The following is a 113,594-nucleotide window of genomic DNA, read 5'->3' on the forward strand; positions in this document are numbered from 1 at the left end:
GCTGAACAGGGTATCTGTCACACCGGCAACAGGTTGCGTTCCCCATACGGGCAGTGCTTCTCTGAACTTTCAGCACCCGTGAACGCGCAAGGGAGGCTCATCGCCGCCTCCCTTGCAACCCAGGCTCCAGGAGGGAAAATCGCCACTGCGTGGTGCATTCGCCTTTTGCCGTCTGCCTGTCGGGTCGGGGGCGAGCCTGCCTCCCCGCAGGCCGCCCCCTCCGCCCGCTTCCCTGCGGGCGGCCCCGGTCAGCCGTCAACGGCTCATCGATTTTCACGCCGGACCGGATCATCGCTGCCACGCTCTGCTTTTCAGGAGGATGAGTTTCGCTGTGATGGGCTGAGCGCCTGCACGCCGCTGCGGAGGTCAGGCGCCCTGAGAGGCACAGAACATGGGGCGAACGGAACCTTTCTGCGGGGTTACATGGAGAGATATCCTGTAATCTGAAAAGGGTATCTGTTACACCGGCAGGGAAATTACCCCCCTCAAGTCCCGCAAGCTATACTTATCTTTACGCGCAAACAACACAACCTGAAACTCCCGTCACAACATTAGTAAAAACGCGGTTACTCATTAGTTTAATTCATGTGAATAGTTAAGCTGATGCCGACGTTCCCTCTTACACTATGCGCAGTTATTACATCGTTTCTGGAAGTTTCCAGTCACCCTGTCAGGAGTATTATCGTGATTAGTCTATTCGACATGTTTAAGGTGGGGATTGGTCCCTCATCTTCCCATACTGTAGGGCCTATGAAGGCGGGTAAACAGTTCGTCGATGACCTGGTCGAAAAAGGATTACTGGATAGCGTTACCCGTGTTGCCGTCGACGTGTATGGTTCACTGTCGCTCACGGGTAAAGGTCACCACACCGATATCGCCATTATTATGGGCCTGGCAGGCAACGAACCTGCCACCGTAGATATTGACAGCATTCCGGGTTTCATTCGCGATGTTGAAAATCGCGGTCGCCTGCTGCTGGCGCAGGGCCAGCATGAAGTCGACTTCCCGCAAAATGACGGGATGCGTTTTCACAATGGCAACCTGCCGCTGCATGAAAACGGCATGCAGATCCACGCCTACAGCGGGGATAACGTTGTCTACAGCAAAACGTATTATTCTATCGGCGGGGGATTTATCGTCGATGAAGAACATTTCGGTCAGGACGCCGCCGGTGAAGTCAGTGTGCCGTATCCGTTCAAATCGGCTACCGAACTGCTGGGCTTTTGCAACAGCACCGGTCTGTCGCTTTCAGGGCTGGCCATGCAAAACGAACTGGCGCTGCACAGCAAGAAAGAGATCGAAGACTATTTTGGTCACGTCTGGCAAACCATGCAGGCCTGTATCGATCGCGGGATGAACACCGAAGGCGTGCTGCCGGGGCCGTTACGCGTACCGCGCCGTGCTTCCGCGCTGCGCCGGATGCTGGTTTCCAGCGACAAGCTGTCCAGCGATCCGATGAACGTGATTGACTGGGTGAACATGTTTGCTCTCGCGGTCAACGAAGAAAACGCTGCCGGTGGGCGCGTGGTTACCGCGCCGACAAACGGGGCGTGCGGGATCGTGCCTGCTGTGCTGGCCTATTACGATCACTTTATTGAGTCCGTCAGCCCGGATATCTATACCCGCTACTTCCTGGCGGCCGGGGCGATCGGCGCGCTGTATAAAATGAACGCCTCCATTTCCGGCGCGGAAGTGGGCTGTCAGGGTGAAGTCGGCGTGGCGTGTTCAATGGCTGCCGCAGGCCTGGCAGAACTGCTGGGCGCCAGTCCGGAGCAGGTATGCGTTGCCGCGGAAATCGGCATGGAGCATAACCTGGGGCTGACCTGCGATCCGGTTGCCGGTCAGGTTCAGGTTCCGTGCATCGAGCGGAACGCCATTGCCTCGGTCAAAGCGATCAACGCTGCGCGGATGGCCATGCGCCGTACCAGCGCGCCCCGCGTCTCGCTGGATAAAGTCATCGAAACGATGTACGAAACCGGTAAAGACATGAACGCGAAATACCGGGAAACCTCTCGCGGCGGTCTGGCGATCAAAGTGCAGTGTGACTAAGCCCGCCCACTCACACGCATAATTTTCCTTTCGCCCATCTGCCACGGATGGGCGAAATTTTTTGCCCTCTCTCGTCGGCCCGCATTTTCCCCACTACACTTGCTCTGTTACGGTTGGCTTTTGTGGCCGACGGTTTTCGGGTGGCCTGCATGCAGACAGCACAACGGATCATAAAAAAATATCGCCGCAGACGTTTTATTCTTTGCACGCTTTGTGCGCTGGCGACACTCATTCTAACGCTGAGCGTTCGATTTATTTCGGAGCGGAATTTAAATCAGCAGCGCACCGCCACCTTTGCCTCCCGCGCGGTGGCCTCACTGGATGAGATCCTCCGTCCCCTGCAAAACGGACGCGACAATCTGCTGCCTTTAATTGGGCTTCCCTGCGCCTCGGCGCACCTGCCTTTACGTAAAGAGGTCGCCCGGCTGCAAACGGTACGGGCTATCGCGCTGGTGCGAAACGGCGTGCTGTATTGCTCCAGCGTGCTTGGCCTGCGCGATGTTCCGATCCGCCAGCTTCAGCCCGATCTCCCAGTTGCGGATGCCAGGCTGTTGCTTTCCACAGACGCGGTACTTATTGCTGGCACCCCTATTCTGATCCAGTGGTATCCCGCTTCGCCCGATGGCAAAGACGGTCTGCTGGAGGTGATAAACATCGACCTGCTCATCTCTTTATTGCTGGAGCCGCGAAAACCGCAAATTACCCACGCCAGTCTGACGGTCGGCAACCGCCATCTCCTTTACGGTAAGGGTGTCGTCGCTACTCTGCCTCCTCTCGATGGAGATGAGCGCTATCAACGTCACTCGCAGCACTTTCCCTTTACCATCAGCGTCACCGGCCCGGGTGCAGAGGCGCTGGCGTTGAGGACGTTACCGACCCAGTTGCCGCTGGCCCTCCTGCTAAGCCTGCTGGTGGGGTATCTCATGTGGCTGGTCACCGCCAACCGGGTGAGTTTCTCCTGGGAAATTAACCTCGCCATCGCCCAGCGGGAGTTTGAACTGTTCTGCCAGCCGCTACTGGACGCGCACACGCAGCAGTGTACAGGGGTGGAAATCTTGCTGCGCTGGAATAACCCCCGTCAGGGCTGGATCTCACCGGACGTGTTTATTCCAATCGCGGAAGAACATCATCTCATCGCGCCGTTGACCCGGTATGTGATAGCGGAAACCATTCGGCAACGGCATTTTTTCCCGATGAGCCACCAGTTTCATATCGGCATCAACGTTGCCGCCAGCCACTTTCATAAGGGTGAGTTACTGAGGGATCTGGACCAGTACTGGTTCAGCGCACAGCCTGTGCAGCAACTGGTTATTGAACTGACGGAACGCGATGCCCTGCGGGATGTGGACTATCGTACCGTTCGCGAAATGCAGCGCCAGCATATCAAACTGGCGATCGATGATTTCGGCACCGGTAATAGCTCGCTGTCATGGCTGGAAAAGCTGCGCCCGGACGTGCTGAAAATTGATAAGTCGTTCACCCATGCCATTGGCACCGACGCCGTTAACTCGACGGTGACCGACATTATTATCGCCCTCGGGCAACGACTGAACATTGAACTGGTCGCGGAAGGAGTGGAAACGCAGGAACAGGCGCAGTATTTGCGCCGTCATGGCGTGCATTTGCTGCAAGGCTATCTTTATGCGAAACCCATGCCGCTGCGTGATTTTCCGCAGTGGCTGGCGGGAAGCCTGCCGCCTCCCGCCAGGCATAACGGACGCATGACACCCGTGATACCGCTGCGCTAGAGGCGATTACTCCTCTTCGTCGTGCGCAGGTTGCTCTTTAACAATTCGCACCAGATCCACGCGATAGTCGTTAGCGTCGACAATGGTAATGCTGAGCGGGGCGACCTCAACCACCTCTCCAACATGGGGGATGTGTCCCTTCGCAGCAATCACCAGACCGGCCACCGTCGCGATATCTTCATCCTCATTAACCAAATTATCCACCGCCAGCGCCTGTTGCAACGCGTGGAGATCGGTGCCGCCTTTCACTAACCAGCCGTTACCGTCAGCGGTGATTTCCGGCGTTTCGTCAGCATCCGGGAACTCTCCGGCGATAGCTTCCAGCACGTCCAGCGGCGTCACCAGCCCCTGTACGACGCCAAACTCGTTGGTGACGATCACAAAACTGCCGCGGGCGCGGCGCAGTACGCCGAGCAGGTTGATAGGATCCAGCGTTTCCGGGACCACTATCGCAGGCGAAGCCGAGGCGATCGCCGCCACGTCAACGCCCTCTTCCAGCGCCACCAACAATTCTTTCGCCCGCACGATACCAATGATCTCATCCAGTTCGCCACGGCACACCGGGAACAGGCTATGCGGCGAAGAAAGCAGTTGCTCGCGAATTTCATTCACGCTCAGGTTCGCGTCCACCCAACTGATTTCCCCGCGCGGCGTCATGATACCGCGCAGCGAGCGCTGGGCCAGGGTCAGGACGCCGTTAATCATATAGCGTTCTTCTTCCGCAAATGCGCCTTCCGGAATGGGCACCGCTGTCTGGCTGTCCGGCTCATGGGCCACGGCAGCCTGGCGTTTACCGCCCATCAAACGCAGGATGGCGTCGGCGGTACGGGCGCGCAGCGGTAGCGTTGACTGATGGCGAATGAAGTTGCGACGCGCAATCTGATTAAACACCTCAATGATGATCGAGAAACCAATCGCCGCGTACAGATACCCTTTCGGTATATGGAAACCAAAACCTTCCGCCACGAGGCTCAGACCGATCATCAGCAGGAAGCTGAGACAGAGCACCACCACCGTTGGGTGCTGGTTGACGAAACGGGTCAGCGGCTTCGACGCCAGCAGCATTACCGCCATGGCGATCACCACGGCCGCCATCATCACCGGCAGATGGTTCACCATACCGACCGCGGTAATCACCGCATCAAGTGAGAACACGGCGTCAAGAATAACGATCTGCGTGACCACCACCCAGAAACTGGCGTAGCCTTTTCCATGCCCTGAATCGTGCTCACGGTTTTCCAGCCGTTCATGCAGTTCTGTTGTCGCCTTGAACAGCAGGAATATCCCCCCCAGCAGCATAATCAGGTCGCGGCCAGAGAAGGTGAAATCCATAACGGAGAACAGCGGTTTGGTCAGGGTCACCATCCAGGAAATGATGGACAGTAGCGCCAGGCGCATAATCAGCGCGAGCGATAAACCGATAAGGCGCGCTTTGTCACGCTGCTTTGGCGGCAGCTTATCCGCAAGAATTGCAATAAAGACCAGGTTATCGATACCCAGAACAATTTCAAGAACGACGAGCGTGAGCAAACCCGCCCAAATTGAAGGGTCCATTAAGAATTCCATGACAAGCTCCTGCTTAAGGAATGGTTAACAGGCGATACGGCAATATGCAGACGAAAAGTGTGACACGAAATGCCAGACTGGCAGGCGCGTTGCGGCCTGAAAGTGAAATGACGTCGGTGACGATCCATATAGCGGGCTGGTGCCCTATACTCCTGATAAGTTAAACGGACGTTAAACATAACAGAGAGAATGCATTTTTGGCAAAGATTTACCTTCCTTTGCAATGAAATGTAACGGGGATATTTTACTCTACGAAATTTCTCATCGGCGAAAGCTAAATTACGGATCTTCATCACATAAAATATTTTTTTCGATATCTAAAATAATTCACGAAACTCATTGCTTTTTCATTGTAACCCTTATCTGAATCGATTCGATTGCGGACGACGATTCAAATACATCTTACTGAATGATGTGTTAACGATAATAAAGGAGGTAGCAAGTGACCATTGCTATTGTGATAGGCACACATGGTTGGGCTGCAGAGCAGTTACTCAAAACAGCAGAGATGTTGTTAGGTGAGCAGGAAAACGTCGGCTGGATCGATTTCGTTCCTGGTGAAAACGCTGAGACACTGATCGAAAAGTACAACGCTCAGCTAGCAAAACTCGACACCAGCAACGGCGTGCTGTTTCTCGTCGATACGTGGGGTGGCAGTCCGTTTAACGCTGCCAGCCGCATTGTCGTCGACAAAGAGCATTACGAAGTGATCGCTGGCGTCAATATTCCTATGCTGGTTGAAACCTTTATGGCGCGAGACGACAACCCGAGCTTTGACGAGCTGGTGCAGCTTGCTGTCGAAACCGGTCGCGAAGGCGTGAAAGCGCTGAAAGCGAAACCGGTTGAAACGGCGGCGCCTGCGCCTGTCGCCGCTGCGCCTAAAGCGGCGGCCCCCGCGAAGCCGATGGGACCGAATGATTATATGGTGATTGGCCTTGCGCGCATTGATGACCGTTTAATCCACGGTCAGGTGGCGACCCGCTGGACTAAAGAAACGAACGTGACCCGCATTATCGTCGTCAGCGACGAAGTGGCTGCGGATACCGTGCGTAAAACACTGTTAACCCAGGTCGCTCCGCCCGGCGTGACGGCCCATGTGGTTGACGTCGCCAAGATGATTCGCGTTTACAACAACCCGAAATATGCCGGCGAGCGTGTGATGCTGCTGTTCACTAACCCGACCGACGTCGAACGTATTGTGGAAGGCGGCGTGAAGATCACCTCTGTCAACATTGGCGGTATGGCTTTCCGTCAGGGTAAAACCCAGGTGAACAACGCAATCTCCGTCGATGCGAAAGATATCGAAGCCTTCAATAAACTCAACGCGCGCGGGATTGAACTTGAAGCGCGGAAAGTTTCCACCGATCCAAAACTGAAAATGATGGATTTGATCGCCAAAGTGGGCAAGTAACCACCGGCATTTAATTAGCTTTCACACATATGTCTGTATAGCAATAGGAGAAGTACAATGGAGATTACCACTCTTCAGATTGTGCTGGTGTTCATCGTCGCATGTATCGCGGGTATGGAGTCGGTACTTGATGAATTTCAGTTCCACCGCCCACTGGTGGCCTGTACGCTCATTGGCGCCGTTCTCGGGGATATGAAAACCGGTATTATCATCGGTGGTACCCTGGAAATGATCGCGCTGGGCTGGATGAACATCGGTGCTGCGGTCGCACCGGATGCCGCACTGGCCTCTATTATCTCGACCGTTCTGGTTATCGCGGGTCATCAAAGCATTGGCGCCGGTATTGCGCTGGCGATCCCGCTGGCCGCGGCAGGCCAGGTGCTGACCATTATCGTTCGTACCATCACTGTCGCATTCCAGCACGCTGCGGATAAAGCCGCGGAAAGCGGCAACCTGACGGCGCTCTCCTGGCTACACGTTTCCTCTCTGTTCCTGCAGGCGATGCGTATCGCTATCCCGGCGGTGATCGTGGCGATCTCCGTAGGCACCAGCGAAGTTCAGGGCATGCTGAACGCGATTCCGGAAGTGGTGACAGGCGGTCTGAACATCGCCGGCGGTATGATTGTGGTCGTCGGTTACGCGATGGTCATCAATATGATGCGCGCAGGCTATTTGATGCCGTTCTTCTACCTCGGCTTCGTCACTGCGGCGTTTACTAACTTCAACCTGGTTGCTCTGGGTGTGATTGGCGCGGTCATGGCCATCCTCTACATTCAGTTGAGCCCGAAATATAACCGTGTCGCAGGTGCGCCAGTACAGGCCGCGGGTAACAACGATCTCGATAACGAACTGGACTAACAGGTGAACGAAATGGTTGATATGACTAAAACTACCACCGAGAAAAAACTCACTCAGAGTGACATTCGTGGCGTGTTCATCCGTTCTAACCTGTTTCAGGGTTCATGGAACTTCGAACGTATGCAGGCGCTGGGTTTCTGCTTCTCCATGGTACCGGCCATTCGCCGTCTGTATCCGGAGAACAACGATGCGCGTAAGCAGGCCATCAAACGTCACCTGGAATTCTTTAATACCCATCCGTACGTTGCCGCACCGGTTCTCGGCGTCACGCTGGCGATGGAAGAACAGCGCGCCAACGGCGCAGAGATTGACGATGGCGCGATCAACGGTATCAAAGTCGGTCTGATGGGACCGCTGGCGGGCGTCGGCGACCCGATTTTCTGGGGTACCGTACGTCCGGTATTCGCGGCATTAGGCGCCGGGATCGCGATGAGCGGTAGCCTGCTTGGTCCGTTGCTGTTCTTCATTCTGTTTAACCTGGTGCGCCTGGCGACCCGCTACTACGGCGTGGCCTACGGTTACCGTAAAGGCGTCGATATCGTTAAGGATATGGGCGGCGGCTTCCTGCAAAAACTGACTGAGGGGGCGTCAATCCTCGGCCTGTTTGTCATGGGGGCGTTGGTGAACAAGTGGACGCACGTCAATATTCCACTGGTGGTTTCCACGATCACCGGTCAGGACGGACAGACCCGCGTCACCACTGTTCAGACCATCCTCGACCAGTTGATGCCGGGCCTGGTGCCGCTGCTGCTGACCTTCGCCTGTATGTGGCTGCTGCGTAAGAAAGTTAACCCGCTGTGGATTATCGTTGGCTTCTTCGTCATCGGTATCGCAGGTTACGCCGTCGGCCTGCTGGGCCAGTAAGACTGTTGTACACTACTGGGGCCAAACGGCCCCGTTTTTATTTTCTCTGGAGGACAGATGTCGATCACGGACCTGGTGCTGGTTTTCTTTATCGCCGCGTTACTGGCATACGCGATTTACGATCAGTTCATCATGCCCCGCCGCAACGGCCCCACTCTGCTTGCTATCCCCCTGCTGCGTCGGGGACGCGTGGACAGCGTTATTTTCATCGGTTTACTCGCCATTCTGATCTACAACAACGTCACCAGCCATGGGGCAATTCTGACCACCTGGTTATTATGCGCGCTGGCGTTGATGGGCTTTTATATTTTCTGGATCCGCGCGCCCAGAATCATCTTCAAGCAGCAAGGCTTTTTCTTCGCCAATGTGTGGATAGAATATAACCGGATTAAAGAGATGAATTTATCGGAAGATGGCGTTCTGGTGATGCAATTAGAGCAACGGCGTTTACTCATTCGCGTTCGGAATATCGATGACCTCGAAAAAATATATAAACTTCTTGTTTCCTCTCAGTGAGTTACAGTTATAGCCTGGGCAATGTTTTACTGTGTTTCTGGTAATCAAAACATAGCTCAGGCTATATATCCGCTTCGGAAATGTTATTTATTTTAACGTTTTTTCAAAAATTAAAGTCAAATGAAAATCGTTTGCAATTAGAAGTCAAATAATATTTCCCCGCAGTTGTTTTATATTCTCAAAATATGTTAAGGTTGCGCCGTCATTGGGGAGTAGCCGATTTCCAGACTCCGGAAATGTACGTGTCAACATACTCGTTGCAAAACGTGGCGCGTACGGACTCATCATCAGTTGAGTCAGGCGAGACCATAGGCGCATCAACTGCTGTGCAGGCCACAGAACGTTGTTCCGGCATGCATGTTTACTGGGGGCAGTGGTGTGTTTTATGGAAACCCCGGTCAGGACGCTGTCATGAATATCACCGCCACAATTATTCTCGCTTTCGGCATGTCAATGGATGCATTTGCCGCATCCATTGGTAAAGGCGCCACGCTGCACAAACCTAAATTTTCTGAAGCCCTGCGCACGGGACTGATTTTCGGCGCGGTCGAAACCCTGACGCCGCTGATCGGCTGGGGGCTGGGGATGCTGGCAAGTAAGTTCGTGCTGGAGTGGAACCACTGGATCGCCTTTATCCTGCTGGTTTTTCTTGGCAGCAGGATGATGATTGAAGGCATTCGCGGCGGTAACGACGAGGATGAAGAACCCCTGCGCCGTCATGGTTTCTGGTTGCTGGTGACCACCGCCATCGCCACCAGCCTCGACGCGATGGCCGTTGGCGTAGGTCTGGCGTTCCTGCAGGTCAATATCATTGCCACCGCGCTGGCTATCGGCTGCGCGACCCTGATCATGTCAACGACGGGTATGATGGTCGGCCGTTTTATCGGTCCCCTGCTCGGTAAACGGGCCGAAATACTTGGCGGGTTGGTCCTGATTGGCATTGGCGTCCAGATCCTCTGGACGCACTTTCACGGTTAAGCCGCGCGTTGCCAGATGTGCAGACTAAAGTCCGTCTGGCAATCAAAGGTCTCTCTGTCGGCCAGCGCCGTCCACACTTCCGCTTTCGCCCGCCAGGCGAATGGCGTCATCTGCAACAACGCCACCGCTGCCTGCCCACTCAGGGACATGGGGTAAGCGAGAGAAACCGACTCGACTAAAGTGAATCCTTCCAGCTGTTCCGCATGCGGCGCATGAAGGCGCACGTCATCATAGATCAGCCCTTTCAGCTCCATTAAATGACGCGGCCCTGGCGTGGCGGTGATCACCCATCCGCCGGGTTTAACCACCCGCGCCAGTTCGGCGGCCTTACACGGTGCGTAAATCCTGACAATGGCGTTCAGGCTGGCGTCGGCAAACGGCAGGCGATGGCTGGATGCCACACAAAACGTGACCTGCGGATAGCGTTTTGCGGCGGCTTTAATGGCCACCTTCGCGACGTCCAGTCCATAAAGGGTAGCCGCAGGGAGAGCGTCAGCAAAGGCATGGGTGTAGTACCCCTCCCCGCAGCCGATATCCAGAATCGACGGGGCCGGAACGTCCAGACGCCCACAGAGTTGCGCCACCACGGCGTCACGCAGCGGTTGGTAATGCCCCGCGTCCAGAAAAGCGCGTCGCGCCTGCATCATTTCGGCACTGTCACCCGGATCGCGTGAACGTTTGTGTTGTACCGGCAGCAGATTCACATACCCCTCTTTCGCCACGTCAAACTGATGACGCTGTGGACAGAGATAGCTGTTCTTCACCTGTTTAAGCGGCAGGTGACATAGGGGGCAGGAAAACGACATAGTAACTCCGGCAGGCTGCTAAAGGGCGCAAGTGTAGCGCGATTTGCGCCCCGGGAGAATATGTCACCACGTGGTCTCAGGCGCCTGCGCGCCATGCATTACCAGCAGATGACTGGAATCGGCAGGCATGCCGTCCGGTTTTACATTTTCCAGACGCAGCACATCCCCCATTATCTGGCTGAAAACGGGCGCGGACACCGCACCGCCATAATACGAACCGTTTTGCGGATCGTTGATCACCACCACCAGCGCAAATTTCGGCGCGCTTGCTGGCGCGACACCGGCGGTATAGGCCACATATTTATCAACATATTTCCCGTCAGCGCCAATCTTCTTGGCGGTACCGGTTTTCACCGCCACCCGGTAATCCCGCACGGCGGCCTTCGTCCCGCCGCCTCCCGGCAAGGCGACGCTTTCCATCATATGTTCTACCTGCTTAACCAGCGCTTGAGGCATTACCCGTTTCCCCATCACCGGCGGGTCTATGCGGGTAATAGAGAGTGGTCGGTAGATACCGAAACTGCCAATCGTGGCGTAAACGTGCGCCAGTTGTAACGGTGTGACCATCAGCCCGTAGCCAAAGGCAAACGTCGCCCGATCGAGATCGCTCCAGTAGCGGCGCTGCGGCATCAGCCCGCGACTTTCGCCGGTAAGTCCCAGCCCTGTCGGTTGCCCAAAGCCAAAGTTTTTATAGGTATCGATCAGCCTCTGAACCGGCATCGCCAATGACAAATGCGACACGCCGGTATCACTCGACTTCTGTAAAATACCGGTCAGCGTAAGCTCCGGGTAAAATCCTACGTCGCGTATGCGATGTCCATCGAGGGTAAACGGATGGGTATCAATGACACTGTCCGGCTGCACTATGCCCTGCTGCAACGCCGTCATAATGACCAGCGGCTTCACCGTCGACCCCGGCTCAAAGGTGTCGCTGATGGCACGATTTCGGAAATCATCCAGCACCGCGCCGTCACGATTGTTCGGGTTAAAGTCCGGGTAGTTCGCCATCGCCAGCACCTCGCCGGTGGCAATGCTCACTAAAATAGCGGCCCCCGACTCCGCTTTGTTCCAGGTGACGGCGTTATCCAGCGCGTCTTCCGTTATGGTTTGCAACCGCTCATCGATACTGAGCTGCAAATTGTGCGCCGGGACTGGACTGACTTCAGTAATGTTCTCAATCACATGACCAAACTTATCTTTTCGCACCAGGCGCGACCCCGGTTTGCCCATCAGCTGCGCGTTAAAACTTTTCTCCACGCCTTCGATGCCCTGGCCGTCGATATTGGTAAAGCCGATGAGATTCGCCGCGACGTGACCTGCGGGATAAAAACGTCGGGATTCTTCGCGCAAATTGATCCCTGGCAGATTAAGCTTATCGATCCACTGCGCCTGCTGCGGCGAGACCTGACGGGCGAGATAAAGAAAGCGGCTGGACGGATCGCGATTGACCCGGGCCGCCAGCGTACTCAGCGAAAGATGCAGCGTTTTTGCCAGCGCCTGCCAGCGTTCGTTATATCCTACCCCACCCTTGCCGATCAGCATTTTCGGATCTACCCAGACGGCGTTGACCGGAACGCTGACCGCCAGCGGACGACCTTCCCGGTCGGTTATCATCCCGCGCGGCGAAGCCGTGGTCACATGGCGTAACGAACGCATATCTTCTTGTTTTACCAGCGTGTCGGGCGTCACAATTTGTAGCCATGCCACCCGCCCCAGCAGCAGCCCAAGACTGAGCAATATGGCGAGACAGAGGAGCGCGAAGCGCGCTGGCGTGAAGTTTCTCGCCGCCCCTTCATTTTTCTTTTTCACCTGTACTCCGGCTTTCATTCTTTTCAGGTGATTGATTTAACGAGAAATCCGGCAGGAAAGCGGGGGGAACAATGCTAATAATGTCGCGGCTTTGCAACAAACCACTAACGGATGAGGGTTTTGAAATATTTTGAAGGATTATGAATTAAAAAGCCCCGCATTCGCGAGGCTTTAAATCTGAGTGTGATGCGCGCGAGCGCTTCAAATCAGTGGTATCGATCAGATAGCGGTTACGTTAACAGCAGCCGGGCCTTTCTGGCCGTCCTGAATTTCGAACTCAACGTTCTGGCCTTCAGCCAGAGTTTTGAAGCCATTACCCTGGATAGCGGAGAAGTGTACAAACACATCTTTGCTGCCGTCTGCCGGAGTAATAAAGCCAAAACCTTTAGACTCGTTGAACCACTTAACTTGACCTTTAATCTTTGCCATTTGCAAAATTCCTTAGAGTGTTTTCTTTGCCCGCAGGCATTACCTAGATGAAACTGAGACATTACTGCATGAGGCACTAATATAAGGTTCGGCAGAGAAGCGGTATTCAACGACAACGTGTTTACTCAGGACTTCTTTACTGAAAATGCCACACATAAACAGAACTGTACCTCGTTTAACCCAAAACGTGTTATCACATACAACGTTAATTATGGCAAGCCATTTTTAAACGTGTCTCGATCCGTCGCACAAATCTCACGAGATGATAAGGTGTATCTGCACAGTTATGCGTCAACACGCGTATCGTTATATTCCCGCGGCGTTCCAGCACCTTCGCCGGATCGGTTGCGCTACAAGGACTTGTTAACCATAGACCAGGAGTTTCAGAACCGCCAGCTTATCCCCGATCATTTTGTTGGTTTACGGCGTTTTCACAAATTCTGCTTTGTTATGCATAAATTGTTTCAACGCAAAAATGTCGGGTTGCATAAATTCCAAAACATTTTACCCTGCCGGGTTTTCTTCTCTTCTTATGCACTAATTTAATGAAAGAATGATGACAATGCACAAAAAAAGGGAGAGAAACGTTTCGATAAAAATAAAACCGATCGTTATCACATAACGAAAACCAACACGTTATTCCCGGTTAAGAAAATATAATACCGAGACAGCGCACGATAACAGTTTAATAGAACGAGGAAAAAGGGATATAACGAAGCGGTGGGGAATGCACAAATAAAGTGCGCCTGCAAAAGCGACATGCAGGAGTGACGCGATGGCAGGCAACGTCACTCCCGTTCTTACCGCTGGATTAACGCTGGATTAACGCTCTGCAACAAGACGGATGATGCCATCATCCTCTTTTGCGTCGTTCACTGCTTTTGGCGCTTCCGTGGTTTTCTCCGGTTCGTTGGCTTCACAGAGGCGGCGCAGCAATGCATTTTGCCGCTTCTGTTGTTCCAGTAACGCTTCAAGCAGTTCTATCTGCTCGTTCGTTCGAGAGCTGGCGCGGTTAACGAAGAACCACAGCACCAGACCGACAACCAGAACCCCCACCGATACAATCAATGACGCAAAATTGAGCACGCCAGAATTTACAACTTCGTTCATTTCACCACCTCACAATAGACGCGCTATTCTACCACCGCGCCAGAGGAAGGAAATCAACGGATGCGAAAATGGCATCACCAGGGGATAAATTTATTGATGGCGCAAATTCCATTGAAGAATTGAACATCCTGATCGCACATGAGGTTGAACACCTGAGCCCACAGCAGCAGGCACACGAGTACAACAACAACCAGAATGACCCATCGAAACTTTTTCACTCCACTCTCCGCTTCAACACCTTATGGCGCTAAATTACCATGCGCTACTTAAACCGGGGCTAACTGTAGCGACAATAGCATCTTTTAGGAATCATTCACTTGTTTCAATAGTTGTAGCCGTTAAGCTCAGTCTCACCAACAAAAGAAAAGAGGTCATAATGCGTTTGATTGTTCGCGCTATTGTTTTGCTTGCGCTGGTCTGGATTGGCCTGTTACTGAGTGGGTATGGTGTGCTGATCGGCAGCCAGGAGAATGCAGCCGGATTGGGCCTGCAGTGTAAATACTTAACGGCCCGTGGCACGGCGACTGCGCAATATATTCATTCTGATAGCGGCATTATTGGTTTAACGAACTGCCCGCTGCTACGCAAAAGCGCAGTGGTGGTGGATAATAATTGATCTTCTGCCGAAGCGGGAGAGGAAGCAAATAAGAAATACAGGAACGATTTGCCCCTGTATTTCTTGTCACGTCTCGCGTTGTGTTAACGCGTCATCTCAATCCGTAGATTGTCAAAACGGATAGTCGTTATAGCCCATTTGTTCAGAGATTTTACGTGCGGCGGTATGCAGCATTTCAACATATTCGTGCAAGCGTTCTTCAGAGAAACGTAGGGTCGGGAAAGAAATGCTGAGACCGGCGATCACTACGCCAAAACGGTCGAATACCGGCACCCCGATGCAGCGCAATCCTTCTTCCTGTTCTTCATTGTCTTCGCCGTAGCCCTGCTCGCGCACCTTATCCAGCAGCGGCAGCAACGCTTCCGTGGTGGTGATGGTACGTTCGGTGCTGCGTTTATACTCAACGCCGTCAAGAATTTGCTTCACTTCCTCACGGTCGCGCCAGGCCAGCAGGACTTTACCAATCGCGGTACTGTACAGCGGGTTACGGCGGCCAATTCGGGAGTACATGCGCAGGTTGTACATGGAGTCGATTTTATGGATGTAAACGATGCTGTCTTCATCCAGCGCCCCCAGGTGCACCGTCTCTTTGGTCAGACGGGAAAGTTCTCGCATCTGGATATCGGCGCTGCGGATAAGATCGACGTTTTGCAACGCACGCGCGCCCAGTTCAAACAGTTTGAGCGTCAGAGAATACTTCTCTGATTCGCCTTCCTGCGCCACATAGCCCAGGGTTTTCATGGTCTGCAAAAAGCGATAAACGGTGCTCTTTGACATCATGACGCGCTGAGACAGCTCGGTAATCCCTATTTCACGCTCTTCTCCCAGCGCCTGCAAAATGCCAAAAACCTTTAGCACGGAAGATACAGAATCGGGCTGTTTATCCAGATCTGCGTTAGCCATTTATCACCTCATTACGAGTGTTTTATAAAAATCAGAACGAGTTTTTATTATAATTTCAGCGCCAGGCGGCCGCAATCCATCTTTGCTTACTTCGTTACAAATCTGCGACATAAGGCCTGAATATCAGTGCTAAAATCGCTACCCTGATCATACTCCTCGCAAAAACTATCAACCATATGAATAAATCACAGGCCGACGGTCTGCCGCTTCCGCAGCGCTACGGTGCTATTTTCACCATCGTCATCGGGATCTCAATGGCCGTGCTTGATGGCGCGATCGCTAATGTGGCGTTGCCCACCATCGCCACCGATCTCCAGGCTTCTGCCGCCAGCTCTATCTGGGTGGTTAACGCTTACCAAATCGCGATTGTCGTTTCGTTACTGTCACTGTCTTTTCTTGGCGATATGTTTGGCTATCGCCGTATTTACAAATGCGGACTGGTGGTCTTTCTGCTGGCTTCGCTTTTCTGCGCGCTTTCCGACTCATTACAGATGCTCACCGTGGCGCGTGTGGCGCAGGGTTTCGGTGGCGCGGCGTTAATGAGCGTCAATACGGCGCTCATCCGTCTGATCTACCCTCAGCGCCATCTGGGACGCGGAATGGGGATTAACTCGTTTATTGTCGCCGTCTCGTCTGCCGCTGGCCCCACCATTGCCGCCGCCATCCTCTCCATCTCATCATGGAAGTGGCTGTTTTTAATTAATGTCCCGCTGGGCATTATCGCCCTGCTGCTGGCAATCCGCTATCTGCCGCCCAACGCGCCGCGGGAGAATAAACCACGCTTCGATCTCCCGAGCGCGATCATGAATGCCTTGACGTTTGGTCTGTTAATCACGGCCCTCAGTGGTTTTGCGCAAGGACAATCGCTGACGTTAATTACCGCGGAGCTGGTGGCGCTGATGATAGTAGGTTACTTATTTATCCGCCGACAGTTGGCCCTTCCTGTGCCGCTGTTGCCGGTCGATCTGCTGCGTATTCCGCTTTTTTCCCTGTCGATTGGCACATCCATCTGCTCTTTCTGCGCTCAAATGCTGGCAATGGTCTCCCTGCCTTTTTATCTGCAAACGGTTCTGGGACGTAGTGAAGTGGAAACCGGCTTGCTGTTGACCCCCTGGCCGCTGGCCACAATGGTGATGGCCCCGCTGGCGGGGTATCTGATCGAGCGTGTTCACGCCGGATTACTTGGCGCGATGGGCATGGTGGTGATGGCATGCGGCCTGTTCGCGCTGGTGTTGCTGCCTTCTGCGCCGTCCGACTTTAATATCATCTGGCCGATGATTTTATGCGGGGCGGGTTTTGGACTGTTCCAGTCGCCAAACAATCACACCATTATCACGTCAGCCCCGCGCGAACGCAGCGGCGGCGCGAGCGGTATGCTGGGAACAGCACGTCTGCTGGGACAAAGTACGGGCGCGGCATTGGTTGCCCTTATGCTCAACCATTTCGGTGATAACGGCACGCACGTTTCCCTGCTGGCAGCCGGTATTCTGGCGTCGGTGGCGGCCGTGGTGAGTGGGTTACGCATCACTCAACCTCGTTCGCAGGCGTAAAAAATGCGCGTCAAAAGACGCGCATTCAGATTCAACCATGATGTCCGGGAAGCGTCAGCGCCACCGGACATCATGTCTTACTTCAGGTATGCGCCACTGCGCAGCGCTTCGATACGTTTATCCAGCGGCGGGTGCGTCATAAACAGTTCGCTCAGGGACTTGCCCTTACCGTTAATGCAAAACGCCATCATGCTGGATGCTTCCTGCGGTTCATAGCTGGTTTTCAGACGTTGTAATGCGGCAATCATTTTTTCACGCCCGACCAGCTTCGCAGAGCCCGCGTCGGCATGGAATTCACGGTGACGGGAGAACCACATGGTGATAATGCTTGCCAGAATACCGAAGACCAGCTCCAGAACCATCGCCACCACGAAGTAAATCATCGGGTTGCCGTTGCTACCCTCACCCTCGTCGCGGTTGCCGCCAAGAAAACCTGCGGCGATCTGCGCCAGAATACGCGAAATAAAGATAACAAAGGTGTTCACGACCCCCTGAATCAGGGTCATTGTCACCATGTCACCATTGGCGATATGGCTAATTTCGTGCGCAATGACCGCTTCGGCTTCGTCCGGACTCATGTTTTGCAGCAGGCCAGTACTGACCGCCACCAGCGACGCGTCACGGCGCGCACCGGTCGCAAAGGCGTTAATATCCGGCGCATGGTAAATAGCCACCTGCGGCATAGCGATACCCGCCTGACGCGCCTGCGTTTCGACGGTGTTTAACAGCCAGCGTTCTCTTTCATTGCGCGGTTGCTCAATCACTTCTCCGCCCACGGAACGCAACGCCATCCATTTGGACATCAGCAGAGAGATGAAGGAACCACCAAAACCGAACAGCAGCGCCATGATCATCAGGCCCTGTACGCTGCTCGACTGAATTCCTGTCAGACTTAACACCAGACCGAACACAACCATGACGGCCAGGTTCGTTAACAGGAAGAGCGCGATTCGCATCATAATTTTCTTTTAACCTCAACTTAACAAAACGCACTATGCGATTACCCACATCGTATGGGTCGTATGGTTATTTTCAAGCATCAGCGGGCGGTAAGTCACCAGAAAGACACAACTTTACATTTTGTTGCCGTTGGCTGACGTCCTGCTGCGAGTGTTAAAAAAACAGGCACAATTTCTTGTGCCTGTGTGGGGTTATTTGGCGGAAGCGGGCTGTTCTGCGGGCTTCTCTTTTTCGAGGCGCGCCAGATCCAGCGCGATTTTCACGGTTTCATCAAGATACGGATCCGGCTCCTGGTAATCTTTCGGCAGATCGTCCAGTTTCTTCAACACCGGTTTGCCTTCACGCGTAAACCGATCGTTGATCCGCGCCAGACGCAACGCATCATCTTCATTATTCTCTTTTTCACGCTGAGCATAATTGAGAGAAACGATATTGCGTTTATCCTTCATAGCATTGAAACGGGCAATGTCCTTCATGATGTACTGGAACTCAGGATCGCTGGCGATACGGGCATTGTGCGCTTTCAGCAACGCGGGTCCGAACGGTTTGAGATCGTCTGACTTCACATAAGTTGCCGCATCAATGCTATCCCACGGCAGTGCGTTATCTTCGAATTTCTCACCGGTTTCCGTCTCTTCATTACCTGTCGGCATGATGATATCCGGCGTTACCCCTTTGCGCTGGGTACTGCCGCCGTTCACGCGGTAGAATTTCTGGATCGTATACTGCACCGAGCCCAGCGCGGGCCATTCCGGGCGCAGCATTTGATCGTAAATACGGTTCAGGGAACGATATTGCTGAACGGTACCTTTGCCGAAGGTCGGTTCGCCAACGATTAACGCACGACCGTAGTCCTGCATCGCCGCGGCGAAGATTTCCGACGCCGATGCGCTAAAGCGATCGACCATTACCACCAGCGGCCCTTTATAGTACACAACGCCATCGGTGTCGCTGTCTTCACGGACTTTACCGTTATTGTCGCGCACCTGGACCACCGGACCTGAAGGGATAAACAGACCAGAGAGCGAAACAGCCTCGGTCAATGCCCCGCCGCCGTTGGTACGCAGATCGATAATGACGCTGCTGACGTTCTGTTTTTCCAGCTTCTGCAACTGGACTTTCACATCGTCAGTCAGACCGACGTAGAAGCCCGGAATGTCCAACACGCCGACCTTCTCTTTGCCGACGGTTTTAACGGTCATTTTAACCGCGCGATCTTCAAGACGAATACGTTCACGGGTCAGCGTCACAATGCGGGTTTTTGTCCCCTTACCGGCAGGCAAAATTTCCAGGCGAACCTTACTGCCCTTTGGACCTTTGATAAGCGCAACCACGTCATCAAGACGCCAGCCAATCACGTCCACCATGCTCTTGCCGGTCTGTCCTACGCCGACAATGCGATCGCCAACGCTAATCGCTTTACTTTTCGCCGCCGGACCGCCCGCGACCATGGAGTTAATAACCGTATAGTCGTCATCCATCTGCAACACCGCGCCAATGCCTTCCAGAGACAGGCTCATTTCAGTATTAAACTGCTCGGTGTTGCGCGGCGAGAGGTAGTTGGTATGGGGGTCGATTTCGCGGGCGAATGCCGTCATCGCCAGGGAAAAAACGTCTTCACTGTTGGTCTGAGTCAAACGGCGAATCGCTGATTTATAGCGGCGCGTCAGCGTTTCGCGAATTTCTTTGTCGGTTTTGCCGGTCAGCTTGAGGCTAAGCTCATCAAATTTCACTTTGCTGTCCCACAGCACATTCAGCTCAGCCTCATTTTTCGGCCAGGGCGCTTTGCTGCGGTCCAGGTTGAAATTATCGTTGCCGGTAAAATCCATCGGACGTTCCAGCACCGTTAACGCGTACTGATACCGTTCGAAGCGGCGCTTTTGCGCCAGATTGTAGAGATCGTAGAAAACGTCAAGCTTTCCCGAACGCAACTCGTCACCTATTTGGCCTTTCTTCTTCGCGTACTGTTCTACGTCGCCAGCCAGCAGTACGTTATGGCTATAGTCGAGAAGATTTAAATAACGGTCGAAAATTTTGGCGGAAAAAGCTTCGTCAAGATCGAACTGACGATAATGCGAACGCGTGAAGCGCGACGTAACGCGCTCACTGACGGTCGCATGTTGCGTTTCTTCCTTAAGGACGGGAATTTGATCGGCACGCGTAATGTCGTCTACAGCGAAGGTCTGGCCTGCTAGTGCAAGCAGGCCAGCTAACGCGGTAAGCCTAAAAATTCTGTTCATGCCAGGCCTGGCCTCCGTTTCAGAACACCAGGTGTTCTGCGCGTACAATCAAAGACATACCCGAATTCAGCTGTACACGGACACCATCTTTGGTGATTTCTAATACCGTGGCATCCATCGCATCGTTACCCGCTTTCACCTTCAGAGACTGGCCTACGCTCAGGACGGAAATATCCGAAACCGGAGTCAGCTTCTCTTCACGAGGGGCGCGCGGCGCTTTTGCAGCCGGTTTTTCTCCACGCGGTTTACGTTCGGTCGCGTCTTTACGGCGCGGAGCTGGACGCGGCTTGCGCTCGCGGCGTGGCGCGTCGGTGGTTTCCCCTGCGGCAGCGGCAGCTTCGCGTTTTTTCGCTTGCTGTTCCGCACGCTGCGCCTGAACGCGTGCTTTCGCTTCTTCAAGCTGCTTACGCGCGTGTTCAACATGCTGCTCATCCAGCTCACCGCACGGGTTGCCGTCGAGATCAACACGCGTCGCACCCGGCTTCACGCCGTACAGGTAACGCCAGCTGGAAGTATAAAGACGTAAAGCGGAACGAAGTTGCGTTTTGCTGAGGTTCATTTCACCCTCAATACGCTCCACCAGATCCTGAAAAATACCAATTTTCAGCGGGCGCGCTTCGCCTTCCGCACTAAAGCACTGCGGAAAACGCTCGGCCAAAAACGCGATAACTTCTTTACTGCTATTCAACTTAGGTTGATTTTCCATGAAATTTCCTGATTACAACGGACGTAGCCAACAAGCCGCAGGCATGAACAGGCGTCATTATAATGACGCCATCAGTAATTGCTACGTTATCCGTTGATTATCCTGCGACGCTCGCAAAGAATTTTTTGTAATCCGACGTTGCAAGCACGGTCTGGAGCTGTTCTACCAGCTCACGAAGTCCGGCTTCGTCCTCTTCAGTGAAACGCCCGAACACCGTACTGTCGATATCCAGCACGCCGATTTGCTGCGCGTTTACCGTAACCGGCAGCACGATTTCCGCATTGCTCGCGGCATCGCAGGCTATGTGTCCATCAAACGCGTGAACGTCTTCAATACGCTGAACCTGATTTTGCGCGATGGCGGTACCGCATACGCCGCGCCCCACCGGGATCCGCACGCAGGCGATTTTGCCCTGAAACGGGCCCAGCACCAACGTGTCGTTTTCCAGCAGGTAAAAACCCGCCCAGTTCACGTCCGCCAGACGTTCGTACAGCAGCGCGCTGGTATTCGCCAGCGTTGCCAAAAAACTGGTCTCCCCTGCCATCAATGCCTGAAAATCGCGGTTCAGATCCGCATACAGCTCGGTCTTGTTCATTATTTAATCACTTGGTTGTCTTACGCTTACTGCCGGACTATTAAAATAAGCATTAAATGCGTTATTGCTCAAGATCATTCCCGTCATGAGTTAATATTACATTAATCTAACACTTTGAATCGCGATACATGGCTCTCAAGACTCAACACATTACGCCAACCAAAAAAATAGCGATCTGGTCCATCAGCGAAGCTCTTCCCCGTGCACACTATCAGCGCTGCCCTCAGTGCGACCTGCTGTTTAGTCTGCCGAAAATGCGTTCTCACCAGAGCGCCTATTGCCCCCGCTGCCAGGCGAAAATACGCGACGGTCGCGACTGGTCGTTAACCCGTCTCGCGGCGATGGCGGTTACCATGATGCTGCTAATGCCCTTTGCCTGGGGCGAGCCGCTGCTGCACATCTATCTGCTCGGCATCCGCATTGACGCCAACGTTATGCAGGGGATCTGGCAGATGACCAAACAGGGCGATCCTGTCACCGCCGCGATGGTGTTCTTTTGCGTCGCCGGCGCGCCGCTGATCCTTGTCACCGCAATAGCCTATCTGTGGTTTGGCAATATCCTCGGCATGAATCTGCGCCCAGTCCTGCTGATGCTGGAAAGACTGAAAGAGTGGGTGATGCTGGACATTTACTTGGTCGGCATTGGCGTCGCGTCAATTAAGGTTCAGGATTACGCCTTCTTACAGCCGGGCGTCGGCCTTTTTGCTTTCGTGGCGTTAGTCATCCTGAGCATCCTGACGCTCTCGCACCTCAACGTCGAGCAGCTGTGGGAGCGTTTTTATCCGCAGCGGCCAGCAAATCGACCGGACGAAAAGCTCCGCGTCTGCCTCGGCTGCCATTTTACCGGCTACCCGGATCGCCGGGGACGCTGCCCGCGCTGTCACATTCCGCTGCGCGAACGTCGAAACCAGAGCATACAAAAATGTTGGGCGGCGCTGCTGGCGTCAATTGTCTTTCTGCTGCCCGCGAACCTGTTGCCTATCTCGGTGATCTACGTCAACGGCGGGCGTCAGGAAGACACCATCATGTCCGGTATTATGTCGCTCGCCAGCAGCAATATCGCCGTTGCCGCCGTGGTCTTTATCGCCAGTATTCTGGTGCCCTTTACCAAAGTGATCGTCATGTTTACCCTGCTGCTCAGCATTCACTTCAAATGTGAGCAGGGGCTGCGGACGCGCATCCAATTGCTGCGGATGGTGACCTGGATCGGCCGTTGGTCGATGCTGGATCTGTTTGTCATTTCGTTAACCATGTCGCTCATTAACCGCGACCAGATTCTTGCTTTTACTATGGGACCGGCTGCGTTTTATTTCGGCGCAGCGGTAATTTTGACTATTCTTGCTGTTGAATGGCTGGACAGCCGCTTACTTTGGGATGCACATGAGTCAGGAAACGCCCGCTTCGCAGACTGAAGCGCAAATTAAAACAAAACGCCGTATCTCGCCTTTCTGGCTATTGCCGCTCATTGCTTTAATGATTGCGGGCTGGCTGATATGGAACAGCTACGAGGATCGTGGAAACACCGTTACCATCGACTTTCAGTCGGCGGACGGTATTGTGCCGGGGCGAACGCCCGTCCGTTATCAGGGCGTCGAAGTCGGTACTGTCCAGGATATCAGCCTGAGTAAAGACCTGCGCAAAATTGAAGTGCGGGTCAGCATTAAATCAGACATGAAGGATGCCCTGCGCGAAGAAACCCAGTTCTGGCTGGTCACGCCTAAAGCCTCGCTTGCTGGCGTCTCCGGGCTTGACGCGCTGGTCGGCGGCAACTATATCGGCATGATGCCCGGCAAAGGCGCCGAGAAGGATCACTTTGTCGCTCTCGACACCCAGCCGAAATATCGTCTTGATAATGGCGATTTAATGATTCATCTGCATGCTCCGGATCTCGGTTCGCTGAACAGCGGCTCACTGGTCTATTTCCGTAAGATCCCGGTCGGCAAAGTGTATGACTACAGCATCAATCCTAATAAACAGGGCGTCACTATCGACGTGCTGATCGAACGCCGATTCACCAACCTGGTGAAAAAAGGCAGTCGCTTCTGGAACGTGTCGGGCATCGACGCAGACGTCAGCCTGAACGGGGCGAAAGTGAAGCTCGAAAGCCTGGCCGCACTGGTTAACGGCGCTATCGCCTTTGACTCGCCGGAGTCGTCAAAACCGGCGGAGCAAGAAGATTCGTTCGGGCTGTATGAAGATCTGGCCCACAGCCAGCGTGGCGTTATTGTGAAGCTGCAACTGCCGAGCGGCGAAGGGCTGAAGGCGGACTCCACCCCGCTGATGTATCAGGGGCTTGAGGTTGGCGAACTCACCAAACTGGTATTACAACCGGGTGGTAAAGTCACCGGCGAAATGACCGTCGATCCCAGCGTGGTCACATTATTGCGTGAGAATACCCGCATTGAACTGCGCAGTCCTAAACTCTCGCTTAGCGACGCCAATATTAGCTCGCTGCTGACGGGCAAAACCTTTGAGCTGGTACCCGGCGACGGCGAACCGCGTAGCGAGTTTATGGTCGTTCCCGGCGAAGAAGCGCTTTTGCACGAGCCTGACGTTCTGACCCTGACTCTCACCGCGCCGGAAAGCTACGGCATTGACGCGGGGCAGCCGCTGATCCTGCATGGCGTTCAGGTCGGCCAGGTTATCGATCGCAAACTGACCCCCAAAGGCGTGACTTTTACCGTCGCCATCGATCCGCAACATCGCGATCTGGTGAAAGGCGACAGCAAATTTGTCGTCAATAGCCGGGTCGACGTCAAAGTCGGACTGGACGGCGTGGAGTTTCTCGGCGCCAGCGCCAGCGAATGGATCAATGGCGGTATTCGCATTCTGCCCGGTAATAAAGGCGAAATGAAATCCAGCTATCCGCTGTATGCCAATCTGGAAAAAGCGGTGGAAAATAGCCTCAGCGATCTGCCTACGACCACCCTGACGCTCAGCGCGGAAACGCTGCCTGACGTGCAGGCGGGTTCGGTCGTGCTGTATCGCAAATTTGAGGTGGGTGAAGTGATCACGGTGCGTCCGCGCGCCAACGCGTTTGATATCGACCTGCATATCAAACCGGAATACCGTAACCTGCTGACCAGCAACAGCGTGTTCTGGGCGGAAGGCGGCGCGAAAGTGCAGCTCAACGGCAGCGGGTTGACCGTTCAGGCCTCTCCCCTGTCGCGGGCGCTGAAAGGCGCGATCAGCTTCGATAACCTGAGCGGCGCGAGCGCCAGCCAGCGTAAAGGCGACAAACGCATTCTGTACGCCTCGGAAACCGCCGCCCGCGCCGTTGGCGGCCAGATTACGCTTCACGCATTTGATGCCGGGAAGCTGGCTGCCGGCATGCCGATCCGCTACCTCGGGATTGATATCGGGCAAATCCAGACCCTGGAACTGATCACCGCCCGCAACGAAGTTCAGGCAAAAGCGGTGTTATACCCGGAATACGTGCAGACCTTTGCCCGCGCGGGCACCCGTTTCTCGGTGATCACCCCGCAAATCTCGGCGGCAGGCGTGGAGCATCTGGACACCATCCTGCAACCTTATATCAACGTGGAGCCGGGGCGCGGGAATCCTCGTCGCAACTTTGAACTTCAGGAAGCCACCATCACCGACTCTCGCTATCTCGACGGTTTAAGTATTGTGGTGGAAGCGCCGGAGGCCGGTTCGCTGGCTATCGGTACGCCGGTCCTGTTCCGCGGGATAGAGGTCGGAACAGTGACCGGCATGACGCTGGGTTCGCTGTCGGACCGCGTGATGATTGCCCTGCGCATCAGCCAACGTTATCAACATCTGGTGCGCAATAATTCGGTCTTCTGGCTGGCCTCCGGCTACAGTCTGGACTTCGGCCTGACGGGCGGCGTCGTGAAAACCGGCACCTTTAATCAGTTCATTCGCGGCGGCATTGCCTTTGCTACCCCGCCAGGCATACCGCTGGCGCCGAAAGCGCAGGCAGGCAAACACTTCCTGTTGCAGGAAAGCGAACCGAAAGAGTGGCGCGAATGGGGAACGGCTCTGCCGCGCTAATACCATTGCTCCGGCGTGCTCGCGCCGGAGCCTTTATGCTACACTGCGCGCCTGTTTTACTGCCGCTGGTGCCGCTCCGTGACTCAACACGCTGTTTATTTTCCTGAAGCCTTTCTCACGCAAATGCGCGAGGCGATGCCCGCCTCCCTCTCTTTCGACGATTTTCTCGCCGCCTGCCAGCGTCCGCTGCGTCGCAGCATTCGCGTCAACACCCTGAAAATCACGGTCGCCGACTTCCTTACCCTGACCGCGCCTTACGGCTGGTCGCTTACGCCGGTGCCGTGGTGCGAGGAAGGATTCTGGATCGCGCGGGATGATGAAGACTCACTGCCGCTGGGCAGTACCGCAGAGCATCTGAGCGGGCTGTTTTACATTCAGGAAGCCAGTTCGATGCTGCCGGTCGCCGCGCTGTTTGCCGACGGGAATATGCCGGAACGCGTTATGGACGTTGCCGCCGCGCCAGGTTCAAAGACGACGCAAATCGCTGCGCGGATGGGGAACCGGGGAGCGATTCTGGCGAACGAATACGCCGCCAGCCGGGTAAAAGTGCTTCACGCTAACATCAGCCGCTGCGGGATCGGTAACGTGGCGCTCACCCACTTTGATGGCCGCGTATTCGGCGCGGCGCTGCCGGAAATGTTCGACGCCATTCTGCTTGATGCGCCCTGCTCAGGCGAAGGCGTCGTGCGTAAAGATCCCGATGCGCTGAAAAACTGGTCCGTTGAGAGCAATCATGCGATCGCCGCAACACAACGTGAACTGATCGACAGCGCGTTCCATGCGCTGCGCCCTGGCGGCACGCTGGTCTATTCAACCTGTACGCTGAACCGTGAAGAAAATGAAGCCGTCGTACACTGGCTGAAAGGACAGTATGGCGATGCCGTCGAATTTCTGCCGCTCGCCGACCTCTTTCCACAAGCAAAACAAGCGCTCACGGCAGAGGGTTTCCTGCATGTTTTCCCGCAGATTTATGATTGCGAAGGCTTCTTCGTGGCGCGTCTGCGCAAAACGGCGTCGATCCCGCCATTGCCGGCCCCAACATACAAGGTAGGCAATTTTCCTTTTGCACCCGTAAAAGACCGCGACGCGACAAAGATTGTCCAGGCCGCGAACGCCCTCGGTCTGAAATGGGACAACGGTATGCGTCTGTGGCAACGTGATAAAGAGCTATGGCTTTTCCCGGCGGAGATCGAACCCGTGATCGGAAAAGTCCGTTTCTCACGTCTGGGCATTAAGCTCGCTGAGACCCATAACAAGGGTTTCCGCTGGCAGCACGAAGCGGTGATTGCGCTTGCCGATGTCACCCATCGTACGGCCTTTGAACTTACCCCAGAGGAAGCCGAAGCGTGGTATCGCGGGCGTGATGTCTACCCACAGCACACGCCTGATACGGATGACGTTCTGGTCACTTTTCAGCATCAGCCGATTGGTCTGGCGAAACGCATCGGTTCGCGTTTGAAAAACAGCTATCCGCGCGAGCTGGTTCGCGACGGCAAATTGTTTACCGGTAACGCGCAAAAGAACTAATTTTGCGCATTTTTTGACTGGCGCTTTTGCCTGCGTTGACTACGCTGAAAAATGGACGGCTAAACTGGTCGTACCACAAACAGTGAACCAACGGAGAGCACGATGATGAAAACCAGTGTGCGCATTGGCGCCTTTGAAATCGACGATGCCGAATTACACGGCGAGTCGCCGGGAGACCGAACGTTAACCATTCCGTGTAAATCCGATCCGGATTTATGTATGCAACTGGATGCCTGGGACGACGAAACCAGCATCCCTGCCATCCTCAACGGGGAACATTCGGTGCTGTTCCGCAACCATTACGATCAACAGTCTGATGCCTGGATCATGCGCCTTGCCTGATTCAAAAAGAACCCGTCGGCCTGGCGGGTTATTTACTTCCCCTTTCCCGCTTCCGTAAATTCCTCCTACACTATTGATACGGCTGTACAAATAGAGGATGGAATGTTCGCACTGGTTCTGTTTGTGTGTTATCTGGATGGCGGTTGTGACGATATCGTGGTGGATGTATACGATACTGAGCAACAATGCCTGTATTCGATGGACGATCAGCGGATTCGCCACGGCGGTTGCTTTCCGGTCGAAGATTTTATTGATGGATTCTGGATGCCCGCGCAGCAGTACAGCGACTTTTAGCCATGACAGCACTCGCCTGGCGGGAAGAAAGCTACGCAGCCGCCAGGGGCTGCGTATTAATGAACGATTGTTTACTCGTAGAAGATGGTAAATTCCACGGCTGCATTTGCCGTGCCGGCTTTTACTGGAAACACAGTGCCGCCGGTAGCTTCGCGAAGGCGGGAATAGCGCGCACGCAGCGGAATTGTATAACTTGTCGCGTTACTGCCCAGGTAGTTCTGATTCAAAAAAGCCTTACCTCGCCAATCGTAATTGCTGGATGCTAACGCGCTTTTATCATTTGGCAGTATCGGATCCTCGATCTCAATACAGAGCCCCTCTGAACCATTCGGCTCAGGGTCGGTTTTAACACAGGTTTGACCAAGGTAGGTAAACCCCACTTCGTTAATCGGATCGAGCCGATAGGCGATGACGCTGGGATACCAGGGGTCCTCAACAAAGGTATTGCTGCTGCCTTCACCGGCCCAACTGCTGCTGGGACTCAAATAACTAAAAGCACTCTCATAGCGTCCGGCCATCACCGGGCAATTGATCAATTGAATGTTGAAATCTTTCCACGGCGAATACCAGTTAGATCGGTTCATCGCATCAGTTATCTCATACTCCCCTAACTGCACATGCACATCCGGTGTCTGACAACTGCCAGCAACGACATTAAGGTTACCGCTAATACGAATACGTTGACCCTTTACCTGAAAGTCCGCCGCCATATTTTGGCCGGGAAAAGCGTAAGTAATAATCGGGGGAATAGTGACAGGCAGCGTCCATGTCCCTGCAGGAATATCCCCCGTTTTGACCAGCACAAACATGATATAACCGGCACCTGGCGCGACAACGTTGGCGAAGGGCATGTCTAACGAGTTCGGCGACGAGATTTTTTCGACAGGAAGAGAACGGTTGACGGTATTGTCGCGCCAGACCAGTGAAAAACCGACACCAGGTGTTCCCGTTTCATAAATGTCAAACCCCTGATACTGACCGACGGTCGCCGGTCCGCCATTTTCAAATTCCAGTCTACCGTTTACGTAAAAAGTTTCATTGCTACCCGTACTTGATGTGCAATCACTGTATCCTAAGCCCACAGCGCCCGTGTTTATTATCCGCTGCGAAAATAACTCAGAGCCAAAAGGGAGATCGCGAAGGGCACTTACCGTGACGCGATCGGAAAGAATAGGAACGTTGAGTTCGACGTAATCCTGAGGAATGATTTCACTGTCGACATTATTTATTCTTGTCCCTGAACAGGTCACCAGGGCGTTTGCCGGATGGCTATACAGCATGGCGCAGCACAGAAAACCAGTGGCGCCAACATAGCGCCAAAAGGCGGGTTTGATTTGCATGACGTTTTTCCTTAAATCACATGGCCGGTTCGCGGGGTCACTGCGACACACAGCGACCATTGATGGTCAGCATGCCGCGGCTGTCCGTTTTATCGCGAGACGGTAATTGGTAGTTGAGCAGGCACTGTTGATGCGCCGACTCTCCCCAGCGCACGTTCAGTTGACCACTCTGCTCTGCCAGGCGAGCAAAAATACGTCTTCCCTGACCCACAACGCCGACAGAATTTTGACTGCTGTCATAGACATCCGCGCCGAACGGTACTTTGCTGTTTTCGTCCAGGACAATCAGCACCGGTGTTCCCACTGTGGTGCCATACTGAAGCTTAACGACCGCGCCGCTGTATGGCGCCACTTTCTGGCTGGTCAGGTTTAACTCAATGTCGTCGGGTAAGCCTTTCGGATCGAGGCTAACTTCGTTCATTTGCCAGGCGTTCAGATAAGGCACGACGGCATAGCCAAAACGATCGATGCTGACTCCCGGATAGCTGCTGACAGCCGCCCCTTTCGCCCCCTTCGCTTCGACCAGCGCCACAGTATCGGCGGTGTATGGCGACAGGGTTAGACCGCCGCTGTGCAGGACAGCCGTACCGTTCACGCCCAGTGAATAGTTGTGGTAGTTTTTGCCTGCCCCTGCTGCGGTCTGTAGCGTGGTGTACGGGGTGCGCAACGAACTGTTAAAGGCCGCGCTGCGGGTTCCGCCTTTATTGGCGTTGGCGGCACTGACGCTGTAGCTGAAGGCATTGTTGTCCAGCGCCGTCCCGCTTACCCCAATCTGTTCGCGCATGCGCCCATCGTTGTCGCGGTTGAGGTTGACGGACATCTGGCTAAACGGACTACCGCTTGAGAAAGGAATACTCAGGCTAAGCATATAACGGGTCTCATAGTCACCCTCGCCATTGCGGTTACGGCTGGCGCTCAGGCTATAGTTAACCCGGCCGATGTGATTGTTATAGCCAAGCTGATACTGGCGATCCTGCCCATGCTGTTTCCAGTAATTCTGTTGGTAAATACTGGCATAAAAATTCCCCCAACCATCAGGAAGTCGCTGGTTAGCCGTGATCCCCAGACGGCTCTTGGGACGATATACCTCGTGCCGGCTATCATAATGATTCAGCGCCTCTCGCAGTTGCATCGCCGTCATAAAGTCCATGTAGCCTTCGGTAGAAAACCGGTAGGCCGCCACGCTGATATTGCTGCCGGTTTGAACAATAGAATGGCTGTATTTCAGCTGATAGCTTTCCCCGGACATCGTTTTGCCAAAGCGGTCATACTCTTTCGGTAATGTGCTCCTGGCATGGGTCACATCGAATGAAAAGGCGCCAACATGGGTTCCCATGGCCAACCCCACTTGCCCGGCTTTGTAGTCCTCGTTACCCTGAATACCGGTATACGCGGTGAATCGATTGGACAGCCCCCGACGCCAGGTGAACTCGGCGAGAAAAGGTTCATCCTCGACCCAGCCTTTACGCAACGTACCGAGGGTAGCGCTGTAGTGCGTGATGCCAGGGCGCAAGAGATTACTGGTGGAGGCAAACGGCACGAGCTGACGCTGTACTGAACCGTCGGCTTCTTCCACAATGACTTCAAGTTCACCACCGTAACCCGTGGAAAAGAGATCGTTAATTTCGAACGCGCCTGGCGCAACCGTCGTCTCGTACAACAAACGGTTCTGCTGCATCACTTTTACCCTGGCGTTGGTTCTGGCAATACCGGTAATTAACGGCGCATAGCCACGCTGGGAATTAGGCAGCATCTGCTCCGCGTTCGCGAGTTGAATACCGCGAAACGCCAGGGTATCAAACTGTTCGCCCGTGGTGTGGGCATCGCCCAGCGTTAATTTACTGCTTATCTCTGGAATATGACGCTGCACGTAGGTATCCAGGGCCTGGTAATGACGGCCAAAGTCTTCCTGCCAGCTCAGACTGCCGTTATGGCGAAAATGCCAGCCTAACAGGTTAAAACCGCTGTTAATCCCGGCATAAATCGCATCGCTTTCGTTATGCGAGGTTACGTTGCGGTAAAAGTTCGCATTGTAGTTCAGAATACCGGCGGTGATCCCCTGATCCCATAATGCCGGGTTAACGTAACCACGCGGGCGCTTAATTAAGTAGATATCGGCAATCGCGAGACTAAGCGTTTGTTCACCGGTATCCAGCTCGAACGATGCTTCGGGCAGGATCTGATTTATCGGCAAACAGTCATTATCCTCCGCGCGGTTGAGGAGCGTGAGCGATTCCCTTGAGAGTTTCTCGGTATTAAATTCAAGATTGATAAATGTTTTTTTCGACAGACATATGTCACCGTCGACATTCTGACCTGATCCATTTGATACCTGCAGGTCATACTGCCCCATGGCAACGTCGTTGATAATCACTTCAACGTTATATTTCCCGGGGATCGGGACACCTTTCTGAAAACGAGCGATATCAATACGGTTTTTGCTATCAGGACTAATAAAATTGGTATTGAATTCAACGAAAGAAGTATCAGCCGCACAGGCAACAGAAAAACAGGCGGTAGCAATGGCAATCGCAAGAGGACAAAGCGTCATTGTGCCGGTGATGGTTAAATTAAGGTTCCGTTCCATGATATCTTCCTGTAACTGCACTTTATAATTTTGTATTCGGCATTACTTTTTTTCAGTTTCAATAAGACGCATAGCGCCATAGTCGTTAATGATGAAGGGATAGTAATTACCCGCAGCACGGCTGAGCTGAAAGGTTTTTACCTCGCCAGGCGCCAGCATCCCGCCGTTGCCAATACTGACTTTCCCGTCACGATCCTCAGAAAAGTAAGCGACATTAATAAAATATGGGGTGGGATTATTGGCGGTTACCGTCGTGCCCTGACGCGTCCATTTCACCTGCTGCTGGGCATCACTGGCGGTCATCGCCAGCCCGGACGGTCGATAAAAAAGCTTCAGACGAGAACGAAAAGCCATTTGCAGCATGCTTTTATCCTCGGCGTTTTTCACCTTTGCCGGGATTTCCAGTACATTGAGATAGAAGATAGACTCTTTATCTTTTGGCAAGGTCTCGCCGGTATAACGTATCCGCAATGACTGCCCTTTTCCGGGATCGACGCGGTTAATAGGAGGCGTCAACGTAAAGGGAGCCCTGGCATTATCCGGACGGGAATGACGATCGCCGGAATCTATCCACGACTGGATTAATACCGGTGATTTGCCATTATTGGTCATCTTGATGGAAACTTCTTTATCCTTTTCTGGATACACGACGCGAGTGCCAGCAATAATAACCGCACTGTTTGCGGAAAAGACCACAAGCGTGGAAAACAAGGCAAAGATAAGGGGCAGTAATTTCATTTTCATCGCTCAAGTCCTTTTTTCAGGCGAGCATTACGCTCGCCTGCAGTCATAATGAAAATTTCTTTCCGTTATGATTATTCGTAATCGATACTGAAGTTAACCTGGCTTTTCACTGTTCCAGGCGTTGTCGCGCCCATTGCGTAATAACGCACGGTATAAGGCAGGCTGGCTGCGCCGCTGCTCATATCAATGCGTGAAGTAGTAGTTGTCTGGTTAGTGTGGCCCACCTGCAGCGGCAGGTCTGTCAGTTTGTCAACCAACTGCAGCTGAACATTGGTCGCGCCATCAGGCACACTTTCGTCAGTGTTCAGCAAGTTAAAGGTAGTCGTGTCAACCGTAGAACCGTTTTCGAAGAATGCCGCCGCCGTTGATGTGCTGGTGACGCCCGTGCAGTTAGCAAGCTGGATATTAAAACCGGTATCCGCCGTTGTCTGACCTTCAGTCTGCAGCAGAGAGGTGCTGACTTCCGGCAGAACGACTGTTGCAGGTGAAGCCTGGCCGTCAACGGTGATATCACAGGTAGTGCCGGTCAGTTTACCTTCAAAATAAATCGTACCATCAGCGGCCTGCGCCTGCGTGCCAAATCCTCCAGCAATTAAAGCGGCAGCCAGAAACGTTTTTTTGATGCTCATTGTACAAACTCCATGTATATTAAAATATTCACGCGGAATAAATTGCAGTAGCACGAGTATTAAACCACTTCTATTAATACCCTTTTCTTTGCGAAGGATGATATAAGCCCAGACCACATATCACAGCGGCTGTACGCAGATGTTCCCTAAGTTTTATTAGGCCTTCGACAAATAAATACTAAAGCAGCGAATTATCTCAGTAAAGGTCGATTAAGACTTTAGCTTAAAAATAGGACAAAATTCTTTATTTTGAATTTAAATAAAAATGCAGATTAAGAAATTAGTCTGATAATCAATGTCGAACACGTTGAACGATAAATCTTTGAAAATGATTTATCTGCACACATTTTAATTGCCAGAAAGAACGCAACACCGCACAAAAAATTAAGAAAAAAATCCTAATCCCCCTATTGATGACATGGTCAAGGCGCATTTCTACGTACGAGGAATTTGACCAGGCAAGTTTCCGTTTACTGTCAATAAAAAAGAAACCTATCCCACCCGACAATGTTAACGAAATGATATCAAAAAGTAATGTGTTAGATAATTTTTCACAAATGATGCTTTCAAAAGAAAGTAAGTCCGCCGTATTGGTGTTTTTGCATACAATTTTAACCCGTTTATGGCACATGCAGGCATGAAAAACGCGCATAAAATAAGAATTTTCTTAATGCAGACACAGTCAGTAGATTCAGTGATAGTTAATAAAAGATAATTAATCTACATAATAGTAATCAGTTTGTTAAAAGGCCAACATAAAATTCCCATTAAATTCATATAATTATACGTAAAAGAAATTGGCAGTGTAAATATTTTTCTTTTCGCGTAAAAGTCGAAAAGCTAGTCGCCGCATTGCATTAAACTGTAAATACCCAGAAATCGTTATCTTTTTATGCCAGGATTTTTCCCGCAAAAACAAACATTGATTCTCTATACGTGGTGATTAATCATGCGAATGGAGTAAAGGTAATAAAAGGATATGGCCCCGTTATGGAGAGTAAAATGGGTAAGAAATTGAGCCCTGTCGCTGAACGCTTATGTCATGAGTCAACAATTACTGTTATTACGACTGACCGCTACTTCTTTATGGCGATAAAGCATATCATCCATTCAATGCTGCCAGAGATCCTGAGCGAAAAAGGAGTGCTTTATAACGTCGTACATTGTGAGAGTGTATTTCACATGAACTTTCAGGATATGATTCAAAATGAAGACAGACTGCTTATCGCAGATTACGATGTGCGGCTGATCGGCAATTCCCAGGTGCTTAACTTAATTCAGGGAATGAAAATTTTCGGTTCGATGATGCTTGTTATCCATAAGGAATTGCCTATTGCCGAGGTTGACTGTTGCTTAGCTAAAGGCGCGCCAGTGGCAGAGATCAAAAAAAATTTGCGAGACTTTATTTTGCAAAAACGCGCGCCACAAAATATCAACATCACCAGCAATCAGCTATTGTCGCGTTTCACCCGACGCGAGCATCAGATCATTCGTATGATTCTGAAAGGTAAACGTGTTGACAGCATCGCGAAAGCCCTTAACGTAAGCCCTAAAACCATATATGCGCATCGTTCGCGCATCTATCAGAAAGTCGGTGTACGTAACCTGCAGGGACTTTTTCACAATGGAGGCTTGCTCACTTCGCAACACAAGTGAGTTCGGCCGTTGACGCCCCACTCCATGACAACTCTGCTTCCAGCGTCGCCGACTGGACGTGATAGAAGCACTGATTTTTCGTAAAAGAAATGTTAAACCGTTTTTTGCTGTGGTATAACAAAACTGACCGTAACGCCAGCTTACTGGTGATGACGGGCCTGCCTTTCACGCGATATCGCCTAAAGGCAGATAAAAAGAGACCGAATACGATTCCTGTATTCGGTCCAGGGAAATGGCTCTTGGGAGAGAGCCGTGCGCTAAAAGTTGGCATTAATGCAGGCTAAGTCGCCTTGCCTTATAAGAATAGATGACGACGCCAGGTTTTCCAGTCCATGGCGAAAGTGGTTGGAAAAAACAGGCATCCGTCATGTGCTAAAAAGCAAAAACCGCAAGCGCGTTTCGACGATACTTGCGGTTTTTTATTGGAAATCAGAAAGATATTTTTGGTAATTAGCAGAGTTTTTCGGCGCGTTCGATAAAGGGCGTAAGACTCATTTTTTCCCCTGGCTTTGCCGGATCGTCTATTTGAATAACGTGAATAGGCTGAGCGTTGGTTTTTCCGCTGGCCACCTGCTGCTGCGCCACGTCATTAAGCGGATACTGGACCAGCGTACTCGGATTGATCACATACAGCGCGTTTCCCGGTCGACATGTCAGCATCACTTCTTCCCGATTGAACGCCCACTTATCTTTACCCACTTCAAAACGGCTAACGGTAATGACCTGCGGTGCCGCCAGCGCCGCGCCGGAGCTGACCAACAGCAGCAAAGAAAGAATCATTTTTTTCATGAATTTTGCCTGTTCTTCAGAACGGTTCCAGAGTCGCGAACAGACTGACAATCGCCAGAACCGCCGCTCCCATACCCCATTCAATTTTTGTCATCCAGATAAAATACTGATTGATACGGCAATGTCCCAGCCGCATCCGTGGTACGAGAACATACCGATTCAGCAACGCAATTGCCACCATTAGCACCACAAGTGCACATTTTAACAAAAGCAACTGGCCCCAGCCGCTTCGCCAGGGGAGGGAGAATCCCTGAATAAATACGACATTCGCGATCCCGGTGATCAACACGCCCGCCACGGCGAGATGACCATATTGCGAGAAACGCATCATGGCGGCGATGGCCTGCTGACGCCAGCGGCCTTTTGCCAGGCGCATACAGTAGAGGACTGGTATCAGACCGCCAAACCAGGCCGAAGCACAGAGCAAATGCAGCGCGTGATTGCTCCGCTGTAGCGCGCCAGAAATGCCTGTATGCAGCGTGGCATGGCCGACGCCCGCCAGCAATGCAAACTGGGCAAACGCTAAAATCAGCAGCAGTCGCGGTAAATTTCGCGGAACGAGAAGCGCTGCCACCAGCGTCACAAGGGCGAGAATAATTTGCCATAGCCAGACGCCGCCGAACTGGGTTTGCAGAACCGCGCGCCAGATTGACACAGAGAATACATCCTGCCACCCGGAGCCCATCAATCCGCCCTGCACTGCCAGCATCAGCGCCGCAGTCAGAAAACTCGCGCCAGCAGCGTACTGTTGCAAACGTAAAAACCGGCAATTCATCAGACGACGAAGCGCCGCCGGCGCCAGCCACGCACCGTAAAGCGCGCTGCCAAATATCAGCATCAGCGCGGTAAAATGAATGAAACGAAGCGTGACCCAGGTGAGCGACAGCATACTTATTTCACGCTAAACGTGTACTGCCCTTTGGTTTTATGGCCATCAACGGACACAACGTGCCAGTTAACCGTATACGTCCCCGGCGGCAGTGCGTCATCAAGGGGCACAATCAGTTGCGTTTTATCCTGTTCGTTGCGCCTGGCGGGCCGTGTTTTGATAGCCTCCTGCTTTGGACCGGTAATTGTCACACCGCTGAAACCTTGCTCAATCCCTTCAGAAAAGTTAAGGGTGAGCGCCTGCGGCGCGGCGGTTACATTGGCATTAGCAGCCGGATACTGATGCGTCAGATGCGCATGCGACCAGACTACGGGCGTCGTCAGCATGGCGGTCAGAAACAGGAGCGTACGTGCAGGAGTGACCATATCAACTATTCCTTTTTGTTATGTCTTATCTTCAGAGGATAACCCTCTATAATGTTTGAGTCGAGACGCATCAATTGCGACTTGCCATCGCGGCGGTCTCTTAGTAACTTTTGCGCGCAATACCTAAGGAGAAGACCATGCAAAAAAATCTCGCTCAGCTTGAACAAGCTGAAATGGATAAAGTGAATGTCGATCTGGCGGCCGCTGGCGTGGCGTTTAAAGAACGCTATAACATGCCCGTCGTCGCCGAGGTTGTGGAGCGCGAACAGCCAGAGCATCTGCGCGACTGGTTCCGCGAGCGTCTTATCGCCCACCGCCTGACGTCTGTGACGTTGTCACGTTTACCGTATGAGCCAAAAGTAAAATAACGTTTTGCTTTAAAGTTACATATCCTTACATATTGCCTGCTACAGTATAAGTCTATTCTTAATCTATCATTTAAGAACGATTGTAGACACTATGAAAAGGAAGTCATTATGTCGAACTGGAAAATCGCTGCCGCGCAGTATGAACCCCTAAAAACACCTGTCCGCGAGCGCGTTGCACAGCATCTCGCCTTTATCGAAGCGGCGGCCCAACAACATTGCAATTTGCTGGTCTTTCCATCCCTTTCATTGTCCGGCTGCGCTGACGACCGAAAGGCGTTACCTGCGCCGCCGGATGCCAGTCTGCTCCAACCGCTGTCCTGGGCTGCAGCGCATCATCGTATGACAATCATTGCCGGCCTGCCCGTGGAGCATAATGAGCGCTTTGTCAAAGGCATGGCCGTTTTTGCGCCGTGGATGACCGCGCCGCGTACCTATCATCACAGTCTTGGCGCTTGCCTTGGCAACGATCTTAAAACGATACGCGTGGTGGATGATCAACCGGAAGGCATGGATCTGGACCCGGCGTTTTCACTGTTCACCACCAGCCAGAGCGTCGGCGAGCCAGAATTACTCTCCTCAACGTCACGGTTGCAAAACTTTTCTCATAAATTTTCGATTGCCGTACTGATGGCCAATGCGCGTGGCAACAGCGCATTATGGGATGAAAGTGGTCGACTTATCGTTCGCGCTGACCGCGGTCCGCTGTTATTAACGGGACAGCGCACCCCACGGGGTTGGCAAGGTGATATCATTCCATTACGCTAGTCGTTTTCGGTCAGGAGTGTTACATGCTACGCATCATCGATACAGAAACCTGTGGCTTACAGGGCGGGATTGTCGAGATCGCCTCTGTCGACGTAATCGATGGTCAGATCGTCAACCCGATGAGCCACCTGGTGCGTCCTGACCGCCCTATTTCCCCTCAGGCGATGGCGATCCACCGTATTACCGAAGCGATGGTGGCCGATAAACCCTGGATTGAAGAGATTATTCCGCACTATTACGGAAGCGAGTGGTACGTTGCGCATAACGCCAGCTTCGACCGGCGCGTGCTCCCGGATATGCCGGGTGAGTGGATTTGCACCATGAAGCTGTCGCGTCGGCTGTGGCCCGGCATCAAATACAGCAATATGGCGCTGTATAAATCCCGTAAGCTGAACGTGCAAACCCCGGCCGGCCTGCACCACCACCGCGCATTATATGATTGCTATATTACGGCGGCCTTGCTGATCGATATCATGAACAGTTCAGGCTGGACGCCAGAGCAGATGGTCGAGATTACCGGACGTCCGGCGCTGCTCACCACCTTCACCTTTGGCAAATACCGCGGTAAACCGGTGTCTGAGATCGCAGAGCGCGATCCGGGCTATCTGCGCTGGCTGTTTAATAATCTCGACAGCATGAGCCCGGAGCTGCGCTTAACATTAAAGCACTATCTGGAAAACGCTTAATGCTCGCCTTGCCCCGGTAACGTCCCCTGGGCCAGGCCAATCAGAAAAGCGAATTCCAGCGCCACGCCTTCATACGATTTAAAGCGACCTGACTTCCCGCCGTGTCCCGAATCCATGTCAGTGCAGAGCAGCAACAAGCGATCGTCGGTTTTCAACTCGCGCAGTTTTGCCACCCATTTCGCCGGCTCCCAGTATTGCACCTGCGAGTCATGTAACCCGGTCGTGACCAGCATGTGAGGGTAAGCCTGTGCGGTGACGTTATCGTAAGGGCTGTAGCTTTTCATATACGCGTAATACTGAGGATCTTTCGGGTTTCCCCACTCCTCAAATTCCCCGGTCGTCAGCGGGATCGACTCATCCAGCATCGTCGTGACCACATCAACAAAAGGCACCTGGGCAATCACACCATGAAAAAGCTCGGGACGTTCGTTAATGGCAACCCCCATCAACATACCACCGGCGCTGCCACCCATAGCGTAACAGTGCGAAGGCGAGCCAAAACCCAACGCGAGCAGCGCGTCGCACGCATCTAGATAATCATTGAACGTATTGCGCTTCTTAAGAAATTTACCGTCTTCGTACCACTGCTGTCCCAACTCACCGCCGCCTCGCACATGGACAATGGCATAGACGAAGCCGCGATCCAGCAGGCTTAAGCGGCTACTGCTGAAATCAGCATCCATACAGGAGCCATACGACCCGTAGCCGTAGACCAGCAGCGGATTTTGCCCCTTACGAAAATACTTTTGGTTATAGACCAACGATACCGGCACTTCGACGCCGTCGCGCGCGGTTATCCACACGTGCTCGCTTCGGTAGTTTGCGGCGTCGAAACCGGGCACTTCCGTTTGCTTAATCACCCGACGCTCACCGGTGTCCATGTCCAGTTCAAACAGCGTGTCGGGCGTGGTCATGGAAGAGTAGCCGTAACGCAGTCGTGAGGTTTCCGGCTCCGGATTATAAGCAAGCCAGGTGACATAAGCCGGATCATCAAAGGCGATGCCTATGACTTCTCGCGTTTTACGGTTAATTTGCCGCAGGCTGGTCAGTCCGCGCTGCCGCTCTTCCACAACCAGCCAGTCAGTAAACAGGGTAAAGCCTTCCAGCATGATAGCGTCCCGCGGCGGGATCAGCGTTTCCCATTTTTTTTCGTCACGGACACGAGTGCGATACAGACCGAAGTTTTTGCCGTCACGGTTCGAACGCAGGTAGAACTTGTGCTGGTAATGATCAAGGCTGTACTCGTGATCTTTACGACGCGGCAAAAAGACGAACGGTTCAGCGTCGGCCAACTCGGCATCCAGCAGCCGCACTTCGCTGGTCGTCGCGCTACCAAGATGGATCACAATGTAATGCTGCGAGGTTGTTTTATGCAGGCTGACGTAAAACGTATCGTCTTTTTCTTCGTAGATCAGTTCGTCGTGATTCGACGGCGTGCCAACGGTATGGCGCCAGACCTGATAAGGCAACAGCGTTGTGGCATGCTTGCGCACATAATAGAAGGTCAGAGAATCATTCGCCCAGACAAACTCGGGGGCGACATTATCGAGCATTTCCGGATACCAGTTGCCGCTGTCAAGATTACGGAAACGAATCCCGTACTGACGGCGGGACAGGTAATCTTCCGCTATCGCCATAATCGAGTTGTCAGGAGTAATAGCCAGCCCGCCAAGGGTGTAAAACTCGCTATGCGCCGCCCGTTTGTTGCCGTCAAGTAGCGTGACCCATTCATCCCATTCTTCACTGAGCGCCGACTGACGCTGATAAATGGCGTACTCGCAGCCCGGTTCGTAAATATGGCGATAGCGATAACCGTTCTTCACATAAGGCGCGGAGACTTCGCGCGGGGGAATGCGATCGATAATTTCTTTCAGTACGCGGTCCTGCAATGCCTGCTGGGTGGACATGACCTGATGCCCGTAGGCGTTTTCCTGGCGCAGGTAGTCAAGGACTTCCGGCTGCGAGCGGCTATCGTCCCGCAGCCAGTAATAATTATCGATGCGTGTATCGCCATGGACCGTCATGGCGTAGGGAATACGATTGGCTTTCGGCAGCATGTCACTGTTCTTTCGTGATTATACATCCTCTAAGGGTGGCAAAACTCACGAATGATGCAAGCGAAACATGCTGCATTCAGCGGTTAGCCGGGTAACGCCAGCTTTTGCTGTTTGAGATCCTGTTCAATACCTTCGCGGACATCCTGCGGGATTTTCAACGCATCGCCCAGCGCGTTAAGGTAGCTGCGCTCCATAAAGTGATCAATATCAATGGCCGCACAGCTCAGGAAGTAAACCTCAAGCGCTTCTTCTTCGTTGCGAACGCCCTCGGCCAGACGCTGCGGATCGAGCGGTTGCTCAATAGCCTTCTCGATGAACACGCGCCCCTGCTCTTCCACGCCCGCTTCACGCAACTGCTGCTCGATAGCGGCGCGCTCTTTCGCATCAATATGACCATCGCTTTTTGCAGCGAAAACCAGCGCCAGGATCAAACGCTCGGTGCGCACATCCAGCGGCGAACTCTGCGCGCCAAATTGCGGCTCGTCCTGATGGGCGGCACGCACTCTGTCTTTGTACTTGTTCCATAATACTGTGCCAGCAATCGCGCCACCGCCCGCGAGCAGCGCGCCAGTGCCATATTTGCTGAGTAATTTACGGGAAGATTTATTTGCGACCAGTAAACCTGCCAGGCCACCCAGCGCGCCGGGAACCAACAGTTTACTTAATCCTTGCTGACCGGAAGAGGAAGACGACGAAGACGCTCCGCTCTGTCCAAGCAAAGATTGTAATTGATTTAGCCAGTTAGCCATTTTTGCCCCTCAAGTACTGACAATGAATCTTCAAATCGTACCCGAGGGGATGTCAGGAAATGTATTTTCCTGCAAAAGATGCGCAAATTATGACGTTACTGCGGCTGATACTCCGCCTTGCCGGCTTTGCAATCGACGCTGACGTTATAGTGTATATCCGCGCTTTTGCCGCGTACGGTCAGCGGCACCTGCCATTTTCCATCCTGGCCGGTAATTTCTTTCGGGTTAACCCAGGCAACAGGATCGGCCTGACCAACATGCTTTTGATCGTCAGGCCAGCGCGCAATACGATTTTGTTGATAATCGCGCTTAACGCTCGCCGCAATGCCCGCGGCATCCAGCCCTTCACACTGAGGAAATTTGACCGTTTTGCTGTCTGTACTGGCTGCATACGCCGTTGCGCTGGCAACCAGCAGCAGGCTCAGCAGCGCGCCCGTTTTGTTCATGTTTTTCTCCGTAGCCCATTGCGTTGACTCAGAAAAAGCATGGTACAAAACGGCAGGAGCGCAAGTCAGACTCAGGCGGCCTGGGTGTCGTCTTCCGCGGACTCAACCACCTGCGGCGATGGCAATTTGCCGGTTCTGAGAATAGTGCTCAGGACATCTTTCTGTTCTGCCAGCCACAGGGAAAGCGCTTCACGCTGTTCGTCTTCCAGCGCTAACGGCGACTGTTCAAGCCAGGTGTCAAGCAGATCCGCCGTGTCCAGCATCTTGTCATACGCATCGGCTTCCTTTTTGCTGGTAAATGACATTTTTTCCTCACCTTCACGAATGACTACGTATTTAACTTCAACCGCCATTTTGCAGCCTCTCAATATTACTGTATTTATATACAGTATATTCCATTTACGGCCTGAAATCAACCTGGTAATAAAGACAGACGCAAACGTTTTCGTATATACTGCGGCCAATTTTATCGGGGGATATTTGTATGACGTTATTAGGTACAGCGCTGCGTCCGGCAGCCACTCGGGTGATGTTGTTAGGTTCCGGCGAGCTGGGTAAAGAAGTGGCGATAGAGTGTCAGCGCCTCGGCATTGAGGTTATCGCGGTCGATCGTTATGCCGACGCTCCAGCGATGCATGTCGCGCACCGTTCTCACGTCATCAATATGCTGGACGGGAACGCTCTGCGACGTGTGGTTGAACAGGAGAAACCGCATTTTATCGTACCGGAAATCGAAGCTATCGCCACTGACATGCTGGTACAACTGGAGCAGGAGGGTCTGAACGTTGTCCCCTGCGCCCGCGCGACACAACTGACGATGAACCGTGAAGGTATTCGCCGCCTGGCGGCGGAGGCGCTGGCGCTGCCCACGTCCCCTTTCCGTTTTGCCGACAGCGAAGCCAGCTTTCGTGAGGCCGTCAGCGAAATTGGCTATCCCTGCATTGTGAAACCGGTGATGAGCTCCTCCGGCAAAGGACAAAGTTTTATCCGTTCCGAAGAACAACTGGCCCAGGCCTGGGCGTATGCGCAGCAAGGCGGTCGCGCGGGGGCCGGGCGAGTGATAGTGGAAGGCGTGGTGAATTTCGACTTCGAAATTACCCTGTTGACCGTTAGCGCTGTCGACGGCGTGCATTTCTGCGCGCCGGTGGGCCATCGTCAGGAAGATGGCGACTACCGTGAATCCTGGCAGCCGCAGCAGATGAGCGCGCTGGCGCTCGAACGCGCCCAGGAGATTGCACGTAAAGTGGTGCTGGCGTTAGGCGGCCACGGGCTGTTTGGCGTTGAGCTGTTTGTCTGCGGCGATGAGGTCATTTTTAGCGAAGTTTCCCCTCGTCCACACGACACCGGAATGGTGACACTGATTTCGCAGGATCTGTCCGAGTTTGCCCTTCACGTACGCGCCTTTCTCGGTCTGCCGGTGGGCGCTATCCGCCAGTACGGGCCGTCAGCTTCAGCGGTGATTTTACCGTCATTGTCCAGCCAGAACGTCACGTTTGACCAGGTGCAGAATGCGGTTGGCGCAGGCTTGCAGATACGCTTATTCGGTAAGCCGGAAATCGATGGAACCCGTCGTCTGGGGGTCGTCCTGGCGACAGGAGAAAACGTTGACGCGGCAGTGATGAGCGCAAAAGACGCGGCCCGTCAGGTGATTGTCAAAGGTTGAATCGCCATCAGGCCTACAGCCGCGCGTAGGCCTGATAAACGACATAACCGCTAATTACTGCTTCGCGCCTTCTACTGCTTCGCGCGCCAGGCGGGTAATACGGTCGTAGTCACCCGCTTCCAGCGCATCGTTCGGCACCAGCCAGGAACCGCCGATACACAGCACGCTTTTCAGCGCCAGGTAATCACGGTAGTTGGCCGGAGAAATGCCGCCGGTCGGGCAGAAACGTACCTGTGAGAACGGACCCGCAATCGCCTGCAGCGCTTTGGTGCCGCCGTTGGCTTCCGCCGGGAAGAATTTAAACTCTTTCAGGCCGTAGTCCATTCCCAGCATCAGTTCAGAAACCGTGCTGATCCCCGGAATAAGCGGGATCGTACCTTCCGTTGCCGCTTTCAGTAACGGCTCGGTCAGACCCGGGCTGATGGCGAACTGCGCGCCGGCAGCAGTGACGTCCGCCAGTTGCTGCGGGTTGAGTACGGTCCCCGCGCCGACAATGGCTTCCGGCACCTCTTTGGCGATAGCGCGGATAGCATCCATCGCACAGGCGGTACGTAACGTGACTTCCAGTACGCGCACACCACCGGCAACTAACGCTTTTGCCATCGGCACAGCGTGTTCCAGTTTATTCACCACGATCACCGGGACAACCGGGCCGGTGGTCAGGATTGCTTCTGCACTTGTTTTCCAGTTTTTCATCAGAGTTTTTCTCTCGCCTGATTACAAAATGAGTCTTAAAAAGTGATACAGGTTGCGCCCTGCTCCGCGCCGGAAAGTTTTTCACGCAGCGCGCTAAACATCTCACGACCGGTACCGATACGCGAAGCGCTCAGATCCGGAATGTGAGGCTGGCGGGCGGCAAGTTCCGCGTCATCAACCAGCAGCGTTAATTCCCCTGTCTGTCCGTTCACCCGAATAAGGTCGCCATCGCGCACTTTCGCCAGCAGGCCGCCGTCGTAGGCTTCCGGGGTAACATGGATGGCTGAAGGCACTTTACCTGAAGCACCCGAAAGCCGTCCATCGGTAACTAACGCAATTTTGAAACAGCGGTCCAATAATACACCAAGTGGCGGCATGAGTTTATGTAATTCTGGCATTCCGTTCGCCTTTGGTCCCTGATGACGGACAACCACGACGCAATCTTTGTCCAGCAGACCTGCTTCAAAGGCCGGTAAAACGTCATGTTGGCTTTCGAAGACCACGGCGGGGGCTTCGATAATCTGATTCTCAACCGGCACCGCAGACGTTTTCATGACTGCGCGACCCAAATTCCCGCTCAGTACCTTCGTTCCACCGTGATGGGAAAACGGCTGATCAAAAGCGGCAATGACATTGTTGTCCAGTGATTTCTGTGCGCCATCACGCCAGTCAAGCTCGCCGTTATTCAGCCACGGTTCCAGGGTGTAGCGCTTCAGACCGAAGCCCGCCACGGTATTGACGTCTTCATGCAGCAGGCCCGCATTCAGCAGTTCGCGCATCAGCACCGGTACGCCACCCGCCGCCTGGAAGTGGTTAATGTCTGCCGGACCGTTCGGGTACAGGCGCGCCATCAGCGGCACGACGTCCGACAGATCCGAGAAGTCATCCCAGTTGATCTGAATGCCCGCCGCACGCGCCATTGCCACCAGGTGCATTGTGTGGTTGGTGGAACCTCCGGTTGCCAGCAGCGCGACAATCCCGTTGACCACCACTTTTTCATCGATCATTTTACCGATCGGCATCCAGTCGTTGCCGTTGCCGGTCAGACGCGTCACCTGACGCGCCGCCGCCACGGTCAGCGCTTCACGCAGCGGCGCATCCGGATGCACAAAAGAGGATCCCGGCAGCTGCATGCCCATAAATTCCACCACCATCTGGTTGGTGTTGGCCGTTCCGTAGAAGGTACAGGTGCCTGGCGCATGGTAAGAGGCCGCTTCCGACTCCAGCAGCGCCATCCGATCCACTTTCCCTTCAGCGTACAGCTGACGAATACGCACCTTTTCTTTATTCGCTAAACCACTGGCCATCGGGCCTGATGGGATAAAGATTGACGGCAGGTGACCAAACGACAGCGCAGCCATCACCAGGCCCGGCACAATTTTGTCGCACACGCCGAGGAACAGCGCACCGTCAAACATGTTGTGCGACAGTCCAACCGCCGCCGACATCGCGATCACTTCACGGCTCAGCAGGGAAAGCTCCATACCGTCCTGCCCCTGCGTTACGCCATCACACATTGCCGGAACGCCGCCCGCCACCTGTCCGACCGCATTCGCCGAGTGCAGCGCTTTACGAATAATATCCGGATAGTGTTCATAAGGCTGATGCGCCGAGAGCATGTCGTTGTATGAGGTGATGATCGCGATATTGTTACGCAACATGCTTTTCAGGGAGGCTTTATCTTCCGGCTGGCAGGCGGCAAAGCCATGCGCCAGGTTGCCGCACGCCAGCTGCGAGCGGTGAACGGTTGAAGATTTGGCCTGCTCAATACGAGCAAGGTAGGCAGAACGGGTCTCGCGAGAACGTTCAATAATGCGCTGTGTTACGCGTAACAAATTCGGATTCATAACGGCTCCTGAAATTTATTTGTCAGAGCGACCGGTTTAGCAACATTCATCAATGGGTCCCGGGACCCGGAAAACGCTGGCAAGCAGTAGCTCAGGGGCAAAATCGTTTCAGGCAGTGTAATAAAAAAAGCCCCGCGGGTGAATCCACGCGAGGCTTAAAAGTGCAAAAATTGTTCTACAATCTGTGTTAGATCATGTTACCGGTAAAATAACACCTTAGTAGCAGGGACGCTTTTACTCGAATTCATTCCAGGAACGCCCGTCGCGGGTGATCATCGCCACCGAGGCGACAGGTCCCCAGGTCCCGGCCTGATACGGTTTCGGCGCGTCATTGTCCATTGCCCATGCTTCGGTAATGGAGTCCACCCACTTCCATGCTTCTTCCACTTCGTCGCGACGCACGAACAGCGCCTGAATGCCGCGCATGGTTTCCAGCAGCAACCGCTCGTAAGCATCCGCCAGATGCGTCTGATTGAAGGTTTCGGAGTAGCTCAGATCGAGCTTGGTAATTTGCAGGTTGTGCTTGTGATCGAGGCCCGGCACCTTGTTCAATACCTGAATATCCACCCCTTCATCCGGCTGCAGACGGATGGTCAGTTTGTTCTGCGGCAGATCCTGCCATGACTCTTTGAACAGGTTGAGTTCAGGCGTCTTGAAGTACACCACCACCTCGGAGCATTTGGTCGGCAAACGCTTGCCGGTACGCAAGTAGAACGGCACGCCCGCCCAGCGCCAGTTGTCGATGTCCACGCGAATCGCCACAAACGTTTCAGTGTTACTGCTCTTGTTCGCGCCTTCTTCTTCCAGATAACCCGGTACTTTTTTACCCTGGGCAAAGCCGGTGGTGTACTGGCCGCGGACCGTTTTTTCACGCACGTTGGAACGATCAATGCGACGCAGCGACTTTAACACCTTCACTTTTTCGTCACGAATACTGTCTGCGGTGAGATCGGACGGCGGAGACATCGCAATCATGCACAGGATTTGCAACAGATGGTTCTGGATCATATCGCGCATCTGGCCTGCCTGGTCAAAGTAGCCCCAGCGGCCTTCGATCCCCACTTCCTCGGCAACGGTAATTTCCACATGATCAATCGTGCGGTTATCCCAGTTGTTGACGAACAGCGAGTTGGCAAAACGCAACGCCAGCAGGTTTAAAACCGTCTCTTTCCCCAGATAGTGGTCAATACGGTAAACCTGGCACTCTTCAAAATACTCGCCAACCTGATCGTTGATCTCGCGCGATGTCGCCAGCGATGTTCCCAGCGGTTTTTCCATCACCACGCGCGCCGGTTTAGCGTTCAGTTTGGCTTCGCCCAGACCTTTGCAAATCGCGCCAAAGGTACTTGGCGGCATAGCGAAGTAGTTAATGGTGGTACGGTTTTTCTGGTCCAGCATGTCGCCCAGACGGGTAAACGCCGCGGTGTCATTGACGTCCAGATTGCAAAAATCCAGACGACCGCTCAGGGTATCCCATAAACTTTCGTCGATATTCTCTTTCATGAAGGTTTCAAGGGCTTCACGAACAACCCGGGTATAGGCCTCTTTATCCCAGTCCGCGCGCCCTACCCCGATAATGCGGGTCTCCGGGTTGATCTGACCGGCTTTTTCCAACTGATACAGGGAAGGCAGCAATTTACGACGCGCAAGGTCGCCTTTCGCGCCGAAAATGACCAGGTCACAGGCCTGGGCTGTTTGCGTTACCGCCATGTCATTCTCCTTAGTTAGCTATCCTGGTGCGTTGCCAGGCATTACTTGTAATTTTATTACAGTGCACTGTACTGCTTTTACGTGAATCCTGAAACCGTAAACGGTTAACCACCCGTGCGGTTGGCGATCGTCGCGCCGTTTTGTTGTTGAGTGGCGCGATCGTGTAAAAAGGGGTGTCGTTTTTGTAAGCATGACATCAGGACAAAATAAGATGCTGATCATGTTATGAAAAAAAACAACAACTATACTGACCATTTTCCCCCCTTCATGGGCCAGCAGGGGTACTATCTACCAAAATCGCCGCTCGATTTCCTGTATTACTGAAATCGTCATATCCTTGAGTTTACATCATGAATATGCTGGAAAAAATCCAGTCTCAACTGGAACATTTAAGCAAATCTGAACGCAAAGTCGCCGATGTTATTCTTGCCTCGCCAGAACGGGCGATTCACTGCAGTATCGCGACCCTTGCTCAGGAAGCCAACGTCAGCGAACCTACCGTCAACCGCTTCTGCCGCAGTATGGAGACCCGGGGGTTTCCGGATTTTAAACTGCATCTGGCGCAAAGTCTGGCAAATGGTACCCCGTATGTAAATCGCAATGTCGATGAAGATGACAGCGTAGAGTCATATACGGGAAAAATTTTTGAATCCGCGATGGCAAGCCTCGATCACGTTCGCCAGTCACTGGACAAGTCGGCGGTTAACCGCGCGGTAGATCTCCTCACCCAGGCGAAAAAAATCGCATTTTTCGGCCTCGGTTCCTCTGCCGCCGTCGCCCATGACGCGATGAATAAGTTTTTCCGCTTCAACGTCCCGGTGATCTATTCGGACGATATCGTGCTGCAACGGATGAGCTGTATGAATTGTAGCGACGATGATGTGGTCGTGCTGATCTCTCACACCGGGCGAACCAAAAGTCTGGTTGAGCTGGCGCAACTGGCGCGCGAAAACGATGCGATGGTCATTGCTCTCACCTCCGCCGGTACGCCGCTGGCCCGAGAAGCCACGCTGGCGATTACCCTGGATGTACCGGAAGATACTGACATTTATATGCCCATGGTCTCTCGACTTGCGCAATTGACCGTGATAGATGTGCTGGCAACAGGATTTACTTTGCGTCGTGGGGCAAAATTCAGAGATAACTTGAAGCGTGTCAAGGAAGCGCTTAAGGAATCGCGTTTTGATAAAGAATTACTCATCAAGAGTGATAACCGCTAACAGCAATAATAAGTACGACCTTTTTTCGTCATCCGGTTTTGTTCGCTATGCTATGTAAAGGTTTTCAGAACCGCCGGATCAATATTCACGCAACACCAAGTTGTTTTAGTTAACGGAGTATTACATGTCCAGAAGGCTTCGCAGAACCAAGATCGTCACCACCTTAGGCCCGGCTACTGACCGCGATAACAATCTTGAGAAGATTATCGCCGCGGGCGCCAACGTGGTGCGCATGAATTTCTCTCACGGCTCGCCAGAAGATCATAAAATGCGCGCGGATAAAGTTCGTGAGATTGCCGCCAAACTGGGACGCCACGTGGCGATTCTGGGAGACCTCCAGGGGCCAAAAATTCGTGTTTCAACCTTCAAAGAAGGCAAGGTTTTCCTCAACATCGGCGATAAATTCCTGTTAGACGCCAACCTCGGCAAAGGCGAAGGCGACAAAGAGAAAGTCGGCATCGATTATAAAGGACTGCCGGCGGACGTCGTGCCTGGCGACATTCTGCTGCTCGACGACGGACGCGTTCAGTTGAAAGTACTGGAAGTTCAGGGCATGAAAGTGTTCACCGAGGTAACCGTCGGTGGACCGCTTTCCAATAATAAAGGCATAAACAAGCTGGGCGGCGGTCTGTCTGCGGAAGCGCTGACCGAAAAAGACAAAGCGGATATCGTTACTGCCGCGCTGATCGGCGTTGATTATCTCGCCGTCTCCTTCCCGCGCTGCGGCGAAGATCTGAACTACGCGCGTCGCCTGGCGCGTGACGCGGGCTGTGATGCGAAAATCGTTGCCAAAGTGGAACGTGCTGAAGCGGTGTGCGATCAGAACGCGATGGATGACATCATTCTGGCCTCCGATGTGGTGATGGTTGCCCGTGGCGACCTCGGCGTTGAGATTGGCGACCCGGAGCTGGTCGGTATTCAGAAAGCACTGATTCGTCGCGCGCGTCAGCTGAACCGCGCGGTGATTACCGCCACCCAGATGATGGAGTCGATGATCACCAACCCTATGCCTACCCGCGCGGAAGTTATGGACGTGGCTAACGCCGTGCTGGATGGGACCGATGCGGTCATGCTGTCAGCAGAAACAGCCGCAGGCCAGTACCCGGCGGAAACCGTCGCCGCAATGGCGCGCGTATGCCTCGGCGCGGAAAAAATCCCGAGCATCAACGTCTCTAAACACCGTCTGGACGTTCAGTTCGACAACGTGGAAGAGGCCATTGCAATGTCCGCCATGTACGCCGCGAACCATCTGAAGGGCGTGACTGCGATCATCACCATGACCGAGTCTGGTCGTACCGCGCTGATGACCTCTCGCATCAGTTCCGGTCTGCCGATCTTCGCCATGTCCCGCCATGAGCGCACGCTGAACCTGACGTCTCTGTATCGTGGCGTTACGCCGGTACATTTTGACAGCGCGGCTGACGGTGTGGTAGCTGCAAGCGAAGCGGTAAACCTGCTGCGCGACAAAGGCTATCTGGTCTCCGGCGATCTGGTGATCGTGACCCAGGGTGATGTGATGAGCACCATCGGATCTACCAATACCACACGCATTCTGACCGTAGAGTAACGTGATGTTTGCCCGGTTTCTCCGGCCCATGCCCGTACAGGCATGGGCAGATGAAGCCGCCGTCCTCTGCTGTGAGTAAAAAAACCTCTCTGACGAGAGGTTTTTTTTTATTTGATGGGATACAGCTCTTTGCGCTTGTATGGCTGGATTTCACCCGGCTTGCGTGTTTTCAGCAGCTTCAGGATCCAGGTATATTGCTCAGGGTGCGGGCCGACAAAGATTTCCACTTCCTCGTTCATCCGACGGGCAATAGTGTTGTCGTCAGCGGTCAACAGATCGTCCATCGGCGGGCGAACCTGAATAGTCAGGCGATGGGTTTTACCGTCATAGACCGGGAACAGGGGGATGACGCGCGCGCGGCACACTTTCATCAGGCGACCAATCGCTGGCAGCGTCGCTTTGTACGTTGCAAAGAAATCGACAAACTCGCTGTGTTCCGGACCGTGATCCTGATCGGGAAGGTAGTAGCCCCAGTAACCCTGGCGCACCGACTGTATAAACGGCTTGATGCCGTCGTTACGCGCATGGAGACGACCGCCGAAACGACGACGCACCGTGTTCCAGACATAATCAAACACCGGATTTCCCTGGTTATGGAACATCGCCGCCATTTTCTGCCCCTGCGAAGCCATCAGCATCGCCGGAATATCCACACCCCAGCCGTGCGGCACCAGAAATATCACCTTTTCGTCATTACGACGCATCTCGTCGATGATCTCCAGCCCTTCCCAGTCAACGCGTGACTGTATTTTTTCAGGGCCGCGTATCGCCAGCTCCGCCATCATTGCCATCGCCTGCGGCGCGGTGGCGAACATCTCATCAACAATGGCCTCGCGTTGCGCTTCGCTTCGTTCGGGAAAGCACAACGATAAATTGATCAGCGCACGACGACGCGAGCTTTTGCCCATGCGTCCGGCAAAACGCCCCAGCTTTGCGAGCAGCGGGTCGCGAAAAGAGGCTGGCGTTAAGGCGATGCCCGCCATTGCCGCGACGCCCAACCAGGCGCCCCAGTAACGGGGATGGCGAAAGGATTTTTCAAATTCAGGGATGTACTCAATATTATTTTTTTTTGTTTCCATGCTCGTCCAGTGCCTGATGACGCAAACAATAAATCTGATGATAGTGTAGCGGCGCACCCTGCCGCGCACAAAATAAAAAAGCCGGCACACCATTGCGTACCGGCTTTCTGCGCGTAAGGGTTAATCGAAACGTAACTGTGGCAGAACTTCTTTCACCTGCGCCAGGTAATCCGTACGATCTTTACCGGTCAGCCCTTCCGTACGCGGCAGTTTCGCCGTCAGAGGGTTCACCGCCTGCTGGTTAATCCACACTTCATAGTGCAGATGCGGCCCCGTAGAGCGTCCGGTATTACCGGAAAGCGCGATACGATCGCCACGTTTCACTTTCTGCCCAGGTTTAACCAGCAGTTTACGCAGGTGCATATAGCGAGTGGTATAGGTACGACCATGACGCACCGCCACGTAGTAACCCGCCGCGCCGCTGCGCTTCGCCACGACCACTTCGCCGTCACCGACGGAAAGTACTGGCGTACCCTGCGGCATAGCGAAATCAACGCCACGGTGCGGCGCAACGCGTCCCGTAACCGGGTTAGTACGACGCGGATTAAAGTTAGAGGAGACGCGGAACTGTTTGGCCGTCGGGAAACGCAGGAAGCCTTTCGCCAGGCCGGTACCGTTGCGGTCGTAGAACTTCCCGTCTTCAGCGCGGATCGCATAATAATCCTTGCCCGCAGAACGCAGACGCACGCCCAGCAGTTGGCTCTGTTCACGCTTGCCGTCAAGCATTTCACGCGACATCAGCACCGCAAACTCATCGCCTTTCTTCAGCTTGCGGAAGTCCATCTGCCACTGCATAGCTTTAATAACCGCGCTGATTTCTGAACTGGTCAAGCCGGCGTTTCTGGCGCTGGCGACAAAGCTGCCGCCGACGGTGCCTTTCAGCAGGCTGTTGACCCAGTCGCCCTGTTGCGTTTCCGCCGTCATTTTAAAACCGTTTGCCGCCGTCCGATCGTAGGTTCGGGTTTCACGACGCGACATTTCCCAGGTCAGGCGCTGTAAATCGCCATCGGCTGTCAGCGTCCACGAAAGCTGCTGACCGATTTTCAGGTTACGCAGTTCTTTATCCGACGCGGCAAGCTGAGTGATATCGCTCATATCAATGCCGTACTGATTCAGGATACTGCTCAGCGTATCGCCAGTGGAGACAACATATTCATGAACGCCCGCTTCGCTCGAAATTTTATCGTCCAGCTCATCCTGCGGAATGGCTTCATCTTCCTGCGCAGCCTGGTCGATAGGCTCGCTGGCCTCAGGAAGTAGAGAACGAATTTCGCTTTTTTCCAGTTCGATGGTTTTAACGATGGGGGCGGAATCGGGGTGGTAAACATAGGGCCGCCATACAGCGACGGCCAACGTAAGAACGGTAAGTGACCCCAGCATAACGCGATGGGGTCTTGGCAGATTATTAAATGCCAGAGCGACAGAGCGGGCTATCTGTTGCACGTATTCACTTCCTCATTAATCTCCTTTCAGGCAGCTCGCATACTGGTTCGCTAATTGGCTTAAGAACGCGGAATAGCTCGTTTTACCCAGTTTGATATTCGTCCCGAGCGGATCCAGCGTTCCCATTCGAACGGATGTCCCTCTCGCAACGGCTTCGACGACCGCTGGCCTGAACTGCGGCTCAGCAAAAACGCAGGTTGCTTTTTGCTCAACCAACTGTGTTCGTATTTCATGTAAACGCTGCGCACCAGGTTGTATCTCAGGGTTTACGGTAAAGTGACCCAGCGGAGTCAGCCCGTAGTGTTTTTCGTAATAGCCATAGGCGTCATGAAAAACAAAATAACCTTTACCCTTGAGCGGTGCCAGCTCGTTACCGACCTGCTTATCGGTTGCGGCTAATTGTGCCTCAAAATCTTTCAGGTTGGCGTCAAGTTTGGCTCGACTTTGCGGCATAAGTTCCACTAATTTTTCATGGATTGCAACCGCTGTAGACCGCGCTATCTCTGGGGAAAGCCAAAGATGCATGTTGTACTCGCCATGATGGTGATGCGCATCACCTTTTTCACCGTGCGCAGCGTCATGATCGTGTTCATCCTCGTCGTCATCCGCGCCTTTCATGAGCAACGGTTTCACGTCATTCAGGTGCGCAATCGTTACCTGTTTCGCCTGCGGGATTTTACTCACCGGTTTTTCCATGAACGCTTCCATTTCCGGACCAATCCAGACGACTAAGTCCGCGCCCTGTAAGCGTTTTACATCCGATGGACGCAGTGAATAATCATGCTCGGATGCCCCGTCCGGAAGTAATACCTCCGTCTCCGTTACGCCGTCGGCAATCGCCGACGCGATAAAACCTACTGGCTTAAGCGAGGCAACAACGGCGGCGTTTGCAGCCTGGGTTGCACCACCCCAAAGAGCGGCGGATAATGCAGCGAAAAGAAGCGTATTTTTATGTAACATAATGCGACCAATCATCGTAACGTTTGTGTGAATTGTGATATTATAACATTCCACGACATCTGCAAGACTAAAATTGACATGACGACTTTGGTATCACTGGAAAATGTCTCGGTCTCTTTCGGGCAGCGCCGCGTGCTCTCTGACGTGTCGCTCGAGCTCAGACCCGGCAAAATTTTAACGCTTCTTGGGCCTAACGGCGCCGGTAAATCGACCCTGGTCCGGGTTGTGCTCGGTCTGGTAGCGCCGGACGAAGGGGTGATCAAGCGCAACGGAAAATTGCGTATCGGTTACGTCCCACAAAAATTATATCTCGACACCACCTTGCCGCTCACGGTCAATCGTTTTTTACGCCTGCGTCCCGCGACACGCAAAGAAGATATCCTGCCAGCGCTGAAGCGCGTGCAGGCAGGCCATCTTATCGACGCGCCGATGCAAAAGCTGTCCGGCGGCGAAACCCAGCGCGTTCTGCTGGCCCGCGCGTTGCTGAACCAGCCGCAGCTTTTGGTGCTGGACGAGCCGACACAAGGCGTGGACGTCAATGGTCAGGTCGCGCTGTACGATCTTATCGACCAATTGCGTCGTGAATTGGATTGCGCAGTGCTGATGGTCTCCCATGACCTGCATCTGGTGATGGCGAAAACCGACGAAGTGCTGTGCCTTAACCACCACATCTGCTGTTCAGGAACGCCTGAAATCGTTTCCATGCACCCGGAATTTATCTCGATGTTTGGCCCTCGTGGCGCTGAACAGTTAGGGATTTACCGTCATCACCATAATCATCGCCACGACTTACAGGGTCGTATTGTGCTGCGCCGGGGAAATGGTCACTCATGATTGAATTGTTATTGCCCGGCTGGCTGGCCGGGATCATGCTGGCTTGTGCGGCTGGCCCGTTAGGTTCGTTTGTTGTCTGGCGCCGGATGTCCTATTTCGGCGATACGCTGGCCCACGCGTCGCTGCTGGGCGTGGCCTTCGGGCTTCTGCTGAATGTTAATCCGTTCTACGCGGTTATTGTTGTGACCCTGATGCTGGCGGCAGGCCTGGTGTGGCTGGAAAAACGCCCTCACCTCGCCATCGACACACTGCTTGGCATTATGGCCCACAGCGCGTTGTCGCTTGGCCTGGTGGTGGTCAGTCTGATGTCAAATATTCGCGTTGACCTGATGGCTTATCTGTTTGGCGACCTGCTGGCCGTGACGCCGGAGGATTTGCTTTCCATCGCCATTGGCGTGGTGATTGTGTTGGGGATCCTCGGCTGGCAGTGGCGGAATTTATTGTCCATGACCATCAGTCCCGACCTGGCGTTCGTCGATGGCGTGAAGTTGCAGCGCGTGAAGCTGCTGCTGATGCTGGTCACCGCGCTAACCATCGGCGTGGCGATGAAGTTCGTGGGTGCGCTGATAATTACGTCCTTGTTGATTATTCCCGCCGCCACCGCGCGACGGTTTGCCCGTACGCCGGAACAAATGGCCGCGGTAGCAGTGGTAGCAGGCATGATCGCGGTGACAGGCGGCCTGACCTTCTCCGCGCTCTACGATACTCCCGCCGGTCCGTCAGTGGTGTTATGCGCCGCGCTGCTTTTTATCCTCAGCATGATGAAAAAGCAGGCGAACTGATATGCGCACGTCGCATGCGATGAAAAACAAAGCCCGGTTTCCCCGGGCTCTGAACACAACGTACTTTTTCAACTGTAAGCATTGAGTGTTCGCTGGCACAGCGCCGAGCGCACACAATCCTCTTTGCCAAAGCGGACAATACCGACCATTTCATCTTCACTGAAGCGCGCCAGCGCATCGCTTAATCCAGACTGAACGTGCGCGGGTAAATCGCATTGGGTGATATCCCCATTCACAATGACCGTCACGTTCTCCCCGAGGCGAGTTAAAAACATTTTCATTTGCGCAGCAGTGACATTCTGAGCCTCGTCGAGAATGACCACCGCATTTTCAAATGTACGTCCGCGCATATAGGCGAACGGCGCGATTTCTACCTTACCGATTTCAGGTCGCAGGCAATATTGCATAAAGGATGCCCCGAGCCGTTTAACCAGCACGTCGTAAACAGGCCGGAAATACGGGGCAAACTTTTCCGCTACATCCCCAGGTAAGAAGCCGAGATCTTCGTCGGCCTGCAGAACTGGACGGGTTACGATGATCCTGTCAACATCCTTATGTATCAGGGCCTCTGCTGCTTTTGCCGCGCTGATCCAGGTTTTACCGCACCCGGCTTCGCCCGTGGCGAAAATCAGTTGTTTACTCTCGATAGCATTCAGGTACTGCGACTGAGCGTCATTACGCGCCTTGATTGGCGTGGTGTCGCGACTGTCGCGCGCCATGCCGATCGCTTCTACGCCACTCATCTGCACAAGCGAGGTGACCGATTCTTCTTCACGCTGTTTATGACTGCGCGAGTCCCGTCTCAGCACACGTTTTGCCTCACGACGAGCTTTGATCACTGCTTTTTGTCTTCCCATGGATAGCACCTTGAGTTGTTGGTATTCATCACACGCGCCGTTGGCAGCGCGATTATGCGCACAAACATCTGAGGGTTGGCTTCCTTGTAAGCCATGACTTGCCTTTCGAAAAGACGCCACGCACGGCTACGCGCACCGACAATGGCGTCCGTATGACATCGTAAAAGGAGGGGGGAGAGAAATTTAGCGGTGACAAGGGGGCAACCGGAGGAAAGACGTCCGCGAAAGAGAGTGCATTGATGTTCAACAAGCTGTCCAGTACAGGACCTTACCATCCGCGATCTCCATAGTGAATGTTCATCACCGCCGGGAACTACCGCTCTTACTTTTAAGTACATCAGAATTTAGTAATATTGCAACAATATATTTACACAATATTAACTGAATTCACTTTTGATGTTGGCAACAGTCTCTTACAAGCATATTACAAAATTATTTCAAAAATCGGATCATACAAAAAAACTATTTTTTTAAGCCGCGCCGTCAGCCCTGTCCATGGACAGGGTGACAGTATCAGGCTTCAAGGAGCGACTGGCCAAGATAATGATCCGGATCCTTCACGCCAGGAAAAACAAAGAAGTAGCCTCCACCAATCGGCTTTATGTACTCCTCCAGCGCTTCCCCATTCAGACGCTTTTGCACTGCCAGAAAACCTTTTTCGAGATCGTGCTGATAGCAGACAAACAAGAGTCCCATATCAAGTTGACCGGAAGGCGTCACCCCGAGGGAATAGCTGTAGCCACGGCGCATCATCAGACTGGACTGGGTTTCCGGCGTGCGTGGATTGGCAAGACGTATATGGCTGTCCAGCGCAATCACATTCCCGTCCGGATCGCTGGCATAGTCGGGCACGTCATGCTCGTGCCGCATTCCCAGCGGCGCTCCCGTCTGCTTGTCGCGACCAAAAATTGTCTGCTGCTCTTTAAGCGGCGTCCGGTCCCAGAACTCTACGCGGAACTGAATCAGACGCACCGCCTGATAAGTACCGCCAGTCGCCCACGCAGGTTCATTTTGATCTGAGGTAATCCATACCACCGCCTGCATAAGTTTGTCATCGCGGCTGTCCGGGTTTGCCGTACCGTCCTTGAAACCCAGCAAATTGACAGGCGTCTCTTTCCCTTTGCTCCGCGCCGCGTGGTCGGATATAAACCCTTCCCGCTTCCAGCGAATGCTCAGCAGATCCGGCGTGTGCTTAATGATATCGCGCAGGGCATGTATCACCGTATCCTGAGTATTGGCGCAAATCTGCAACAGCAAATCGCCATGACACAGCGCGGCGTCCAGCGAGTCATTGGGGAAACGGGTCATCTTTTGTAGCGATGTCGGCATGTGTGGCTGCAAGCCGAAACGCGCATCAAACAGCGAATAACCCGCCGACAAGGTCATGGTGAGGTTATCCGGAGCAATGTAGGCCCCAAGAATGCCCGAGTCCATTGGCGGCAGACGGGGGTTAGGCGTATCCGGCGCAGGACCGCCGTGAGTCAGAAAGGCAATGCGCTTTGTCAGCAGACGGAACAAACGTTCGAGATCGGCCCTTTCACTCGCCAGGACGTCAAAAGCCACCAGCATCATCGACGCCTGCTGTGGCGTCAGGATCCCGGCCTGATGCGCACCATAAAACGGCTGCCTCTCGTTGCGGGCATCCGGCGCTAACGTCCCCGGGGCGCTGCGCGTTTTTTGCGCATGAGCGACCGGACATCCGCCAGCCAGCGCCAGTGTGCCGCCAAGAGCGCCCATCCCTTTCAGTAAACGTCGGCGTGACGGCTCGCTCACGCCGGTTTTGTCATCGTCCTGCATCGCGGTTAATCCAGTCCCAGTACGCCGCGTAGCAGCGCGAGATCTTCCGCGAGCGCGGTAATTGGTCCCTTCAGGGCGTTACGGTCAGCCCCGGTCAGCTTGTCGTAGGTTTCAAAGCCGTCCGGGGTGCGGTATTTCGCGAGGATGGTATCGACTTTTTTAAAGTTAGCATCCACCTTTGCCAGCAGTTCGGCGTTTGCATCCTGCAACTGCGGACGCAACAGGTTGACAATTTTCTGCGCGCCATCAACGTTGGCCTGGAAATCCCACAGATCGGTGCGGCTGTAGCGTTCTTCTTCGCCACTGATTTTGGTGGCGGCCACCTCTTCAATCAGCGCCGCAGCCCCACCCACCACTTTGGACGGCGGGAAAGCAAGTTCACTGATGCGTTTTTGCAGATCCTGCACGTCCGCATACAGCCTGTCGGCGTACTGCGCCATACCTTTATTGCTATTGTCGCTGAACAGTGCCTTTTCCAGACGGTGAAAACCGGTGAATTTCGGGTCAGCGGCTTTCTGTTCGTAGTCGTCTTCGCGGGCATCAATGCTGCCGTCGAGATCGGAGAACAGTTCGGCAATCGGTTCAATACGTTCATAATGTTGCCGCGTCGGCGCATACAGCGACTTCGCTTTATTCATGTCGCCTGCCTTCACCGCATCGGTAAAGGCTTTTGTCCCGGACACCAGTTGCGCGGTTTCGGCGGTGACATAGGCTTTGTATTCGCTAATGGCGTCGCTCAGACGTAACAGCGCGTCGCTTTGCGCCCCTTCAACGCTAGCGGCGCCTTTAACAACCAGCTTCCCTTTGGGATTGGTCAGCAGGCCGCAGGTCATTTCATATTCTCCCGGCTGCAGATTGGCGGTCATTTTCTGGCTGAAACCGGGCGCGATATTTTCGCGCTCTTCAACCACCATCACCCCTTTAAGGATTTCCCATTCCAGCGCTTTCTGACTGTGGTTTCGAATGATAAATTGTGTCTTACCGGCGTTCACCGTAAGCGTCATCGGCTCGCACCGTTTATCGGTTACCGTCACATTCACTTGCGGCACGTCGGCGGCATGCGCCGACAAGGCGGAAGCGAAAAGCGCGGCCATGCCAGGCAGCAGCGCACTCATGCGGAAGTTTTTCGTCATGACCATCCCTTTAAAGTATGTTGTAACTAATTAAAAATTTGCGTCGCACTGCCTTATGGCGTGATGCCTGACGCGGTTGCGCCTGTACGCGGCGGCAATACAAACAGCACCAGCGCCGGTATCAGATAGATAAACCAGACCGCCACCTCGCTAACGCTTGGCGCTTCCTGGTAACCAAAAATGCCTTCCATCAGGGTGCCAAACAATGAATGTGTCGACAGAACGGCGCTCATATCAAACGCAACGTCCTGGAAGTGATTCCACAGCCCCGCCTCGTGGAAGGCGCGGATCGCGCCCGCCGCCAGACCTGCCGCCACCAGTAAAATGAACAGGCTGGTCCATTTAAAGAAGGCTGCCAGAATCAGACGAATGCCGCCCCAATAAAGTAAGAAGCCCAGGATCACGGCAGTGGCCAGCCCCAGCAGCGCCCCTACCGGCGGCCAGAGACCCACGTCCTGTTGAAACGCGGCCAGCAGAAAAAAGACCGACTCCAGCCCTTCCCTCGCTACTGCAAAAAAGACCATCAGGATCAGCGCCCAGCCCTGGTGATTGCCGCGTTGCAGCGCATTGTCCACCGCCTGTTCAAGCGCCACCTTGACGTTGCGCGATACTCTCCGCATCCAGAACACCATCCAGGTGAGGATCGCGACCGCAATCACCGCCACTATCCCTTCGAACAGTTCCTGCTCTTTTTGTGGAAACTCGCCGGTCGTCTCGTTAATCACAACCCCAAGCCCAAGACAAAGCGCGGCGGCGAGAATAACGCCAACCCACATTGCGCGGATCCAACGCCCCCGCTGGGTTCGCTTCAGGTAACTGGCTATCAGGCTGACAATCAGCGCGGCTTCCAGCCCTTCACGCAACATAATCAGAAACGGAACAAACATGCCGGACACCCTTAACGTTATTGTCAGTCAATTAATGCAAAGAAAAGTAAATTAGAGTGATAGTGATTATCATTACGCAAAATAAAAATTCAAGCGGAATGTCATGAGAATGATATCTGAATGTAAACACTTAGCGAGGTAAGAATACGTGCCGTTGGGTAAATGGGCGGTGATAAAAAGGCCCGCTTTGAGCGGGCCTGGAAAGTCGTTGGGCGGAACCTGCAGAAGGTCTCGCGGCAAAGAATGTCTAACGATTAATTTTCCTGCAAACGCGACGGCGGTGCAGAGTGATAGTGCGCATCCGCCTCAGCGAAGCGTTGTAGCATGGCAGACGACGGCGCTTTCCCCAGCAGACTGAAGATAACTATCCCGATACTGCCAAAGATAAAGCCAGGAATGATTTCGTACAGATCCAGCCAGCCAAAGTGCTTCCAGACAATAACGGTGGCTGCGCCGATAATCATCCCCGCCAGCGCGCCGTTGCGGGTCATTCGCGGCCACAAGACGGAGAACAGCACGACCGGACCAAACGCGGCGCCAAAACCGGCCCAGGCGTAGCTCACCAGACCCAACACGCGGTTGTCCGGATTGGCAGCCAGGGCGATCGCCACCAGCGCCACCACCAACACCATCACGCGCCCGACCCACACCAGTTCCTGCTGACTTGCCCCTTTGCGTAGAAACGCCTTGTACAAATCTTCCGTAATCGCGCTGGAACAGACCAACAGTTGGCAGCTGAGCGTGGACATCACCGCCGCCAGAATCGCGGACAGCAGAATACCGGCAATCCACGGATTAAACAGGATTTGCGCCAGCTCAATGAACACTCGCTCAGCGTTTTGATCCACCGCGCCCGCCAGCGCCGGATTGTTAGTAAAGTATGCGATGCCAAAGAAACCGACCGCTACCGCTCCCGCCAGGCAGAGGATCATCCAGGCCATACTGATGCGCCGTGCGTGGACGATACTGTGGTGGGAATCCGCCGCCATAAAACGCGCCAGAATATGCGGCTGACCGAAGTAGCCCAGCCCCCAGCCCATCAGGGAAATAATGGCCACAACATTCAGTCCTTTAAGCATGTCGACATTTTCAATGCTCTTTTGCTTGATCACTTCCAGCGACTCGCCAAAGCCGCCAACGCCGATAATCACCATTACCGGGGTCAGGATCAGTGCGAAAATCATCAGGCTGGCCTGTACAGTGTCGGTCCAGCTTACTGCCAGGAATCCGCCAATAAAGGTGTACAGGATGGTCGCCGCCGCGCCTGCCCACAGAGCGGTTTCATAGCTCATGCCAAATGTGCTTTCAAACAGACGCGCGCCGGCTACAATCCCGGACGCGCAGTAAATCGTAAAGAACAGCAGGATCACCAGCGCGGAGATAATGCGCAGGATCCGGCTTTTATCTTCAAAGCGACCGGTGAAATAATCCGGCAGCGTCAGGGCGTTATTGTTGTATTCCGTGTGTACGCGCAGGCGTCCGGCAACCAGCTTCCAGTTAATCCATGCGCCTAATGTCAAACCGATAGCAATCCAGCTTTCCGAAATACCGGAAAGAAAAATCGCGCCAGGTAAGCCCATCAGCAGCCAGCCGCTCATATCCGAAGCGCCTGCGGATAACGCCGTGACGAAAGGGCCGAGGCTGCGACCACCCAAAATATAATCATCAAAGTTCTTGGTTGAACGCCAGGCGATAAAGCCAATCAATATCATGCCAAAAATATATACGCAGAATGTCACCAGCATCGGTGTGCTAATTGCCATAAATTCTCCAAACTTTACTGTTTTATTGCTCTGCCGGAACGTGACAGAGCATGTTGTATTTGCCAGGCGACCGTATCCTGCCGGAAGCGCGGGTTATTCACAATCGATTTAACACACCATTTACATCAATTTTTATTGCAGATGAATACTATTTTCTTGCAGGTTGCACTCTCTCACATTTTTTACGGTTGCACCTTTTAAAAGTGTTAAGTGCCGCAGAGAAAAAGATACCGTTATTCTTTTCGCTGCGGTCATAGCGCTTTCTTTTATTAACAATTCATTCATTTTTAAGCTTGTTATGCAGGTCACATTTAACGTGGTTGCACAAAGTTGCAACATAGTGGATATTTCTCGATAACTAATCGCAGGACATTACCGAATAACAGGAGCAGACGGCATGGGAACCACCACGATGGGGGTTAAACTGGACGACGCCACGCGTGAACGAATTAAGCTGGCGGCCACGCGCATTGATCGCACCCCGCACTGGCTGATCAAGCAGGCCATTTTTAATTATCTGGAAAAGCTGGAAAATGAAGACGCGTTACCGGAGCTTCCGGCGTTGCTGGCAGGCGCGGCAAACGAAGGCGATGAACCGTCTGCCGCGCAGGAAGACGTTCATCAGCCGTTCCTCGAATTTGCCGAGCAGATCCTGCCGCAGTCGGTTTCGCGCGCCGCCATTACCGCAGCGTACCGTCGTTCAGAAACCGACGCCGTTTCCATGCTGATGGAACAAGCGCGTTTGCCGCAGCCGGTCGCCGAACAAGCGCACAAGCTGGCATATCAGTTGGCGGATAAACTGCGCAACCAGAAAACCGCCAGCGGTCGCGCCGGGATGGTTCAGGGACTGTTGCAGGAATTTTCCCTCTCTTCGCAGGAAGGCGTAGCCCTGATGTGTCTGGCGGAAGCGCTACTGCGTATTCCGGACAAAGCAACGCGTGACGCCCTGATCCGTGACAAGATCAGCAACGGAAACTGGCATTCACACATTGGTCGTAGCCCGTCGCTGTTTGTCAACGCCGCCACCTGGGGGTTGCTGTTCACGGGCAAACTGGTTTCCACCCATAACGAAGCCAATCTTTCTCGCTCGCTGAACCGCATAATCGGCAAAAGCGGCGAACCGTTGATCCGCAAAGGCGTGGATATGGCGATGCGTCTGATGGGCGAGCAGTTCGTGACCGGTGAAACCATCGCCGAAGCCCTGGCGAACGCCCGCAAGCTGGAGGAGAAAGGTTTCCGCTATTCTTACGATATGCTCGGCGAAGCCGCGCTGACCGCTGCCGATGCGCAGGCTTATATGGTTTCTTACCAGCAGGCGATCCACGCGATTGGTAAAGCGTCCAATGGTCGCGGCATCTATGAAGGACCGGGGATCTCCATCAAGCTCTCCGCCCTGCACCCGCGCTACAGCCGCGCGCAATACGATCGGGTGATGGAAGAACTCTATCCGCGGCTGAAGTCCCTGACGCTGCTGGCGCGTCAGTACGATATTGGGATCAATATTGACGCAGAAGAAGCCGACCGTCTGGAAATCTCCTTAGACCTGCTGGAAAAACTGTGTTTTGAACCAGAGCTGGCGGGCTGGAACGGGATTGGCTTTGTGATTCAGGCTTACCAGAAGCGCTGTCCGTTTGTGATTGATTACCTGATCGATTTGGCCACCCGCAGCCGCCGTCGCCTGATGATCCGCCTGGTGAAAGGCGCTTACTGGGACAGCGAGATCAAGCGCGCGCAGATGGAAGGTCTGGAAGGCTATCCGGTCTATACCCGTAAGGTGTACACCGATGTTTCTTACCTGGCCTGCGCGAAAAAGCTGCTGGCGGTGCCTAATCTTATCTACCCGCAGTTTGCGACGCATAACGCCCACACGCTGGCGGCCATCTATCAGCTTGCGGGACAGAACTATTATCCGGGCCAGTATGAGTTCCAGTGCCTGCATGGCATGGGCGAACCCCTGTATGAACAGGTCACCGGAAAAGTGGCCGACGGCAAACTGAATCGTCCTTGCCGCATTTATGCCCCGGTGGGCACCCATGAAACACTGCTGGCGTATCTGGTGCGTCGTCTGCTGGAAAACGGCGCGAATACGTCGTTTGTTAATCGCATTGCCGACACCACCTTGCCGCTGGATGAGCTGGTGGCCGATCCGGTAGAAGCCGTGGAGAAGCTGGCGCAGCAGGAAGGCCAAACCGGGTTGCCGCATCCGAAAATTCCGCTGCCGCGCGATCTCTACGGCAAAGGCCGCGACAACTCCGCCGGTCTGGATCTCGCCAATGAACACCGTCTGGCGTCCCTCTCCTCTGCCCTGCTCAACAGCGCGTTGCAGAAATGGCAGGCGAAGCCGATGCTCGAAGATGCGGTTGCTGAAGGGGAAATGCGCCCGGTAATTAACCCTGCCGAACCGAAGGACATCGTCGGCTATGTGCGTGAAGCGAATGAGGCGGAAGTGGAGCTGGCGTTGCAAAGCGCGGTTAACAACGCGCCCATTTGGTTCGCGACCCCGCCGGAAGAACGCGCGGCGATCCTGCATCGTGCCGCGGTGCTGATGGAAGGCCAGATGCAGCACTTAATTGGCATTCTGGTGCGCGAAGCCGGGAAAACGTTCAGCAATGCGATCGCTGAGGTCCGCGAAGCGGTGGACTTCCTGCATTACTATGCCGGTCAGGTACGCGATGATTTCGACAACGAAACGCACCGTCCGCTGGGTCCGGTGGTCTGTATTAGCCCGTGGAACTTCCCGTTGGCGATCTTCACCGGACAAATCGCCGCCGCGCTGGCCGCGGGCAACAGCGTGCTGGCGAAACCCGCCGAGCAAACCCCGCTGATTGCCGCTCAGGGCGTCGCAATTCTGTTGGAAGCGGGCGTACCGCCGGGCGTGGTACAACTGCTGCCAGGACGCGGGGAAACCGTGGGGGCGTCGCTGACCGCTGACAGCCGCGTGCGCGGCGTGATGTTTACCGGCTCAACGGAAGTGGCGACACTGCTGCAACGCACTCTCGCCACCCGACTGGACGCGCAGGGACGCCCGGTTCCGCTGATCGCCGAAACCGGCGGCATGAACGCGATGATCGTGGACTCCTCGGCGCTCACCGAACAGGTGGTTGTCGACGTGCTGGCCTCGGCGTTTGACAGCGCTGGTCAGCGCTGTTCTGCACTGCGTGTACTATGCCTGCAGGATGACATTGCTGACCATACGTTGAAAATGCTGCGCGGCGCGATGGCCGAATGCCGGATGGGCAACCCCGGTCGTCTGACCACGGACATCGGTCCGGTGATTGACGAAGAAGCAAAAAACAACATTGAACGTCACATCCAGACAATGCGTGCAAAAGGCCGTCCGGTGTTCCAGGCGGTGCGTGAAAACAGCGATGACGCCCGCGAGTGGCAGAGCGGTACTTTTGTGATGCCCACGCTTATCGAGCTTGAAAGTTTTGACGAACTGGAAAAAGAGGTCTTCGGCCCGGTACTGCACGTGGTGCGTTACAACCGCAATAACCTGGAGACCTTGATTAAGCAGATTAACGCTTCCGGCTATGGCCTGACTCTGGGCGTCCATACTCGCATTGATGAAACTATCGCCCAGGTTACCGGCTCAGCGCATGTGGGCAACCTGTATGTCAACCGTAACATGGTGGGCGCGGTGGTCGGGGTTCAGCCGTTCGGCGGCGAAGGCTTGTCCGGCACCGGCCCCAAAGCGGGTGGACCGTTGTACCTGTATCGCCTGCTGGCCCACCGTCCGGAAAACGCGCTGTCGATCACCCTGGCGCGTCAGGATGCGGAGTACCCGGTTGACGCTCAGCTTAAGACCGTGCTAACGGAGCCGCTGACGGCGCTACGCGACTGGGCGCGCGATCGCCCCGAGTTGCATCAGCTTTGCCAGCAATTTGGCGAACTGGCGCAGGCGGGAACACAGCGTCTGCTGCCGGGTCCCACCGGCGAGCGCAATACCTGGACGCTGCTGCCGCGCGAACGGGTATTATGTATTGCCGATGAGGAACAGGACGCACTGGCGCAACTGGCAGCGGTCACCTCGGTTGGCAGTCTGATCCTGTGGCCAGACGATGCGTTCCACCGCGAGCTGGCAAAACGGCTTCCCGCAGCGGTTACCGCCCGCATTCAGTTTGCGAAAGCCGATAGCCTGACTTCGCAGCCATTTGACGCGGTGATCTTCCATGGCGATTCCGATCAGCTTCGCGCACTGTGTGAAGCGGTCGCCGCCCGCGAAGGCGCGATTATCTCCGTGCAGGGCTTTGCCCGTGGCGAAAGCAATATCCTGCTGGAACGGCTGTATATCGAACGGTCGCTGAGCGTGAATACCGCCGCCGCAGGCGGTAACGCCAGCCTGATGACAATCGGTTAATCGTGTAGAATCCCCCCGGTGGCGCTACGCTTACCGGGGCTATGTCTCAACCGTAGGCCGGATATGCACAGCGCATCCGGCTTTTTAATACGGAGGAAAGGATGAAAAGAATCGTTATCGCAGGCGCGACGCTGCTGCTGTGCGCAAACGCGCTGGCCGGTGAGTGTGCGAACGCCACAACCCAGGCCGACATGAACGCCTGTGCTATTACGCAATATCAGACGGCGGATAAAAAGCTCAACGATACTTACCAGCACGCGCTTAAACGCGCGGCGCCCGCGCAACAAGCGCTGCTGAAAAAGGCGCAAACCGCGTGGATTGCGGTGCGGGACGCCGACTGCGCGCTGATCAGTTCCGGTACCGAAGGCGGCAGCGCCCAGGTGATGATCGCTAATCAGTGTCTGGCGGATAAAACCACCGAGCGCGAAGCGTTTCTCGCCTCGCTGCTGCAATGTGAAGAAGGTGACATGAGCTGCCCGTTGCCGCCAGCAGGCTAACGAACGCGGATCCCTTCGATGATCATGCGCTGGACGTTCGCCACCGTCCGATCAAAAAAGGCCTCATCACGCAGCGTTGCGCCCGTTACTGCTTCAACCTGCGGCGCGAAGTCGGCGTAATGCTGGGTTGAGGCCCAAATCATAAAGATCAGATGATGCGGATCGATCGGCGCCAGTTTGCCGCTGTTGACCCATCCGGCAATCAGCGCGGATTTGTCATCAATTAACGCTTTCAGATCCCCGGTCAGTTCGGCCATCAATAGCGGCGCGCCCGCCAGCATCTCCATACAGAATAACCGCGACGCCTGTGGGTAATCGCGGGAAACCTCCAGCTTCAGGCGAATGTATTCGCTTATGGCCTCCAGCGGTGCGAAATCCTCGCGAAACGCTTTGAGCGGCGCCAGCCAGATGTCGAGGATCTGCCGCAGCACGGCGACATAAAGCGCCTCTTTAGACGGGTAGTAATAAAGCAAATTGGTTTTCGATACCCGGGCCTGCTCGGCGATCTGCTCAAGGCGCGTGCCATGAAAACCATACTGGGAAAAGGTGTTTAACGCCGCCGTTAAGATAGCCTGACGTTTCGCGCTAACCGCCCGCGAGCGTTTACCACTTTTGTTTACAGCCCCCTGCGCCATGCCCCTCTCCTGTCCGTTCGTTCCGGGTGTTATTCACCTGCCGAATAAAAATAATGGCGCTTAGTCTGCGGGGGGTTAAGAGACAGTTCAACCGTACCGGCAAAAAAAACCGCCGGAAAATTCCGGCGGCGGTGGTTTCATCACCTCAGCGTTAGCCATGTTCATTAACGCCTTGCATGATGGTCTTCAGGGTGGGGTCACGCTAGCTTTTGCGGTTACCGCCGCTGCTCTTGCCCCCTTTCTTACCTGCTTCAGATGCACGCTGCGGGTCATTTTTAAAATTCCCCCCGCTGTGCTGACCACCTTTACGACCTGCTTCTGATGCTCTTTCACGGTCTTCGGCAAAATTACCGGAACCGCCTCGATGGTTTGCCATTACTGACCTCCGTCATTGATTAGACATCATATTGCATAGGTTTTGAGGAGTGATTCCTCACGCAACGTATGACCGGTGACATCATTTTCGCTACGTGATACTAAGCTTAGGCAATACGGGCGGTTCAGCCAGCGTATCGTAATATCCTGCAACAGCTATCCGCCGTTATCGGCAATAATCGCCGCGAACAATCAATAAGCCATTCTTATGATTAAAAAAACTCACCGGCAGAAAATGTATCATTTTGCTACAAAAGCCATTTCAGTGAAAATTGTTATAAATCAAAGAAATGGTGGCGATATTTGCACTCTGGGCGTGACGGCATATCTTTATAAAGGGTAGCGAATCGCTACAGACACGGTTAACGCGAGGAGTAGGACAAATGGCTAAAGTTCTGGTGCTTTATTATTCCATGTACGGACACATCGAAACAATGGCGCACGCGGTTGCAGAAGGCGCAAACAAAGTCGACGGCGCTGAAGTGGTGGTTAAGCGTGTGCCAGAAACCATGCAACCTGAAATTTTCGCCAAAGCAGGCGGCAAAGCCCAAAACGCCCCCGTCGCCACGCCGCAGGAGCTGGCTGATTATGATGCCATTATTTTTGGTACCCCAACGCGCTTTGGCAATATGTCGGGACAAATGCGCACCTTCCTCGATCAGACGGGCGGCCTTTGGGCTTCTGGCGCGCTGTACGGCAAACTCGCCAGCGTGTTCAGCTCCACCGGTACCGGCGGTGGCCAGGAACAGACCATTACTTCCACATGGACTACACTTGCCCATCATGGGATGGTCATTGTGCCTATCGGCTATGCCGCCCAGGAACTGTTTGATGTTTCGCAGGTTCGTGGCGGAACGCCGTACGGCGCGACGACTATCGCCGGCGGTGACGGCTCTCGCCAGCCAAGCCAGGAAGAACTTTCAATCGCTCGCTATCAGGGTGAATACGTTGCCGGTCTGGCCGTTAAGCTCAACGGTTAGTCTTCAACAGGAGGATAAGCATGCCAACTCAAGAAGCAAAAGCGCACCGCGTCGGTGAATGGGCAAGTCTACGCAATACGTCGCCGGAAATAGCCGAGGCCATCTTTGAAGTGGCCGGATACGATGAGAAACTGGCTGAGAAAATTTGGGAAGAAGGCAGTGATGAAGTCCTGATCAAAGCCTTTGATAAAACGGATAAAGACTCGCTCTTCTGGGGCGAGCAAACCATCGAGCGCAAAAACGTCTGACCCCACTTCCCCCGCATTCGCGGGGGAACCTTTCTTATTTTGCTGCCGCATTCATAACCGCGTCGAATTTATCGATCGGGCAAAACCCGTTGGCGTCCACCGGACAGCCTTTCAGTTCCAGCGTCACACGCTGCGGTGGGGATTTCAGCGTCAGGACATCCGCGTTACGCAGTTGCTCGCTGCTTTGATAGACGTATTCGATTTTCATCAGATCGCGTCTGGCGCGAGTGTCATGCCAGCGCTGGAAGACAATTTTGCCGCCAATCGGCGTACGCTCGTACTGGTTATGCAACTGGTATGGCTTGAAGTCGAGCGCCGTCAATAGCGAAGCGATATTCGAGTCATGCCCTACCAACACGGTAATTTTCGGCGCGTTAACGCGATCGGTCACCAGCGTCTTGTCGATATAGTTCACCAGGGGCGCTGCCACGTTACGCGCCACGTCTGCAGAGGTAAACAAGCTGTCCTGATAGCCATTTTTCAGTTTCGACAGCACCTTCCACTGCTGATCGGTTTTGATTTCGCCCCATGCGACCTGATCCATCGGAAAGCCTTCGTAGTACTGCAGGGTGAACGCGTCCACCAGCGAGTTACCGACCTTCAACGGCCCGGAAACGCCCGGCTCCTTCTGGAACGTCGCGCTGAACGTGTCTTTTCCGTCCGTCAGTGAACAACGTTGTTTTTCTTTACATGACGGAGACGTATTGTAACGGGTGATCTGCTCAAGCAGTTTATAACTCTCGTCGAGATGCATGCCTGCGCGCTCTTTTTGCATCGCCTGGATGGCTTTCTCGCTGAACGCGGCGGTGTCGTCGGTGATCACCGGGTTGAAGGTCGGGTCCATCGTGCCCATTTTTTCCTGATGATGTACCGGCACATCGCAGCCGGGGAATGCGCCGGTTATAAAGAATTGGGCAGTGGCGACGGTGCGTTGCAGACTGTTAGCATAGGCATAAACCGCGTCAGAAGCCGGACATTCGCCGGACTTTACCATCCCCTGCGCGGCCAGCCATTCGCGCATATAGTGCCCCATATACACCTCGAGCACGCCGCCTTTCGTGGTGAGCTGTCCGCCCGGTACGTCCCATTCAGGCCACTTATTCGGCGTCGACTGTTCCAGTACGCTGCCGTTATTCGCCAGCGGCGCGCGCAGGTTGTGTCGGCTCATCATCAGCACTTGCTGTAGCTGATAACCTTCCGGTGTGGTTTGCGCCTGCGCGCCAACAGACACCAACATGCCCCCAGCCACTGCGGCGGCAATTAACGTTTTTTTCATCCCTATGCCTCTTGTTGTTATTTACGCGCCATCAGTGTGACAGAGTGTTGATAAATTTCCGGGAAGGTATCCGCAAAAACGGCGGAAAAAGATTGACTTCGACGCTGCCGCTTATTCTGGCAGAAACGCGTGAAGGCCGTATAAGGGCCTTCGCAGAAGGCTTCCGTTCGCCTCATGTTCTGTGCTTCTCCGGACGCCCGGATAGCAAGGGAGGCGGCGATCCTCCCTTGCGCGTTCACGGGTGCTGAACGTTCAGAGACGCACTGTCCGTAAGGTAAACGCAACCTGTTGTCGGTGTGACATATTTGCCCCTTCCCCGGGTACGTCTACGAACCCATTCCCGCCCACCACAGGCGTAATTTCATTCCCCAGTAGCTGGTCCAGCCGCTGGTGGTCGAGACAACCTGCCCTTTCGACAGCACCACCAGCGTCGGCGTCACGCTAACCGCCCAGCGGGTGGAAAGCGTGCCATTAGCATCGTTGACGACCGGAAATGAGACCCCTTTGCGCGCCAGCCACCGGGCGACCAGCGGGGCGTCGCCAGAGCGGAGTGCCACCGTGAGCACATTCTTTCCTTCAGCCTGAAGCCGCGCGACATCGGGGGTTGTAAAACGACAAACGCCGCACCAGCTTGCCCAGAAATACACCAGCAGCGGCTGCTCCTCGCTCAGTGCGGCCAGGGTGACGCTTTCGCCATCCAGCGTCCTCAGCGGCATACTGTCAAAAGACGGCGGGGCCTGCGGAGCGCGCCAGGCGTCAAGCAGTAACGTGCCGCCAGCCAGCAGCACCAGCAGGATAATCCCCTCCCGCAACCAGCGTCGCAGTTTACTGACCATGCGCCACCGCCAGTTTCTCTTTGACCACCTCGTTCAGCACCTCCCAGGAGACCGCCCCTGGGATCAGCTCATCGCCAATGATTGTCGCTGGCGTCCCTTGTACGCCAATCAACCGCGCCAGTTGCAGGTTAGTGCTCAGCGTCTCCTGACTTTTCACCTCCAGCGTGACCGGACTCGCCCCCGACTTCGCTTGCGCCTGACGGATGCTGGCGTCGGTATGATACCCCCGCTTCTGCATCAACTTTTCATGCAACGCCGGAAACTGTTCCGGATGTTCACGCCACGTCGTCAGCGCAGTACGCGCCGCCAGCACCGAGCTTTCACCTTTAAACGGCAGCGGTTTCACGATCACCGCCACGTCGGGATAGGTCTTTACGATTTTTTCCAGCAACGGGTCAAGCTGTTTGCAGTAGGGACAGTTGTAGTCGGTAAAATTCACCAGCGTCAGCTTCGCCTGTTTTGCGCCAATGCGCGGACTGCCCGGATCGTTAAACAGCGCCTCATCAATCAACGCTTCAATTTGCCTTTCTTGTTCTGGCGCAAACGGCGCCGCTTCTTTCGCCACACTGACAGCGCTGAATAGCGACAAAAAAAGTATTAACAGATAGTTCATGGCGTCTCTCCTTTCGCTTCTGCCAGCGTTTTCAGCAGGTTGTCGCGGGTTAAAAGGGTTGGCAGCGTCTGCCCTTGAGGCAGGCCGGGGCCATAGATTTGGTTATACGGCACGGCGACCTGACCGCGTGCGTTGAGAAAGGCGGTGATCTCATCAGACGGCAACGTCCAGTCTCCCCGCAGCGCAACCACATCCGGTTGCCCCAGCGCCTCCTGCACGGACGGCGTCGTGAGAACATTGTATTTATTGACTTTGCAGGTAATGCACCACTCGGCGGTGACGTCGATAAACACGCGCTTATGCTGCGCGAGCGCATCGGTAATGGCCTGCTCGCTCAGCGGTTGCCAGTTAACGCGCTCTTTTTCTGCGGGCGACGATGAGAAGCCCAGATGTGGCAGCAACAGCGTTGCCAGCCAGATTGCCGACCCCAGCATCATCAGACCGAGCAGTCGACGCAGCCCATTCATCCAGCGCCCCGGACGCGGCAGACGCTGCGCCAGACCGGGCCGCATCGCCACCAGCAGCCACGGCAGGCTCATCCCCACGCCAAGCGCGAGAAAAAGCCCCCACAGCGTCGGTAACGAGGCGGTCAGCGCCACCGCCACTGCGGTGCCGAGGAACGGCGCGCTGCAAGGCGTCGCCAACAGCGTGGCGAAAGCGCCTTGCCAGAAATGCCCGGCCAGGCCGTTGCCGCCGTGGGTCGCCAGTTTTGTCGTCAGGGAGGCAGGCAAGCGAAAGGTGAACAGGCCAAACAGGCTGGCGCTGAAGGCTAACATTACCAGCATCATCACGCCGATAAACCACGGGTTCTGGAACTGTATTCCCCACCCCAGAGCCTGATTGCTCAGGCGCAGAATGGTCATTAACAGCGCCAGCGCCATGAACGACGCCAGTATGCCGACCACCGAAGCAAGGAACTGGCGACGGACCTGCCGGCGACTTTTATCTTCCACCAGCAATACCGAACCCAGCTTCATAGCCAGTACCGGCAACACGCAGGGCATAAGATTCAGGATCAAACCGCCCGCCAGCGCCATCAGCACGACCTGCCAGAGCGGTAACCCGCCGCCGACCGCGGCGGGCGCATCGCCAGGCGTAAGTTCACTCTCCTGCGCAACCTCGTTATCCGCCAGCACCAGCGTCAACGGTTGGCCGCGCAGATCGGGCGCGCCTTCTCCCCAACTGTCGTGAACCGGAACCGTCGCCCGCATCGTGTCACCGTCAACACGAATATGCGGTTTGCCAAAATCCACCTCCCCGACGCTATCGAGAAACAACGCGGGATCCGTCCAGCCTGCGCTCCGCTGCGCCGTCACGATCAGTTCGCCGGGACGCGCGTCGGCCTGAAGCGTATCCGTCAGCCCTTGCGCCAGCGGAATGCGCCCCATCGCCTGAGCGTAATCGTGGGCAAAGCCAGCATCCCGGGAAGATGGCGTGACGGAAAAGGGATAATCGGTGAGCAGACACACGTTGCTACAGGTAGAAAGCGTCAGCACGCCAGCAAGCGTGGCGGGCGCTTTCCCCTGAACGCGCAACGGAAACGTGACGCGCTGGTGATAGCCCTGGGTGGTGATACCGGCAACGTCAAAACGCGCGGGCGTCGGCCAGAACCAGTTGACGGCTGGCGAGTTCTCTTTCCACGCGATGGACGGCGCAATGCCGCCTTCGCCGGGCGAACGCCAGTAGGTTTTCCAGCCGTCTTCCAGCTTGACGTCTATGAGCAGGCGCGTTTCACCCTGCGCAGTGGTGTCCGCACGAACCCGTACGCTGGCATGATCGTTCTGCGGGGAACGCAACCAGCCGCTCTCTGCCGCCCAGGATACGGGCAGCCAGAGGAATAACAGACAGATCAGCGCCTGCCTGAATGCAAGAATCATAATTTTTCTCCATGAATGATTAACTAACTGTGCAGCACAGCCGGTCTGTCATTCACGGAAGACGCAGAATCGGAGATGGACCCGTAGTCCGGGCGGAGAAATAACGCGTTGCGGAAAGAACGGTAAACGCACCGTCCGTCGCGGGGTTAGCAGGGCAAGGAGTAGACAAAACGCCAGTATCGCGCCTTCGAAAACCACCGGCGGCGCGGCAAGCAACGATTTTGCACTGAGCTCGCACGGCGTGACGGGCGTTGCGTCATCCGGTGCCGACGAGGGCGCAGAAACGACCGTCGTCGCCGTGGCCGTGTCCATCTGCAACGCATGCAGGCCCGCCATGCGCTGCGCGGTACAAACTATCACCACGACACATGCCAGGCAGAGAAACCACCATCCCATCCGTTGACGTTTCGCCATTACACCCTCACTCATTGACGCGAGTTATCTTAGCCACTGTCGGGGAATAAGCAACTGTTGGGCTGTAAAGTTATGTGGGTCATGAGGTTGGCATACGGCGACGGGAGGATTACCCTACACTTAACGGTGACACCTTTTCAGGGATCCCTTCAGCCTGTATTGATTAACCCGAGAGAACGCTATGGAATTAAAGGATTATTACGCCATCATGGGCGTGAAGCCGACGGACGATCTCAAGACGATCAAGACCGCTTACCGCCGACTGGCCCGCAAGTACCATCCTGATGTCAGCAAAGAAACCGACGCCGAAGCCCGCTTTAAAGAAATTGCCGAGGCGTGGGAAGTGTTGAGCGACGAGCAGCGCCGCGCTGAATACGATCAGCTGTGGCAGCACCGTAACGACCCGCAGTTTGACCGTCAGTTTCAGCAGGGCGAAAACCCGCGCTACAACGCCGAAGATTTTGACGATATTTTTTCCTCCATTTTTGGTCAGCAAGCGCGGCATACGCGTCAGCGTCACGCCAGCCGCGGCCATGATATCGAAATCGACGTTGCAGTCTTTCTTGAAGAAACGCTGGCGGAACATAACCGCACCATCAGCTATAACCTGCCGGTATATAACGCGTTTGGCATGGTAGAGCGCGAAATGCCTAAAACGCTGAACGTAAAAATCCCGGCGGGTGTGGGCAACGGTCAGCGGATCCGCTTAAAAGGCCAGGGAACCCCGGGCGAAAACGGCGGGCCGAACGGCGACCTGTGGCTGGTGATTCATATCGCGCCCCATCCGCTGTTTGACATAGTGAATCAGGATCTGGAGATCGTGGTGCCACTGGCGCCATGGGAAGCCGCGCTGGGTGCGAAAATTGCGGTGCCTACGCTGAAAGAGAGCATTCTGGTCACCGTTCCCCCCGGCAGCCAGTCCGGGCAGCGCTTGCGCATTAAAGGCAAAGGCCTGGTGAGCAAAAAACAGACCGGTGATTTATACGTGGTCATCAAAATTGTGATGCCGCCGAAACCTGACGAACGCGCACGCGCGCTGTGGCAGCAGTTGGCGGAGGCGCAGTCGGGGTTTGATCCGCGCAAAGACTGGGGGAAAGCATAATGGCTAATGTCACCATCACCTTCACGGTTACTGAATTTTGTCTGCATACCGGCGTCACGGAAGAGGAACTGAATGAGCTGGTCGGGTTGGGTGTGATTGAACCGTATGACGATACCGCTCCCGGCTGGCAGTTTGACGATCGCGCCGCCGCGGTGGTGCAGCGCGCGCTCCGGCTGCGTCAGGAACTGGCGCTGGACTGGCCGGGTATCGCCGTTGCCCTTACTCTACTGGAAGACAATACGCGTTTGCGCCAGGAAAATCGCCTGCTGCGCCAGCGGCTTTCGCGCTTTATTGCCCATCCATAAATTCCGGGCGGCGAAAGCTGCCCTTTTATCCAGCAATGATATAAATCAACGCTGACGCTGTCGGATCACCGTAGAATAGTAGCATCTAGAATACCACTTTATGGGAAGCCGTGGGCCATGAGCGATAAGAAACGAACGCGCTGGCAGCGCCGTCCGGGAACGACAGGCGGTAAACTCCCCTGGCATGACTGGCGCAACGCCACCAGTTGGCGTAAAGCGACGCAGTTTCTGATGTTGGCGATCAATGGATATATTGGTGTGACCTTTTATTACTGGGTGCGCTATTACGAAACCGGCGGAGCCAGCCTGTATCTGCCCCGCCCTGGCGGAATTGAAGGCTGGCTACCTATCGCCGGTCTGATGAATCTGCGCTACACGCTGGAAACCGGATTTCTGCCGCCAATTCATGCTGCCGCCATGCTGTTACTGGTGGCCTTTATGCTAACCAGCCTGCTGCTGAAAAAATCTTTCTGTTCGTGGCTGTGTCCTGTCGGTACGCTGTCGGAACTTATCGCCAATCTTGGGAAGCGGCTCTTTGGCCGTCATTTCAGTCTTCCCCGGTTTCTGGATATTCCCTTGCGGGGACTAAAGTATCTTTTGCTGGTCTTTTTTCTCTCTATTTCGTTGTCGATGCCTGCGCAGGGTATACAGTATTTTCTGATGTCCGCCTACGGCATTATTATCGATGTCAAAATGCTCGATTTCTTTCGCCATATCGGCACGATAACGCTCCTCAGCGTCGCACTGCTGGTGGTCCTGAGCTTATTTATTCGTCACGCCTGGTGTCGCTATCTGTGTCCTTACGGCGCATTGCTGGGGCTGTTATCTCTGCTTTCACCGTTCAAAATCCGCCGTAATGCCCGTCGCTGTATTGACTGTGGTAAATGCGCGAAAAACTGCCCGTCGCGTATTCCGGTAGATAAGCTGATCCAGGTGCGCACCGTGGAATGTACGGGCTGTATGACCTGCGTGGAGTCCTGCCCGGTCGCCCAGACCCTGAGTTTTTCTCTGCGCACGCCTGGCGGAGAGACAGGGAAACGGCACGGCGCGCTGTCCGGGGTGACGATGGCGCTGCTGGTGTTAGGGGTTATGTTCGCCAGCGTGGCGTTCGCGATGCTGGCAGGCGTGTGGGAAAGCCCGGTGCCAGAACATCTCTATTTTCGCCTGATTCCGCAGGCAGGCGCCATTGGGCATTAAATCCGAGCCGGATAAGGACGTCATCCGGCACGAAAGATTTATTCCGGCTTCTGGTCGTCGGCCATACCATCCTCGATAAAATCTTTATCCAGTTCTTCCGCGTTGCCTTCATGATCGCGCCCGGAAAGAATGTTCCAGCAGGCGATAAACAACGCGGCGACCAACGGACCAATCACAAAGCCGTTAATGCCGTAGATTTCCATGCCGCCCAGCGTGGTGATCAGGATCAGGTAGTCCGGCATCTTCGTGTCTTTGCCGACCAGAATCGGTCGCAGAATGTTATCCACCAGACCGACAATCACCATAAAGAAACCGACGATAAAAAAGCCCTGCCACAGCTGCTGCGTCGCAAACAGATAAATGGCCGCAGGCACCCAGACGATGGCAGAGCCTACCGCCGGGATAAGCGACAGGAACGCCATCAGCGCGCCCCATAAAATACTGCCTTCGATTCCGGCAATATAAAACGCAATCCCGCCCAGCGTCCCCTGCACAATCGCCACCACAACCGTACCTTTTACCGTCGCGCGGGAAACGCCGGCAAATTTCGCAAACAGATGCTGCTTCACAAAGTCTGACAGGGGAAGCGAATCGAGGATCTGACGCACCAGAAAAGGCCCGTCTTTTAGCAGGAAGAACAGCAGATACAGCATTACGCCGAAACTGATGGCAAAGCCAAAGGTTCCTTTGCCAATCAGAAACGCGCTACCTGCCAGATACTGCCCCCCTTTCAGGGCCACCTCAGAGAGTTTTTGTTGGATTTCCGCAGCGCTGTCGAGATTGTGATCGGCAAGAAACGTTCGTGCCCAGTCAGGCATATGGGCAAATAAACTCGCGATCACCTCCGGAAACTGGGCGTTATTATTCTGTAGCTTGACGTAAACGACGTTCAGTTCGAAGGCCAGCGAGGAGAGGATGAGTGTCAGCGGAATGAAGACGATCAGACAGATAATCCCCAGCGTCAGCAGTGACGCCAGACCATTGCGTTCTCCCAGCGCGACGCGCAATTTGTTCTTTATGGGATAAAAAATAACCGTAAGGATCGCAGCCCAAAGGATAGCGGAGAAGTACGGTGACAAAACATCGAAGAACGCCCATGTCACCATAACCAGCAGGAAAAGGAAAAATCCTTTTGTCAGTCCGTTAAAACGCATTAGTCAGTCCTGTAAACAAAACAACTCTTTGGACTATAGGTCTGATTGGGAATTTTACAATCCCGGAGAGCAGGAAAAATGCGGCAACAAAGGCGCCCCCTTTCCATCGTGCGTTGTGGAAATGGCCACTCAAGAGCCAGAGCAGGCATAATTATTACTCTCTCTCTGGCAAAACCACCCAATCTGTCATAATTTTAGGTGTTAATATTTTATAGCCAATAGTTCTCGCCGATATTTTTCTTGCCAGAATCATCTGAGGCGAGGTAAATCAGAACCAACAAAATATTACTGTCGGCATTTCTATTTTGCAGCTTACCGCTTCGCTTTATTTGATCAAAAAATGATCGCATTTTAATTAGTAACGTAAAGTTATGTATAGCTTTCAATAAGATTTTTACCGCTTACCTGCTGAATTAAAAAGAAAAATAAAAAGAGATAACAAAAACGATCGTTTTTCAAGGACTTACATCACCTTGAAACATAGTGAAACGTTGTTTACTTTTAGAAACAAGCCTACACCAGCCTATTTCAAATGATATCAAGAAGTGCGTAACTTAAAGGAGTTAAGTGTGAAGTGGACAGTAATTGACACAATTGCATGCCCTAATACTGGTATTGCGTTTTCCAGCATCGTCAGCCTAAAAATGCTCAAACTGGTAATTTGGTATGAAGGAGATGTCATTATTCCAGCCGGATCAACAATTGAACCTTTTGCGGAAGGCATAAAAATTGATGGAGAATATCATCCACTAAAAGTCTACAATATCACGACGCTTAAACTTTCTGTCTGGCGCGAAATGAAAGAGAAAATTAAATGTCCGGAAAGCAGTCGCGACGACGATGATCTCTGCCTTACCCCCTTCAAATGCGCACTCAAAGTTTGCCCTTACGGTAAAAAACGCCCACAACATTCATTGGTGTCCTGAAGGACTCTTTCAACAAGGATGTGCTTACGCGCGCGTCTGTTAGGTATAACGAGCAAGCATCGCTTCCGGGATGGGGCACAGCGCGGAGTCCGCTCGATAGACGGGTTGCGATGCCTATTCGCCCGCGACGCAAAAGGTGACGCGTTTTTTATCGCCGACCAGCTTATCCTGTACTTCCATTCTGCGACTGACTGGAGGTTTCCTGTGTGTGGACGCTTGCACAAGCTCAAACCTGTGAAGAGCATCTTGCCTACCAGGCAGACGAAGCCTGTCGTGACATAACATACGACCCGGTATAGCCGGAGAGTAACTCCGGCTGAATTTATCCGAAGTATCCAAAAAGACGAAGATCTCTGATTTAGCATTGCACTGATTTTGGACCAGGGTCACCGCAACAAAGCATATAGTTTGCTGTCATAGAGGTTACCGTTCTTATATGCTGCCTTTTTTAACACGCCCTCTAATTCAAAACCGTTTTTTTCAAGAATCCTGCATGATCCCAAATTATGAGAAAAGACGGTCGCATATAATCGGATGATATTGTGATCCTGGAATGAAAGCTGCACCATCTGTTTTACAGCTTTTGTCATGATCCCTTTTCCCCAGTGATCTTCTCCAAGCCAGTATCCAAGTTCTGCGCTTTTCTCATACATATCACAACCTACTGTAATACCGATACCGCCCACCGCTTGACCGTCAATGACGATTGCAAGGTTGCGAGTTTTCTTTAAATCTTGCGTTTGGCAAAATTCAATAAAGCGCACAGCATCTTCTTCCGTATAGGGGTAGGGAAAGATATTTCTCAAATTTCGGGCAATGTTCCGGTTATTTGCATGATGTGCCAGGTCGTGAACATAGCCTAAAGACCATTCTTTTAATTCCATAAATTTTCTCCTAAGCTATAACAACCTTTCCAAACCAAGACCACTTATTAAACACCGATTTTTTTTACTCCCGGTCATTTTGCTAATCCAATCAACAAAACCACCATCGCCGATCTCAATTTGCTCGTTATCTTTTTGTACATAAATCTTAAAGTTGATTCCTTTGTAGTAGTTGTTGTTCTCACTTTTTAGATCAACAGAAACAGGAGTATCAGGAAACATCTCTTTTACAGCAGAGTACATTTCTTCAAAAAAGTCCTCATAGGCTGTATACCCAGTTCGCCGTCTTAGCACAATCGTCATTTTACGATGGTATCTTGTCTGTACTAAATGATCATAGAATTGAAGATGGTGCTTTAACAGCTCCTTTTCACACAGATAAGAGCCCTTATCCTTTGCGGCGGATACAATGCAAAAAATCCCAAAATGTGCATATAAATTTTCGCCTTCCCACTTCTGACCTCTGACTACGCGTGACGTCGTCGCATAATGTGTACAGCGGGTATGGTCAATTTGGTTGTTCAATATATCATTGGAAAGCATGATTGCCAGAATATTAGACGGGTCGGAAAGCACCTCAACATTCCGTACCGCACTTAATACATTGTTTTGGTTTACACAGCCAAACACACTACAACTGCCAATCGGTGCAACCGGGGACAACAGTTTGTTTGTCATTCCGGTTTTTGATGTCATTGATAATAGTTCAAGCTCCAACTGGTGTAGTTTAATCGGATCAAAGCTGCCGGGAGCAACAAAGCGATTTTCCCTGAAAGCATGCAGGACTTTTTGTGGTGAGGATTTCGCTGTTCTTAGTAAAAAGAGTTTCAATAAAAGAGAATTGAAGTCTGCTGTATTCAAAGAACATATTCTGTCGAAAATGTCCTGTACTTCTATTTTTTCTAATATTCTCTTGCAAATTTTGTCCATAAAAATCTCTCTTTTTTTACAGCATAGTAAAAGTGTTTTTCAGCATAGTAAAAGTGAGAAATCCTATCAAGGTCAATTGACCCGACATTATAAATATGGCACACTTTTTTGGAGTTGTGTCATATCCTTAATCAAAAACGTGTTGTTACTATATGAAATTATCCCCTCGTTCTCACAAGTGCTGATAGCCCTATTCAAACTACGAATGGGGGTGTTAATTTCCTTTGATAAATTTGCTTTTGTGAGATTTTGCAAAGTGTCTCGTCGATAATGCATCAGAATACTTCTCAAAAGTCTTTCTTTCACGGTAAGGCTTAGTATATGTTCTACCAATTCAGCGTTTATTATCAATTTATTTGCTAATTCTTTAATTAAAAATTTAGTAGCTTCAAAATCAGATTGTAACCATGACAGAAAGTCTGTTTTATAAAGACGTTTGGCAATACATGATGTAATGGCTGTAATTTCAACGGGTTTCCTTCCATCGTAGAATGGTTCTATTTCACCGAAAAAGCTTCCTTTTTCATACAAATGCAGAGTAGCAAATGTTCCGTGAGGACTTTGAATATACGCCTCAGCTGTGCCCTCCATCAAGAAATAAATGTAGTTATTCTCCCGCTCTGCAAATAATATTGTTTCATTGGGATTATATATTTTAGTTTCCAGCTTCTCTTTCATACGGTTTGGTATAATATCATAAAAGAACATTGCCCTCTCCTCTTGTTATTCAAAACTATTACCATAAATATGGTTGTAAAGAAAACGCCTAAATTAACTTCAGGCAACCAATATTTTATTCGTACTTTAACTTTTTTCTTCTTCCAACACTAAGCTTTTCCAGAGTGTGCGGTTTGTCGCTTTCGCCCACCTCACGTACCCAGACATATTCAGCCCGGCCAAAAATCTGTTGGCTGGCGCAAAATTGATTTGAATAACGGCACAGAAAGAATGCCCCAGACTGTCACCTGACGCGCTGGTGCTTTACAACAACGATCGTGGTCAGTTCATCCGCAAGACATTTAATAACCGCTGGCTTAAGGCTGTACGTGCAGTACAAAGCGAACTGGGCCATGAACCGGATTACACGTTTCATGTTATTAAGGCAAAAGCTATTTCAGATTTTGAGGGTAGTAACAGGGATAAACAGCTTTTCAGCGGTCACAGAACAGAAAGTCAGGTGCTCATCTACGACAGGAAGGTACAAATCAACCCGACGCTGAATCGTCCGGTTATTGAGGAAAAGTGATTTTTTATGCAAATGGAGGGGGGGATATTCTTCGAGAATATTCTTTTTTTATTCTTCGCCCTGAAAAACAAAGGGGTCACCTTTCGGTAACCCCTTGTTTAATCTGGCGGAAGCGCAGAGATTCGAACTCTGGAACCCTTTCGGGTCGCCGGTTTTCAAGACCGGTGCCTTCAACCGCTCGGCCACACTTCCGGAATGAGGCGCACTATAAACATCCCGATGCGCCGTGTAAAGCCCGAATGTGTTTGTTTGCCTGAAAAACAGTCAAAATGCTGTTAATCGACTGAAATAACAACACATTGACCATTTTAACAGCACAATCTTCAGCCTTTGAGCGTGCAGGCGCTTTATGACCATGAAACCTGATGAAGATCAAATGAGTAAAGATGGGTAAAACCGCTATGTCATCGCCTGGGATTTCATTATCTTCTGTCATTAATTACATCTGTCATCATAAGAGAGTGACTCATGGATCGTATTGTTAGTTCTTCACATGACCGTACATCGCTACTCAGCACCCATAAAGTGCTGCGCAATACCTATTTTCTGCTGAGCCTGACGCTGGCGTTTTCTGCGATCACGGCGACAGCCAGTACCGTATTGATGCTACCTTCTCCGGGTCTGATTCTGACGCTGGTCGGTATGTATGGTCTGATGTTCCTGACGTATAAAACCGCGAACAAGCCAAGTGGTATTATCTCCGCGTTTGCCTTTACCGGCTTCCTTGGCTATATCCTTGGCCCGATTCTGAACGCTTACCTTTCCGCGGGGATGGGTGATGTGATTGGCATGGCGCTGGGCGGCACCGCACTGGTGTTCTTCTGCTGTTCAGCCTACGTACTGACTACGCGCAAAGATATGTCCTTCCTCGGCGGTATGCTGATGGCAGGTATTGTGGTGGTGCTGATCGGCATGGTTGCAAATATCTTCCTGCAACTGCCAGCGCTGCATCTGGCGATTAGCGCGGTATTTATCCTGATTTCTTCAGGCGCCATTCTGTTCGAAACCAGTAATATCATCCGTGGTGGTGAGACCAACTATATTCGTGCAACGGTTAGCCTCTACGTTTCGCTATACAATATCTTTGTCAGCCTGCTCAGTATTCTGGGTTTCGCCAGCCGCGACTAAGCTGAGGGTATAAACACGAACGGAGAATGCTTGCGCATTCTCCGTTTTTTTATGCCTGATTCCCGCGACAGAGGTATGTTGGATAGAGGCGATCCTGGATTAACCAGACTGAAGGCGCCACTTCCGCAATGGTCAGATAATAACGCGCGTCGGCGTGCGCGAAACTTCCCCACTGTGTGTCCGGCGTGTCATCATTGTGCCGCCGCCAGGTCTTCGTATAGGTCAGTACAATGACGTTATTATCCTCTCTCGGCGTCCAGGTAAAATTCATATCGCGATCGATAATCATGTCACGTCCCCCAGCCTTCGCCGCACCTTTATAGGTGGTAAGCCCCGTACCGTCACGATGAAAATAAAACTGTGCAACCGCGTTCACCCTGACTTCACTCTCTTTGCCCTGGTTGCGGGTGAAATTAAACTCCGTTGTGCAGGCAATGACGTCATGACTTCTCGACCACGACGGGTAAAAATATGTCGCCAGCGCGCCGCCAATCAACGTACCGCAAACGCCATACAAAAGTTTGTTTTTCATTTTCCTGCCCCACTCTTATAACGGATCGTTTTACAGAAACGGCTCTTACTTTCCGGACAGGCGCCGATAAAAACCTCATCAGCCTTCGCAATTGAAAATCTGGCGCTGAAATAATAAATGTCGTAATTCTCTCTCTGACACTCCACTTTGTTTTCTGCCAATAACGCCGCCAGTTTCGCGATGACCAACGGGCGTCCGTGATCGTTAATTAACCAGATACGGCAACCCGCAATGTTCTCTTCTACCGGCTTTAACGTGGCGGGAAGAATAAAGTCCGGCTTTACGTAGTGAAACGTGCCGATAGCCACCCCGACGAGTGCCAAAGCAAGTAAAGCTGTCCGCCTGAATCGAAAACGGAAGTGAGGTGCCGACGTTGAAGACGTGACAGGTGGCTCCACAACAGGCTCCGGGCTGGTCGTTTTTTCCCGCGGCTGGCATGAAACGTCGCCCTCGAAACGAAATCCCAAACGTGGAACGGTGGTAATAACAACACGCGTTTCCCCCAGCAACTGGAAACTTCTGCGCAGTTCGCTGACTGCTTTATTCAGGTTATTTCCCGATGGTGTAAAGCCGTACTCATCCCATACCCGGGTAATTAACTGTTCCCGACTCAGGTCACTGCCTTTATGGCGAATAAATTCCTGCAGTAAACGTACGGCAGGCGCCGACAGCGTTATTGCCGATTCTGGTTGACCAACGAGGCTTATTGACTGTGCTTTTGGATCAAACAACAACGAATGATTAAAAATAAAAAACATACAGAAATCTCATGTGATACCGCACGCGGTTCTGTTTGCAACCTGTTTTCTCACTGGCGTATTCGCCCACTGAACTCAGGCTATTTTCTGAGCAGAGCTTTTTCGCGACACAATGAGTAAAGCGGTATTTTTGCTTAACTATACAACTTTAAAACCAAAACAGCAGGATAAAAAACTGTAAAAATCAGTTTTTAAAATACAAATTCCCACAACATGCTGTTCTGATTAAAGTTTCCCTGCCCCGATGTGATGCGAAAGCAGAAAGCAATACAGGTAGGCCATCACGAAGAATGTGCTAACAGCAGGTAGGTTGAAGTTGATACAGAAGAACAAAATAAACAGGACGCACACCCTTTGCGCTTTCGCATTGACATTGTCATTTATTCCCGAAATGACGATGGCCAATATGAGTGTGTATCCCATGGAACTGAACGTGGATCAGTCCGGGACGGCACAAATTAAAGTCGCGTCGAAAAGCGATGATATTCAGTTCATCAGGGTGACGCAAAAGAAAATTCTTAACCCCGGCACACCGCAGGAAAAAGAGGCTGATGTCGCAGCATGGCAACAGGAAGGCTTGGTTGTCACGCCGGACAAATTCGCGCTGGCGGCAGGCTCTGTAAGGGTTATCCGCCTGGTTTCACTGATGCCGTCATCAAAAGAGACGACGTGGCGGGTGTACTTTGAAGGCGTAAAACAGCCTGAAAGTTTGCTTCCTGGGGAGAGTACCGCGGCTGCGGCGGCGAAGTTAGGCGTGAATGTTATCTGGGGAGCACTGGTACATCTGGCGCCCGAAGAAAACCGCGTTTCGCTGCAATTTAATCCCCGCAGCGGCGAAGTCATTAATGACGGGACCTTACGTGTGCCATTAAAAGAAATCGGAATTTGTCAGTCGGATTCCCAATGCCGATGGATAAAAGAGGATGCCACGATCTATCCCGATACCCAGAGGCCGTTGAAAGCTTTATCAACGGCCCGGGGCCATCAATATAAATTCCGCTACTTCAACTGGTTGAATAAAAGCAGTGAAGAAGCTGATTTACCCGTCGTGAATTAACACGACAACGTGCAACAACCGCCATTGCGGTTTTAATTAAGAGCTTATGGAGCTCGTTTTTAAATATGGAGATATCAATGCGTAATTATATTAAACCTCTGCTGATTGTCGCGGCAATGACAACATCCGTCAGTGCTCTCGCCATCCAGAAAGATATCACGGTGAACGCTAACGTCGATTCACAACTGGATATGACGCAGGCGGATAATACCCCCCTGCCTGCCAGCATCGATATGCAATACCTGCCGGGACGTGGCCTGGAAAGCTATCGTCTGAATACCAGGGTGTGGTCTAACTCCGCCACCAGCAACGTAAAAGTTCGCCTGGTCAGTGCGGCTCAGTTAATTAACGCCGATGGGGATCAAACGGTTCCGATGACCGTCAAGTTAGGTGAAAAAACACTGACCACCACCGATGCCGAATTCACTGGCGCAGAACTGTTCCCGGGCAGCGTTGAAAACGGCTCTTCCGTTTTACCGCTGATTATTTCTCAAACTACGAAAGGGATCCTCAAAACGGGTCAGTACAGTGGCGTCGTTAGCCTGATGCTGACTCAGGCCACCACCACGGAAAGCGGTGCATAACACCGTAGTGAGATGAAGTCAGAGGGCGCAAGCCCTCTGATGTCAGGATGACGTCGAGGCTTGTTCATGGCTTTTCATAGTAAAACTCTCCTTTTTGCCGCGTTGTTACCGGCGTCTGTCCAACTGGCCTGTGCTGAAATGGTCATTCCTGCTGGCTTCGAAGATCTGGCAAAAAACCAGCGTCTGTGGATCGACGTGTCCTTGTATGGCGAATCGCTTGGCTTGTATGAAACGGATATCAATCTTGAGTCTGTCACTTTTGTGCAACCCGATAACTTACTGGATGCGATTAAGCGCCGGTTTAACGATGATCCAACTTTGCTGGCAATGGTTCGCAACGCGCTGGCGGCGCCGTTGTCGCGCAACGGTAACCTCGCATGCAGCAGTAACGGATTTGCCCAAGGTTGTGATTACGTTGACACCGCTGGTCTGGCCGTTATTTATGACGAAAACAACGCCCGAATTAGCCTGTTTCTGAACAAGCGTTATTTGCCCAAACAGGCACAGGAAAAGCAGTGGTACCAGCCGACGAAGGACACGGAAAACGCACTGATCCATCAACAGAATATCAATTTTGTCGCCGACCGCGATTATCAGTCTGCAACGGTTCAGGGCAACGGCGCGTTAGCGTTGACCGAGGACGGCTATTTTACTCTCGACTGGAACTGGCAGGGGCAGCGCGCTCGTCATCAACAACAGCAGGATTTTACCGTTAACAACGCCTGGTTTCGTCAGGATCTTTGGCGTCAGTATTATCTGCAGGCGGGCGAAATGGATACCCGCGATCTGTTTAGCAACGCAGGGGGAAACATAAACCTAAGCCAGTTGCCGTTGGGCAAAATTCGCGGCGTTCGGGCAGGTTCGACCCGCGCATGGATGAATCCGACGCAACAGTCTCAAGGAACGCCAGTCACCGTTTTTCTGTCCCATGACGCACGTATTGATGCCCGTCGCGGCCAGCAGCTACTGGCAAGTTTTTATCTGAACGCCGGCGCGCAAACTCTGGATACCCGCAATTTCCCGGACGGCAGCTACACCGTGTCGCTGGCGGTTTACGAAAATAACCGTTTGATTCGTACCGAAGAGGTACCGTTTACCCGTACCGGTGTTACGCCATTTGATCGGTTTGAATGGTTTATGCAGGCCGGTCAAACCGATGATGACGATCAGCATTATGCCCGGCGCGGTGTGGCTCAGCTCGGTTTTCGACTGCCCCTGTCGGCCTCAGCAGCGATTACCAGCGGCGCGACTCTGACTGGCGGGCATCGCTTCATAGAAAACGCACTCGACTGGAGTCATGGTTTCAGCGCGGGCGCCATTGACGGCGTGTTAAGCACCCGCTTCAGCTATCTCAATGGCAATCGGGGCGAACGGGGAAATATTCAGCAAATCAGCTACAACGACGGCTTTTCACTGAGCTTTTATCGAAACGCCCTGTCGGCAGACAGTTGCGACACCCGCCAAAGCGGTTTTTATGGCGTCAGCGGATGCTACCGCTCGCTTTCCGTGATGTTCTCCGTCCCGGTTGGCACGTGGTATGCCAATCTGGGCTACGCCGATAACCGTAACGAGGGGCGTTATGTTTCCCGCCGGGATTTACCAGACAGAGACGATCGCCATCAGAATGGCCTGCCGTGGGAGTCGGTTTATATGACGCGTTCCCGAACCGAAGCGTGGCAGGGAGGAATGAGTAAATCGTTCAGTACCCATGGCCTGAATATTAACGGTAGCCTGAACCTGTTTATGCGCGACGATCGTTCGCGACGCGGAAAGGACAAAGGTGGCTATCTGAGTCTTAGCCTCTCGCTTTCACACCCGCGGCAGGGGGAGGCGTCCAGCTATACCTCGCTGGGGGCCACCTGGCAGCAGCAGAATCAGCAAAAAAATCAGCTGAGCTACAGTATGGCGCATAACTGGTATACCGATGCGCGCGGGGAAAATGAGTACGGCGTCAGCGCTTCCGGCATCAATAGCGATTCACTCAATACCGCATTTTATACACGTCAGGGCGGTCAGTACGGAAACGGTAACCTGACCGTGAGCGATGCCTGGGATCGTAAAGCCAGTCGCCACACGTTAAGCGGTAGCGGCAGCTATAACTCAACATTTGCCCTCTCGCGCACAGGACTATGGTTTGGGCGGTGGAACGATGGACGCCCGGCTTCCGCTATCGCGGTTACCGTTGCCGCGCCTGACGATCAACAAGCCGCCCACGTCGCCGTATCCCTGGATAACGGTGGCAGTGCAGATATTGCCGCTAACAGTCGCGCGCTTTTTGCCGTGCCAGGCTATCAACACACTACGCTGTCGGTTAACGAGTCGCTGGATGTTTCTCACGGCGCCAGCAGTGAGATTACTCAGGGCTCCGGTAGCCGCACAATGTTCATGGTGCCCGGGAAAATGCTTCATCGACAGGTGCAAACCACCATGAGCTACACCTGGGTGGGCCAGATGATGGATGAACACAATATGCCGCTGACCGGCGGGCTACCGCTTAACGTCACCGGATGGAGCGATCTGGGTAATGGTGGTTTTAGCGCACAAAGTAACGCGCCGCTGCGCAATCTCTATCTGGTGCGCCAGCAGCAGTTTTATCAATGCGCCCTTACGGTTCGCACCCAGCGCGACGTGGTGCGTTACGTTGGTGTAACCGCCTGTAACGAAATGACCTTTTCCGCCCTCCCTGACGCGGTACAGCAGCAGGCGCAACTCTTACTGGCAGGCCGTGCCCCTGCGTCAGGCACGACAGCGATGGCAACTCAGGACGGCTTAGCAAAAGGACTTCTCCATGAATAACCGTATTTTTATTTTCATGTTCTTATGCCTGTGGGCTGGCCAGGCGCTGGCCGGAGCGCCCGCAGGAAGAAATACCAGCGTGAGTATCAGTTACGATCGCTTATCGCCGCCTGCGCGCTTTGATATCTGGTTGCATGAGCCGACGGGCTATGATCTTGCCGATCCACAGAAATGGGGCCGCAACACGTTAACCTGTCTGTCACGAACCGACACCACGAACGGCGCATGCATGACCGCGCCAGTCTGGTTTTCGGCAAATCCTGCGACACCTTATCCCATCAGCCTGCGTTTCACCCATAGCCTGACGAATCAGAAAGTGGACGTGAATGTCTATGGTGAAAAACGGATGTTCATCAATAACAAAGTCTTCACCTTCGCCAGTTTCGTCACCGGCGGCACCGGCGACGAAAGTGCATGGGATAAAGAACCGTGGTTCGATTTTTATATTGTTAAAAGCGAGCTGGACAAACTCTCCGTACCCGGCATCTGGTCGGCCACACTCAAGCAGGATCTACGCGAATGGGGTTCAGCCAGCTGCGGCGGCAACTTTAATGACGCTAATGTCGGCTGCCCTGGCTACCTGTCAATCGCCAAATGGCAGGCGAATATTCGTATAGAGGTAGTCGATCCAAGCAATCAGCAGATTTACCTGCCCGCGTTTCCACATTCGACCCCCATCGTCAACCTGAACCTGACATATTTTCCGGGAAAACCTGGCGGTCATGAAATTCAGGGGGAAACCTCGCTGGACATGTGCCTCTACGACGGCAATAACGCCGCCAGCAGCCGCGTACTCCTGCGCTTTGAAGATGACGGTCATGCAGCGCCCGGCCGTGCCAACGGGGCATTTTCTATCTGGCGTCGCGGCGGCAGCAAAACCGAAAGCCGGGATCGGCTGGATTATCAGGTTTCGGTCATCAACCCACTCACCGCCGCCCGCCAGACGGCGGAAAATGGCGTGGATATTATCTGGCAGGGAACCAATGACCGGCGCGTATTACGCCAGGTGGTCCTCCCCGGCGGCGGAGAAAGCGTTCTGTGCGTGCCTGCGCCCATTACCCTCACCACCCCTGCGTTTGCGGCCAGCAGCAAAAATGCCGGGGATTACACCGGCACGCTGAAAATTATCTATACCCCCAGCACATTGTAATAAGGATATAACGATGCATTACGCGATTCTGGACACTAACCGTTTTTATGCCCTGGGGCTGTGCCATGCCCTGCGGCGCAGTAACGAACCGCCAATGATCTCAGTCGGGGAGATGCAGTGGCGCCCCACCCTCCTGCTGATGCAGGTCATTATCATACGTTGCCGTTTTTCCCTTATGTCCACCCATCAGGTGTTAATGAGGACGCTGCTACGCCTGGAGGCGGAAAGCTGGACGGGACGGCTTTACCTGATGTGTAACGAGAAAGGGTTAGCACTTGCAATTTTTCTGCGTCAACGCTTCACGACGTTGCAGATCCATATCCTTAACGATCGTCTGGCGATGCGCGACATTGTCTGCCTGCTTACGAAAGCACCGCGTCGTTCAGCCTGTTGGCGGACTGAATTTGGCCTAACCGTCAGAGAACTCACTGTACTGTGTCTGCTCATTAAAGGCCTGCCTGTCCATCGCGTCGCCCGCGCGACGCAGATGTCCGAGAAGCAGGTTTCAACGCACAAATGCAATGCGCTAAAGAAGCTCAATGCCAGCAATCTGCTGCAATTACTCATCTGAGCAGTCTTATCGGCTGCGCGGATATTTGCTACACTGCGACCTGTTTTATGATAACGACAGACTGCTATGTTGATTTTTGAAGGCAACGAAATAGAAACCGATAGCGAAGGCTATTTGAAAGACACCACCCAGTGGAGCGAACCGCTGGCGATAGTCATTGCTGAAAACGAAGGCATTACCCTCTCGCCTGAACACTGGGAAGTGGTGCGTTTCGTCCGCGACTTTTACCTGGAATTTAATACCTCACCGGCCATTCGCATGCTGGTCAAAGCGATGGCGAATAAATTCGGCGAAGAAAAAGGCAACAGTCGCTACTTGTATCGCCTGTTTCCGAAAGGGCCGGCGAAGCAGGCTACCAAAATCGCCGGCCTGCCCAAACCGGTAAAATGCATTTAATAGCGAATACTGAATCCGGTGAGTTCTTCGCGCGAACGGTGCGGTTCACTTAGCACTCTGTCAACCCGGGCAGAGCGTGGACCGCCTTCTTTCAGCCACTTCATTAGTTTTTCAACCTGTTCGGCTTCGCCGCAAGCCACCACTTCTACACTGCCATCGTCCATGTTTTTCGCATAGCCGGTCACCCCCAGCCGCCGCGCTTCCTGCTGGGTGGTATAGCGAAACCCCACGCCCTGCACCCGGCCATGTACCCACGCGATTATGCAGACTCTCGACATTGCTCTTCTCCTTCTCTTGCCCGGGCGCGTTGCAAATCCACGAAAAACTCAGGACAATGGCGCCCATTTCTTTGAATCGACAGAATTGTAAATTATGAGTGTACGTTTAGTGTTAGCCAAAGGGCGCGAAAAATCTTTGCTTCGTCGCCATCCGTGGGTCTTTTCCGGTGCCGTTGCCCGAATGGAAGGTAAAGCCAGCCTCGGCGAAACCATCGATATTGTTGACCATCAGGGTAAATGGTTAGCCCGCGGCGCGTATTCTCCGGCGTCGCAGATCCGCGCGCGCGTCTGGACGTTCGACCCGTCTGAATCTGTCGATATCGCCTTCTTTACCCGTCGACTGCAACAGGCGCAGCAGTGGCGCGACTGGTTGGCCGAAAAAGATGGCCTTGACAGCTATCGTTTGATCGCCGGTGAATCCGATGGCTTGCCAGGCGTGACCATCGACCGCTTTGGCTCATTTCTGGTACTGCAATTACTGAGCGCTGGCGCTGAATATCAGCGTGCCGCATTGATTAGCGCGCTGCAAGCGCTGTACCCGGAATGTGCGATTTATGACCGTAGCGATGTCGCGGTACGTAAAAAAGAGGGAATGGAACTGACGCACGGCCCGGTGACCGGCGAGCTTCCGCCTGCCCTGTTGCCGATTGAAGAACACGGTATGAAACTGCTGGTGGATATTCAGGGCGGCCATAAAACCGGGTATTACCTGGACCAGCGCGACAGCCGACTGGCGACGCGGCGTTATGTGGAGGATCAGCGTGTTCTGAACTGTTTCTCTTATACCGGCGGTTTTGCCGTTTCTGCACTGATGGGCGGTTGCCGTCAGGTGATCAGCGTCGATACGTCACAGGAAGCGCTGGACATTGCAAAGCAAAACGTGGAATTGAACAAACTGGATCTGCGCAAAGCTGAATTTGTCCGCGACGACGTTTTCAAACTGTTGCGAACCTATCGCGATCGCGGCGAGAAGTTTGATGTGATCGTGATGGATCCACCGAAGTTTGTCGAAAATAAAAGCCAACTGATGGGGGCCTGCCGGGGTTACAAAGACATCAATATGCTGGCGATTCAGTTACTGAATCCGGGTGGCGTACTGCTGACCTTCTCCTGTTCTGGCCTGATGACCACGGATTTATTTCAGAAAATCATCGCAGATGCGGCAATAGATGCTGGTCGTGATGTACAATTTATAGAGCAGTTCCGTCAGGCCGCCGATCATCCCGTGATCGCCACCTACCCGGAAGGGCTGTATCTGAAAGGGTTTGCCTGTCGCGTCATGTAACTTGAAAAGTGGAATGTTACCCTCATATAAAAGGTAATGATTTCCCGGGAGGTGACTATGATTGCCAGCAAATTCGGTATCGGCCAGCAGGTCCGCCATTCCCTGTTAGGTTATCTCGGAGTGGTCGTGGATATCGACCCGGTCTATTCGCTCGAAGAGCCGTCGCCTGATGAGCTGGCGGTTAACGACGAGCTTCGTGCCGCTCCGTGGTATCACGTGGTAATGGAAGATGATGACGGTCAGCCGGTGCATACCTATCTGGCCGAAGCGCAGTTAAGCAGCGAGACGCAGGATGAACATCCTGAGCAGCCATCCATGGATGAGCTTGCTCAAACCATCCGCAAGCAGCTGCAGGCGCCTCGTCTGCGTAACTAAGATTGTAAGGCCCGACAGCGTTTCGCTATCGGGCCTTCTGCTATACGTGCTTTGCCAGTCCCAGACGCGGGATCTCAATGGCCGGGCAACGATCCATCACGACCTTCATCCCGGCCTCTTGCGCCAGCACCGCTGCCTGCTCGTTAATCACGCCCAGTTGCATCCACAACGTTTTCGCGCCAATCGCGATGGCTTCCTGCGCAACGCCCCAGGCCGCTTCAGAGTTGCGAAACACATCGACCATATCCACCTTTTCCGGAACCTCCGCCAGCGTCGCGTAGCCCTGTTGACCGAGCAACGTTCTCCCTGCCACCTTTGGTGAAACAGGAATGACGTGATACCCCTGGTCGAGGAGATACTTCATTACCCGGTAGCTGGGACGGTCGGGTTTGTCGCTTGCCCCCACCAGCGCAATTGTGCGGGTAGAGTTCAAAATATCAGCAATATCACTCTCTTTCATCGTCTTTCTCCAGGCTGTTTAGCCAAGTGTACGACAATCCTGCCAACCCAACCACGTGTGCCATACGCAAGTATGAGAGCAAAAGTCGAAAATATGTCTATATGTTAGTGAACATGATTTTCGAAAAATCTTGATACATTCTTACCGGCGGTTTGTGGACAGGAGGATCTTATGAAAACCGGCACCGTGACTGTAATACTCGCCTTATGTTTGCCGGTAACCGTCCTCGCCACGACGCTTCGTCTGTCAAATGATATCGATCTGCTGGTACTGGACGGCAAAAAGGTCTCCAGTTCTCTGCTACGCGGCGCAGACAGTATTCAACTGGACAATGGTCCTCATCAGATTGTTTTCCGGGTTGAGAAAACCCTTCGGTTTAACAACCAGGAAGAGCGGCTGTATATTTCCCCACCGCTGGTGATGAGCTTTGATACGCAACAGGTCGGTCAGGTTAATTTTCACCTGCCACGTCTGGAAAACGAACGCGACGCGGGCCATTTTGACGCCGCGCCGCGTCTGGAACTTCTGGACGGCGACGCCATGCCTATCCCGGTAAAACTCGATATTCTTTCCCTGACCACACGAACAAAAATCATTGATTTTGAAGCCGAAACTGAGCGCTATAACAAAGCAGCGAAACCCGCGTCGCTGCGCCAGTTTGCCACGATGATGGCGGACGACAGCACGTTGCTTTCGGACGTTTCGGAGCTGGACACCGCTGTGCCGCAGTCGCAAACGCTCACCGAGCAACGGCTGAAATACTGGTTTCGTCAGGCCGATCCCCAAACCCGAAGCCGTTTTTTACGCTGGGCAGAAAAACAACCCTCTTCATGAGGTTGTTGTGCCGTGCGGCATTTTTTTTCTCTTTCTCTTGCAGCGTCAGTCACTTCCAGTACTCTGTAGCAAAGCCAACAACGGAATAAAAATATGGAACTGACAACCCGTACATTACCGGCGCGCAAACATATTGCGCTGGTCGCTCACGATCACTGCAAACAAATGCTGATGAACTGGGTGGAACGGCACCAGCCGCTGCTGGAAAAGCACGTTCTCTATGCCACCGGCACAACCGGAAACCTGATCCAGCGCGCAACAGGCCTGGACGTCAACGCGATGCTGAGCGGCCCAATGGGGGGCGATCAGCAGGTTGGCGCGCTGATCTCGGAAGGAAAAATTGATGTCCTGATCTTTTTCTGGGATCCGCTGAACGCGGTACCGCACGATCCGGACGTGAAAGCGCTGCTGCGTCTGGCGACTGTCTGGAATATTCCGGTCGCCACGAACGTCGCTACGGCGGATTTCATCATCCAGTCGCCTCACTTTAATGACGATATAGACGTCCTGATCCCGGACTACCCGCGCTATTTGGCGGAGCGTCTGAAGTAAACGGATTGAGGCGGCAACTGCCGCCTGATGTCAGGGCTTTCTGGCGACCGGCACATCAAGCGCTTTCAGGTCCGCAACAAAGCGTGACGGATTCTCTTTGTTATAAAGTAACCAGACGCGATGCCGAGCGCGCGTTAACGCAACGTAAAACAGGCGTCGCTCCTCGGCATCCGGGAAATCTTCCATCTGCGGCAGCAGCGCTTCTTCCATGATCGATTCCCGCGCCGGAGCCGGAAATCCATCGCTGCCCTCCTGCAAACCCACGACGATAACGTAATCTGCCTGCTGACCTTTACTGGCGTGGACAGTCATAAAATCAAGCTGCAGCTTCGGCCAGCGGGTCGCCGCTTTCTCCAGACTTTCTGGCCTGAGATGATGATAACGCGCCAGCACGAGGATCCGTTCATCCGCTTTTGCATAGCCGGAAAGCTTATCCAGCAGCGCGTCAAGCTGGGTTTCATCCAGCAGCGTCACCGCCTTTTTATCGCCGGTTGTCAGACTGTTCAACGGTTTCTTTAGCTGATGGGGGTTCTGCTGGATAAAACGGTTCGCGACTTCGCCTATCCGGTTGTTGAAGCGATACGTAGTGTCAAGATCGCAGCGGTCTCCTTCGCCAAAGGTTTGATGGAAAGCGGTAGTTAATGAAAGCTGAGCGCCGCTGAATCGGTAAATAGCCTGCCAGTCATCGCCGACGGCAAACAGGGTGGTATGGCTGTTTTGCTTACGCAAGGCGGCCAGCAACGCCGCACGCTGTGGAGAGATATCCTGAAACTCATCCACCAGTATGTGCTTCCACGGGCTGATGAAGCGTCCTTTCTCCAGAATCACTATCGCCTGATGGATGAGTCCGGAAAAATCAACCGCGTTTTCAGCTTTCAGCGCGCTCTTCCAGGCCTTCAGCAACGGCGCCATCAATTTGATACGCTTGCTGAACAGATCGCGGATGTCCTCGGGCGCACTGGCGATCATTTCCGCCTGAGCGCCGCCGTGCATGCGCATCAGGCTGACCCAGCGATCCAGACGTGGCGCCAGACGGCGCTGTAACGTCTTATCATCCCAGAAGTTTCCTTCGGCCACCGTCCACTGCATTTCCTCTTCCAGCCACTGTCGCCAGCCCTTCGCCTGCGCCTTTTTCTCGCTGCACTGCTGACGCCACGTATTGATAAACAGCGTATTCCGCGCCGCGGCGTCATTTTCCAGTTTGCTGATGGTTGGCACTTTTTTACTGCCCTGCTGAATAATATGCAGCGCAAGGGCATGAAATGTGCGTGCGGTAATCTCATCGGTATGAAGACGCTCGCGGATACGCTCATCCATCTCCTGCGCCGCTTTACGCCCAAACGCCAAGAGCAGAATTTGTTCAGCGGCCGCGTCACCTCGCGCGAGAAGCCAGCCCGCCCGCGCCACCAGCACGGAGGTTTTACCGCTTCCCGCACCGGCCAGCACCAGCAGAGACTGTTCGCCATTTACCACCGCCCGCGCCTGAGCCGGATTTAACGGCGAGGATTCCACCTGCTGAAAGAACGCCGCATGTTCGCTCAGCATCGTTTCGGTATAAGCCTGGTTATGCCGCAGGCGACAACCTTCGATATCGTTAAGCCATGCCTGGCACTGCTGCAGCGCCTCGCGACAGTTATCGAACGCGTCAAGCCGGCTGACGGGCAACGGCAAGGCGGCAAACGCGCGCAGGATCTGCTGTCGTAAACCGGCGGTCTGCTCACGCGTTAGCCAGGCGTTTTGCCCCGTACGCGCGGCGATAGAGGCAAGCTGTTCCTGAAGTACGTCTGCGGCAACTTCACTCATCTCCTGGCTCCACTGCTGCCAGCGGGCATTGAGGTGATGGTGAAAACGCTGGGTTTCCGCCCATTCGGTTCCGTGTAGACGCACCACTTTTTCATCCGGGAGAACAAATTCCAGTTCACCCCACACCAGACCGCGCTTACAGTGAATAGCCATTAACTGATTGAACGGAATAAGGTATTCGTGGCGATCGCCCGACACTTTTATCCCGGCATTAAGAATCACCGCCCGATCGTAGGGGTGTTGCGCCAGACGTTTTCCCAAAGAAGTTGCTTTCAGTTCCATGACTCAGTCGATCCAGACAAAGAGGATTTCTTCTCAGTGTAACCGCCAGAGAATACGTGCTCCAGCCCAAAAAAACGTTACAATTGCCGACAATAACCAAAAACCAGAAGCAACCGAGGGTTTATGCGTACCGTTCTGAATATTTTGAATTTTGTGTTGGGTGGTTTTGCGACAACGCTGGCCTGGTTACTGGCGACGCTGGTCAGTATCGTTCTGATCTTCACTCTGCCCCTGACTCGTTCATGCTGGGAAATTACGAAACTGTCGCTGCTGCCTTATGGCAACGAAGCGATTCATGTTGATGAACTGAATCCGGCGGGCAAAAGCGCGCTGATGAATACCGGCGGGACGCTGTTGAATATTTTCTGGCTGGTTTGCTTTGGCTGGTGGCTGTGTCTGATGCACATCGCTTCCGGTATCGCCCAGTGCATCACCCTCATCGGTATCCCGGTTGGGATCGCAAACTTTAAAATTGCCGCTATTGCTCTGTGGCCGGTAGGACGGCGCGTTGTCTCGGTGGAAACCGCGCAGGCTGCGCGTGAAGCCAACGCGCGTCGCCGTTTTGAGTAATCAGGACTGAAAGCCGTTATGTTGAGTCCCCTGCTTCGCCGTTATACCTGGAACAGCACCTGGCTGTATTACGTGCGGATTTTTATCGCCCTGTGCGGCACGACCGCCCTTCCCTGGTGGCTGGGCGATGTTAAGCTGACTATCCCGTTGACTCTGGGGATGGTTGCCGCCGCGCTGACCGATCTCGACGATCGGCTTGCCGGGCGGTTGCGCAATCTGATCATCACGTTAATTTGTTTTTTCATTGCTTCCGCTTCAGTAGAACTGCTGTTTCCCTATCCCTGGCTGTTTGCTATTGGCCTGACGCTGTCGACCAGCGGGTTTATTCTGCTCGGCGGGCTTGGCCAGCGCTACGCCACAATTGCCTTTGGCGCGCTACTGATCGCCATTTACACCATGCTGGGAACGTCGTTGTATGCCGACTGGTATCAGCAGCCCGTTCTGCTGCTGGCGGGCGCTATCTGGTACAACGGGCTGACGCTCATTGGCCATCTTCTGTTTCCCATTCGCCCCCTGCAGGATAACCTGGCGCGTAGCTACGAGCAGTTAGCGCACTATCTGGAACTGAAATCGCGACTGTTTGACCCGGACATAGAAGATGAAAGCCAGGCGCCGTTATACGACCTTGCGCTGGCTAACGGCCAACTGATGGCGACGCTGAACCAGACTAAAGTCTCCCTGCTGAGTCGACTGCGCGGCGATCGAGGCCAGCGGGGAACGCGCCGTACTTTGCATTATTACTTCGTGGCTCAGGATATCCACGAACGCGCGAGTTCATCGCACATTCAGTATCAGACGCTGCGTGAGCATTTTCGCCACAGTGACGTCATGTTCCGCTTCCAGCGTCTGATGTCGATGCAGGGCCAGGCCTGCCTGCAGTTGTCACGCTCAATTTTGCTGCGTACGCCGTATCAGCACGACCCGCATTTTGAACGCGCCTTCACCCACCTGGATGCCGCGCTTGAGCGGATGCGCTCCAGCGGCGCGTCGGCTGATTTGCTGAAAACGCTGGGCTTTTTGCTGGCGAACCTGCGAGCTATTGATGCGCAACTGGCGACCATAGAATCAGAGCAGGCGCAGGCCATGCCGCGCGCGGAAACAGAAAATCAGCTCGCCGATGACAGTCCGCACGGACTCAGCGATGTCTGGTTGCGCCTGAGCCGCAACTTCACGCCGGAATCCGCCCTGTTCCGCCATGCGGTGAGGATGTCGTTAGTGCTCTGCGTCGGTTACGCCATTATTCAGGTCACCGGTATGAATCATGGCTACTGGATCCTGTTGACCAGCCTGTTCGTTTGTCAGCCCAACTATAATGCGACCCGACACCGTCTGGCCTTGAGGATTATCGGTACGCTGGTCGGGGTGGCTATTGGCATTCCTGTCCTGTGGTTTGTGCCTTCGCTGGAAGGGCAACTTATCTTACTGGTCATCACCGGCGTCCTGTTTTTTGCCTTCCGTAACGTACAGTACGCCCACGCTACGATGTTTATTACCCTGCTGGTGCTGTTGTGCTTTAATCTGCTTGGCGAAGGTTTCGAGGTCGCGCTGCCGAGGGTCATAGACACGCTGATCGGTTGCGCCATCGCCTGGGCGGCAGTCAGCTTTATCTGGCCGGACTGGCGTTTTCGCAACCTGCCGCGGGTATTACAACGCGCAACCGATGCCAACTGCCGCTATCTTGACGCGATTCTTGAGCAATATCATCAGGGGCGCGACAATCGCCTGGCCTATCGCATTGCGCGACGAGATGCGCATAATCGCGATGCCGAACTGGCTTCCGTGGTGTCGAATATGTCGAGCGAACCGGACGTAACCGCCCAAACGCGTGAGGCAGCGTTCCGTTTACTCTGCCTCAACCATACGTTCACCAGCTACATTTCCGCGCTGGGGGCGCATCGTGAGCAACTGACCAACCCCGAGGTGCTGGCATTACTGGATGACGCCGTGTGCTACGTTGATGATGCCTTGCATCATCTCCCGGCTGATGAACAGCGCGTACAGCTGGCGTTGGCCGAACTCAAACACCGTATCCAGCAGCTTGAACCGCGTCCGGACAGCAAAGAGCCTCTGGTGGTTCAGCAGGTAGGACTGCTGGTGACGCTGCTGCCGGAAATTGGCCGACTGCAGCGCCAGATCACTCAATCTTCACCGGAAACAGCGGCTCCTTTGTCAGCGTCTTAACCCACGCCGCAAGCTCCTGGCGACGCGTCGCCGGGAGTGCCGCTTCATGAATGCCATAAATTGCCCCTTCCAGAATGTAGAGGATTTTGTCGGTAATCGACTTGTTGATTTGTCTCAACCGAAGCCAGCACATTTTGGCGCCCAAAACACGGAGCGTACTGACATCATAAACGCCCGCTTCGTTAAGCAGACTCTCAAGATGAAAGGTCATATTTGGCAGATCTTTGAGCCGTTGCGTTGCCCCCCGCAGGTGTTTTTCTTTCAACGCCGCATCCAGGGAATATTTCGACAAGCGGATGAGTTTTTGCTGATCGCGCCAGAGACTTTCATCAACCTGATAGTAATTGAGCATAACGGGGCGTCCGCGCTTCATAAAGGTCAACCAGACAGGTGAGTGCTTTACGCAGTACTGTACGCTTTGTTCACAGGCACGGAGATAAAGCTCGCCATCGGCGACCATGGCAAACACCGTGTCGTTGATGGTCAGGCTGTAGCTGCCAAACAGCGATCGATAACGGACAGTCCCCAGAGAAGATAAATATTCCTGTGATTTATTGATCCTGTCATAGGAGTGTACTTTCATAAAATTCCCTTTTAAATCATAAACTAAATAAATGATTTGCCGTCACGGATCCGTTAACGACGAAAATAGGCAACTTATTCTCAGGGGGCAAGTTGTATTTCGTTTTTACCGCAACGATGAATAAAAATTGCGAGTTTGTTTCCGAAAATAAAGTTGATCTTTCACGGCATCAGGGTTACTGTACATCCATACAGTAACTCACAGGGCTGGATTGATTATGTACACTTCAGGCTACGCAAATCGTTCTTCGTCATTCTCCTCAACAGCGAACAAAATGGCGCGCGTTTCAACCGAGAAAGCCACTGCCGGGCTTATCAGTGAAGTGGTCTATCGTGAAGACCAGCCCATGATGACGCAGTTACTGCTGTTACCGCTTCTTCAGCAGTTAGGGCAGCAGTCTCGCTGGCAGCTGTGGCTGACGCCGCAGCAAAAATTGAGCCGCGAATGGGTTCAGTCGGCCGGGTTGCCGCTCTCTAAGGTCATGCAGATTCGTCAGCTCTCTCCCTGCCACACGCTGGAATCGATGGTTCGCGCATTGCGCACAGGCAACTACAGCGTGGTCATTGGCTGGCTGGCCGACGAGTTAACGGAAGAGGAGCATGCCGAATTGGTTAAAGCCGCTGATGAAGGAAATGCGATGGGGTTTATCATGCGCCCGGTTAGCGCGCATACCCATCCGACGAGACACCAAACTGGGCTAAAAATTCATTCAAATTTGTATCACTGAGTAAAATTAGGATTTATCCTGGAATTTTTTTTCGCCTTGCCCACTTTTTTTAAGGCGTATTGAATTTTTTGCGCGAACGCTTGTCGGAAGCGGTTTCCGCGTATTTTTCCTCGTAATTTCGACATCCAAAATGTTAAATATTTTGTATACAAGCGTTTTTTTTTCATATGCCTGACGGAGTTCACACTTGTAAGTTTCCAACTACGTTGTAGACTTTACATCGCCAGGGGTGCTCGGCATAAGCCGCAGATATCGGTAGAGTAACTATTGAGCAAGGCCCCCGGTGAAGGATTTAACCGTGTTATCTCGTTGGAGATATTCATGGCGTATTTTGGATGATAACGAGGCGCAAAAAATGAAAAAGACAGCTATCGCGATTGCAGTGGCACTGGCTGGTTTCGCTACCGTAGCGCAGGCCGCTCCGAAAGATAACACCTGGTACACTGGTGCTAAACTGGGCTGGTCTCAGTACCACGACACTGGTTTCATCAACAACAATGGCCCGACCCACGAAAACCAACTGGGCGCAGGTGCTTTTGGTGGTTATCAGGTTAACCCGTATGTTGGCTTTGAAATGGGTTACGACTGGTTAGGTCGTATGCCGTACAAAGGCGACAACATCAACGGCGCTTACAAAGCTCAGGGCGTTCAGCTGACCGCTAAACTGGGTTACCCAATCACTGACGATCTGGACATCTACACTCGTCTGGGTGGTATGGTATGGCGTGCAGACACCAAGGCTAACGTTCCTGGTGGCGCATCCTTCAAAGATCACGACACGGGTGTTTCCCCAGTATTCGCAGGTGGTATCGAGTGGGCTATGACTCGCGACATCGCTACCCGTCTGGAATACCAGTGGACCAACAACATCGGTGACGCTAACACCATCGGTACGCGTCCAGACAACGGTCTGCTGAGCGTGGGTGTTTCTTACCGTTTCGGTCAGCAGGAAGAAGCTGCGCCGATCGCTCCGGCACCGGCTCCGGCTCCAGAAGTACAGACCAAGCACTTCACTCTGAAGTCTGACGTTCTGTTCAACTTCAACAAAGCTACCCTGAAACCAGAAGGCCAGCAGGCTCTGGATCAGATGTACAGCCAGCTGAGCAACCTGGATCCGAAAGACGGTTCCGTAGTGGTTCTGGGCTTCACTGACCGTATCGGTTCTGACGCTTACAACCAGGGTCTGTCCGAAAAACGTGCTCAGTCTGTTGTTGATTACCTGATCTCTAAAGGTATCCCGGCTGACAAAATCTCCGCACGTGGTATGGGCGAATCCAACCCGGTTACTGGCAACACCTGTGACAACGTGAAAGCTCGCGCTGCCCTGATCGACTGCCTGGCCCCGGATCGTCGCGTTGAGATCGAAGTTAAAGGCGTTAAAGACGTTGTAACTCAGCCTCAGGCTTAAGTTTCCGTCTACTAAAAACCCCGCTTTGCGGGGTTTTTTTATACCATTTTTCAGCCGACATGCTATCAGTATAAACAGCTATTCCTTGCCCAACAGCGCCTGCAAATCCTGCTTAAGCGAGGACATTTTGCTGGCATACTTTTCTTTATTCTCGGCGTCTTCAATCAGTTGCACGATCGTCTCTGACAGAGTTTTACCACGCCGTTGCGCCAACCCCGCCAGTCTCTGCCAGACCATAAACTCCAGATCGATTGATTTTTTGCGCGTGTGCTGATGTTCAGCATTAAAGTGCCGTTTACGTCTTGCGCGTATTGTCTGCTTCATTCGGTTAAACAGCGCCGGATTCATATGCTCTTCAATCCAGACGTTCACCCGCACAGGTTCATTTTCGAGGGTAAGCAACATCTCCACGGCGTCCTGGGCAGCACTGGCTTCCACATAGCGGGTGATCAATTCTCCCTCGCGATGCTTCTTCACCAAATACTTCCACTTCCAACCGCTTTCAAGATTCTCAAGTTGTTGATATTTCATAGCGATCTCAACGTTACCGTGTCACTCTTATCAGAATATCAGCTTTTTCGCCTTTCGAAGAAAAGAATCTTCACGCTGTGAGCGACGCGACACCGGCCACGACGTTTTGCTCTCGCTTTCCCTGTGTGAAGCGGTGAGGTTTGCGGTATAATCGCGTCTTTTACAACAGACTAAAAAACATCAACTTTGACCATTACGAAACTTGCATGGCGTGATCTGGTTCCTGATACAGAAAGTTATCAGGAAATATTTGCACAGCCACACGTCATTGACGAAACCGACACGTTACTCAGTGATACTCAACCACGCTTACAGTTTGCCCTGGAGCAGTTATTACAGCCCAGAGCCTCTTCTCCTTTTATGTTGGCGAAAGCCCCCGAGGAGCTTGAGTATCTCAATCTTCTTGCAGAGGCTGCGCGCACGCTGCAACACGATGCCGGTCGCCTGACGGGCGGCCACTACGAGGTTTCCGGGCATACCATTCGTTATCGTGAGGCAGAACGCGCGGAAGATAATTTTGCGACCACTTCACAGGTGGTGATTGCCGACTGGGTAGAAGCGGAGCAGCTATTTGGCTGCCTGCGTCAGTTTAACGGCGACATCACTCTGCAGCCGGGTCTGGTGCATCAGGCCAACGGCGGCGTGCTGGTGATCTCGCTGCGTACCCTGCTCGCCCAGCCGCTGCTGTGGATGCGTCTGAAAGCCATTGTCAGCCGCGAGCGCTTCGATTGGGTCGCCTTTGATGAATCTCGCCCACTGCCGGTTTCTGTGCCTTCGATGCCGTTGAAGCTCAGCGTGTTGCTGGTGGGCGAGCGCGAATCGCTGGCCGATTTCCAGGAGATGGAGCCGGAGCTTGCGGAACAGGCTATCTACAGCGAATTTGAAGATAACCTGCAAATTGTGGATGCAGAGTCCATGATTCAGTGGTGCCAGTGGGTGACCTGGATCGCAAAGCGTAACCAGTTGCCGACGCCCGCCCCTGACGCCTGGGAAGTGCTGGTGCGTGAAGCCGTGCGCTATACCGGCGAGCAGGATACGCTGCCGCTGAATCCGCTGTGGATCATCAGGCAGTTCACTGAAGTGGCTCCGCTCTGCCAGAATGATCTTTGCAGCGGTGAGCAACTAAGCCTGATGCTGGCGCAGCGCGAATGGCGCGAAGGTTTTCTCGCGGAGCGCATGCAGGATGAAATCCTCCAGGAACAAATCCTGATTGAAACGGAAGGGGAACGCATCGGCCAAATCAACGCCCTGTCGGTGATTGAATTTCCGGGCCATCCGCGCGCTTTTGGCGAGCCTTCGCGCATCAGTTGCGTGGTACATATCGGCGACGGCGAATTCACCGATATTGAGCGTAAAGCCGAGCTGGGCGGTAATATCCATGCGAAAGGCATGATGATTATGCAGGCGTTCCTGATGTCGGAACTTCAGCTTGAACAACAGCTTCCCTTCTCTGCTTCGCTGACATTCGAGCAGTCCTACAGTGAAGTGGACGGCGACAGCGCCTCGATGGCTGAACTTTGCGCCCTCATCAGCGCGCTGGCGGACGTGCCGGTTAATCAGAATATTGCGATTACCGGTTCCGTGGACCAGTTTGGCCGCGCTCAGCCGGTCGGCGGGTTAAACGAGAAGATCGAAGGCTTCTTCACCATCTGCCAGCAGCGTGAGCTGACCGGCAAGCAGGGCGTCATTATTCCGGCGGCCAACGTCAGGCATCTCAGTCTGCCACCCGCGCTACTGAAGGCTGTAGAAGAAGAAAAATTCACTATCTGGGCGGTGGATGACGTGACCGACGCGCTACCGCTGCTGTTAAATCTGGCGTGGGATGGCGAAGGCCAGACGACGCTGATGCAAACTATCCAGGAGCGTATCGCCCAGGCGACGCAACAGGAAGGACGTCATCGTTTTCCCTGGCCGCTGCGCTGGCTGAACTGGTTTGTTCCGAACTGATCGGACTTGTTCAGCGTACACGTGTTAGCTATCCTGCGTGCTTCACTAAAATAAGGCTTACAGAGAACATGGTAGATAAACGCGAATCCTATACAAAAGAAGACCTTCTTGCCTCTGGTCGCGGTGAACTGTTTGGCGCAAAAGGCCCACAATTGCCAGCGCCGAACATGCTGATGATGGACCGTGTCGTCAAAATGACCGAAACCGGCGGCAACTTCGACAAAGGTTATGTTGAAGCAGAACTGGATATCAATCCGGATCTTTGGTTCTTCGGATGCCACTTCATCGGCGATCCGGTTATGCCGGGCTGTCTGGGTCTGGACGCTATGTGGCAGTTGGTTGGATTCTATCTCGGCTGGCTCGGTGGCGAAGGTAAAGGCCGCGCTCTCGGCGTAGGCGAAGTGAAGTTTACCGGGCAGGTTCTGCCTACGGCGAAAAAAGTCACCTACCGTATCCACTTCAAGCGTATCGTTAACCGTCGCTTGATCATGGGTCTGGCTGATGGCGAAGTGCTGGTAGACGGTCGTCTGATCTACACCGCGAACGATCTGAAAGTCGGCCTGTTCCAGGACACATCCGCATTCTGATTTAGCCGCTGCAACACTGTCCATGCACAGTAAATTGCGCGCTTAATAAGGCGAAACCTCCGCAACGCGGAGGTTTCTTTTTCTAAAGAGACAGAATCAGGCCATTACCACCCTGTCAGCCATGGCTTCTCGCCAACCTCCCAGCCAGTGCGACCTCTGATTCAGCGTCTGATAGGGACACATTTCTTTTGAGCGTCCGGCAATGCCGGCCTGATAACCACGTTGATGTGCCCGTTCCAGGCGATCTCGTTTTTGTCTCTTCATGCCTCGTTTCCCTCATACTTGTATCTGGTGGAAAAGAAAACAGTGATTACGAAATGTGCAATCACACTAAACGAATACCGCGAAACCCTTCTTGCGTCAATGCGCAAAATTCACACCAATGTCATATTTGTGAGCTACTGAATAACTCAGTTGTACAAAAAATGTGAGACGGAACAACTTCCTGTTTCCCGCGTCGGGCATAAAAAAACCGCCGTAAACGAGGGGTTCACGGCGGTAAGATTTACAAAAGTTTAAACTAGCGAAGCTGCTTCAGTTCCTGTGCGATAGCGGCGGCCTCCTCACTCCACGCAGTTGCCAGCACTTTCACCATTTCATCGTAACCGTCTTTGGTCTGCACGGCTTCAATGTGGAAAGGACGCTTAATCAGCTGTCCCTGATGGTTCAGCAGCCATTCGCCGCTCACAATCACCTTGCCATCGTAGCGACCGTGAAAACCAGTGACCGTCACATTAAGCGTGTCCTGCATCGTTCCCAGCGGCTGAGAGGCGACTACCCATCCGGGCAACTGCGTACTCAGGTTGGCGACCAGCGTATTGCGTAGCTGTTGATCCAGCGGGCTGGCCCACAGGTTATTGTTGGCAATGACGTACTGGACGTCGCTGGTCTGATAAACCACTCCGTTTCCGGCGAGATAATCCGGCACCGCAACCTGCTCCACCCACAGCAGACGGTTGCTCTGACTCACCGTACTTTGCGCGCCGCTATGGGCAACCGGAAGCTGGTAATAGCTCTTATTTTCTCCACCTGAGCTGCATGACGTCAGCCAGAACGCCATCATCGCCACTAGCCACTTTTTCATTGTTTCGCCCTCTTAGGCTCTGGATCTTTCTTGTCCTTCGCTTCAAACACCAGCGCGTTGCTCTTTTCATTCAGGGTTTTCAGCACCGGTTGCAGCTCACGAAGCACCTGATCGAGACGCTGCATATCCGCAACCATCTTGTTGTAGGCGGCGGACCCCGGCTGGAAGCCCTGCATACTGCGGTTCAGTTCACGTAAAGTGTTCTGCATATCCGCTGGCAGCTGTTGCATCGACTGGCTGGAGGTAATCTTGTTCATATTGTCCAGCGTCGTTTGCAGATGCTTCATTGTGCGCTGGCTTTCCGACAGCGTATTGGTCGCCTGCTGGATCATCGGATTCAGCGGCAGGTTGTTGATCTTATCCAGCGCTTCCATCAGTCGCTGCTGGATCTGCGCCAGTCCTCCGCTTACCGTCGGGATGATTTGATAACCGTTAAATTCGCGAATACCGGTTAACGGCGGCTCTTTCGGATAGAAGTCGAGATCGACATACAACGCGCCGGTCACCAAATTGCCGGTTTTCAGCGAGCCACGCAGACCCCGTTTGAGCAGATCGGCCAGATGCGCACCGACGTCTGTCTCTTCACCCAGTTGCGCTTTCAGGCGTTCAGGTTCAATGCGCACCAGCACCGGAATGCGGTAATCGTTATTAAACACCTGACGCATGTTCGGCATAAAGAATGGCACCTTGCTCACGGTCCCCAGACGAATACCGCGGAACTCGAGCGGTGCGCCCGGCTGCAAACCGCGAATCGAATCTTTAAAGAACATCAGATAGTCGATATGGTCGGTATACAGCGAATCCTGAATGCTTCGTTGATCGTCATAAAGCCTGAAGGCGCTTTTTTCAGCTACCGGTTGGCCCTGTTCAAGCCCTTCCGGCACGTCAAAGCTAACACCACCGCCAAACAGCGTGCTGAGGGAGCCCATCTCAACGCGCATGCCCGCGGAGGTCAAATCCACCGCTATCCCACTGTCCTTCCAGAAACGCACATTGCTGGTGACCAGGCGATCGTTTGGCGCATTGATGAACAGCTGGTAGCTAATGGTGCGCCGCTGCGCATCGAAAGTGCTGGTTTCAACGGAACCGACGCGATACCCGCGAAACAGTACCGGATCGCCCGGACTCAGCTGTCCGGCTTTTTTGCTGTCCAGCACAACACGGATACCTTTCGCATCGGGCGGCGCCAGCGGTGGGGAATCCAGCAACTGATAATTTTCCGGCTGGCTGCCTTTACGACCCGGCTGCAACTCAATATAAGCGCCGGAAAGCAGCGTACCCAGACCGCTGATCCCTTCGCGGCCCACCTGCGGCTTCACCACCCAGAAGACCGAGTCCTCATGCAGCAACTTTTCCATTCCGGAATTGAGGCGCGCTTTAATTTCTACATGTGTAAGATCGTCAGTCAGCGTCGCGCTTTCCACCACCCCGACGTCCACGCTTCGGCTCTTGATGGTGGTTTTCCCCCCTTCAATCCCCTCAGCGTTGGTGGTGATCAGGGTCACTTCCGGCCCCTGATGACTGTAGTGGTAAAACAGGACCCATGCCCCAATGAGTGCGGTGACGATGGGGAAAATCCACACGGGAGACCAGTTTTTCACCTTCTGAACTTTGGCTTGCCCATTTTTAGATTCCATGCTGTCCGGACTCCTCATGGTCTGGTTCACGATCCCACGTCAAACGCGGATCAAATGTCATCGCAGAAAACATTGTCATTATGACGACTAAAGCAAACATCAATGCACCCATCGCAGGATAAATATTCATTAGCCCTCCCATACGCACCAGCGCGGAGAGTACGGCAATCACAAACACGTCGATCATCGACCAGCGTCCGACAAATTCTACTACCTCATAAATCAGGTGCATGCGCTCGCTGTCGCGTCGGCCATGGCCTTTGGCATCCCAGCACAGCCAGGCTATCGCGATCATTTTCAGCGTCGGCACCATTATACTGGCGATAAAAATCACCGCCGCGACCGGGTAAGAGCCTTCGCTCCACAGCAACACCACCCCGGCCAGAATGGTCGAGGGCATTTTGGAGCCTAACAAATCGGTGATCATGATCGGCAGGATATTGGCCGGAAGATAGAGCATGATTGAAGTAAACAGTAACGCCAGCGTCCATTGCAGGCTGTTTCTGCGGCGCACGTAGCCCGTCGTCTGACAGCGCGGACAAACATGCTGCTCAGCTGGCAGGATTGCCGTACAACACGGACAGGAGCGCAGCCCCTGACGGATACCCGGCACGCCAGGTTTCAGGGTTTGCCGGATAGCGGGCATCGGGGCAATATCATCCCACAGCCAGCGGCGGTCGACGCACTGGAACGCGCGCAACTGCAGCACGCAAAAAAGGCACCACGGAACAAAACTGCTGCCCACGCCAATATCGCCATACGCCATCAGCTTAACAAAGCTCACCAGCACGCCCGCGAGAAAGATCTCCGCCATCCCCCAGCTTTTCAGCTGAAACAGGATACGCGCAAGCCATGCCTTAATCCGTCCAGGCATCTCTACCCTGTTCACCAGCAGCAAAATGGTCAATAAACAAAATGCCGGAACGAGTTGAACAAATAAGATAAAGAAGGTGCCGAGGCTGGCGTAATTTTCAGAAAAGAGCACGCCGGGAATTTCCAGCAGTTTGACTTCACTGTTCACCCCGGCGACATTCATGTTCACAAATGGGAACAAGTTTGACAAAAGCAGCATAAACAGCGCCGCTAATACGTAGGCAGTGGGACGCTGCCTCGGCGCGTCCCATTCTGTCGTCAACGTTGTGCCACATCGCGGGCATGCCGCTTTCTGCCCATGCTCAAGGTGGGGCAATGCCACCAGCATGTCACACTGCGGGCACAATATGTGCTTTGCGGCATGGTGATGTTCGCACATATGCGCTCCTTTCATTACGCGCCGTTTTTCAACGCTTCAAGGTATTCCCAGCGCTCGAAGGCCTGTTCAAGTTCCTGCTCCGCTTGCGCTAAGTCGCCGAGAACCTGCTGCGTTTGTTCATGTGGCTGGCTAAAAAAGGACGCATCCGCAACCTGCGCCTGTAACGCCTCCAGTTTCGCCTCCAGTTCTTCCAGCAACTGAGGCAACTGTTCCAGCTCGCGCTGCAGTTTATAGCTTAGTTTGCTACTGCCGCGTTTTACAATTTCTGCTTTTGGGGCAACCACTTCTTGCGATTTCTTCACCGCTGACTGCGTAAACGCCAGATGCTGTTCCTGCTGCCCGCGCGCGTCGTGGTAACCGCCGACATAGCGGCCAATTTTGCCATTGCCTTCAAAGATCCAGCATTCGGTCACGGTATTGTCGACAAACTGACGGTCGTGACTAACCAGCAAAACAGTGCCCTGATAACCGTCGATCAGTTCCTCCAGTAGCTCCAGCGTTTCGACGTCCAGATCGTTGGTGGGTTCATCGAGGATCAATAAATTGCTGGGCTTAAGGAACAGCCGCGCCAGCAACAGTCGGTTGCGTTCACCGCCGGAAAGCGCGCGCACCGGCGTCATCGCCCGTTTAGGATGGAACAGGAAGTCCTGCAGATAGCCCAGTACATGGCGTGGCTTGCCATTCACCATCACTTCCTGCTTACCTTCCGCCAGGTTATCCATGACCGTTTTATCCGGATCCAGCTCGGCGCGGTGCTGATCGAAATAGGCCACTTCCAGCTTTGTGCCGACGTGGATACGCCCGCTGTCCGCCTTAAGCTGGCCCAGCATCAGTTTAAGCAAGGTGGTTTTACCGCAGCCGTTGGGGCCAATCAGCGCAATTTTGTCGCCGCGCTGCACCTGGGCGGAAAAATCGTTAACCAGCCGTTTGCCGTCGATCTGATAATTGACGTTTTCCATTTCAAAAACGATCTTGCCTGAACGGGTTGCTTCTTCAACCTGCATCTTCGCGGTGCCCATCACTTCGCGGCGTTCGCTGCGTTCGCGTCGCATCGCTTTGAGCGCGCGCACGCGACCTTCATTACGGGTACGGCGGGCCTTGATCCCCTGGCGGATCCACACCTCTTCCTGCGCCAGTTTGCGGTCGAACTCGGCGTTCTGTAACTCTTCCACGCGCAACGCTTCTTCTTTTTCCAGCAGATAGTGATCGTAATTACCCGGATAGGTCACCAGCTTGCCGCGATCAAGATCGACAATACGGGTCGCCATGTTGCGAATAAAAGAGCGGTCGTGGGAGATGAAAATAATCGTCCCGTTGAACGACTTCAGGAAGCCCTCCAGCCAGTCGATGGTTTCAATGTCGAGATGGTTAGTCGGTTCGTCCAGCAGCAGTACGCGCGGATTACTGACGAGCGCCCGGCCCAGCGCCGCCTTACGCAGCCAGCCACCGGAAAGCGCAGACAGCGCGGCGTTAGGATCGAGCCCCAACTGCGCCAATACTTCGTTGATCCGGTTTTCCAGTTGCCAAAGATTGTGGTGGTCGAGTTGCTCCTGCACCTTCGCCAGCTCGTTAAGGTTTCGCTCGCTCGGATCGGTCATCACCAGACGGGAAACGTCATGGTAACGCTTGAGGTATTCCGCCTGCTCCTCAATGCCTTCCGCGACAAAGTCGTACACGGTGCCTTCGACGTTACGCGGCGGATCCTGCTGCAACCGCGCGACGATCAGATCCTGTTCATAAATAATGCGACCGTCGTCCAGGCCCTGCTCACGGTTAAGGATCTTCATCAGCGTTGATTTTCCGGCGCCGTTGCGGCCCACCAGACAGACGCGTTCGTTATCTTCGATATGCAGTTCTGCGTTATCAAGAAGCGGCGCGTCGCTGAACGACAGCCATGCGCCATGCATACTGATCAATGACATTTACTTATCCTTTCAGGCTGCGGTAATCAGCCAGCAGTTGTGGATCTGGCGGTTGCGGGCAAAGTCCTGGGAAAGCGTTTTTTGGGTGATTTCTTGTGCTTTCAGCCCCAGCGCCGCCAGACCGTCGAGATCCATACGGAATCCGCGTTTATTGTTGGAGAACATGATCGTGCCGCCTTTACGCAGCAGACGCTTTAAATCTTTCATCAGCGCCAGGTGATCGCGCTGAACGTCAAACGCGTCCTCCATCCGCTTCGAGTTGGAGAACGTGGGCGGGTCGATAAAGATCAGGTCAAACTGTTCCGTCGCTTCGCGCAGCCAGGCGAGACAGTCGGCCTGAATCAGACGATGCGCGCGGCCACTTAAGCCATTCAGACGCAGGTTACGTTCCGCCCACTCCAGATAGGTTCGCGACATATCGACTGTCGTCGTACTACGCGCCCCGCCCAGGCCCGCATGGACGCTGGCGCTGCCGGTGTAAGAGAACAGGTTAAGGAAGTCTTTCCCTTTGCTCATCTGCCCCAGCATTCGACGGGCAATACGGTGATCAAGGAACAGGCCGGTATCAAGGTAGTCGGTGAGATTTACCCACAGGCGGGCGTTGTACTCACCGACTTCAATGAATTCGCCCTTCTCGTTCATCTTCTGATACTGGTTTTTCCCTTTTTGCCGTTCACGGGTTTTCAGCACCAGCTTGTTTGGCGCAATGTCGAGTACCGACAGCGTTGCCGCAATAATGTCAAACAGCCGCTGACGCGCCTTTTGCGCATCCACCGTTTTCGGCGGCGCATATTCCTGGATAACCACCCAGTCAGCGTAACGATCCACCGCGACGTTATATTCCGGCAGGTCGGCATCATACAGGCGATAGCACTCAATGCCTTCCTGACGGGCCCATTTATCCAGCTTTTTGATGTTCTTACGCAGACGGTTAGCGTAATCTTCCGCCACCGTGGCCGGTTTGCTGTCCGGCGTGGTTTCGGCAATATGATAATTCTTCTGCACACAATCCAACGGGCCGTTTTTCGCTTTGAACTGCTTGTCAGCGCGCAGTTGCAGGCTGCTGAGCAGATCCGGTGAAGCGCTGAACAGCGACAGATTCCAGCCGCCAAACTGGTTCTTCATCGTGCGCCCAAGCAGGCTGTGCAGCGCAATCAGCGCCGGCTCGCTGTCCAGACGCTCACCGTACGGCGGGTTGCTGATCACCGTCCCGTACGGTCCTGTCGGCAGCGGGTTGCTCAGTTGCGCTACGTCTTTCACCTCAAACGAGATCAGCTCGCCGATCCCCGCGCGACGGGCGTTGCTGCGCGCGCGTTCGATCACCCGCGCGTCGCTATCGGAGCCGTAAAAACGCGAACCATAATCCGCCAGACCTTTGCGCGCTCGGGTTTGCGCGTCGGCTTTCACTTCCTGCCAGATGGCTTCGTCGTGTTGCGCCCAGCCACTAAAGCCCCAGCGCCCACGGTGCAGACCCGGCGCGCGATCGGTGGCCCACATTGCCGCTTCAATCAGCAACGTGCCGGAACCACACATCGGATCAAGCAGCGGCGTCCCCGGTTGCCAGCCGGAACGCATCACAATCGCCGCGGCCAGCGTCTCTTTGATGGGCGCAAGACCGGTTCGGTCGCGATAGCCGCGCAGATGCAGGCCGTCACCGCTTAAGTCCAGCGCGATACTGGCGGTGTCTTTATTCAGCCAGACGTTAACGCGGATATCCGGCGATTCACGGTCCACATTCGGACGCGGTAAATTCTTACGGGTAAAGGAATCCACAATCGCGTCTTTAACCTTCAGCGCGCCGTACTGGCTGTTGCGGATGGTGTCGTTCAGGCCGCTAAAGTGAACAGCAAAGGTGGCGTCCGGGGAAAACATCGCCGTCCAGTCGATCGCCATAACCCCCAGATAGAGATCTAAGTCACTGTAAACTTTGCACTCACTCAACGGTAAAATAATGCGCGAGGCCAGGCGACTCCACATCAGGCTCTGGTAAACAAGCCGGGTGTCGCCCTTGAAATGGACACCACCCTGAACAACCTGACACTCTACGGCGCCGAGGCTTTCCAGTTCAGTTTTTAACAGCTCTTCCAGCCCACGGGCCGTACTGGCAAACAAAGAATTCATATCGTCACTTATACTCGAAGAAAATTGCTGCGCATTATAGCTAAACTGACGCCTATGTCATAAAGTTGAAGGCTTATTTCTTTCGAGGGACTGTACCGTGCTGACGTTAACCCGCCTATTCATTCACCCTGTCAAATCCATGCGCGGCA

109 protein-coding genes, 1 tRNA gene, 1 pseudogene and 1 riboswitch (1 of these 112 running past the window's edge) are annotated in these 113,594 nt (G+C 53.6%); of the genes and pseudogenes, 50 read left to right on the forward strand and 61 right to left on the reverse strand.

Annotated elements, in window-relative coordinates; translation table 11 throughout:
* Positions 1-684 precede the first annotated feature (684 nt).
* A complete protein-coding gene (gene sdaA / locus CSE01S_RS10405; protein WP_042287775.1) occupies positions 685-2,049 on the forward strand; it encodes an L-serine ammonia-lyase in 1,365 nt (454 codons plus the stop codon).
* A 149-nt stretch (positions 2,050-2,198) separates the two neighbouring features.
* Entirely contained in the window at positions 2,199-3,797 is a 1,599-nt protein-coding gene (gene pdeD / locus CSE01S_RS10410) for a cyclic di-3',5'-guanosine monophosphate phosphodiesterase PdeD (protein ID WP_042287777.1), read from the forward strand.
* Between the two features lie 6 nt (positions 3,798-3,803).
* Here pdeD and yoaE read toward each other — a convergent pair whose 3' ends face one another.
* The gene (yoaE, locus tag CSE01S_RS10415; protein WP_042287780.1) at positions 3,804-5,363 is read right to left on the reverse strand and encodes a CNNM family cation transport protein YoaE; all 1,560 of its coding nucleotides are present in this window, start codon (positions 5,361-5,363) and stop codon (positions 3,804-3,806) included.
* Positions 5,351-5,656 carry a protein YoaL gene (locus CSE01S_RS23615; protein WP_373322609.1) on the reverse strand — a complete coding sequence of 102 codons (306 nt, stop codon included), beginning with the start codon at positions 5,654-5,656 and terminating at the stop codon, positions 5,351-5,353. Before CSE01S_RS23615 ends, yoaE begins: the two co-directional genes overlap by 13 nt.
* A 149-nt stretch (positions 5,657-5,805) precedes the next feature.
* On the opposite strand from CSE01S_RS23615, the gene manX reads away from it, so the two are divergent.
* The 5 genes from manX to mntP all read left to right on the forward strand — a co-directional run bounded on the left by manX (position 5,806) and on the right by mntP (position 9,990).
* The gene (gene manX, locus CSE01S_RS10425; RefSeq protein ID WP_042287785.1) at positions 5,806-6,774 is read left to right on the forward strand and encodes a PTS mannose transporter subunit IIAB; all 969 of its coding nucleotides are present in this window, start codon (positions 5,806-5,808) and stop codon (positions 6,772-6,774) included.
* 57 nt (positions 6,775-6,831) lie between these two features.
* Positions 6,832-7,632, forward strand: coding sequence for a PTS mannose/fructose/sorbose transporter subunit IIC (locus CSE01S_RS10430; protein ID WP_042287787.1), 801 nt, complete (start codon positions 6,832-6,834; stop codon positions 7,630-7,632).
* A gap of 12 nt (positions 7,633-7,644) precedes the next feature.
* A complete protein-coding gene (locus tag CSE01S_RS10435) occupies positions 7,645-8,496 on the forward strand; it encodes a PTS mannose transporter subunit IID (protein WP_024132703.1) in 852 nt (283 codons plus the stop codon).
* Positions 8,497-8,553: 57 nt separating this feature from the next.
* Positions 8,554-9,012, forward strand: a complete 459-nt coding sequence (locus tag CSE01S_RS10440) for a DUF986 family protein (RefSeq protein ID WP_042287791.1) — start codon at positions 8,554-8,556, stop codon at positions 9,010-9,012.
* Between the two features lie 195 nt (positions 9,013-9,207).
* Positions 9,208-9,310, forward strand: a riboswitch (yybP-ykoY riboswitch).
* Positions 9,311-9,423: 113 nt separating this feature from the next.
* Positions 9,424-9,990, forward strand: coding sequence for a manganese efflux pump MntP (mntP, locus tag CSE01S_RS10445; RefSeq protein WP_042287794.1), 567 nt, complete (start codon positions 9,424-9,426; stop codon positions 9,988-9,990).
* On the opposite strand, the gene rlmA is transcribed toward mntP, so the two are convergent.
* From rlmA to mgrB, 6 genes are all read right to left on the reverse strand, one after another.
* Positions 9,987-10,796 carry a 23S rRNA (guanine(745)-N(1))-methyltransferase gene (gene rlmA, locus CSE01S_RS10450; protein ID WP_042287796.1) on the reverse strand — a complete coding sequence of 270 codons (810 nt, stop codon included), beginning with the start codon at positions 10,794-10,796 and terminating at the stop codon, positions 9,987-9,989. The genes mntP and rlmA overlap by 4 nt on opposite strands.
* Before the next feature lie 63 nt (positions 10,797-10,859).
* Positions 10,860-12,605: a peptidoglycan glycosyltransferase FtsI gene (gene ftsI, locus CSE01S_RS10455; protein WP_042288196.1), complete on the reverse strand. Its 1,746-nt coding sequence runs from the start codon at positions 12,603-12,605 to the stop codon at positions 10,860-10,862.
* A 219-nt stretch (positions 12,606-12,824) separates the two neighbouring features.
* Complete coding sequence (gene cspE, locus CSE01S_RS10460; protein ID WP_001062678.1) at positions 12,825-13,034, reverse strand: transcription antiterminator/RNA stability regulator CspE; 210 nt, start codon at positions 13,032-13,034, stop codon at positions 12,825-12,827.
* Between the two features lie 39 nt (positions 13,035-13,073).
* A complete protein-coding gene (locus tag CSE01S_RS10465) occupies positions 13,074-13,190 on the reverse strand; it encodes a DUF2627 domain-containing protein (RefSeq protein ID WP_042287799.1) in 117 nt (38 codons plus the stop codon).
* Positions 13,191-13,856: 666 nt separating this feature from the next.
* Positions 13,857-14,144: a YebO family protein gene (locus CSE01S_RS10470; protein WP_042287801.1), complete on the reverse strand. Its 288-nt coding sequence runs from the start codon at positions 14,142-14,144 to the stop codon at positions 13,857-13,859.
* Between the two features lie 74 nt (positions 14,145-14,218).
* Positions 14,219-14,362: a PhoP/PhoQ regulatory lipoprotein MgrB gene (mgrB, locus tag CSE01S_RS10475; RefSeq protein WP_042287804.1), complete on the reverse strand. Its 144-nt coding sequence runs from the start codon at positions 14,360-14,362 to the stop codon at positions 14,219-14,221.
* Between the two features lie 158 nt (positions 14,363-14,520).
* Here mgrB and CSE01S_RS10480 point away from each other — a divergent pair, with 158 nt between their 5' ends.
* Positions 14,521-14,760 (forward strand): YobH family protein, encoded by a 240-nt coding sequence (locus CSE01S_RS10480; RefSeq protein ID WP_042287807.1) that lies wholly within the window; start codon positions 14,521-14,523, stop codon positions 14,758-14,760.
* Between the two features lie 111 nt (positions 14,761-14,871).
* Here CSE01S_RS10480 and kdgR read toward each other — a convergent pair whose 3' ends face one another.
* Positions 14,872-15,663 (reverse strand): DNA-binding transcriptional regulator KdgR, encoded by a 792-nt coding sequence (kdgR, locus tag CSE01S_RS10485; protein WP_042287810.1) that lies wholly within the window; start codon positions 15,661-15,663, stop codon positions 14,872-14,874.
* Between the two features lie 176 nt (positions 15,664-15,839).
* On the opposite strand from kdgR, the gene CSE01S_RS10490 reads away from it, so the two are divergent.
* Positions 15,840-17,213, forward strand: a complete 1,374-nt coding sequence (locus tag CSE01S_RS10490) for an MFS transporter (RefSeq protein ID WP_042287812.1) — start codon at positions 15,840-15,842, stop codon at positions 17,211-17,213.
* Between the two features lie 77 nt (positions 17,214-17,290).
* Here CSE01S_RS10490 and htpX read toward each other — a convergent pair whose 3' ends face one another.
* The 4 genes from htpX to CSE01S_RS10510 all read right to left on the reverse strand — a co-directional run bounded on the left by htpX (position 17,291) and on the right by CSE01S_RS10510 (position 21,714).
* Positions 17,291-18,172, reverse strand: coding sequence for a protease HtpX (gene htpX, locus CSE01S_RS10495; RefSeq protein WP_042287815.1), 882 nt, complete (start codon positions 18,170-18,172; stop codon positions 17,291-17,293).
* Positions 18,173-18,364: 192 nt separating this feature from the next.
* Positions 18,365-20,413 carry a carboxy terminal-processing peptidase gene (gene prc / locus CSE01S_RS10500; protein ID WP_042287817.1) on the reverse strand — a complete coding sequence of 683 codons (2,049 nt, stop codon included), beginning with the start codon at positions 20,411-20,413 and terminating at the stop codon, positions 18,365-18,367.
* A gap of 19 nt (positions 20,414-20,432) precedes the next feature.
* On the reverse strand, positions 20,433-21,119 hold the full coding sequence (gene proQ, locus CSE01S_RS10505) for an RNA chaperone ProQ (RefSeq protein ID WP_042287819.1): 687 nt from the start codon (positions 21,117-21,119) through the stop codon (positions 20,433-20,435).
* A gap of 97 nt (positions 21,120-21,216) precedes the next feature.
* Positions 21,217-21,714 (reverse strand): free L-methionine (R)-S-oxide reductase MsrC, encoded by a 498-nt coding sequence (locus CSE01S_RS10510; protein ID WP_042287822.1) that lies wholly within the window; start codon positions 21,712-21,714, stop codon positions 21,217-21,219.
* Positions 21,715-21,842: 128 nt separating this feature from the next.
* Here CSE01S_RS10510 and yebS point away from each other — a divergent pair, with 128 nt between their 5' ends.
* The 5 genes from yebS to CSE01S_RS10535 all read left to right on the forward strand — a co-directional run bounded on the left by yebS (position 21,843) and on the right by CSE01S_RS10535 (position 27,891).
* The gene (gene yebS / locus CSE01S_RS10515) at positions 21,843-23,126 is read left to right on the forward strand and encodes a membrane integrity lipid transport subunit YebS (RefSeq protein ID WP_042287824.1); all 1,284 of its coding nucleotides are present in this window, start codon (positions 21,843-21,845) and stop codon (positions 23,124-23,126) included.
* Positions 23,095-25,728 carry a PqiB family protein gene (locus tag CSE01S_RS10520; protein ID WP_042287827.1) on the forward strand — a complete coding sequence of 878 codons (2,634 nt, stop codon included), beginning with the start codon at positions 23,095-23,097 and terminating at the stop codon, positions 25,726-25,728. The genes yebS and CSE01S_RS10520 overlap by 32 nt, the downstream gene beginning before the upstream one ends.
* Before the next feature lie 78 nt (positions 25,729-25,806).
* Positions 25,807-27,255, forward strand: a complete 1,449-nt coding sequence (gene rsmF, locus CSE01S_RS10525) for a 16S rRNA (cytosine(1407)-C(5))-methyltransferase RsmF (RefSeq protein WP_072014989.1) — start codon at positions 25,807-25,809, stop codon at positions 27,253-27,255.
* Positions 27,256-27,360: 105 nt separating this feature from the next.
* Entirely contained in the window at positions 27,361-27,597 is a 237-nt protein-coding gene (locus CSE01S_RS10530) for a YebV family protein (protein ID WP_167333858.1), read from the forward strand.
* 102 nt (positions 27,598-27,699) lie between these two features.
* Positions 27,700-27,891 carry a YdfD/YebW family protein gene (locus tag CSE01S_RS10535; protein WP_042287832.1) on the forward strand — a complete coding sequence of 64 codons (192 nt, stop codon included), beginning with the start codon at positions 27,700-27,702 and terminating at the stop codon, positions 27,889-27,891.
* Positions 27,892-27,962: 71 nt separating this feature from the next.
* Here the strand turns inward: CSE01S_RS10535 and CSE01S_RS10540 are convergent, their stop codons facing one another.
* The 4 genes from CSE01S_RS10540 to CSE01S_RS10555 form a co-directional block, all read right to left on the reverse strand.
* Positions 27,963-29,231 carry a fimbrial protein gene (locus CSE01S_RS10540; RefSeq protein WP_042287834.1) on the reverse strand — a complete coding sequence of 423 codons (1,269 nt, stop codon included), beginning with the start codon at positions 29,229-29,231 and terminating at the stop codon, positions 27,963-27,965.
* 37 nt (positions 29,232-29,268) lie between these two features.
* A complete protein-coding gene (locus CSE01S_RS10545) occupies positions 29,269-31,818 on the reverse strand; it encodes a fimbria/pilus outer membrane usher protein (RefSeq protein ID WP_052406286.1) in 2,550 nt (849 codons plus the stop codon).
* Positions 31,819-31,860: 42 nt separating this feature from the next.
* Positions 31,861-32,562 (reverse strand): fimbrial biogenesis chaperone, encoded by a 702-nt coding sequence (locus CSE01S_RS10550; protein WP_229264050.1) that lies wholly within the window; start codon positions 32,560-32,562, stop codon positions 31,861-31,863.
* A gap of 71 nt (positions 32,563-32,633) precedes the next feature.
* Positions 32,634-33,191: a fimbrial protein gene (locus CSE01S_RS10555; RefSeq protein ID WP_082636783.1), complete on the reverse strand. Its 558-nt coding sequence runs from the start codon at positions 33,189-33,191 to the stop codon at positions 32,634-32,636.
* A 1,002-nt stretch (positions 33,192-34,193) separates the two neighbouring features.
* On the opposite strand from CSE01S_RS10555, the gene CSE01S_RS10560 reads away from it, so the two are divergent.
* Positions 34,194-34,847, forward strand: coding sequence for a helix-turn-helix transcriptional regulator (locus tag CSE01S_RS10560; protein ID WP_042287837.1), 654 nt, complete (start codon positions 34,194-34,196; stop codon positions 34,845-34,847).
* Between the two features lie 450 nt (positions 34,848-35,297).
* Here CSE01S_RS10560 and CSE01S_RS10570 read toward each other — a convergent pair whose 3' ends face one another.
* Genes CSE01S_RS10570 through yobA form a run of 3 tightly spaced genes read right to left on the reverse strand, consistent with a single transcriptional unit; the run spans position 35,298 to position 36,890 of the window.
* Positions 35,298-35,636, reverse strand: a complete 339-nt coding sequence (locus tag CSE01S_RS10570) for a YebY family protein (RefSeq protein WP_042287842.1) — start codon at positions 35,634-35,636, stop codon at positions 35,298-35,300.
* 16 nt (positions 35,637-35,652) lie between these two features.
* Positions 35,653-36,525: a copper homeostasis membrane protein CopD gene (gene copD, locus CSE01S_RS10575; RefSeq protein ID WP_042287844.1), complete on the reverse strand. Its 873-nt coding sequence runs from the start codon at positions 36,523-36,525 to the stop codon at positions 35,653-35,655.
* Between the two features lie 2 nt (positions 36,526-36,527).
* Positions 36,528-36,890 (reverse strand): CopC domain-containing protein YobA, encoded by a 363-nt coding sequence (yobA, locus tag CSE01S_RS10580; protein WP_042287846.1) that lies wholly within the window; start codon positions 36,888-36,890, stop codon positions 36,528-36,530.
* Between the two features lie 137 nt (positions 36,891-37,027).
* On the opposite strand from yobA, the gene CSE01S_RS10585 reads away from it, so the two are divergent.
* From CSE01S_RS10585 to exoX, 3 genes are all read left to right on the forward strand, one after another.
* The gene (locus CSE01S_RS10585) at positions 37,028-37,258 is read left to right on the forward strand and encodes a DNA polymerase III subunit theta (protein WP_042287849.1); all 231 of its coding nucleotides are present in this window, start codon (positions 37,028-37,030) and stop codon (positions 37,256-37,258) included.
* Between the two features lie 108 nt (positions 37,259-37,366).
* Positions 37,367-38,023: a carbon-nitrogen hydrolase family protein gene (locus CSE01S_RS10590; RefSeq protein ID WP_042287851.1), complete on the forward strand. Its 657-nt coding sequence runs from the start codon at positions 37,367-37,369 to the stop codon at positions 38,021-38,023.
* A 23-nt stretch (positions 38,024-38,046) separates the two neighbouring features.
* Positions 38,047-38,709, forward strand: coding sequence for an exodeoxyribonuclease X (gene exoX / locus CSE01S_RS10595; protein ID WP_042287853.1), 663 nt, complete (start codon positions 38,047-38,049; stop codon positions 38,707-38,709).
* Here the strand turns inward: exoX and ptrB are convergent.
* The 4 genes from ptrB to yebG all read right to left on the reverse strand — a co-directional run bounded on the left by ptrB (position 38,706) and on the right by yebG (position 42,314).
* On the reverse strand, positions 38,706-40,766 hold the full coding sequence (gene ptrB / locus CSE01S_RS10600) for an oligopeptidase B (RefSeq protein ID WP_042287855.1): 2,061 nt from the start codon (positions 40,764-40,766) through the stop codon (positions 38,706-38,708). The genes exoX and ptrB overlap by 4 nt on opposite strands.
* Positions 40,767-40,849: 83 nt before the next feature.
* Positions 40,850-41,515, reverse strand: coding sequence for a tellurite resistance TerB family protein (locus CSE01S_RS10605; RefSeq protein ID WP_042287858.1), 666 nt, complete (start codon positions 41,513-41,515; stop codon positions 40,850-40,852).
* A gap of 95 nt (positions 41,516-41,610) precedes the next feature.
* The gene (gene yebF / locus CSE01S_RS10610) at positions 41,611-41,961 is read right to left on the reverse strand and encodes a protein YebF (protein ID WP_042287860.1); all 351 of its coding nucleotides are present in this window, start codon (positions 41,959-41,961) and stop codon (positions 41,611-41,613) included.
* Positions 41,962-42,032: 71 nt separating this feature from the next.
* A complete protein-coding gene (gene yebG, locus CSE01S_RS10615) occupies positions 42,033-42,314 on the reverse strand; it encodes a DNA damage-inducible protein YebG (RefSeq protein ID WP_042287862.1) in 282 nt (93 codons plus the stop codon).
* A 131-nt stretch (positions 42,315-42,445) separates the two neighbouring features.
* Here yebG and purT point away from each other — a divergent pair, with 131 nt between their 5' ends.
* Positions 42,446-43,624: a formate-dependent phosphoribosylglycinamide formyltransferase gene (gene purT / locus CSE01S_RS10620; RefSeq protein ID WP_042287865.1), complete on the forward strand. Its 1,179-nt coding sequence runs from the start codon at positions 42,446-42,448 to the stop codon at positions 43,622-43,624.
* A gap of 54 nt (positions 43,625-43,678) precedes the next feature.
* On the opposite strand, the gene kdgA is transcribed toward purT, so the two are convergent.
* The 3 genes from kdgA to zwf all read right to left on the reverse strand — a co-directional run bounded on the left by kdgA (position 43,679) and on the right by zwf (position 47,877).
* On the reverse strand, positions 43,679-44,320 hold the full coding sequence (kdgA, locus tag CSE01S_RS10625; protein ID WP_042287867.1) for a bifunctional 4-hydroxy-2-oxoglutarate aldolase/2-dehydro-3-deoxy-phosphogluconate aldolase: 642 nt from the start codon (positions 44,318-44,320) through the stop codon (positions 43,679-43,681).
* Between the two features lie 35 nt (positions 44,321-44,355).
* Complete coding sequence (edd, locus tag CSE01S_RS10630; protein WP_042287869.1) at positions 44,356-46,167, reverse strand: phosphogluconate dehydratase; 1,812 nt, start codon at positions 46,165-46,167, stop codon at positions 44,356-44,358.
* A 234-nt stretch (positions 46,168-46,401) separates the two neighbouring features.
* Complete coding sequence (gene zwf, locus CSE01S_RS10635) at positions 46,402-47,877, reverse strand: glucose-6-phosphate dehydrogenase (RefSeq protein ID WP_042287871.1); 1,476 nt, start codon at positions 47,875-47,877, stop codon at positions 46,402-46,404.
* A gap of 350 nt (positions 47,878-48,227) precedes the next feature.
* Here zwf and CSE01S_RS10640 point away from each other — a divergent pair, with 350 nt between their 5' ends.
* Both CSE01S_RS10640 and pyk read left to right on the forward strand, forming a co-directional pair.
* Positions 48,228-49,097 carry a MurR/RpiR family transcriptional regulator gene (locus CSE01S_RS10640; RefSeq protein WP_042287873.1) on the forward strand — a complete coding sequence of 290 codons (870 nt, stop codon included), beginning with the start codon at positions 48,228-48,230 and terminating at the stop codon, positions 49,095-49,097.
* 124 nt (positions 49,098-49,221) lie between these two features.
* On the forward strand, positions 49,222-50,664 hold the full coding sequence (gene pyk / locus CSE01S_RS10645) for a pyruvate kinase (protein ID WP_042287875.1): 1,443 nt from the start codon (positions 49,222-49,224) through the stop codon (positions 50,662-50,664).
* Between the two features lie 107 nt (positions 50,665-50,771).
* Here pyk and lpxM read toward each other — a convergent pair whose 3' ends face one another.
* From lpxM to znuA, 3 genes are all read right to left on the reverse strand, one after another.
* The gene (lpxM, locus tag CSE01S_RS10650) at positions 50,772-51,743 is read right to left on the reverse strand and encodes a lauroyl-Kdo(2)-lipid IV(A) myristoyltransferase (protein WP_042287878.1); all 972 of its coding nucleotides are present in this window, start codon (positions 51,741-51,743) and stop codon (positions 50,772-50,774) included.
* A 120-nt stretch (positions 51,744-51,863) separates the two neighbouring features.
* Positions 51,864-53,186 carry a murein DD-endopeptidase MepM gene (gene mepM / locus CSE01S_RS10655; protein ID WP_042287880.1) on the reverse strand — a complete coding sequence of 441 codons (1,323 nt, stop codon included), beginning with the start codon at positions 53,184-53,186 and terminating at the stop codon, positions 51,864-51,866.
* Positions 53,187-53,201: 15 nt separating this feature from the next.
* Entirely contained in the window at positions 53,202-54,146 is a 945-nt protein-coding gene (znuA, locus tag CSE01S_RS10660) for a zinc ABC transporter substrate-binding protein ZnuA (protein ID WP_042288205.1), read from the reverse strand.
* Between the two features lie 78 nt (positions 54,147-54,224).
* Here znuA and znuC point away from each other — a divergent pair, with 78 nt between their 5' ends.
* On the forward strand, positions 54,225-54,980 hold the full coding sequence (znuC, locus tag CSE01S_RS10665) for a zinc ABC transporter ATP-binding protein ZnuC (protein WP_042287883.1): 756 nt from the start codon (positions 54,225-54,227) through the stop codon (positions 54,978-54,980).
* Entirely contained in the window at positions 54,977-55,762 is a 786-nt protein-coding gene (gene znuB, locus CSE01S_RS10670) for a zinc ABC transporter permease subunit ZnuB (protein WP_042287886.1), read from the forward strand. The genes znuC and znuB overlap by 4 nt, the downstream gene beginning before the upstream one ends.
* A 68-nt stretch (positions 55,763-55,830) precedes the next feature.
* Here znuB and phoH read toward each other — a convergent pair whose 3' ends face one another.
* From phoH to putP, 5 genes are all read right to left on the reverse strand, one after another.
* Entirely contained in the window at positions 55,831-56,619 is a 789-nt protein-coding gene (gene phoH / locus CSE01S_RS10675) for a phosphate starvation-inducible protein PhoH (RefSeq protein WP_042287889.1), read from the reverse strand.
* Positions 56,620-57,132: 513 nt separating this feature from the next.
* Positions 57,133-58,416: an iron uptake transporter deferrochelatase/peroxidase subunit gene (efeB, locus tag CSE01S_RS10685; protein ID WP_042287892.1), complete on the reverse strand. Its 1,284-nt coding sequence runs from the start codon at positions 58,414-58,416 to the stop codon at positions 57,133-57,135.
* A 5-nt stretch (positions 58,417-58,421) separates the two neighbouring features.
* Complete coding sequence (gene efeO, locus CSE01S_RS10690; RefSeq protein ID WP_042287895.1) at positions 58,422-59,549, reverse strand: iron uptake system protein EfeO; 1,128 nt, start codon at positions 59,547-59,549, stop codon at positions 58,422-58,424.
* Between the two features lie 53 nt (positions 59,550-59,602).
* Complete coding sequence (gene efeU / locus CSE01S_RS10695) at positions 59,603-60,436, reverse strand: iron uptake transporter permease EfeU (protein ID WP_042287898.1); 834 nt, start codon at positions 60,434-60,436, stop codon at positions 59,603-59,605.
* Between the two features lie 254 nt (positions 60,437-60,690).
* Positions 60,691-62,199 carry a sodium/proline symporter PutP gene (gene putP / locus CSE01S_RS10700; protein ID WP_042287900.1) on the reverse strand — a complete coding sequence of 503 codons (1,509 nt, stop codon included), beginning with the start codon at positions 62,197-62,199 and terminating at the stop codon, positions 60,691-60,693.
* A 397-nt stretch (positions 62,200-62,596) separates the two neighbouring features.
* Here putP and putA point away from each other — a divergent pair, with 397 nt between their 5' ends.
* Together putA and CSE01S_RS10710 are read left to right on the forward strand one after the other, a co-directional pair.
* Positions 62,597-66,559 carry a trifunctional transcriptional regulator/proline dehydrogenase/L-glutamate gamma-semialdehyde dehydrogenase gene (gene putA, locus CSE01S_RS10705; protein WP_042287902.1) on the forward strand — a complete coding sequence of 1,321 codons (3,963 nt, stop codon included), beginning with the start codon at positions 62,597-62,599 and terminating at the stop codon, positions 66,557-66,559.
* Between the two features lie 101 nt (positions 66,560-66,660).
* Positions 66,661-67,056, forward strand: a complete 396-nt coding sequence (locus CSE01S_RS10710; protein WP_042287905.1) for a lysozyme inhibitor LprI family protein — start codon at positions 66,661-66,663, stop codon at positions 67,054-67,056.
* Here the strand turns inward: CSE01S_RS10710 and rutR are convergent.
* Together rutR and CSE01S_RS10720 are read right to left on the reverse strand one after the other, a co-directional pair.
* Positions 67,053-67,691 carry an HTH-type transcriptional regulator RutR gene (gene rutR, locus CSE01S_RS10715; protein WP_042287908.1) on the reverse strand — a complete coding sequence of 213 codons (639 nt, stop codon included), beginning with the start codon at positions 67,689-67,691 and terminating at the stop codon, positions 67,053-67,055. The genes CSE01S_RS10710 and rutR overlap by 4 nt on opposite strands.
* Before the next feature lie 202 nt (positions 67,692-67,893).
* Complete coding sequence (locus CSE01S_RS10720) at positions 67,894-68,067, reverse strand: con-10 family general stress protein (protein WP_042287910.1); 174 nt, start codon at positions 68,065-68,067, stop codon at positions 67,894-67,896.
* 382 nt (positions 68,068-68,449) lie between these two features.
* Here CSE01S_RS10720 and wrbA point away from each other — a divergent pair, with 382 nt between their 5' ends.
* Together wrbA and CSE01S_RS10730 are read left to right on the forward strand one after the other, a co-directional pair.
* Positions 68,450-69,046: an NAD(P)H:quinone oxidoreductase gene (wrbA, locus tag CSE01S_RS10725; RefSeq protein WP_042287913.1), complete on the forward strand. Its 597-nt coding sequence runs from the start codon at positions 68,450-68,452 to the stop codon at positions 69,044-69,046.
* Between the two features lie 20 nt (positions 69,047-69,066).
* Entirely contained in the window at positions 69,067-69,294 is a 228-nt protein-coding gene (locus CSE01S_RS10730) for a YccJ family protein (RefSeq protein ID WP_042287915.1), read from the forward strand.
* A 34-nt stretch (positions 69,295-69,328) separates the two neighbouring features.
* Here the strand turns inward: CSE01S_RS10730 and agp are convergent, their stop codons facing one another.
* The 5 genes from agp to CSE01S_RS10755 all read right to left on the reverse strand — a co-directional run bounded on the left by agp (position 69,329) and on the right by CSE01S_RS10755 (position 74,310).
* Positions 69,329-70,570, reverse strand: a complete 1,242-nt coding sequence (gene agp, locus CSE01S_RS10735) for a bifunctional glucose-1-phosphatase/inositol phosphatase (protein ID WP_042287918.1) — start codon at positions 70,568-70,570, stop codon at positions 69,329-69,331.
* A 326-nt stretch (positions 70,571-70,896) separates the two neighbouring features.
* A complete protein-coding gene (locus CSE01S_RS10740) occupies positions 70,897-71,406 on the reverse strand; it encodes a protein disulfide oxidoreductase (protein WP_042287922.1) in 510 nt (169 codons plus the stop codon).
* Positions 71,396-72,019 carry a DsbA family protein gene (locus CSE01S_RS10745; protein ID WP_042287925.1) on the reverse strand — a complete coding sequence of 208 codons (624 nt, stop codon included), beginning with the start codon at positions 72,017-72,019 and terminating at the stop codon, positions 71,396-71,398. Before CSE01S_RS10745 ends, CSE01S_RS10740 begins: the two co-directional genes overlap by 11 nt.
* Positions 72,016-73,896 (reverse strand): cytochrome c biogenesis protein CcdA, encoded by a 1,881-nt coding sequence (locus tag CSE01S_RS10750; RefSeq protein WP_042287929.1) that lies wholly within the window; start codon positions 73,894-73,896, stop codon positions 72,016-72,018. Before CSE01S_RS10750 ends, CSE01S_RS10745 begins: the two co-directional genes overlap by 4 nt.
* A gap of 48 nt (positions 73,897-73,944) precedes the next feature.
* Complete coding sequence (locus CSE01S_RS10755; RefSeq protein WP_042288212.1) at positions 73,945-74,310, reverse strand: hypothetical protein; 366 nt, start codon at positions 74,308-74,310, stop codon at positions 73,945-73,947.
* A gap of 181 nt (positions 74,311-74,491) precedes the next feature.
* Here CSE01S_RS10755 and cbpA point away from each other — a divergent pair, with 181 nt between their 5' ends.
* From cbpA to CSE01S_RS10770, 3 genes are all read left to right on the forward strand, one after another.
* Positions 74,492-75,412 (forward strand): curved DNA-binding protein, encoded by a 921-nt coding sequence (gene cbpA / locus CSE01S_RS10760; protein WP_042287933.1) that lies wholly within the window; start codon positions 74,492-74,494, stop codon positions 75,410-75,412.
* Entirely contained in the window at positions 75,412-75,717 is a 306-nt protein-coding gene (gene cbpM, locus CSE01S_RS10765) for a chaperone modulator CbpM (RefSeq protein WP_042287937.1), read from the forward strand. Before cbpA ends, cbpM begins: the two co-directional genes overlap by 1 nt.
* Before the next feature lie 117 nt (positions 75,718-75,834).
* A complete protein-coding gene (locus CSE01S_RS10770; protein WP_042287940.1) occupies positions 75,835-76,914 on the forward strand; it encodes a 4Fe-4S binding protein in 1,080 nt (359 codons plus the stop codon).
* 38 nt (positions 76,915-76,952) lie between these two features.
* Here CSE01S_RS10770 and CSE01S_RS10775 read toward each other — a convergent pair whose 3' ends face one another.
* A complete protein-coding gene (locus tag CSE01S_RS10775; protein WP_042287942.1) occupies positions 76,953-78,068 on the reverse strand; it encodes an AI-2E family transporter in 1,116 nt (371 codons plus the stop codon).
* Positions 78,069-78,637: 569 nt separating this feature from the next.
* Between CSE01S_RS10775 and iraM the strand changes: the two genes are divergently transcribed.
* Positions 78,638-78,994, forward strand: a complete 357-nt coding sequence (gene iraM, locus CSE01S_RS10780; RefSeq protein WP_042287946.1) for an anti-adapter protein IraM — start codon at positions 78,638-78,640, stop codon at positions 78,992-78,994.
* A 386-nt stretch (positions 78,995-79,380) separates the two neighbouring features.
* Here iraM and CSE01S_RS10790 read toward each other — a convergent pair whose 3' ends face one another.
* The 3 genes from CSE01S_RS10790 to CSE01S_RS10800 form a co-directional block, all read right to left on the reverse strand.
* Positions 79,381-79,878: a GNAT family N-acetyltransferase gene (locus tag CSE01S_RS10790; protein WP_042287951.1), complete on the reverse strand. Its 498-nt coding sequence runs from the start codon at positions 79,876-79,878 to the stop codon at positions 79,381-79,383.
* Between the two features lie 15 nt (positions 79,879-79,893).
* Positions 79,894-80,808: a hypothetical protein gene (locus CSE01S_RS10795; protein ID WP_042287954.1), complete on the reverse strand. Its 915-nt coding sequence runs from the start codon at positions 80,806-80,808 to the stop codon at positions 79,894-79,896.
* Positions 80,809-80,895: 87 nt separating this feature from the next.
* Entirely contained in the window at positions 80,896-81,516 is a 621-nt protein-coding gene (locus CSE01S_RS10800; protein ID WP_042287957.1) for a Crp/Fnr family transcriptional regulator, read from the reverse strand.
* Positions 81,517-81,742: 226 nt separating this feature from the next.
* On the opposite strand from CSE01S_RS10800, the pseudogene CSE01S_RS10805 reads away from it, so the two are divergent.
* A pseudogene (locus CSE01S_RS10805) lies at positions 81,743-82,054 on the forward strand (site-specific integrase); the annotation flags it as partial.
* A 104-nt stretch (positions 82,055-82,158) separates the two neighbouring features.
* Here the strand turns inward: CSE01S_RS10805 and CSE01S_RS10810 are convergent.
* Both CSE01S_RS10810 and CSE01S_RS23070 read right to left on the reverse strand, forming a co-directional pair.
* Positions 82,159-82,246, reverse strand: a tRNA-Ser gene (locus tag CSE01S_RS10810).
* A gap of 13 nt (positions 82,247-82,259) precedes the next feature.
* On the reverse strand, positions 82,260-82,490 hold the full coding sequence (locus CSE01S_RS23070; RefSeq protein ID WP_060569566.1) for a hypothetical protein: 231 nt from the start codon (positions 82,488-82,490) through the stop codon (positions 82,260-82,262).
* Between the two features lie 32 nt (positions 82,491-82,522).
* Here CSE01S_RS23070 and yccA point away from each other — a divergent pair, with 32 nt between their 5' ends.
* Entirely contained in the window at positions 82,523-83,182 is a 660-nt protein-coding gene (yccA, locus tag CSE01S_RS10815) for an FtsH protease modulator YccA (protein ID WP_012905355.1), read from the forward strand.
* Positions 83,183-83,231: 49 nt separating this feature from the next.
* Here the strand turns inward: yccA and CSE01S_RS10820 are convergent, their stop codons facing one another.
* Both CSE01S_RS10820 and CSE01S_RS10825 read right to left on the reverse strand, forming a co-directional pair.
* The gene (locus CSE01S_RS10820; RefSeq protein ID WP_042287960.1) at positions 83,232-83,714 is read right to left on the reverse strand and encodes a hypothetical protein; all 483 of its coding nucleotides are present in this window, start codon (positions 83,712-83,714) and stop codon (positions 83,232-83,234) included.
* Positions 83,711-84,472 (reverse strand): winged helix-turn-helix domain-containing protein, encoded by a 762-nt coding sequence (locus tag CSE01S_RS10825; protein ID WP_042287964.1) that lies wholly within the window; start codon positions 84,470-84,472, stop codon positions 83,711-83,713. The genes CSE01S_RS10820 and CSE01S_RS10825 overlap by 4 nt, the downstream gene beginning before the upstream one ends.
* Positions 84,473-84,788: 316 nt before the next feature.
* On the opposite strand from CSE01S_RS10825, the gene CSE01S_RS10830 reads away from it, so the two are divergent.
* The 6 genes from CSE01S_RS10830 (at position 84,789) to tusE (ending at position 91,026) form a co-directional block, all read left to right on the forward strand.
* Positions 84,789-85,529: a fimbrial protein gene (locus tag CSE01S_RS10830; RefSeq protein WP_042287967.1), complete on the forward strand. Its 741-nt coding sequence runs from the start codon at positions 84,789-84,791 to the stop codon at positions 85,527-85,529.
* 77 nt (positions 85,530-85,606) lie between these two features.
* Positions 85,607-86,113 carry a CS1 type fimbrial major subunit gene (locus CSE01S_RS10835; RefSeq protein WP_042287971.1) on the forward strand — a complete coding sequence of 169 codons (507 nt, stop codon included), beginning with the start codon at positions 85,607-85,609 and terminating at the stop codon, positions 86,111-86,113.
* 66 nt (positions 86,114-86,179) lie between these two features.
* A complete protein-coding gene (locus CSE01S_RS10840; protein ID WP_042287974.1) occupies positions 86,180-88,909 on the forward strand; it encodes a TcfC E-set like domain-containing protein in 2,730 nt (909 codons plus the stop codon).
* Positions 88,902-90,059: a CblD like pilus biogenesis initiator family protein gene (locus CSE01S_RS10845; protein ID WP_052406288.1), complete on the forward strand. Its 1,158-nt coding sequence runs from the start codon at positions 88,902-88,904 to the stop codon at positions 90,057-90,059. Before CSE01S_RS10840 ends, CSE01S_RS10845 begins: the two co-directional genes overlap by 8 nt.
* Positions 90,060-90,072: 13 nt before the next feature.
* Entirely contained in the window at positions 90,073-90,630 is a 558-nt protein-coding gene (locus CSE01S_RS10850; protein WP_042287976.1) for a helix-turn-helix domain-containing protein, read from the forward strand.
* Between the two features lie 66 nt (positions 90,631-90,696).
* Complete coding sequence (gene tusE, locus CSE01S_RS10855; protein WP_042287980.1) at positions 90,697-91,026, forward strand: sulfurtransferase TusE; 330 nt, start codon at positions 90,697-90,699, stop codon at positions 91,024-91,026.
* Here the strand turns inward: tusE and yccX are convergent.
* Positions 91,023-91,304 (reverse strand): acylphosphatase, encoded by a 282-nt coding sequence (yccX, locus tag CSE01S_RS10860; protein WP_042287982.1) that lies wholly within the window; start codon positions 91,302-91,304, stop codon positions 91,023-91,025. The two genes, tusE and yccX, sit on opposite strands and share 4 nt — an antisense overlap.
* A 94-nt stretch (positions 91,305-91,398) precedes the next feature.
* On the opposite strand from yccX, the gene rlmI reads away from it, so the two are divergent.
* Positions 91,399-92,589 (forward strand): 23S rRNA (cytosine(1962)-C(5))-methyltransferase RlmI, encoded by a 1,191-nt coding sequence (rlmI, locus tag CSE01S_RS10865; protein ID WP_042287985.1) that lies wholly within the window; start codon positions 91,399-91,401, stop codon positions 92,587-92,589.
* 57 nt (positions 92,590-92,646) lie between these two features.
* Entirely contained in the window at positions 92,647-92,964 is a 318-nt protein-coding gene (gene hspQ / locus CSE01S_RS10870) for a heat shock protein HspQ (protein ID WP_042287987.1), read from the forward strand.
* Between the two features lie 40 nt (positions 92,965-93,004).
* On the opposite strand, the gene CSE01S_RS10875 is transcribed toward hspQ, so the two are convergent.
* Complete coding sequence (locus CSE01S_RS10875) at positions 93,005-93,424, reverse strand: CoA-binding protein (protein WP_042287990.1); 420 nt, start codon at positions 93,422-93,424, stop codon at positions 93,005-93,007.
* Positions 93,425-93,595: 171 nt separating this feature from the next.
* On the opposite strand from CSE01S_RS10875, the gene csgI reads away from it, so the two are divergent.
* Both csgI and mgsA read left to right on the forward strand, forming a co-directional pair.
* Positions 93,596-94,258, forward strand: a complete 663-nt coding sequence (gene csgI, locus CSE01S_RS10880; protein WP_042287992.1) for a curli synthesis inhibitor — start codon at positions 93,596-93,598, stop codon at positions 94,256-94,258.
* Between the two features lie 93 nt (positions 94,259-94,351).
* A complete protein-coding gene (mgsA, locus tag CSE01S_RS10885; protein ID WP_042287996.1) occupies positions 94,352-94,810 on the forward strand; it encodes a methylglyoxal synthase in 459 nt (152 codons plus the stop codon).
* A 30-nt stretch (positions 94,811-94,840) separates the two neighbouring features.
* Here mgsA and helD read toward each other — a convergent pair whose 3' ends face one another.
* On the reverse strand, positions 94,841-96,895 hold the full coding sequence (gene helD, locus CSE01S_RS10890) for a DNA helicase IV (protein ID WP_042287998.1): 2,055 nt from the start codon (positions 96,893-96,895) through the stop codon (positions 94,841-94,843).
* Positions 96,896-97,018: 123 nt separating this feature from the next.
* On the opposite strand from helD, the gene CSE01S_RS10895 reads away from it, so the two are divergent.
* Positions 97,019-97,465: a YccF domain-containing protein gene (locus tag CSE01S_RS10895; protein ID WP_042288001.1), complete on the forward strand. Its 447-nt coding sequence runs from the start codon at positions 97,019-97,021 to the stop codon at positions 97,463-97,465.
* Between the two features lie 18 nt (positions 97,466-97,483).
* Positions 97,484-99,646: a YccS family putative transporter gene (gene yccS / locus CSE01S_RS10900; protein WP_042288004.1), complete on the forward strand. Its 2,163-nt coding sequence runs from the start codon at positions 97,484-97,486 to the stop codon at positions 99,644-99,646.
* On the opposite strand, the gene CSE01S_RS10905 is transcribed toward yccS, so the two are convergent.
* Complete coding sequence (locus CSE01S_RS10905; protein WP_042288007.1) at positions 99,600-100,229, reverse strand: TfoX/Sxy family DNA transformation protein; 630 nt, start codon at positions 100,227-100,229, stop codon at positions 99,600-99,602. The two genes, yccS and CSE01S_RS10905, sit on opposite strands and share 47 nt — an antisense overlap.
* A gap of 217 nt (positions 100,230-100,446) precedes the next feature.
* On the opposite strand from CSE01S_RS10905, the gene sulA reads away from it, so the two are divergent.
* Positions 100,447-100,956 carry an SOS-induced cell division inhibitor SulA gene (gene sulA / locus CSE01S_RS10910; protein ID WP_042288011.1) on the forward strand — a complete coding sequence of 170 codons (510 nt, stop codon included), beginning with the start codon at positions 100,447-100,449 and terminating at the stop codon, positions 100,954-100,956.
* A 355-nt stretch (positions 100,957-101,311) separates the two neighbouring features.
* Positions 101,312-102,364: a porin OmpA gene (ompA, locus tag CSE01S_RS10920; protein ID WP_042288222.1), complete on the forward strand. Its 1,053-nt coding sequence runs from the start codon at positions 101,312-101,314 to the stop codon at positions 102,362-102,364.
* A 78-nt stretch (positions 102,365-102,442) separates the two neighbouring features.
* Here ompA and matP read toward each other — a convergent pair whose 3' ends face one another.
* Complete coding sequence (gene matP, locus CSE01S_RS10925) at positions 102,443-102,895, reverse strand: macrodomain Ter protein MatP (protein ID WP_042288017.1); 453 nt, start codon at positions 102,893-102,895, stop codon at positions 102,443-102,445.
* A gap of 186 nt (positions 102,896-103,081) precedes the next feature.
* On the opposite strand from matP, the gene CSE01S_RS10930 reads away from it, so the two are divergent.
* Both CSE01S_RS10930 and fabA read left to right on the forward strand, forming a co-directional pair.
* Positions 103,082-104,842 carry an AAA family ATPase gene (locus tag CSE01S_RS10930; protein ID WP_042288020.1) on the forward strand — a complete coding sequence of 587 codons (1,761 nt, stop codon included), beginning with the start codon at positions 103,082-103,084 and terminating at the stop codon, positions 104,840-104,842.
* Positions 104,843-104,910: 68 nt separating this feature from the next.
* A complete protein-coding gene (gene fabA / locus CSE01S_RS10935) occupies positions 104,911-105,429 on the forward strand; it encodes a bifunctional 3-hydroxydecanoyl-ACP dehydratase/trans-2-decenoyl-ACP isomerase (protein WP_000227926.1) in 519 nt (172 codons plus the stop codon).
* Positions 105,430-105,525: 96 nt separating this feature from the next.
* On the opposite strand, the gene rmf is transcribed toward fabA, so the two are convergent.
* The 6 genes from rmf to rlmKL form a co-directional block, all read right to left on the reverse strand.
* Complete coding sequence (rmf, locus tag CSE01S_RS10940) at positions 105,526-105,693, reverse strand: ribosome modulation factor (protein ID WP_012905338.1); 168 nt, start codon at positions 105,691-105,693, stop codon at positions 105,526-105,528.
* Between the two features lie 256 nt (positions 105,694-105,949).
* Positions 105,950-106,513: a membrane integrity-associated transporter subunit PqiC gene (gene pqiC, locus CSE01S_RS10945; protein ID WP_042288025.1), complete on the reverse strand. Its 564-nt coding sequence runs from the start codon at positions 106,511-106,513 to the stop codon at positions 105,950-105,952.
* The gene (pqiB, locus tag CSE01S_RS10950) at positions 106,510-108,150 is read right to left on the reverse strand and encodes an intermembrane transport protein PqiB (RefSeq protein WP_042288028.1); all 1,641 of its coding nucleotides are present in this window, start codon (positions 108,148-108,150) and stop codon (positions 106,510-106,512) included. The genes pqiC and pqiB overlap by 4 nt, the downstream gene beginning before the upstream one ends.
* Complete coding sequence (gene pqiA / locus CSE01S_RS10955; RefSeq protein ID WP_042288031.1) at positions 108,140-109,402, reverse strand: membrane integrity-associated transporter subunit PqiA; 1,263 nt, start codon at positions 109,400-109,402, stop codon at positions 108,140-108,142. Before pqiA ends, pqiB begins: the two co-directional genes overlap by 11 nt.
* 14 nt (positions 109,403-109,416) lie before the next feature.
* On the reverse strand, positions 109,417-111,324 hold the full coding sequence (locus CSE01S_RS10960) for an ABC transporter ATP-binding protein (RefSeq protein ID WP_042288035.1): 1,908 nt from the start codon (positions 111,322-111,324) through the stop codon (positions 109,417-109,419).
* 12 nt (positions 111,325-111,336) lie between these two features.
* Positions 111,337-113,445, reverse strand: coding sequence for a bifunctional 23S rRNA (guanine(2069)-N(7))-methyltransferase RlmK/23S rRNA (guanine(2445)-N(2))-methyltransferase RlmL (gene rlmKL, locus CSE01S_RS10965; RefSeq protein ID WP_042288037.1), 2,109 nt, complete (start codon positions 113,443-113,445; stop codon positions 111,337-111,339).
* Between the two features lie 97 nt (positions 113,446-113,542).
* Between rlmKL and CSE01S_RS10970 the strand changes: the two genes are divergently transcribed.
* Positions 113,543-113,594, forward strand: partial view of a YcbX family protein gene (locus CSE01S_RS10970; protein ID WP_042288040.1) — the start only. It continues 1,058 nt past the right edge of the window; 52 of the gene's 1,110 nt are visible here — the first part of the coding sequence; its start codon is at positions 113,543-113,545; the stop codon falls past the right edge of the window.

Origin of the sequence: Citrobacter sedlakii NBRC 105722 (assembly GCF_000759835.1) — a bacterium.
In the GTDB taxonomy this organism is placed as follows: domain Bacteria; phylum Pseudomonadota; class Gammaproteobacteria; order Enterobacterales; family Enterobacteriaceae; genus Citrobacter_A; species Citrobacter_A sedlakii.

Excerpts from the sequence above, each read along its gene's own strand:
- pdeD (WP_042287777.1), top strand. The coding sequence starts at position 2,199 with ATGCAGACAGCACAACGGATCATAAAAAAATATCGCCGCAGACGTTTT.
- yoaE (WP_042287780.1), bottom strand. The coding sequence starts at position 5,363 with ATGGAATTCTTAATGGACCCTTCAATTTGGGCGGGTTTGCTCACGCTC.
- CSE01S_RS23615 (WP_373322609.1), bottom strand. The coding sequence starts at position 5,656 with ATGAAGATCCGTAATTTAGCTTTCGCCGATGAGAAATTTCGTAGAGTA.
- CSE01S_RS10430 (WP_042287787.1), top strand. The coding sequence starts at position 6,832 with ATGGAGATTACCACTCTTCAGATTGTGCTGGTGTTCATCGTCGCATGT.
- CSE01S_RS10435 (WP_024132703.1), top strand. The coding sequence starts at position 7,645 with ATGGTTGATATGACTAAAACTACCACCGAGAAAAAACTCACTCAGAGT.
- CSE01S_RS10440 (WP_042287791.1), top strand. The coding sequence starts at position 8,554 with ATGTCGATCACGGACCTGGTGCTGGTTTTCTTTATCGCCGCGTTACTG.
- mntP (WP_042287794.1), top strand. The coding sequence starts at position 9,424 with ATGAATATCACCGCCACAATTATTCTCGCTTTCGGCATGTCAATGGAT.
- rlmA (WP_042287796.1), bottom strand. The coding sequence starts at position 10,796 with ATGTCGTTTTCCTGCCCCCTATGTCACCTGCCGCTTAAACAGGTGAAG.
- cspE (WP_001062678.1), bottom strand. The coding sequence starts at position 13,034 with ATGGCAAAGATTAAAGGTCAAGTTAAGTGGTTCAACGAGTCTAAAGGT.
- CSE01S_RS10465 (WP_042287799.1), bottom strand. The coding sequence starts at position 13,190 with ATGTGTGGCATTTTCAGTAAAGAAGTCCTGAGTAAACACGTTGTCGTT.
- CSE01S_RS10470 (WP_042287801.1), bottom strand. The coding sequence starts at position 14,144 with ATGAACGAAGTTGTAAATTCTGGCGTGCTCAATTTTGCGTCATTGATT.
- CSE01S_RS10480 (WP_042287807.1), top strand. The coding sequence starts at position 14,521 with ATGCGTTTGATTGTTCGCGCTATTGTTTTGCTTGCGCTGGTCTGGATT.
- kdgR (WP_042287810.1), bottom strand. The coding sequence starts at position 15,663 with ATGGCTAACGCAGATCTGGATAAACAGCCCGATTCTGTATCTTCCGTG.
- CSE01S_RS10490 (WP_042287812.1), top strand. The coding sequence starts at position 15,840 with ATGAATAAATCACAGGCCGACGGTCTGCCGCTTCCGCAGCGCTACGGT.
- htpX (WP_042287815.1), bottom strand. The coding sequence starts at position 18,172 with ATGATGCGAATCGCGCTCTTCCTGTTAACGAACCTGGCCGTCATGGTT.
- prc (WP_042287817.1), bottom strand. The coding sequence starts at position 20,413 with ATGAACAGAATTTTTAGGCTTACCGCGTTAGCTGGCCTGCTTGCACTA.
- proQ (WP_042287819.1), bottom strand. The coding sequence starts at position 21,119 with ATGGAAAATCAACCTAAGTTGAATAGCAGTAAAGAAGTTATCGCGTTT.
- CSE01S_RS10510 (WP_042287822.1), bottom strand. The coding sequence starts at position 21,714 with ATGAACAAGACCGAGCTGTATGCGGATCTGAACCGCGATTTTCAGGCA.
- yebS (WP_042287824.1), top strand. The coding sequence starts at position 21,843 with ATGGCTCTCAAGACTCAACACATTACGCCAACCAAAAAAATAGCGATC.
- CSE01S_RS10520 (WP_042287827.1), top strand. The coding sequence starts at position 23,095 with ATGAGTCAGGAAACGCCCGCTTCGCAGACTGAAGCGCAAATTAAAACA.
- CSE01S_RS10530 (WP_167333858.1), top strand. The coding sequence starts at position 27,361 with ATGAAAACCAGTGTGCGCATTGGCGCCTTTGAAATCGACGATGCCGAA.
- CSE01S_RS10535 (WP_042287832.1), top strand. The coding sequence starts at position 27,700 with ATGTTCGCACTGGTTCTGTTTGTGTGTTATCTGGATGGCGGTTGTGAC.
- CSE01S_RS10540 (WP_042287834.1), bottom strand. The coding sequence starts at position 29,231 with ATGCAAATCAAACCCGCCTTTTGGCGCTATGTTGGCGCCACTGGTTTT.
- CSE01S_RS10545 (WP_052406286.1), bottom strand. The coding sequence starts at position 31,818 with ATGGAACGGAACCTTAATTTAACCATCACCGGCACAATGACGCTTTGT.
- CSE01S_RS10550 (WP_229264050.1), bottom strand. The coding sequence starts at position 32,562 with ATGAAAATGAAATTACTGCCCCTTATCTTTGCCTTGTTTTCCACGCTT.
- CSE01S_RS10555 (WP_082636783.1), bottom strand. The coding sequence starts at position 33,191 with ATGAGCATCAAAAAAACGTTTCTGGCTGCCGCTTTAATTGCTGGAGGA.
- CSE01S_RS10560 (WP_042287837.1), top strand. The coding sequence starts at position 34,194 with ATGGGTAAGAAATTGAGCCCTGTCGCTGAACGCTTATGTCATGAGTCA.
- CSE01S_RS10570 (WP_042287842.1), bottom strand. The coding sequence starts at position 35,636 with ATGAAAAAAATGATTCTTTCTTTGCTGCTGTTGGTCAGCTCCGGCGCG.
- copD (WP_042287844.1), bottom strand. The coding sequence starts at position 36,525 with ATGCTGTCGCTCACCTGGGTCACGCTTCGTTTCATTCATTTTACCGCG.
- yobA (WP_042287846.1), bottom strand. The coding sequence starts at position 36,890 with ATGGTCACTCCTGCACGTACGCTCCTGTTTCTGACCGCCATGCTGACG.
- CSE01S_RS10585 (WP_042287849.1), top strand. The coding sequence starts at position 37,028 with ATGCAAAAAAATCTCGCTCAGCTTGAACAAGCTGAAATGGATAAAGTG.
- CSE01S_RS10590 (WP_042287851.1), top strand. The coding sequence starts at position 37,367 with ATGTCGAACTGGAAAATCGCTGCCGCGCAGTATGAACCCCTAAAAACA.
- exoX (WP_042287853.1), top strand. The coding sequence starts at position 38,047 with ATGCTACGCATCATCGATACAGAAACCTGTGGCTTACAGGGCGGGATT.
- ptrB (WP_042287855.1), bottom strand. The coding sequence starts at position 40,766 with ATGCTGCCGAAAGCCAATCGTATTCCCTACGCCATGACGGTCCATGGC.
- CSE01S_RS10605 (WP_042287858.1), bottom strand. The coding sequence starts at position 41,515 with ATGGCTAACTGGCTAAATCAATTACAATCTTTGCTTGGACAGAGCGGA.
- yebF (WP_042287860.1), bottom strand. The coding sequence starts at position 41,961 with ATGAACAAAACGGGCGCGCTGCTGAGCCTGCTGCTGGTTGCCAGCGCA.
- yebG (WP_042287862.1), bottom strand. The coding sequence starts at position 42,314 with ATGGCGGTTGAAGTTAAATACGTAGTCATTCGTGAAGGTGAGGAAAAA.
- purT (WP_042287865.1), top strand. The coding sequence starts at position 42,446 with ATGACGTTATTAGGTACAGCGCTGCGTCCGGCAGCCACTCGGGTGATG.
- kdgA (WP_042287867.1), bottom strand. The coding sequence starts at position 44,320 with ATGAAAAACTGGAAAACAAGTGCAGAAGCAATCCTGACCACCGGCCCG.
- edd (WP_042287869.1), bottom strand. The coding sequence starts at position 46,167 with ATGAATCCGAATTTGTTACGCGTAACACAGCGCATTATTGAACGTTCT.
- zwf (WP_042287871.1), bottom strand. The coding sequence starts at position 47,877 with ATGGCGGTAACGCAAACAGCCCAGGCCTGTGACCTGGTCATTTTCGGC.
- CSE01S_RS10640 (WP_042287873.1), top strand. The coding sequence starts at position 48,228 with ATGAATATGCTGGAAAAAATCCAGTCTCAACTGGAACATTTAAGCAAA.
- pyk (WP_042287875.1), top strand. The coding sequence starts at position 49,222 with ATGTCCAGAAGGCTTCGCAGAACCAAGATCGTCACCACCTTAGGCCCG.
- lpxM (WP_042287878.1), bottom strand. The coding sequence starts at position 51,743 with ATGGAAACAAAAAAAAATAATATTGAGTACATCCCTGAATTTGAAAAA.
- znuA (WP_042288205.1), bottom strand. The coding sequence starts at position 54,146 with ATGTTACATAAAAATACGCTTCTTTTCGCTGCATTATCCGCCGCTCTT.
- znuC (WP_042287883.1), top strand. The coding sequence starts at position 54,225 with ATGACGACTTTGGTATCACTGGAAAATGTCTCGGTCTCTTTCGGGCAG.
- znuB (WP_042287886.1), top strand. The coding sequence starts at position 54,977 with ATGATTGAATTGTTATTGCCCGGCTGGCTGGCCGGGATCATGCTGGCT.
- phoH (WP_042287889.1), bottom strand. The coding sequence starts at position 56,619 with ATGGGAAGACAAAAAGCAGTGATCAAAGCTCGTCGTGAGGCAAAACGT.
- efeB (WP_042287892.1), bottom strand. The coding sequence starts at position 58,416 with ATGCAGGACGATGACAAAACCGGCGTGAGCGAGCCGTCACGCCGACGT.
- efeO (WP_042287895.1), bottom strand. The coding sequence starts at position 59,549 with ATGACGAAAAACTTCCGCATGAGTGCGCTGCTGCCTGGCATGGCCGCG.
- efeU (WP_042287898.1), bottom strand. The coding sequence starts at position 60,436 with ATGTTTGTTCCGTTTCTGATTATGTTGCGTGAAGGGCTGGAAGCCGCG.
- putP (WP_042287900.1), bottom strand. The coding sequence starts at position 62,199 with ATGGCAATTAGCACACCGATGCTGGTGACATTCTGCGTATATATTTTT.
- putA (WP_042287902.1), top strand. The coding sequence starts at position 62,597 with ATGGGAACCACCACGATGGGGGTTAAACTGGACGACGCCACGCGTGAA.
- CSE01S_RS10710 (WP_042287905.1), top strand. The coding sequence starts at position 66,661 with ATGAAAAGAATCGTTATCGCAGGCGCGACGCTGCTGCTGTGCGCAAAC.
- rutR (WP_042287908.1), bottom strand. The coding sequence starts at position 67,691 with ATGGCGCAGGGGGCTGTAAACAAAAGTGGTAAACGCTCGCGGGCGGTT.
- CSE01S_RS10720 (WP_042287910.1), bottom strand. The coding sequence starts at position 68,067 with ATGGCAAACCATCGAGGCGGTTCCGGTAATTTTGCCGAAGACCGTGAA.
- wrbA (WP_042287913.1), top strand. The coding sequence starts at position 68,450 with ATGGCTAAAGTTCTGGTGCTTTATTATTCCATGTACGGACACATCGAA.
- CSE01S_RS10730 (WP_042287915.1), top strand. The coding sequence starts at position 69,067 with ATGCCAACTCAAGAAGCAAAAGCGCACCGCGTCGGTGAATGGGCAAGT.
- agp (WP_042287918.1), bottom strand. The coding sequence starts at position 70,570 with ATGAAAAAAACGTTAATTGCCGCCGCAGTGGCTGGGGGCATGTTGGTG.
- CSE01S_RS10740 (WP_042287922.1), bottom strand. The coding sequence starts at position 71,406 with ATGGTCAGTAAACTGCGACGCTGGTTGCGGGAGGGGATTATCCTGCTG.
- CSE01S_RS10745 (WP_042287925.1), bottom strand. The coding sequence starts at position 72,019 with ATGAACTATCTGTTAATACTTTTTTTGTCGCTATTCAGCGCTGTCAGT.
- CSE01S_RS10750 (WP_042287929.1), bottom strand. The coding sequence starts at position 73,896 with ATGATTCTTGCATTCAGGCAGGCGCTGATCTGTCTGTTATTCCTCTGG.
- CSE01S_RS10755 (WP_042288212.1), bottom strand. The coding sequence starts at position 74,310 with ATGGCGAAACGTCAACGGATGGGATGGTGGTTTCTCTGCCTGGCATGT.
- cbpA (WP_042287933.1), top strand. The coding sequence starts at position 74,492 with ATGGAATTAAAGGATTATTACGCCATCATGGGCGTGAAGCCGACGGAC.
- cbpM (WP_042287937.1), top strand. The coding sequence starts at position 75,412 with ATGGCTAATGTCACCATCACCTTCACGGTTACTGAATTTTGTCTGCAT.
- CSE01S_RS10770 (WP_042287940.1), top strand. The coding sequence starts at position 75,835 with ATGAGCGATAAGAAACGAACGCGCTGGCAGCGCCGTCCGGGAACGACA.
- CSE01S_RS10775 (WP_042287942.1), bottom strand. The coding sequence starts at position 78,068 with ATGCGTTTTAACGGACTGACAAAAGGATTTTTCCTTTTCCTGCTGGTT.
- CSE01S_RS10790 (WP_042287951.1), bottom strand. The coding sequence starts at position 79,878 with ATGGAATTAAAAGAATGGTCTTTAGGCTATGTTCACGACCTGGCACAT.
- CSE01S_RS10795 (WP_042287954.1), bottom strand. The coding sequence starts at position 80,808 with ATGGACAAAATTTGCAAGAGAATATTAGAAAAAATAGAAGTACAGGAC.
- CSE01S_RS10800 (WP_042287957.1), bottom strand. The coding sequence starts at position 81,516 with ATGTTCTTTTATGATATTATACCAAACCGTATGAAAGAGAAGCTGGAA.
- CSE01S_RS23070 (WP_060569566.1), bottom strand. The coding sequence starts at position 82,490 with ATGACAGAAGATAATGAAATCCCAGGCGATGACATAGCGGTTTTACCC.
- yccA (WP_012905355.1), top strand. The coding sequence starts at position 82,523 with ATGGATCGTATTGTTAGTTCTTCACATGACCGTACATCGCTACTCAGC.
- CSE01S_RS10820 (WP_042287960.1), bottom strand. The coding sequence starts at position 83,714 with ATGAAAAACAAACTTTTGTATGGCGTTTGCGGTACGTTGATTGGCGGC.
- CSE01S_RS10825 (WP_042287964.1), bottom strand. The coding sequence starts at position 84,472 with ATGTTTTTTATTTTTAATCATTCGTTGTTGTTTGATCCAAAAGCACAG.
- CSE01S_RS10835 (WP_042287971.1), top strand. The coding sequence starts at position 85,607 with ATGCGTAATTATATTAAACCTCTGCTGATTGTCGCGGCAATGACAACA.
- CSE01S_RS10840 (WP_042287974.1), top strand. The coding sequence starts at position 86,180 with ATGGCTTTTCATAGTAAAACTCTCCTTTTTGCCGCGTTGTTACCGGCG.
- CSE01S_RS10845 (WP_052406288.1), top strand. The coding sequence starts at position 88,902 with ATGAATAACCGTATTTTTATTTTCATGTTCTTATGCCTGTGGGCTGGC.
- CSE01S_RS10850 (WP_042287976.1), top strand. The coding sequence starts at position 90,073 with ATGCATTACGCGATTCTGGACACTAACCGTTTTTATGCCCTGGGGCTG.
- tusE (WP_042287980.1), top strand. The coding sequence starts at position 90,697 with ATGTTGATTTTTGAAGGCAACGAAATAGAAACCGATAGCGAAGGCTAT.
- yccX (WP_042287982.1), bottom strand. The coding sequence starts at position 91,304 with ATGTCGAGAGTCTGCATAATCGCGTGGGTACATGGCCGGGTGCAGGGC.
- rlmI (WP_042287985.1), top strand. The coding sequence starts at position 91,399 with ATGAGTGTACGTTTAGTGTTAGCCAAAGGGCGCGAAAAATCTTTGCTT.
- hspQ (WP_042287987.1), top strand. The coding sequence starts at position 92,647 with ATGATTGCCAGCAAATTCGGTATCGGCCAGCAGGTCCGCCATTCCCTG.
- CSE01S_RS10875 (WP_042287990.1), bottom strand. The coding sequence starts at position 93,424 with ATGAAAGAGAGTGATATTGCTGATATTTTGAACTCTACCCGCACAATT.
- csgI (WP_042287992.1), top strand. The coding sequence starts at position 93,596 with ATGAAAACCGGCACCGTGACTGTAATACTCGCCTTATGTTTGCCGGTA.
- mgsA (WP_042287996.1), top strand. The coding sequence starts at position 94,352 with ATGGAACTGACAACCCGTACATTACCGGCGCGCAAACATATTGCGCTG.
- helD (WP_042287998.1), bottom strand. The coding sequence starts at position 96,895 with ATGGAACTGAAAGCAACTTCTTTGGGAAAACGTCTGGCGCAACACCCC.
- CSE01S_RS10895 (WP_042288001.1), top strand. The coding sequence starts at position 97,019 with ATGCGTACCGTTCTGAATATTTTGAATTTTGTGTTGGGTGGTTTTGCG.
- yccS (WP_042288004.1), top strand. The coding sequence starts at position 97,484 with ATGTTGAGTCCCCTGCTTCGCCGTTATACCTGGAACAGCACCTGGCTG.
- CSE01S_RS10905 (WP_042288007.1), bottom strand. The coding sequence starts at position 100,229 with ATGAAAGTACACTCCTATGACAGGATCAATAAATCACAGGAATATTTA.
- sulA (WP_042288011.1), top strand. The coding sequence starts at position 100,447 with ATGTACACTTCAGGCTACGCAAATCGTTCTTCGTCATTCTCCTCAACA.
- ompA (WP_042288222.1), top strand. The coding sequence starts at position 101,312 with ATGAAAAAGACAGCTATCGCGATTGCAGTGGCACTGGCTGGTTTCGCT.
- matP (WP_042288017.1), bottom strand. The coding sequence starts at position 102,895 with ATGAAATATCAACAACTTGAGAATCTTGAAAGCGGTTGGAAGTGGAAG.
- fabA (WP_000227926.1), top strand. The coding sequence starts at position 104,911 with ATGGTAGATAAACGCGAATCCTATACAAAAGAAGACCTTCTTGCCTCT.
- rmf (WP_012905338.1), bottom strand. The coding sequence starts at position 105,693 with ATGAAGAGACAAAAACGAGATCGCCTGGAACGGGCACATCAACGTGGT.
- pqiC (WP_042288025.1), bottom strand. The coding sequence starts at position 106,513 with ATGAAAAAGTGGCTAGTGGCGATGATGGCGTTCTGGCTGACGTCATGC.
- pqiB (WP_042288028.1), bottom strand. The coding sequence starts at position 108,150 with ATGGAATCTAAAAATGGGCAAGCCAAAGTTCAGAAGGTGAAAAACTGG.
- pqiA (WP_042288031.1), bottom strand. The coding sequence starts at position 109,402 with ATGTGCGAACATCACCATGCCGCAAAGCACATATTGTGCCCGCAGTGT.
- CSE01S_RS10960 (WP_042288035.1), bottom strand. The coding sequence starts at position 111,324 with ATGTCATTGATCAGTATGCATGGCGCATGGCTGTCGTTCAGCGACGCG.
- rlmKL (WP_042288037.1), bottom strand. The coding sequence starts at position 113,445 with ATGAATTCTTTGTTTGCCAGTACGGCCCGTGGGCTGGAAGAGCTGTTA.